This is a genomic window from Flavobacterium plurextorum (assembly GCF_024638035.1).
Classification (GTDB): Bacteria; Bacteroidota; Bacteroidia; order Flavobacteriales; family Flavobacteriaceae; genus Flavobacterium; species Flavobacterium plurextorum.
Window position 1 is genome coordinate 1,959,556 of record NZ_CP100442.1, and the last position, 115,343, is coordinate 2,074,898.

The window sequence follows — 115,343 nt, forward strand, 5'->3', positions numbered from 1 at the left end:
TAAACAACTGATCAGCCCAGTAATATGTTGGGTATTTAGCATTTGGGTTTTCAGGAGTCCAAGTATCAAAAACTTCTTTGGTAGTATTAAATGTTCCTTGCGCATTACTTAAAAACCAAGATCTAGGACCATCATACTGAACAAAACCTAAAGCATAATCAAAACGAGAGCTAAAAGAGAATCCTTTGTAAGTCGTATAGAAACCAAAACCACCAGTTACTCTAGGAACAGTTCGTCCCATATATTCTCTATCATAAGTATTGATGATACCATCTCCGTTTACATCTTTCCATTTCACGTCTCCTAAAGCAATAGGATAAGACAACGCTTTTTCAGATGGACTCATGGCGTTAAAAACATCTGGATGAACTAAAACTTTAGCTCCAATTAAATCTCTTAGTTTTAATGCGTAAGAATCTAAGTCGGCTTGAGTTCTTATAATACCTTCTGCAACATAAGCATAAGCAACGTTTGGATCTTGACCTTCCTGCAGTCCGCCGACCCAAATTAAATTGCCGTCTTTATCTGTAACCTGACTTCCGCCAACTCTATTGTTTTCTAAACCATTGTTTGGCAGTTTCAGTATTTTGTTAACATTATAAGCCGCATTTGCATTGAAATCTAATGAGAAATCAGCAGTTTTGATGACTTTGTAATTCAACTCAACTTCCAAACCTTTGTTTTGCATATTACCTAAGTTTGTAGTGATCGACGTTATGCCTGAGGTAGCTGGAAGGGTAAAACTTGAAATTTTGTCTTTTGTTTGTCTATTATAATAAGCTAGAGAAAGATCTAATCTATTGAATAAACGAGTGTCTAAACCAAACTCATATGTTGCAGAACGTTCCCATAATAAATCAGGAAAAGGAAGTCCGTTAAGCTGATAACCAACAGTTCCGTCATATTTGCTGCTTCCGTAAGATCCTTGCAATTGGTATGGTCCGATAAGGTTGTCGCTCACGTTTCCGTTTTGACCATAACTTGCTCTTAGTTTTAAAGTATTGATTATTTTAGAATCACTTAAGAAGCTTTCTTTATGTACATTCCAACCTACCGATATTCCAGGGAAATTACCCCAGCGATTATTTAGAAGTTTAGAGTATCCGTCACGTCTGATAGTAAAAGTTGCTAAGTATTTCTCATTATAATCATATGTAACACGACCAAAGAAAGATAAAATACGCTGACGCGTGTGGTAAGTGTCAATAGTTCTTTTGTCTTTATCTGAACTAGTGTACTGTAAATCCATAAAATCATCAGATGGTGCACCCGAACCTGCAGCGTAAACTCCATTTGAGTAGATGTCATAGTACTCTGTTCCAATCATAGCATCAACATGGTTTTTTCCTAAGAAATCAGTATTATAGTTAAAAGTACCATTGTAAGTCTGACTAAATGATCTGTCAAATTGTGCTGACGAAGAACGAGTTTTGTTGATGTTGTTAGGGCTTGATAAGAAATCTTTATTGAAAGATTCATAAAAACCTTCATTATAAAACCAGTTGGCACTAGTTCTAAAATATAGATTTTTCAATATATCAGCCTTAAAAGATTGCGTCATTGTAAATTTATCCGTTTGGTTTTTACGGATGAACTTATCATCATTAACAGCCGGATTACCATCTGTATAATCTCTACCTACTAATAAATCTCCATTAGCATTCATCCCTCTCATTGTTGGCGGTGCGCCTAGAGAACGAGTTAAATAATTGCTTTCGCCATTTGTTTGCGGACCTCTCCATTGCGCTGTTGCGAAGTTCAAGCCAGAAGTAGAAGTCAGCCAAGGCTTTATTTTATAATCACCATTAAAAACAAAAGTCAGCCTTTTGTAAAAAGTATTAATTGGTAAACCTTCTTCATTATAAGAACCAATACCAGCGTAATAACTGCCTTTTTCGCTGCCGCCTGTCATCGATAAATTAATATCTTTAGTTATACCTTGAGGTCTAAGAGCGTAGTCTTTATAATTAAAATCTTTGAAAATGATTTCTTTATTAGTTCCATTTGGATCATAAGCTCCAGCAGCATTAGTACGAACAGGATCGGTCATACTTTGCCAGCCTTGCCCCAATAGCTCTTCATTACTTGGGTTTCTAAACATTGGACTCCATACAGCAGATGCGTTTTTATTACCATCAAGAATGTTTCCAGATGCATCTTTATAAAGGTTTCCGGTACCAAACGGCCCTGTAGAATTTAACTGACTTAGACGACTGGCATCATAAGAACCAGAAGTTTGAATAGCTTTTCTAGACCAGTATAAATATTCTTGTGCATTGATAAAATCAAAAGGGATATTTAAAGTATTAATACCAAGATTTGTATTTATCGTGATGTTTGAAACACCCGCTTTACCTTTTTTGGTAGTAATCAAAATAACTCCATTATTGGCTCTAGCACCATAAATAGCTGTCGCCGAAGCATCTTTTAAAACTTCTATAGACGCAATATCATCAGGATTGATTTCGCTGAAACTAGCTCTCAAAAAGCCGTCCACCATTACTAAAGGAGATCCGCTTCCATCATAATTAGTTCCCCCGCGTAAAGTGATGATTGGAACAGCACCAGGACTTCCTGAAGCTTGCTGCACTCTTAAACCAGGTATAGTACCGGCCAAAGCCGAAGCAGGATTAGAGCGCACTCCAGTTTCTAAAACTCTATTGTCTAGTTTTGATACAGAACCAGTTATTTTAGATTTTTTCTGAGTACCATAACCTACAACAACAATCTCATTCAGTTTTTGTCCAGACTCTTTTAAAACAACCGTAATTGATGATGAGCCAATAGTTAATTCCTGCTGCTCCATACCGATGTAAGAAACGATAAGTTTTGTAGCGCCGTCAGGAATATTTATTTCAAAGTTACCGTTGAAGTCAGTTTGAGTTGAAACCTTAGTTCCTTTAACAACAATATTTGCTCCAGGCAAAGGATTTCCTGCCTCGTCGAGTACCTTTCCTTTTATTTGTTTTTGAAAAAAAGAGGAGTTAATTGCTGTTCTGTCATTAGCTGCCTTTACGACCTCATTTTTTTCTGATAAAATAGTCGCTGCAGTAGATTTTGCTGCCGATACCTGTATAGTAAAAGGTATTAAAAATAAGGGAGTTAATTTGATAACGTTCCCGAATTTAGGCATAAGCCAATAATTTTCAGGCTTGCTTTTTGGTAGTAATTTCATACTTTTGTAATGGTTTGGTTAATAATAATTTTCCTTCGTGGTCATGTTTATTTTTTTCCAATCTGTATTTCTTGATAAAAAGAAATCGGCCAGTAGTGTTCGCAGCATCTGCTGGCTTTTTTATGAAAAAAAAACTATAAAAATGGGTTTCCCCGTTTTAGTCAAATTGGCTTGTTGTTTTAAATTTGATATCCTTTCTTTCTAAATACTGGTTTAGTGTTTTTCTAGTAATTATAAACTTCAATCAAAACGTTCCGGTAAAACTTCTTTTCCTTTTTGATGTATTTATAATTAAATCAAGTTAGTTATTTCAATGTAAATAACTCTCAAGATTACCTATCGCTCAAAGAAGGGAGGATTCTTTTTTTTTGCGATAGTATTTCTGTTTCGATTTTAGCTTATACTACTAAAATATTTTAGTTCCGTTTTTACTGCATAAAAGAGCAAAAGATCAAAAAGAACCAAATAATTTTGACTAAAACGTTTTTCTAGGTTGTAAACGTATGAAATGTTTTTAATAAATCAATCTAATTATTAAAAAAATTTATTAAGTATTTTTTAACAATGTGGAAAACCGTAAAGAAATCAGCGCATGACGCTTATATTGTTGTATTGTAATTTTTTATCTTAAAATAAAACATTTTAAATATTTTTATTAATTCCTGCTATTGTGCAATGTGTTCGAATACATTTTTACTATTTTGCTTTTTTTCTTAAATTATAATATATACATTTGTTAAATATTAAAATATTTTATTAAATAAAGTAAAGTATTGTTTTTGTGTTTTGCTCAAAAAAAGAATGTTTTTTAAAAATCAAATGGAGGAATGATATTTAGGAAATGTTTAATTAATTGATGTAAAAAGGTAAAAAAGGAGAGGTTTTATTTGATGAAATAAAAGAAGAAGAAAAATGGAGTAAAAAATTTTAATAATGACTAGCAATAATTACACGATGATGACGAGGGTTTTAAAATGATCTTGCCAAAGGAGGATTGAGCAGGTTTGTTGATGTAGAATTTTCTAAATAAACGGTGTAATTTAAAAGAGTAATTCAAGAAAGGAAGTAATAATTATAGAGTGTTATATATTTCAAACTTGTATTGATTTAGCGAAGTGTTTTAAAAGTAGATTAGAAAAGCGAATGTTTAAAATGGGAAAATTAGAATTGAATTATGAATTATTATAAAAAACACAGCTGGTTTCATTTTGCCGTGATTGTTATCCTGTGTACTGCAGTAAGTGCAAATTGTCAGATAAAAAAAACAATACTGCCTGATAGTTTATTTTCTACTTTTTATCATCAGCGCGTTTCTCATTTTAGAACGCTGCCTTTGACAAAAAATGACATTGTTTTTGTTGGAAACAGTATTACAAATGGTGCAGAATGGGCTGAATTATTTGCGGATAATCGTATAAAAAATCGTATAAAAAATCGTGGAATAAGCAGTGATGTAAGCGCTGCAGTTTTGAATCGAATTGATGAAATTGCTATCAGAAAACCAGCAAAAGTGTTTTTATTGATTGGAGTTAATGATTTGTCTAGGAATATTTCGACCGATAGTATTTTTAAAAATATTGCAAAAATTGTTTCGTATTTAAAACAAGAATCTCCCTCGACAAAATTGTTTGTGCAAAGTATATTGCCTGTAAATGATTTCTATAAAAAATTTGAAAGTCATACGAGTAAAGGAGAACAGATAAAACGTTTAAATGCTGTTTTGAAGCAAAATTCTACCGTTTATCATTATACCTATATTGATTTACATGCTTCCTTTTGTGATGAAAACGGAAAGTTAGTAAAAGAGTTAACAAATGACGGTTTGCATCTTAAAGGAGACGGTTATTTATTATGGAAACATTTAGTTTATCCTTATGTTTTTGATCTCGAATCAAAGCCTTCATTACTGCCAAAACCACAGCAGTTGAAATGGAATACAGGTGCTTTTTCATTAACTGCAGAAATAGCAATTCTATTTGATGATCCAGTTTTAGAGAAAGAAGCTTTGATGCTGAAAGAAGCTATGGAGCAAAAAGGATTGAGAGTAAAATTGACCAATAAAACGGCATACAATCAAAAATATATTCAGTTGCGTTTTGGGAATGTTTCCGCTCCAAAAAATCAATCTGAGGCATATCACTTAGAAACCACATCAGATAAAATAATTCTTACCGCTAATACTTCGCAGGGAATTTTTAATGGTATTCAAACCTTACCGCAATTAATGCGGGATAATACCTTTATAGATGCTTCTGATATTACCGATTGGCCTGCTTTTGCTTGGCGCGGTTTTATGGTTGATGTAGGAAGAAATTATCAGTCGGTAAAACTCTTGAAACAGCAAATAGATGTTATGGCGGCTTATAAATTAAATATCTTTCATTTTCATCCTACAGAAGATATTGCATGGCGTTTGCAAAGTACGTTATATCCACAGTTAACAGCTCCAGAATATATGCTTCGTGATAAAGGAGAATATTATACAGAGAGTGATTTAAAAGAGCTTATTAAGTATTGTAAAGAACGATACATAACTTTAGTTTCTGAAATTGACATGCCTGGACATAGTGCAGCATTCAAAAGAGCAATGGGAGTCGATATGCAAAGTGATGCAGGTTTGGAAATTGTAAAAAATATAATCAAAGAATTTTGTGCAACTTATGATGTTCCTTATTTGCATTTAGGTGCTGACGAAGTTAAAATAACTAATCAGAAATTTTTGCCGGAAGTTATTGCTTTGGCTGAAAGTTTAGGTAAAAAAGTAATAGGATGGGAGCCCGGCGGGAATTTTAATGATAGTGTAATTCGTCAGCTTTGGATGGAAGGTGCGACGAGCGTGAGTAAGAATAAAAATATAAAATATTTAGATTCTAGACATCTGTACCTAAATCATATGGATCCTTTAGAAAGTGTTATTACTATTTTTAATCGACAAATATGTAATTTAACTGAAGGCAATGAAAATGCTTTAGGAGGCACTGTCTGCGTATGGAATGATAGAGCAGTGGCGAATGAAGAAGATGTTATGAAAATGAATCCAGTTTATCCAGGCATGCTGGCTTTTGCAGAACGCAGTTGGCGTGGCGGTGGTTATGCAGGCTGGACGGCAGTTATTGGTCAGCCAGAAACCGAAAAAACACAAGCATTTATAGAGTTTGAAAATCGTTTATTAGATCAAAAAAAACAATATTTTAAAGACTTGTCTTTTAATTATGTTAAGCAGGCCGATTTAGCTTGGGATATTTATGGACCTTATGACAATAAAGGTGATTTAGCCAAGGCTTTTTCATTCGAAAAACAGTCATTTACTGCAGTGAAAGAAAAGCCTGTTTACAAAGCTGTTGGCGGTACTTTGGTTATGAGACATTGGTGGGCGCCGCAAATCTCTGGCGTCATCGACAAACCGCAAGAAAATACAACTTGGTATGCTCAAACTCAAATTTGGAGTGATGAAGACAAAGAGCAGGAATTTTGGATAGGCTTTAATAATTTATCACGTTCAATGAGTACAGATTCGCCGGCTGCTGGTACTTGGAATAATTTAAATAGCGCAGTTTGGGTGAATAATTTATTGGTAAATCCGCCAATTTGGAAACATCCTGACATGAAAGGTAATTCAGAGATTCCATTGATTGATGAAGGATATGAGTTTAGAGATCCAACAAAAATCACACTGAAAAAAGGCTGGAATACCGTAAGAATTAAACTGCCCGTTGGAGTTTTTAAAGGTCAAGATTGGCAAAACCCAGTAAAGTGGATGTTTACTTTTGTTAAACTAAATGAGTAATAATTATTGCTTTCTAGAAAATAAATTTTCGACCACCCAAGCCGGGCCAATTAATAAAAACTGAAGGTCTTTCAAGAAAGAGGGTTTCTTGCCTTCAATATTGTGCCCGTAAAATTGCCCAATCCAAGCAATTACAAACACGCCAATTGAGAAAATCCATAACGGAAAAACCTGTCCGATATAATAATTCGCAATTAAACAAAGAGCCGAAAAAATGGCAATTTTAATCGCCATTGCAATCGATAATCGGATGTAGAAAATTAGAACAAAGAGTAAAACGACAAATGCCCAATTCTCGATAAGTGGAGCATTTAGTTTTAACGTATTTGCAATTAAGCCGCTTGGAATACTCATTAATAAACCAACAATAGAAAAGAAAATCGCGGGTACACAAATATAATGTATCGCTTTGTTCTTTGGGTTTTGGTGACTTACAGCATATTCAGTAAACCATTGTTCTAATGTTCTCATTCTCTTTGGATTTAGGTATTTGTAAATCTAGTAAAATTTTCTTTTGATTTTACTTGTTCAGTTTCGAATGTTTTATTGAGAATGGCAATAATAAATAGGCAGATAGAATTTATAAAACTGTAATTCTGGATCTGTTTTTTTTAGGTAAGAACTTCCGTTTGTAATTTATTGCACTCATTATAATTAAAAACGCCATCCCACAATTCGTCAATCTTTATAAGTGCTTCGTTTAACGGAATAACGTTCCATTTTCCATTGGTTTCTATTCCGATGCCAATACTTTTCAATTTCGACAAAGCATCATTAACATCAAAATCTAATTCCGTTTTTAAGTGCGCAGCAAACCAAGTCTCTATCTGTATATCTAATTCTTCTGCGCTTAGCGGATGCTGGCTTCTGCTTAAAAAAGAATAAGCCAAAATGGTTTCTTTCAAAGCTTCTTCTTCAGATGAATTTAAAAGCGAATAAAAAGCGCCGCTGTTATTTCCTAGATTTTTGAAATACAAACTGTCAGAAAGCATTTTAGAATATCTGATTTTTTTATTTACAAAATTGTTGTACTGGCGAAAACAGTAAGCAGACAATATTCCTAAAGCAATCAAACCTTGATTTAAAGATGTTTTACTGTTTAGTAAATCGATGGTTTCACCTGTTTCATAAGCATCATACATATTAATTAAAGCAGGAATTACTTTAGCGCTTAATAAGGAAAGACCTCCAAAAAGTCCAGGTACCCAAAGCAGTAATTTGTCCTTTAAAGACATTTTCGGAATGGCATTTGGGAAAATAGTTTCAAGGTCGTTTTTAGGAACACGTTTAAAGATTTTTAATGCGATCGAACCCGGATCAATCGGCATTTTTCCCAGTTTAACTTTCTTTTTGCTTAAATAATCAGCCTCATTATAATTAAGAAAAATCATAACTCGATCGTAATATTCAATTTCAACCTCTTTTTTCCAGAAAATATATTTCGAAACTTTTTCTTTAGCCTTATGATGACCGCGAACATATAATTCGTAATCTTTAAAAGCATTAAAATCAATCGATAAATCAAGTCCAATCAAGTCAGATTCTTTAAAAGCAACTTCTAAAGTTTCTTTGTTTATGCGATGGTAATTGCCGCGTTCTAAAACCGTGAGTAAAGTACTTTTGAAAACAGAGAAATCACTTTTTCCAATAAAACCCTCGCGTTCTTTTTCGCTCAAATCAGGATCAAAAAGAGAGTAATTTTGTTTTAGATTTCGATTCAGATTAAAAGATTCATAATGGTAGTAATGTTCTATAATGTCGAATAATTTTTTAAAATCGGCTGTTTTTTGTGAGTCCTTAGCGAAAGCAGTAATTTGTTGTTCGAGTAAAAATTCCTTGTTAAAAGGAATGTAATGTTCTCGTGTCATATCGATTTTTTGGGCTTTAATTTTGAAGTATATATGTAACGCAAAAATACTGCTCCAAATTTGATTTTTTTAAGTTTTTTTAGAAAGGAATAAAGATTTTCATAACCACTTAATTTGAAACTGGAATCGGTATAAAAAGACAAAAGCCATAAAGAAATTTCTTTATGGCCTTGACTTCCTTGAGAGATTACCTTAGATATGTGCGGATCAGTTACATACCTAAAATCGTTTCTATTGCATGAATAGATTTGCATCGACCCTTCTTATATTTTTTGTGCAGAGAGTTAGGATTCTTCTGCATTATGTTATAAGCACTATTATGGAGACTAGTGTAGGGTCTGTTTTATGTGTAATTTGTTTTTTTTAGAAGTTTAAATTCTGATATTTTTTGATGAAGGATGCTATTTTTTCACATCCTTTAATCTGCTTATTTGGCTGTCCATTAGTTTTTTATACTCATTAACAAGCTTGGAATATTCAGCTTTAATAAGGTCGCAAGTAATCCCGTTTCTGTCACCTCGAATGGACTTTCGAATATAGTCGTAAGAATATCCGTATCTATTTTTGATAATCTTTAAGACATCTTGGTTGTAACTCGGTTTAGTTTTTATATTTTTGTCCATTGCTTAATTTGTATTAAAAACGAGACAAATATAGTAAGATATTTCTTAATTACCAAATAAATAGAATATTTTCTAATAAAATAATGAATTATGTCAGAAAACACCTTACAGAGAATAAAACAATATCTTGATTACAAAGATATTAGGGTTAGTGCTTTTGAGAGAGAGATTGGTATGTCTAACGGTTCTTTTGCAAGCCAATTAAAAAAAAATAAAACAATTGGGCTGGATAAGTTCGAAAATATTCTAAGAAGATATTCGGACATCAATCTCGAATGGCTTTTAAAAGGTACAGGTCACATGATAAATTTAGACGCTTTTCGTGACGAACCTGTTATATATTACAAAACCGAGAAGTTAGATAAAGATGAAGCTGTCAATTATAAAGATCTTGCAGAAGCTCGAAAAGAGACAATTGAAAGTCTTCAAAAAGTAATTCAATATTTAGAAGCGCAAATTGCAGAAGGAGAACAGAGATAAGAAGTTGTGTTTTTAACGGTTTCCGTGACACACTTTTTTTATTAAAAGTAAAATGGGATTGATTTAGATTTGATTGTATAATAAGAAGAGAGTGCAGTAGTGTGAAAACGTGTAAAAACAGGTATAAATACCTAGTTGTTTATACTGCTTTTATAAATAATTTTGGACTCTAATTTCTTATAAAAGTCAAAAATAGATTATGATAAATTTTATTCTCACTGCTTTAGTTTTACTATTAAAGCAGTTGTTCTAAGTTAAAATTTTCTTTATTGCTTTTTTTATAGAACAAAGCAATGTTCACTTTATGGGCATTATTTTTTACATTTGTGCCCTATGAAAAAAGCTTTTCAACTCTTCGATTTTACTCAAAAAGTCAACTACAAAAATGAAATTTTAGCGGGTTTAACCGTTGCAATGACAATGATTCCAGAATCTTTGTCATTTGCAATTTTGGCTGGATTTCCGCCTTTAGTTGGTTTGTATGCCGCTTTTATTGCTGGATTGGTTACTGCAGTTTTTGGCGGAAGACCAGGAATGATTTCTGGAGGCGCAGGAGCAACAGTGATTGTTTTAATTGCCCTAATGAAATCGCACGGATTAGAATATGTTTTTGCAGCGGTTGCGCTTGGCGGACTGGTGCAAATCGCCGTTGGACTTTTTAAACTCGGAAAATTTATTCGGTTAGTCCCTCAGCCCGTTATGTTTGGTTTCGTAAACGGATTAGCGGTTGTGATTTTTATGTCGCAGCTCGAGCAGTTTAAAACTATTGTAAATGGCGAAACAACTTGGCTGCAAGGAACGCCTTTGTATATAATGTTAGGTTTAACCGCCCTTACAATTAGTATTGTTCTGCTTTTTCCAAAAATTACAAAAGCAGTTCCCGCTTCTTTAGTGGCAATTATGGTAGTGTTTGCCATTGTGCTTATCTTTAATATTGAAACTAAAACAGTCGAAGATATTGCTTCGGTTCAAGGTGGATTTCCTCCGTTTCATATTCCTAATGTTCCTTTTTCTTTCGAAACCTTTAAAGTCATATTTCCATATTCTGTAATAGTCGCAGCCGTTGGTTTGACAGAGGGTTTGCTTACGCTCAATCTTGTCGACGAAATTACAGGAACACGAGGAAATAGTAATCGCGAATGTATTGCGCAAGGAAGTTCAAATATCTTAAACGGCTTCTTTTTCGGAATGGGCGGCTGTCCAATGATTGCACAAACTTTAGTAAATCTTGGTGCAGGATCCAGAGCAAGACTTTCTGGAATTATTGCTGCCTTGACAATTTTACTGATTGTACTTTTTGGAGCGCCGGTTATTGGTAAATTACCTATGGCAGCTTTAGTTGGTGTTATGATGATGGTTGCGATTACAACATTTGAATGGTCGAGTTTCAGGATTATCAATAAAATGCCTAAACATGATATTTTTGTTGGTGTTTTGGTTGCCCTTGTTACAATTGTTTTACATAATCTAGCTTTAGCAGTTCTAATTGGAGTAATTATTTCAGCCTTAGTTTTTGCTTGGGAAAGTGCCAAAAGAATTCGAGCTAGGCAGTATATTGATGAAAACGGAATAAAACACTACGAAATTTTTGGTCCGTTATTTTTTGGATCGATAGCAGCTTTTATGGAGAAATTCGATATTAAAAACGATCCAGATCATATTATTATAGATTTTAAGGAAAGCCGTGTTTCTGATATGTCAGCGATCGAAGCTTTAAATAATTTGACAAAAAAATACAGTCAAGTAAACAAAGTTGTAGAATTACAGTATTTAAGTGCAGACTGCAGGCAATTGCTTCAAAATGCCAATGCTGTTATTAATGTGAATATAATTGAAGATCCGACGTATAAAGTGGTGTCTTGAGAATGAGATAATGTGGCAATTAGAAAATTTGATAATTATATGTAGAATAATGTATTTGTAGAAGCACACTGCAGTGCATCTACGTAACATATATCAAAAAAAAGAAACCCGACAGATTTTAAAACCTGTCGGGTTTCTTTTTTTGTCAAGCTGAGCGGAGTTGAAGCTCTTGCTAATTCGAGTGCTTTTTAGTTTTTATCAAGTTGATAATTAGGTCATTATCTAATTGTCAAATTTTCTAATTGATATATTCTGTAAATTAACGAAGCATCGATTTTACATCGCTGAACTTTCCATCAATTTCGCCAATCTGCAAGCCTAAAATATGAGCAATTAAAGGGTAAACAGAAACGTTTTGAAAAGTTTTTACCGTTTTATCGACTTTAAATGCTGGGCCTTTTGCATAGAAAATGGCATGCATATCCTTCTCGTTATTGTCATAACCGTGCGTTCCGCCTTTTATATTTTGACTTTCTTTATTGACTAAACTGTATCCTTTTTTTGCTTCGATAACAAAATCATGCACACGTGGATTGGTGCCGTAATGAAGTCGTTTTGGAACTTCAGTTGATTTCCAAAACTTAATGTGCGGTACTTTTTTTAAGGCTTTTGCAATTGAATCTTGACAGCCGGCTTTTGCCTGAAGACTCATAATTGGGTTAATTACAGCTTTGTATCCAAGCCATTCTGGTTTTAAATAATCTAAAACAGCCACTTTTTTATCATTGCTGATGCTCGCCATTCCGTGATCTGAAACAATAATCAAATTGATTTTTTTTCCAATTTCTAATTGATCTAATCTTCGCGATATTGCACCCATAATCGAGTCCATTTTTATTACTGCTTTTTTAGTCTCTGCCGATGATGGTCCAAAGTTGTGACCTGTGTGATCTGGTTCATCAAAATACAAAGTTACAAGATGAGGTCGTTGCTTTTCTGGAAGCTGAAGCCATTTCATGACAGTATCGATTCGAGCTCCGTATGGAATTTTACCATCGTATTTTTTAAAATAACTTGGATTTCTTTTATCAATATCAGAGCCAGGCCAGAAAAAAGAAGCTGTTTTTACACCTTGCTGTTCAGCTAGATTCCATATAGGATTTCCGCCATAATAGCGAGAATCACTTTTTGCATCGCTTGATAGTGAGAAAGATTCGTTTAAAGCAGCATCATAAAAAACATTATTGATTATACCATGGTGATCTGGATAAAGTCCGGTAACAATGGAATAGTGATTTGGAAAAGTTTTACTTGGATAAGAAGGTTTCATTGATTTTGCATGAACGCCCTCAGCTGCAATTTGCTTTAAATTTTGAAGCTTAAAGTGTTTCGCATAATCCCAGCGAAATCCATCCATAGAAACTAAAACTACATAAGAATCTTTGTTAGTTTGAGCTTGTAAAAAAGTAGTAAGAAGTAAGAGTGTAAAAGATAAGAGGTGAGTTGTGAATTTTCTCATTTTGTAATTTTAATAGAACTGCAAAGGTAGAAATAACAGATTTTTTAAAGAAAAAGAGAATGTTAAATAAAAAAGTTTGCCACGAATTACACGAATTACACGAATGCTTTGCGAAAAAAAAATGCTCCAGATTTAAAAGATTCTCACAGATTTTAATCTTTCTAATCCTTTAAATCAGTGGCTAAAAAATAATTCGTGAAAATTCGTGTAATTTGTGTCAAACAAAAAAAGCGCCGGATAAAAATCCAGCGCTTTTAAGTTTTAAGAAGAGAATGAATTACATCATTCCTGGCATTCCGCCGCCCATTGGCATTCCGCCAGCGTTTTCTTCTTTAATATCGATTAATGCACATTCTGTAGTAAGGATCATTCCAGAAACAGATGCAGCATTTTCAAGAGCTACACGAGTTACTTTTTTAGGATCAATAATTCCAGCTTTAAGCATATCTACATATTCGTCAGTTTTTGCATTGTATCCAAAATCACCAGAACCTTCAGCAACTTTAGCAACAACAACAGAACCTTCAAGACCTGCATTTTCAACAATTGTTCTTAATGGAGATTCAACAGCGCGAGATACAATCTGGATTCCAGTTGCTTCGTCAGCGTTATCAGCTTTAAGTGAAGCCAACGCTGCTTTTGCTCTTAATAAAGCAACACCACCTCCGGCAACAATTCCTTCTTCAACAGCAGCACGAGTTGCATGTAATGCATCGTCAACTCTGTCTTTTTTCTCTTTCATTTCAACTTCAGAAGCAGCACCAACGTAAAGAACAGCAACACCTCCAGCTAATTTAGCCAAACGCTCTTGCAATTTTTCTTTATCATAATCAGATGTAGTAGTTTCCATCTGACCTTTAATTTGGTTTACTCTGTTTTTGATAATGTCAGCTTCACCAGCACCACTTACAATAGTAGTGTTGTCTTTATCGATAGAAACTCTTTTTGCAGTTCCTAACATTTCGATAGTTGTATTTTCAAGAGTATATCCTCTTTCTTCAGAAATTACAGTTCCGCCAGTTAAGATTGCGATATCTTCTAACATTGCTTTTCTTCTGTCTCCAAAACCTGGAGCTTTTACAGCAGCAATTTTAAGAGCACCTCTTAATTTGTTTACTACAAGAGTAGATAAAGCTTCACCGTCAACGTCTTCAGCAATAATTAATAATGGTTTTCCTGATTGAGCAACTGGCTCTAAAACTGGAAGTAATTCTTTTAAAGAAGATACTTTTTTGTCGTATAATAAGATGTAAGGAGAATCTAATTCAACTTCCATTTTTTCTGGGTTTGTTACGAAGTAAGGAGAAAGATATCCTCTGTCAAACTGCATACCTTCAACAACATCTACAAAAGTATCAGTTCCTTTAGCTTCTTCAACAGTAATAACACCTTCTTTACCCACTTTAGCGAAAGCTGTAGCGATTAATTCACCAATAACTTCGTCATTGTTAGCAGAGATAGAAGCAATTTGTTTGATTTTATCAGAATCGCTTCCAACAACTTTAGCTTGAGAAGCTAAGTCAGCAACGATAGCTTCAACAGCTTTGTCGATACCGCGTTTTAAATCCATTGGATTTGCACCTGCAGCAACGTTTTTCAAACCTTCTTTTACGATAGCTTGTGCTAAAACTGTAGCAGTTGTAGTTCCGTCACCCGCTAAATCATTAGTTTTAGAAGCTACTTCTTTAACCATTTGCGCGCCCATGTTTTCTAATGGGTCTTTTAATTCGATTTCTTTTGCAACAGAAACACCATCTTTAGTAACCGTTGGCCCACCAAATGATTTTCCAATGATTACATTACGACCTTTTGGTCCAAGAGTTACTTTTACAGCATTTGCTAATGCATCAACACCACGTTTTAATCCGTCACGTGCTTCAATATCAAATTTTATATCTTTTGCCATTTTTAATTTTTGTTTAAAGTTTGATTTGTTTCAAGTTATTGAAGTTCTTAAGACTTCGTACTTAATACAATATGTGTTTTTAGATTATCGCTAAGATGTCATCTTCACGCATAATCAAATAATCAGTTCCTTCTAGTTTTAATTCAGTTCCTGCGTATTTACCGTAAAGTACCGTGTCGCCAACTTTTACAGTCATTGTGTGATCTTTTGATCCATTTCCTACTGCAACTACAGTTCCTTTTTGTGGTTTCTCTTTGGCAGTATCTGGAATAAAGATTCCTGAAGCAGTTTTGGTTTCAGCTGCAACAGGCTCAATAAGTACGCGGTCTGAAAGCGGTTTTATGTTTAAAGCCATGATTTTATTATGTTATTAGGTTATACGTTTTTTAATGTTCTAAAAACTTTCAGAAACTGTGCCATGCTCATAAAACTGACATTATTTCCTAAAAAAAATGCCAGCTTTGACAGGCTGGCATTTTAATTTATATCAAAATTATTATTTTGTAGCAGGTGCTGCCGGAGCAGGAGTTTGCTGTGCTGGTGCAGCTGGTGTAGTTGCAGCAGGAGCTTCTGTTTTTTCAATAATTTTAGATCCTGTGTCGTTTAATGATCCTGTAAAGCTTAAGCTTGAAAGTAAAATTAAAACAATCAAAATAGTTGCTAATGTCCAAGTACTTTTGTCTAAAAAGTCAGTTGTTTTTTGAACACCACCTAACATTTGAGTTCCGCTGATAGTTGAAGATAATCCTCCTCCTTTAGGGTTTTGAACCATGATTACTACGATCAATAGAAAACAAACTATTGTGATTAAAACTAAAAAAATTGAAAATGTGCTCATTGCTTAATTGTTATTGTTATTTTGTTGTAAAATCTTTATATCCGAAATGCGGTCTGCAAAGAAAGTAATTTTTTCTGGATATTTCAAAATTAATATTTCATATGCTTGTATCGCTTTGGTATATTTTTTTTGTTCTAAATATACTCTGGCCAAAGTCTCTGTCATTAAGTAAGAATTATCTTCTTTATTGATATCGAATTGCACCGCAGGTGTAATTGCAGTCTGCTTTATTGGAGATATTTTAGGATTTGTTTCGATGAACTTATCTATTATTTCTGCCTTTTTCTTTTTTTCTTCCTCAATTCTTTCAGCCTCCTCAGCAGTTTTAGCTTCATTATTGTTTAAAGAATCCTCAGTTCTGTCTATAGGTTCAGTTTTTGCTAATTGCAGCCATTCTTGAAAAGAATGTTTTTCATTGTCAGAGAAATCTAATGGTTTTCCTATTTCAAGATTTTTCTCGGCATTTTTTACAGGTTCAGAGCTCTCTGTTTCTTTTGGTTCTTCATTTGTATTTACCTTATCAAATACAACTGTTGATGCTTCTTTTATTGAATTTAAAATTGATTCTTCGATTGGAGAAACTCTTACTTCTTCGATTTCATCGTCTACAATTTCTTCAAAGAAAGTTGGAATTGCTCCTTTAATAGGTGTGACCGCTTTCTGTTCAACAACGGGTTCAATTGTTTTTTCTTCTGATTTTGTCACTTCTTCAAAAGTATTTAATATTTCTTCTTCAGTAGGACTTACAACAGAAGACTCAATTATAGATTCAATTGGGTTGTTGCTCTCTGTTTTTTCAGCCTCTTTAAAAGTGTTTAAAATTTCTTCTTCGCTAGGACTTGCAATTATTTGTTCATTAACAGAGGTTATTGGTTCTTCTGTTTTTGTTTTTTCTTCAAAAGTATTTGCTGCCGCTTCTTTTATCGAACTTAAGATTGATTTTTCAATAATAGGATCAATAGGTTTTTCTATAATTTTTGCTGGTTCTTCAAATACTACATTTGAAGCTTCTTTAATTGAATCTAAAATAGACTGTTCAATCGGATCAATTTTTGTAAATGTAACTTTATCGATTGGTTTAGGCGAGACAATTTCGCTGTCAACGATAGTTATTTCAAGTAAATCTTGAAGTTTACGATCGTAATATTCGCCTTGAATTGTGGTGAAATTTTCTGAAGTAATAAAATCAAATAATACCGAACGATCAGCTGTGTGAGCAGCAGTAACTTTTAAGGCGTAGTTATACTTAAAGCTGTTTTGATTGTAAAGTCCTTTTAATCGCAGTGCTCTGGCACTTTGAAAATACGGAAATTCATTCAAAACACTTCCTAATGCTTCTGCCTGCTGTTCTGTAATAGCATCGGGTTTGTTCATTAAGTAAGTATAATCAGTTACATTCATTTCTCTTTTTATTTAATCGTCTAATTATTATTTTTTTTGATTTGGAAGGTTTTTTATTGAATCATTTTATCGATTTAACGAATAAAAGATCTAACAGTTAAACTAAAAAAACTACCATTTTGCTAATGATTCATTAAAGACATCTTGAGTAATTCTCTCAAAAATAGTTTGAATAGCTGTGTTTAAAACACTTCCTGTTGGTAATTCATTTCCAGGGAAATCGTAATAAAACTCAAATGTTCTTTCGAAATCATCTGTTTCTTTCTTTTTGTTTGTAAAACGAACATTTATACGAATCGTCAAACGGTTTTGTGCAGCCTGTTGATCAGCAGTTGCTGTCATTGGCGTTATTCTGTAATCCGTAATTTCTCCTTCATATGTTAATTCTCCTCCTGTGCTTACCAAGTTCAAATTGGTTTGGTTTTGAATTAAATCTTGCAATGCCAATGTAAATTGTCTGTCTATTCCAGGTTCAATCAAATCAGCGTTATTTTGGAAAAAGTTAACCTGAAAAGTTTTCGCGTCAATTGTTCCAGTTCCCGTAAAGTTGTAAACGCCGCAACCGCTGAAAGTGGTTGCTATTAATAGAATAAAAAGATATTTTAAGTTTTTCATTTTTTATTTTAAATATTGCTTCGCCAGTTAACTGACGCTTGGATCAAAGGTATTGATTTTTCGTTAAAAATGTTTTGGTGTGTTTTTGACTCAGCACTAAAACTATAAATCAAATTGTTTAATTTTTCGGTATAAAGTTCTCTCAGAAATACCTAATTCATCAGCAGCAGCTTTACGTTTTCCTTTATTTTTTTCTAATGATTTTTTGATCATTTCGATTTCTTTCTGTTCAAGGCGTAAAATTTCTTCTTCTTCAATAGTTTCAGCAAACAAATAATTGTCTTCCGGCATTTGATAATTTTCTTCGCGGCCTGCGGGAGTCATAACAGCAGTTCTTGGTTCTTCTTCAAAATCAATCTCACTTTCATTTTCCTGTGAACCGTATATTTTCTGAATTAAATTCGGATTAATATCCTGAACTTTTGAAGATCCGTTCTTCATTAACTCTAGAGTCAATTTTTTTAAATCATTCAGATCACTTTTCATATCAAAAAGAACTTTGTACAAAATATCTCTTTCGGTACTAAAATCACTTTCTTTTTTACTGTCACTTATTACAGATGGCAGATTGCTTCCTTCGGCAGGAAGATAGGATTGTAAAGTGGCTGCAGAAATATCACGGTTGGTTTCTAAAACCGAAATTTGTTCAGCTACATTTCGAAGCTGACGGATATTTCCGTTCCATCTAAATTTTTGCAATACATTTACAGCATCATCATCTAATTTTAGAGGAGGCATTTTGTATTTATGAGCAAAATCTGCCACAAATTTCCTGAACAACAAATGGATATCGTCATTGCGCTCACGCAAAGGAGGTAATGTAATTTCGACCGTACTTAAACGATAGTACAAGTCTTCACGAAATTTTCCTTTTTCGATTGCATTAAATAAATTTACGTTGGTAGCAGCAACAATACGAACGTTGGTTTTTTGAACTTGAGACGATCCTACTTTTATGAATTCACCGTTTTCTAAAACACGAAGCAAACGAACCTGAGTTGTCAAAGGCAATTCTCCAACTTCATCAAGAAAAATGGTTCCGCCATCAGCTACTTCAAAATAACCTTCACGTGTGCTTGTAGCACCTGTAAAAGCTCCTTTTTCGTGTCCAAAAAGTTCACTGTCAATTGTTCCTTCCGGAATTGCACCGCAGTTTACGGCGATATATTTTCCGTGCTTTCTGTGTGAAAGCGAGTGTATTATTCTTGGAATATTCTCTTTACCAACACCACTTTCTCCAGTTACCATTACCGAAATATCAGTAGGAGCAACCTGAATGGCTTTCTCGATAGCGCGATTTAATTTTGGATCATTGCCAATAATCTCAAATCGTTGTTTTATTGCTTGAACTGTTTCCATGTAGTTTTTTTTTTGCCACAGATTAAACTGATTAACACAGATTTTTATACTTAAATGACATATCTCTTGTATTGAAGTGATTTGGTTTGAAAATTAACCAAAAGACCTACTTCTGAATTTGATAATTTTATGTAATTCAAAATCTGAGCAATATGTTCAGTTGAAAATTCTTTAATCGCTTTTACTTCTAAAATTATATCTTCATTAATAACAAAATCTGCATAAAATTTATGAGGTAGAATTCTGCCTTTATATTCAATTGAATACTCCTTTTCTCTTTCAAAAGGAATATTGTTTTCTTTTAATTCAACTTCTAAAGCATCTTTATAGATTACTTCTAGTAAACCAGGACCAAGATTACGGTGTACTTCCATACAAATGCCAATAATCGTATAAGTTTCATTCTCTCTATAATGTTGCATAAATATTTTAATTGCTAGATTAAAAGTAAGAAAAATAATAAAGAAAGCATTTTAATCCTTCTAATCTGTGGCAAAAAAAAAATTAATTCATGCTGCTTAATCCTATAGCTTCACCTTTTAGCGTTCCTGAAGTGCAGCTTGTGATTTTTACGTTTACGAAATCTCCAATTTTATAATTCTCTTTTGGGAAAACCACTGTTATGCTTTGTGAGTTTCTTCCAGAGAATTCATCTTTTGATTTTTTAGAAACTTTTTCTACTAGAACTTCAACAACTTGTCCAACAAACTCTTCGCTTCTAAACCATGCATGTTTTTGTTGTAAATCGACAATTTCTTGTAATCTTCTAGCTTTAGTTTCTTCTTCAACATCATCTTCCATTTTTCTTCCTGCCAAAGTTCCTGGGCGTTCAGAATACGAATACATATAACCGAAATTATATTTCACATATTCCATTAAGCTCATTGTATCTTGATGATCTTGCTCAGTTTCGGTTGGAAAGCCTGCAATCATATCCTGAGAAATCGAAGCATTTGGAATAATTGCTCTGATTTTATCAATCAAAGTCATGTATTCTTCGCGTGTATGCAGACGATTCATTTCTTTTAAAATTCTATTGCTTCCAGATTGTACTGGTAAGTGAATGTGTTTACAGATATTTGGATACTTTGCAATAACATGCAAAATACTTTCGTGCATATCCTGCGGATTCGAGGTTGAAAAACGGATACGCATTTTAGGAAAGCCAACAGCCACCATTTCAAGTAATTGGTCAAAATCGACAGCTGTTGCTTTTTGCATTTCAGAAGCGTTTACAAAATCCTTCTTCAAACCGCCGCCATACCAAAGGTAACTGTCAACGTTTTGGCCTAAAAGTGTAATCTCTTTAAAACCTTTGTTCCATAAATCCTGAATTTCAGCCATGATACTTTGCGGTTCACGGCTGCGCTCACGTCCTCGTGTAAAAGGGACAACACAAAATGTACACATATTATCGCATCCGCGTGTAATTGAAACCAAAGCAGTGATTCCGTTACTCATTAAACGAACTGGCGAAATATCTCCGTAAGTTTCTTCTTTTGATAAAATTACATTTATTGCGTCACGACCTTCTTCAACTTCCGCTAATAAATTAGGAAGATCTTTGTAAGCATCAGGGCCAACAACAAGATCGACTATTTTTTCTTCTTCTAAAAACTGACTTTTTAAACGTTCAGCCATACAGCCTAGAACGCCTACTTTCATTTTAGGATTAATACGTTTTACTGCATTGTATTTTTCTAGACGTTTACGAATCGTTTGCTCGGCCTTGTCACGAATAGAACAAGTGTTTACCAAAACCAAGTCAGCTTCTTCTAAAACTGAAGTAGTATTGTATCCTCCATCAGACAAAATGGAAGCTACGACCTCACTGTCTGAAAAATTCATCGCACAGCCGTAACTTTCTATAAAAAGTTTTTTAGTATTCTCAGGTTTATTTTCTAAAACAAGATTTTCGCCTTGTTTGCTTTCTTCAATAATCTTTTCCATTGTAAAAATTCAAAGTGCAAAGATAGCGTAAATACGGTCAATATGACAAGATGGCAGGGAAAGAATTAACAAATTTAATTTTCGGAGATTATAGTTCTATTTCGAGAGTAGAAAAGGGATATAGATGGTTGTCTAAACTCATAAATAAAAAGCATATTTCTCGGTTATCGAATAGTAAAAGTTACACCTATATATATTATAAAGAATAGTTCAGATAAATCTTCAATTTTAAGAAACATAATACTAAAATAACTCAAAAATGAATTGACGAGGTTAATATTTAAAAAAAATAAATACTTTTGTTGCAGAAAAATAGAGCAATGGCAAAGAATTTAGTAATAGTGGAGTCACCTGCAAAGGCGAAAACAATCGAGAAATTTCTAGGAAGCGATTTTCAGGTGGAGTCAAGTTATGGTCACATAGCCGACTTACCATCAAAGGAAATAGGAGTAGATGTAGAGAATGGTTTTAAACCTAAATATGAAGTTTCTCCAGATAAAAAAGCTTTGGTAAGTAAACTTAAGACACTATCTAAGAATGCCGAAACGGTTTGGTTAGCAAGCGATGAGGACCGCGAGGGTGAGGCTATTTCTTGGCACTTGGCGGAAGAACTGAAACTAGATAAAAAGAAAACGAAACGTATTGTTTTTCATGAGATTACAAAATCTGCGATTCTTAAAGCAATTGATAATCCAAGAGAAATTGATTATAATTTAGTAAATGCACAACAGGCACGTCGTGTTCTGGATCGTTTAGTAGGTTACGAATTATCGCCAGTTTTATGGAGAAAAATTAAAGGCGGACTTTCTGCAGGACGTGTACAATCAGTTTCTGTACGTTTGATTGTTGAGAGAGAGCGCGAAATTCAGAATTTTAATGCAGTTGCAACGTATTCAATTGTTGCCGAGTTTGTGAACGAAGCTGGAAAAGCTTTTAAAGCAAAACTGCCAAAAAACTTCAATACTAAAAAAGAAGCCGAAGATTTCTTAAATAAAAATATCGGTTCTAAATATAAGGTAGCAGATTTAGAAACTAAACCTACCAAAAAATCTCCAACAGCACCTTTTACAACTTCAACGTTGCAGCAAGAAGCAGCGAGAAAATTGTATTTACCAGTTGGAATTACAATGCAGTTAGCACAGCGTTTATACGAAGCCGGACTTATTACTTACATGAGAACGGACTCGGTAAATCTTTCTAAAGAAGCAATGGATGCCGCTGAAGCTGAAATTATAAAATCATATGGGAAAGAGTTTTCGAAACCTAGAGTTTTTGCAAACAAGAATAAAGGAGCGCAAGAAGCGCACGAAGCAATTCGTCCGACTGATATGTCACGTCATACTGTAAATATTGATCGTGATCAGGCTCGTTTATACGATTTGATTTGGAAAAGAACTTTGGCTTCGCAAATGAGTGATGCACAGTTAGAAAGAACAAACGTAAAAATTGAAGCAGATAATCACAGTGAAATTTTTACCGCTTCTGGAGAAGTATTGCTTTTCGAAGGTTTCTTAAAAGTGTATTTAGAAGGTCACGATGACGATGAAGAAGAGCAAGAAGGAATGCTTCCTGCATTAAAAGTAAACGAAAAACTAGCAAATAATTATATTACAGCTACAGAGCGATATTCAAGGCCGCCGGCACGTTATACTGAGGCATCTTTGGTGAAGAAACTAGAGGAACTTGGTATTGGACGTCCGTCTACTTATGCGCCAACTATTTCGACAATTATCAATAGAAATTATGTTGAAAAAGGAACTCTTGAAGGTCAAGAACGTAATTATACACAGCTTACTTTGCAAAACAGCAAAGTAGGAGAGAAAGTTTTAAAAGAAAATACAGGTTCTGATAAAGGAAAATTGGTTCCAACAGATATCGGAACTATTGTAACAGATTTCTTGGTTAAAAACTTCGGAAATATTTTAGATTATAATTTTACTGCAAAAGTTGAGCAGGATTTTGATGAAATTGCTGAAGGAAATATTGACTGGGCAAAAATGATGCAGGATTTCTACAATAAATTTCATCCAAATGTAAAAGAAGTTGAGGCAAATGCTGAACGTGAAAGCGGTGAAAGAATTCTAGGAAAAGATGCTGATGGAAGACAAGTTTCTGTTCGTTTAGGGAAATTTGGTCCAATGGCTCAAATTGGAGAAGCTGACGACGAAGATAAAAAGTTCGCCAGCTTAATGTCAGATCAAAATATTGGAAATATTACACTTGAAGAAGCTTTGAATTTGTTTTTGCTTCCTAAAAGTTTAGGGGAGTACAAAGGAGAAGAAGTAGAGGTGAGTAATGGTCGTTATGGCCCTTATGTTCGTCACGGAAGTGTGTTTATTTCATTGCCTCGTGGAGAAGATCCTTTGGGAGTTTCGAAAGAAAGAGCGCAAGAGTTAATCGATGAAAAAGCACTTGCTGATGCGCCGATTGCGGTATATAAAGGAGAGCCTGTTCAGAAAGGTGTGGGGCGTTTTGGTCCTTTCATTAAATGGAATGGTCTTTTTGTAAATGTGAGCAAAAAATACAATTTTGATAATTTGTCTCAGGCTGATGTTGAAGAACTGATCGAAGATAAATTGCAAAAAAATATAGATAAAGTACTTCACAATTGGGAAGACGAAGGGATTTTGGTTGAGAAAGCGCGTTGGGGGCGTTCTGTAATTACAAAAGGTAAAATCAAAATTGAATTGAGTAAAGATGTTGATGCAACAAAATTAACATTGGCAGAAGTTCAAGAAATGATTGCTAAGAAAACTCCAGTAAAAAAAGCGCCAGCGAAAAAAGCGGCAACAACTAAAAAAACTCCAGCTAAAAAACCAGCTGCTAAAAAGAAATAATAAATGGAATTTGATTTTCTACAACCGTTAAATGAAAGCATAGTAAATTTCATAAGTTCATTGTCTTCACAAGAACTCGGCAGTAAAATTGTGTTGCATACACAGGATCAATTTCCAGATATTGATAAAATTAATATTGCTATTGTCGGCGTTCTTGAGGACCGCCGAAATATCAATATGATAAATGAAGTGAATCTTACAGCGGTTCGTAAAAAACTGTACGGAATGTTTCCTGGTAATTGGGATGCTTCTATAGCTGACCTTGGAGATATTCTTGCAGGTGATTCTGTAGAGGATACTTATTTTGCAGTAAAAAAAGTTACTTCGACTTTAATTAAGAATAAAGTGATTCCTATAGTCCTTGGAGGTTCACAAGATTTGACCTATGCTTTATATCGTGCTTATGATGATTTAGAGCAAATGGTGAATTTGGTTTCTGTAGATAATAGATTTGATTTTGGTAAAGAAAATGAGCTTGTTTCAGCTAATTCTTATCTGACTAAGATTATTATTGACGCACCAAATAACCTTTTTAACTACTGTAATATTGGTTATCAAACGTATTATAACTCACAAGAAGAAATTGATTTAATCGAGAAGTTATTTTTTGATTCTTATCGTTTAGGTGAAATCTCTAATAAAATTACGCTGGCCGAACCTGTGTTTAGAGATGCTGATTTAGTGAGTATTGATCTAAATTCTGTTAAGTCTTCTGCTTCAGGTAATGTTGTTACTTTTGAGCCAAATGGTTTTAACGGAAAAGAAATTTGTGCTTTGGCTAGATATGCCGGAATTAGTGATAAAGTTTCTTCATTTGGAATTTTTAATCATAATAGTACAGCGCAGGAATCGCCTATTATCGCACAAATTGTTTGGTATTTTATTGAAGGATATCATTATCGTTCAAAAGAATATCCGTTTGGCAGCAGAACAAATTACTTAAAGTATATTGTGCCTTTAGAAGAAGAAGAGTTGGTTTTCTATAAAAGTGATAAAACGGACAGATGGTGGATAGAAATTCCGTTTGAAACAAATGGCAGCAATAAACTGAAAAGAAATACGTTATTACCATGTTCGTATGAAGAATATTTGAGTGCTTGCAACCAAGAATTGCCAGAAAGATGGTGGAAAGCACAGCGAAAAAATGCTTTATAGAACGAAAATTCAATAGAATTCTTAATTTTTTTGAATTACAAAATATTGCAGAATATTTTTTAGTAAGATAAGGTTTATATATGGTAAAAAAACGTGTTTTACGTCGATTTTTTCGGTTAGTTTGTCGATAAAATATTTTTTTTTTATTTTATTTAACATTATTTTTGAACGATAAAATAAATTTCGCGAGTAGTATTGTTTTTTAGATAAATAATAAATACGTTTACGAACTATAATAATGAATAGATAATCCCAAATTTATATGAAGAAGTTTATTGCATTTACAGCAATGTTAACACTAGTAATTGGCTGTGGTAAGTCAGGAGACAAAGGTGAGTTGGTTGGTGTTACAGGAGGGAAATGGCATCCTGAAAAGCCTTACGGAATGACATTGGTTCCGGGTGGATCTTTTATTATGGGTAAATCAGATGCTGATTTAGCTAATGTAGAAGATGCTCCAACTAAATCAGTAACGGTTCGTTCATTCTATATGGATGAAACTGAGATTACTAACAGTGAGTATCGTCAATTTGTAGAATGGGTAAAAGATTCGACAATGAGAGTTCGTTTGGCTATTTTAGCTGATGAAACTGGTCAAAAAAGTACTGGTGGTAAAGGCAGTAAAGGCGGAAGCATCGCTGATTATGCATTTAATGATTCTGAGCCGGATAAAATGACTGCTTATGATAAATATATGTATGATAATTATTATAGTGTAGGAACAAAAGATGATCCGTATGCTGGTAGAAAATTAAACAAAAAAATTAAGTTAATAAAAGATACAAAAGCTTATCCAGACGAGTATTATGCTGAGGTAATGGATTCTATGTATTTGCCTATTGAAGAATCATACAATGGTTTAAGAACAATTGATGTAAATAAATTGAAATTCCGTTATTCTTGGATGGATATTCAAGCTGCAGCAAAAGCTAAAGTTGGAAAAAGAAAAGACTTTGTTAAAACAGAGCAGGTAAGCGTTTATCCAGATACTACAGTTTGGATTAAAGATTTTGCTTATTCATACAATGAGCCAATGCATAATGATTATTTCTGGCATAAAGCTTATGGTGATTATCCAGTAGTTGGTGTAACTTGGAAACAAGCTAAAGCATTTTGTGCTTGGAGAACACTAAACAAAAATGGATATATCAAATCAAAGAAAAAAGGACGTGATTTAGTTAATGCATTCAGATTGCCAACAGAGGCAGAATGGGAATATGCTGCGAGAGGTGGTCTTGAGTCTGCAACTTACCCTTGGGGAGGTCCTTATACTAAAAGTGATAGAGGTTGTTTCTTAGCAAACTTTAAGCCTAACAGAGGAGATTATGCAGCTGACGAAGCTTTATACACAGTTGAAGCAAAATCATACGATCCTAATGGTTACGGATTATACAATATGGCAGGAAACGTTTCAGAGTGGACAGATTCAGCTTATAATCCAAATGCATACGAGTATGTTTCTACAATGAATCCTAACGTAATTGATGGAAACAATCAAAGAAAGGTTGTTCGTGGTGGTTCATGGAAAGACGTTGCTTATTTCCTACAGGTAAGTACACGTGATCACGAATACGCTGATTCAGCAAGAAGTTATATTGGTTTCAGAACTGTACAAGATTACATGGGAACTCAAGTAACTGGAAACGGAACCGGTAAAAAGAAATAGTATATTACAATTAAAATCAATACAAATCCAAATCGAATCTATTTAAATTAAAACCTAAAAAAAAGAATTATGGCATTATTAAGTAAAAAAGCAATGAATTTCGCTTATGGTATGGGAGCGGCAGTAGTAATTATTGGAGCTTTATTCAAAATTACTCACTTTGAATTGGGACCATTAACAGGAACTGTTATGCTTTCAATTGGATTGGTTACTGAAGCAATAATTTTTGCATTATCTGCTTTTGAACCAGTTGAAGATGAACTAGACTGGACTCTTGTTTATCCTGAATTAGCTAATGGTCAAGCGAGAAAGAAAGCTGAGAAAGTAGAAACTCCAACTGATGCCCAAGGATTACTATCTCAAAAATTAGATGCAATGTTGAAAGAAGCTAAAATTGACGGTGAGTTAATGTCAAGCTTAGGAAACAGCATTAAAAACTTTGAAGGAGCTGCAAAAGCAATTTCTCCAACAGTTGATTCTATCGCAGGACAAAAGAAATATGCAGAAGAAATGTCTATGGCTGCGGCTCAAATGGAATCATTAAACAGTTTATATAAAGTACAATTAGAAAGTGCTTCAAGAAACGCACAAGCAAATAGCGAAATTGCTGAAAATGCTTCTAAATTAAAAGAACAAATGCAATCTATGACTGCAAACATTGCTTCATTAAACAGTGTTTATGGTGGTATGCTTTCTGCAATGAGTAACAAAGGATAATTAGTTTTTGACTATTATATTAAATTTATTAATAAGAACTAATTAGAAAAAATGGCAGGAGGAAAATTAACCCCTAGACAGAAGATGATTAACCTGATGTATCTGGTTTTCATCGCAATGTTAGCAATGAACGTATCAAAAGAAGTTATATCTGCTTTTGGTTTGATGAACGAAAAATTTGAAGCAGCAAACACTTCTTCAGTTAAAACAAATGGAGATTTGTTAAAAACTTTAGATTTAAAAGCATCTGAATCTAAAGGAGAGTTTACTGAGGCTGCAGGTATTGCACATAAAGTACAAACGATTTCAAAAGATTTTTATGCTTACATAGGCACTTTAAAAGCACAGTCTATTAATGGTTTTGAAATCGATGAAGAAACTGGAAAATTACCTTACGAGTCTATGGACAGAGGTGATAATATCGATGACTGGTTTACAGGAGACGGTTACACTGCAAAAGGTAATGAAATAATTGCAAAAATAGAAAAGTATAAAGCAGATATGAAAGCTGCTTTAGGATCTAAATATGCCGATATTTCTAATGAGGTTTCTAAGAAATTTGATGTTTCAGACGTAAAAAACAAAGAAGGTATAAAAGAAAAATACTTAGCTTATCATTTTAAAGGTTTTCCTGCAATTGCATCTGCCGCTAAACTTTCTGCTTGGCAAAATGATGTGAATAAAATTGAAGCGGATGTCTACAACCGTGCTTTAGGAAAAGCGGCTGTTGATGAATCTTCATACAGCAAATTTGAAGCTATCGTAGTTTTAGATAAAAATGCTTATTTCCAGGGAGAAAAAGTTACTGGTAAAGTAGTTTTAGGAAAATACGACCCAAATGCTCAGTTTAGCGGATTTCAAGGTCCTGGTAAATTAGTGAATGGACAAGCAGTATTAGAAATGACTGCTGGTGGTGTTGGAGAACAAAAAATTGGAGGTTCTTTCAATTTTATGGAAAATGGTAAACCAATCAAGTTACCTTTCAACGGAACTTACGTTGTTGTTCCTCGCCCAAATTCTGCTACAATTTCTGCTGATAAAATGAATGTTGTATATAGAGGGGTTGTTAATCCAATCTCTGTATCATTCGCAGGTGTTGCTGATAATAAAGTTGTAGCTAGCGCCCCAGGATTATCATCAGCTGGTAAACCGGGAAAATATAACATGAATCCAGGTTCAGGTACAGAAGCTACAATTTCTGTAACAGGAACATTACCAAATGGAGATAAAGTTTCTGATAAGAAAACTTTCAGAATTAAGGGTATTCCTGGTCCAACAGGAACAATTAGAGGCGAGATGGGTGTTGTAAAAGGACCTAAATCTAACTTAGAAATTGCTACTATTGGAGCTAAATTACTTGATTTTGATTTTGAAGTTGGTTTAGATGTTGTAGGATTTAATATGAAAATTGCTGGACAGCCTACGGTTGTTGTAAGCGGAAACAGATTAAATGCTCAATGTAAACAAGTTCTTTCTAGAGCTGGTAAAGGAGACCAAGTTACTATTTCTGAAATTAAAACTAAACTTGTTGGAGCTGGTAGTTATTTATTGCCAAGAACTGCTCCGGTAATTTACGAAATACAATAATATAAGTAGTGAAAACTACATTCAATATCTTATAATGATACCACGATGAAAGTAAGAAATTTTTTAATAGCTATTGTTTCTATCGCTGGAGGTTTAACTTCTAATGCGCAATCTAATTTGCTTAACGCGAAAACACCAGCCCAAATTGGACTTAAAACTCCTGCTCAGCTTATCTCTGATAACGATAAGCCATTAGCTTATGGTTATGTGGACGATAGAGATGTTTTGATGGGAAAAACTACTTGGGAAATTATTGATTTAAATGAAAAAATCAATTTTCCATTATACTTTCCTATAGATACAGCTAATATTGGTTCAGATAGACGTTCGCTTTACGACGTTTTGACGAAAGCTATCAAAAAAGGTAAAATAACTGAAGTGTACAGCGATAGTTATTTCAATACTAAAAAGTCTATGAAAGACATCGAAGGTGCATTGTCTCGTATTGATACAACAGATGCTGGTAGAGAATTAATCAACCAATATCCGGATGATTATAAAACACGTGTCGTTAAGAAAAAAGTTGTTACTGGTACTGGTAAGAAAAAAGTTGTTTCTTATGTAGACGAAACAGTTGGTCCAACAAGATCTGTACCTGCAGAATATATTTTGAAACAAGATTTAACTGCTGCTGATGTTACGCAATACAAGATTAAAGGATACTGGTATTTTGACAAACGTCAAAGTGAATTGAAGTATCGTTTACTTGGAATTTGTCCTGTAACGCCAGACGTTTATACAATGAATAGTGACGAAAAGGATTATATCGAATTATTTTGGGTTTTCTTCCCGAATGCTCGTGAAGCGCTGCATGAAGCAAAAGCTTTCAATGATAACAATTCGGCATTGCCAATTTCATTTGATCAGATACTAAATTCTCGTCGTTTTAACGCAGTTGTTTACAAAGAGGAGAACTTATATGGAGACAGAGCAATCAGTGACTATATGAAGGATAATGCTCAAAATCAATTGTTAGAATCTGAAAGAGTAAAAGAGAAGATTCGTAACTTCGAGCAAGATATGTGGAACTATTAAGTATCTATATTAAATTTTAAGAAAAACTCTTACTACCTTTGTAGTAAGAGTTTTTTTATTTTAACTACTATTTATGCCTCTTTAAATTCTGCCTTTTTTGAGGATGAAATAATTTTTTAACGAGTTGTAGGAAAAATAACAACAAACTTCGTATTTTTGCGTTATAACGTCTTATAATTAAATTATGATGAGAGTAACAAGATTTTTAATGGTGTTTGTTTTTATTGTGGGAAGCTTTGCTTCAAACGCACAATCAAATTTGCTTAATGCTAAGACAGTTGCTCAAATTGGGCAAAAATCTCCTGGAAGGTTGATTTCAGATAATGATAAACCATTATCTTACGGTTATGTAGATGATCGTGATGTATTGATGGGGAAGACGACATGGGAGATTATTGATTTGAATGAAAAAATCAATTTTCCATTTTATTTTCCTGTAGATACCGCAAACATTGGTCCAGAAAGACGTTCACTTTATGATGTTTTGACAAAAGCGATCAGACAAGGTAAAATAACAGAAGTGTATTCTGATAGTTATTTTAATACCAAAAAATCAATGAAAGACATTGAAGGCTCTTTGACTCGCGTTGATACTACAGACGCAGGTAGAGAACTTATTAATCAGTATCCAGATGATTATAAATCGCGTGTCGTTAAGAAAAAAGTTGTTACAGGTACTGGTAAGAAAAAAGTTGTTTCTTATGTAGACCAAACAATAGGTCCAACAAGAACTGTTCCTGCTGAATATATCTTAAAGCAAGATCTTACCGCTGCTGATGTTACACAGTACAAGATTAAAGGGTATTGGTATTTTGATAAACGTCAGAGTGAATTGAAGTATCGCTTACTTGGAATTTGTCCTGTAACTCCAGATGTTTATACTATGAATAGCGACGAAAAAGATTATATCGAATTGTTCTGGGTGTTTTTTCCAAATGCTCGAGATGTTCTAAATCAAGCAAAAGCTTTTAATGATAAAAACTCGGCGGCACCAATTTCATTTGATCAGGTTTTAAATTCTAGACGTTTTAATTCTATAATTTATAAAGAAGAAAATATGTATGGTGATCGTGAAATAAAAGATTACATGAAAAATAATGCTCAAGAGCAATTATTAGAGTCTGAAAGAGTAAAAGAGAAAATACGAAATTTCGAAGAAGATATGTGGAACTACTAATTTTCTAATATTAAATTATAAACGAAACTCTTACTATCTTTGTAGTAAGAGTTTTTTTATCTTATCTATACAACAACATGTTTGATTATATTATCGTTGGATCTGGTTTGGCAGGAATTTCATTTGCAGAGATTGCACTTAGAAACAACAAGTCTATTTTAGTAATTAGTGATAACTCTCAAAATTCATCCCGAGTTGCGGGAGGATTGTATAATCCAGTTATTTTGAAGCGTTTTAGCGAGGTTTGGAAGGCAGAGGAGCAGTTAGTATTAATGGAAGATTTTTATAATCATATTGAGACTAAACTAAAAGCGAAATTTAATTTTAAACTCCCAATTCTTAGAAAATTTTTCTCGATAGAAGAGCAAAATAATTGGTTTGCAGCTTCAGATAAGCCTCTTTTAGCACCATTTCTTTCAACGAATTTAATCTTTACAAAATATTTTGGCATAGATTCTCCTTTTGATTACGGCGAAGTTTTGCATACAGGTTATGTTGATACTTCTCTTTTATTAGATAAATACAAAGAATATCTTTTAGAAAGTGATTTGTTGCTGCAAGAATCTTTTGATTACTCAAAACTAATAATTAATGATAATTCAGTTCAATATAAAGAGTATCAAGCAAAAAATGTAATTTTTGCAGAAGGTTTTGGACTTCATGCAAATCCGTTTTTTCAAGAATTGCCTTTGGATGGCACTAAAGGAGAGCTTTTGATTATAAAAGCACCAGAACTTGATTTAGATGTAATTGTAAACACCAGTGTCTTTATTCTGCCTTTAGGCGATCATTTATATAAAGTAGGAGCAACCTATAATTGGAAAGACAAAACAGATCTGCCAACGGAAGAAGGCAAGACAGAATTAGTCGAACGAATTAAGGAAATTATCAATTGTGATTTCGAAATTGTTTCTCATTTTGGAGGTGTTCGTCCAACTGTTCGCGACAGGCGTCCCATTATAGGAACACATGACAAACATCAATCACTTCATTTGTTAAATGGTCTGGGTACACGCGGTGTAATGTTAGGTCCTGCGATGGCTAAAGATTTATTTGATTTTATCGAAAACAAAAAACCATTAGATCCTACAATAGATATTCAGCGATTTTATAAAAAGAGAAAATAGATTATTTTCGATTTGTTTCTGGATCATAAGAAACAAACATGTTAATGTATAAATTTCTGGAAAGTCGTAAAACAAACGGAAATAATAGAATTAGTGTAATAACTATCGCTATAAAAGACTGCTCTATATTGGCTCCAAAAAATACAAAAGAAACAATAAAAGCAGCAATTCCTACGGCAACATTTAAACCATAACTAACATACATTGCGCCATAAAAAAATGAAGGTTCTATTTGATATTTGAAACCGCAATGGCTGCAATTCTCGTTCATTTTTAGAACATTAGTCAAATGAAGCGGATTTTTGTCTGAATACATGCTCTCATTTTGACATTTTGGACAACTTCCTGTTAAAATACTATTTAGTTTGGATCCTTTTTTTAACATTTGCAAAAAATTTAAAACAAAGGTACATTTTTGTACCAATACTGCTTGCAACAATAGTCACAAATTATGCTTAATATACACAATCTTTCGGTTTCTTTTGGAGGAACATATTTATTTGAAGAAGTTACTTTTCGTTTAGGTGCCGGCGACCGAGTTGGTCTTGTTGGTAAAAACGGAGCAGGTAAATCGACAATGCTAAAAATGTTAGCAAGAGATTTTGCTCCTGACTCGGGAGTTATCTCTCAAGAGAAAGATATCAGAATGGGATTTCTGCGTCAGGATATTGATTTTGAGCAAGGAAGAACCGTACTTGAAGAAGCGTATGAAGCTTTTACCGATATTAAAGTTGTAGAGAAGAAGCTGGAAGAAATCAATCATCAATTAGTTACAAGAACTGATTATGAAAGTGAGGAATACAGCCAGATCATTGAAGATTTGTCTGATTACACGCATCGTTTTGATCTTTTAGGAGGTTATAATTATGTTGGAGATACAGAGAAAATTCTTTTAGGTTTAGGTTTTAAAAGAGAAGTATTCAATAATCAAACCGAAACATTTTCTGGAGGTTGGAGAATGCGTATCGAATTAGCAAAATTACTTTTGCAGGCAAACGATGTACTGCTTCTGGATGAGCCAACCAACCACTTAGATATCGAAAGTATCATTTGGTTAGAGAATTTCCTTCGTAATTACCCTGGAGTTGTAGTAATTGTATCCCACGATAAAATGTTCCTTGATAATGTTACAAACCGTACAATCGAAATCTCTTTAGGAAAAGCATACGACTTTAATAAACCTTATTCTCAATATTTAGAATTACGTCATGAAATTCGCGAAAAGCAATTGGCAACGCAAAAAAATCAGGCGAAGAAAATTGAAGAAACAGAAAAATTAATCGAAAAATTCCGTGCAAAAGCCTCAAAAGCTTCAATGGCGCAATCGTTGATTAAAAAGTTAGATAAAGTTGAAAGAATCGAAGTTGATGAAGATGATAATTCAGTAATGAACATCTCATTTCCAGTTTCAAAAGAACCTGGAAAAGTTGTTATTGAAGCTGAAGATGTAACAAAAAGTTACGGCGATAAAATCATCTTAAAGGATATTAGTTTATTAGTAGAACGAGGCAGTAAAATTGCTTTTGTCGGCCAAAACGGACAAGGAAAGTCGACTTTCATTAAAGCATTGGTTAATGAATTTGAGTACCAAGGAAATATCAAATTAGGACATAATGTACAACTAGGTTATTTTGCACAGAATCAAGCTGAATACTTAGATGGCGAAATTACTTTGCTTCAAACGATGGAAGATGCGGCGACAGATACAAATCGCTCTAAAGTTCGTGATATGTTAGGTTCGTTTTTGTTCCGTGGAGACGATGTTGAGAAAAAAGTAAAAGTGCTTTCTGGAGGAGAACGTAACCGTTTGGCACTTTGTAAACTATTATTACAGCCAATCAATGTGTTGTTGATGGATGAGCCTACAAACCACTTAGATATTAAATCTAAAAACGTTTTAAAGGCGGCACTTCAAAAATTTGGCGGAACTTTATTGTTAGTTTCTCACGACAGGGATTTCTTGCAGGGAATGTCGAATATTGTTTATGAATTCAAAGATCAAAAAATCAGAGAATATTTAGGAGATATTAATTTTTTCTTAGAGCAGCGTAATTTAGAAAATATGCGTGAAGTCGAGAAAAAAGATGTTGTAAAAACAGCAGCTCCAAAAGAAAATAATAAAACTTCTTACGAAGATCAGAAAAAAGGAAAAGCGCTTCAAAACCGTTTGAGTAAAGTCGAAAGTCAAATCAAACAGTTAGAAAAAGACATTCAGCATGACGATAAAATGCTGGCTTCTAATTATGACAAACATATCGAAGATGCTTCATTTTTTACCGCTTATAATAAAAAGAAACAAGATCTTGACCAATTGCTTTTAGATTGGGAGATCGTTCAGGAAGAGATTGATAATTTTAATGCTTAATATTAGAATTGTTTCAAGTTTAAAGTTTCACGTTACAGAACCTGAAACTTTAAACCTGAAACTATTTAAATAATTCCAATAGATTTAGAATGTGCAATTGCTTCACTGCTTTCTTTAAAATAGCAAACGGCAACATCAAGAGATTCTAAATTTTGCATTACTTTTTTTACTTCACCTTTCTGTGATTTACCAGTTTGTCTTATGTAAACAGCAACTACAGTAACGGGGAAAATTTTACAAATTCGCTCATATAAAATAGGATCCTGCTGCGAATCGTCACCCAATAATACATATTTAAGGTTCGGATAGAATTCTAAAACGTGTTTTATCTTGTCAAATTTATGATCATGATTACCGCGTCCGCTCATAAAAAAGTCAGTAAGACTCCTTTTAATATCTTTTAGCAGAATTACAGCTCTCGGTAAATGGTGTATTTTGGCAAATTTCACAATAAATCGGTACAAATTCCATTCGCTGCTCGAGATAAAGAAAAAGGCATTCTCGCCCTCAGTATTATGACGTCCAGCAGAACTTAAAGCTTGATAATGCGATACAACATCTTTGAATACTCTGCGGTCGTTTACATTTTTAAAAAGTAGAATATATATTTTTCTAAAGATATTCTGAGTATGTGAAATCAAAAAAGTATCATCAATATCAGATATTATTCCTAAATTTCCTTTGTGCGGTCTAATGAAATTTGCTTTAGATACAATAATTTCCGAGTCATATTTTATGCTCACTTCGTATTCGATCCATCCAAAATGAGTTTCTTTTTCAAGCGGAATGCAAAATTTAAAATAACCATCTTCAAGCGTTTTTGTATGAATCTCTTGATTGCCATACTTTAAATAAACATCAAAATTTTCAAGTGTTTTTATCCTAAACTGATTGATAATTGAGCTGGCATTTTTGAAGTTTTTTTTCTGAAAATCGTAGTCGTAAGTTCTTTTAAAGACATGCCCCATTACAATTAATTCTTCTTCATTGGCATAACCTCGATATAATTGTAAAATTGGTTTCATTAATTCCGTACTTTTATAGAGTACTGTAAATTAATTATTTTAATTGGTTTTAAAAATAAAATTTTGAAAAAGAATATACTATTTGTTGTAAATCCTATTTCTGGAGATCTTGATAAAACAGATTTGATCGATGCTGTTAGAGAATTTGCAGCAGTAAATCATTTTGATTTGAGGGTTTATGAAACTACAGGAAAAAATGATCTAAAAGAGATACAAACATTATACAATCAATATAATCCAGAGCGAATTATCATTGCGGGAGGCGACGGCACAATTAAAATGGTAGCTGAAGCAATGGAGCAATACGATATAATTCTTGGGATTCTGCCAGCAGGTTCTGCAAATGGTCTTTCGGTCGATTTGAACTTGCCTTCAAGTATAGAAGAGAATCTCAGAATTGCATTTTTACATGATTATATCGAGATGGATATGATTTGTATAAACGGTAAAAAAAGTATTCATTTAAGTGACCTTGGTTTAAATGCCAATTTGGTAAAAAACTATGAGCAAAGTGATTTACGAGGTTTTTGGGGATATGCTTTGCAGGCATTTTCAGCTCTAAAAGAATCAGAGGAACCTTTTATTGCAACTATTCTGGCGAATAATGAAGAAGTTGAGCATACGGCAAGAATGCTTGTAATTGCCAATTCACAAAAGTATGGAACAGGAGTAGTTATTAATCCGAATGGTGCAATGAATGACGGAAAATTTGAATTAGTAATTTTAAAAAGTCTCGATTTATTGTTGATCGGAAAAATCATTACAGGGAATATGCCAATTGACTCTGATGATATTGTTATTATTTCAACAGATAAAGCAACTATAAAAACTGATTATCCAGTTAATTTTCAAATTGATGGTGAATATTGTGGAGCACAGACTAATCTAGAAGTTTATATTTTGCATAAGCAGATGAAAATAGCAATTCCGTAAGTGAAAATAGAATTTTAGTTTTACACTAAATTACCACAATCATTGTCATTTCGATCCCGAGGCTTCGGGAGAGAAGCCTTCGTAATAAACGCTATAAAGATTGGTTTTTCGTTGCGGAGTTACTCGCGGAGATTTGCTTCGTCTGTTCGCTATCGCGAGAGTCACTTGCGTCGAAATGACAAAAATGCGCAAACGAACTTTGAATTTAAGCTTTTACCAAAGTTTTGACTATTTAAAAGGATTTCGTTCCTGCCATTCCGTTTTAGGTTCCAGGTAATTAAAGAATCTGCCAATATTGTGATTGATTAATGTATTGCTGTGCGTAATTAAGCCATACATTTTTACTGGTTTCGCGCCCACAGAACTTTTAATTTCAAGAGCAGTTCGAGCAAATACAATTGATGAAAAACCTTGATTAATTGAATACGCAATCATATCGTAAAGCATATTTAAATAGAGCATTTTTTCGCGTTGAATACTTTCATCATATCCTAAAAAATAAGTATCCATTACAGCTCCATTCTTTATCAATGTGTTAAAACCAATTAGTTTTTCATCTAGAAAATAACCATAAAGCAAAAAATCATCTTTCATGATTTCTTTAAAAAAGCTAAAATGATTTCGAGCTAAGAAAAAAGTATTAAAAGGCGCATTTTTGGCCACATGAAAATACAACTCATAAATAACATCTTCATATTTTCGAATATCAGAAAGTGACATTTTTTTCTTTTCAATTCCTTTAGATTTTTTTCGTGCCCGTTTGTACTGATCTCGATATTTTTTTGACAAAGCGTCGATATAGTCTTGTTCGGTTTTCCAATTTCTATTGATTTCAAAAACCATATTGGGCTGAGTCGAAAAAGTATAATTGTTTTTAAATTCAGCTTGCAAAGGCTCAATTTCTTTTGCAGTAAAATCTTTTATACTCGTAATATGTACTTTTTTACCTTGTGATTTTAAATCTTTTTTGAGCTGTGTAATTGCTTTATGAAGTGTTTTAATTGCTTTTGCTTCTTTTATATTTGGACTAAAAGCAAAGGCATTTTGACCTGTCAGCATGTTGTTGCCAACAAATAAAACATGTGATGCAAAGTTTTTGAAAGCAAAATTACGAACAGAAGTTTTCAAGCATTGATCACGTTCACCAAAAGATTCCAGCTTTTCGGCAAATAAAAACTGAGTTAATGCAATTCCTAAAAGAGTTTCTTTATCAAAAATTCCAATAAAATGGCAGATCATATTTACAGGAGAAGAATTTTCGAGTATCTCGAGATATTCCCGTGTCAAAAAGATGTTATTATCAGCCAGCGAGTTCCATTCTAAAGGCAGTAACGAAGCGCTGTTGTAGATTTGAAAAGAATAAGTTGTATTCAAAAGAGAGTGCTAATTTGTTCAAAATTAGATAATTTTTATAAAAACTCAATTCCTTTAAGTAATTATTAAGAAAAGCCCGTTTGAATTTAATTTTTCAAACGGGTTAGTTCTTTGTTATTTATGCAAATCCGCAGATAATACCGCCCATTAAAGCAAGTGTAACCATCCAATAACCAGCATGAATAAAAATATATTTCCAAGACTTTCTTTCGAATAGTCCATTAATTCCAACAATTGGAAGTGCAAAAAATAAACCCGACATAAATCCGTGAAGTGCACCATGTTTAAAGGTGCGATATGCAGTGCCGTAATCGGCCATAAAAGCTTTAAATGAAGGTTTTGCTGCATCAATCAAAGGCGGACCGCCAACCATTCCGACAGCTCCAGATTGATGAATGGTTAATCCCATTAATATTACCGTAATCATCAAAGAAAAAATATAAGTAAACCCAAATATTTTGAGCATATTTCCAGTTTTAAGATCATCTTCGGTAAAATTATTTTCTTTCATCCAAATTGTACCAAATACTTTAGGATGGTACCAAATAAAACCAACTACCAACGTGACAATTGCGGCTAATAAAAGCGCAGAGAAGTGAATTTCCATATTATGAGGTTTTTATAATTAGTTGATTCAAAAATAGTTAAAAAAATGATTATGTTGCTAAAAGTTAAAAAAGTAGTAAAAATAATACATGGTTTTTATTTGTTAACACTTTATCGACAATATATGCTTTATATCTAGTAATTGCCTAATTTTGATAATAGAAAAATCTAATTCCCCAAAATTAGTTATGAAAAGCTTAACTACTCTTTTTTTAGCGCTTGTTTTTTCTCTAAATACTTTTGCAGATACTGTTTCAGATAAAGAGAAAGAGGCGTTACTAAAATTTTATCATGCTACAAATGGCTCCCAATGGAAGATAAAATGGGATCTATCGATTTCTATTTCAACTTGGTATGGTGTTGAAATAGAAAATGGAAAAGTAGCAGGACTTAATCTGCCAGACAATAATCTGCAGGGAGAATTACCTCTTGAGTTTTTTGATTTAGTCAATTTAGAAAGGATTGATCTTCATAAAAATAAATTGACGGGAACATTGCCAAATGCTGTCAGCGGTTTTAAAGAACTTGAAGTTCTAGATATTTCATCTAATAAAATATCAGGCCAATTGCCTTTAAATTTTGGGAATTTAAAAAAGTTAGAAATACTTTCATTGTTCGATAATGAAATTGAAGGACAACTGCCTAGCTCAATATATACAATTACAACCTTAAAAGTACTGCTTTTAAACAGTAATAAATTCTATGGAAACTTAAGTAAAGAGATATTGAATTTAAATGCTTTGCAAAACCTAAGTTTATTTAATAACAGTTTTGACGGCGAAATTCCCGAAGAACTGGAAAAATTAAAAAACTTATCAGAGATGAATCTTTCATACAATAAATTTAAAGGAGCAGTTTCAAAAAAACTAACCTTGCTGGATTCGTTGAATATGACAATGTTTGATGAAGATGGAAATCCATTTTTATTAGATTTAATTGAAGAAAAAATACCCGAAAATATTATCGCAAATTAATCGTGCTTATGAATGAATTTTACTCGTTGAAAAAAGTTGATTAAATATATTTAGTTAATTGCCGAAAAACCGTAATTCTTTACGGTTTTTTTTATTTAATTTTTTGAGTTTATGAATTGTTAAAAGGCATTGCAGTTATTTTTATTGTTTTAATTTTGTCAAATAAATTTGATGTTAGTTTTTAAAACATTCATTTTTTTTCATAACTTTAAATATGAGTAAAGAGAAAAACATATAACCTTTTTAATTATAAAATTATGGTATTACAATATCAAGGTGAACAACACGGAAAAGCGACTACTTTTACAATAAGAATTATTGGTAACAACTTGTCAAAAAGCAGCTCTAATTATCAGATTGATTTATTAATAGGAGATAATAAACTGCCTACTTTTACTACTTCAATTCATCAAAGTCTGTCGAATTGCTTGAAAGAAATTTACTTGTTTAGAAAACATAACGGAATCAAGTTTAATGAAGCATCAGAAAAGATAACTTCACTTTATGTGCCTTATGATAAGGTTTTGTACAATTATAATAAACATGCACTGTTTATGGCTTAATAAGCCATTTAATATTATATATAAAAAGACTGCTCGCTTGGGCAGTCTTTTTTTGTTTTATCAGTTTTATAATTCTTTATTATGAAATAATGAATTAGCTTGATATTCTGGATGTTTATCGATGTAAGCCTTTATGTAAGGACAATACGGTTTTACCTTAAGATGATTTTCTTCTGCATAATCCAAAACATATTTTGCTATATATGCGGCTAATCCTCGTCCAGATAATTCTGGCGGAACCTCAGTATGAATATAAGCAATACCGCCATCAAATAATTTGTATTGTTCAAACGCCATATGTCCATCTACGTGAATCTCAAAACGTTTGTCTTTTTCGTTGTTTATAACAGTATATTCCATAATTGATTTTTTTTAGTATTGTAAAATTAGTAAGTATAAAACCTAGTAGACTTAATCTATGACAAGAAATTTTAAAAAAGAGCATTGATCAACCTATTCTTTTCTAGTTTTTAAAAGTCAGTTCCCCAAAATAATACTCTAACTTTGAGTACTGCTTAAAAAGAGCAAATAGAATTTACAGAATAAATCATCAATGAAAGATAAAGAAAATAATCAAAAAGGTTGTTCAGTTCAGGAATGCAGTACAGATGATATTAATCATCTGGGCAGTTCGCCGCTTTACACGATATTTTTATTTGAAGGCAGCGGGAAAGTAAGCGTAGATTTAGTCGAGTACTCTTTTAATGGCAAAATTGTGCTGTTTTCAACGCCATACCAAATGGTTTATTTTAATGTAAAATCTCCAATTAAAGTTAGAAAACTGCAGTTTCACGGTGATTTTTACTGTATTGAATATCATAAAAAAGAAGTCGCCTGCAATGGACTTTTGTTTAATAATATTTATCAGCAGACTTTTATAAATCTTAAAGAAGAAGACTTTGCCGAAATTGATTCCATCTTGAGAAAAATGATAATCGAGCTTCAAGAGTCGAATACTTACGCTGCTGCAGTTGTAAAAGCGTATTTACAACTGATTTTGGCATTATGCAGTAAAATTAAATCTAAAGATAACAGTATCGAAGCAGAAAAGAATGCACATCATCCGTTGATGAATTTTAAGGAACTGCTGGAAAATAATTTTCATAAAGAAAGGCAGCCTTCTTTTTATGCTGCAAAAATGGGGATTTCTCCCAATAATTTTTCGAAGATCTGCAAGCAGTATTTCTTAAAAACACCGTCAACATTAATTCATGAAAGAGTAATACTTGAATCTAAAAAGTTAATTCATCTGACTTATAAGAGTATGAAAGAAATTGCGGCTGAATTGAATTTTGATGATGAGAATTATTTTAGCCGTTACTTTAAAAAACATACTGGAATTACGCCAACTGCTTTTCGTGAAAATGTTGGAATATCAATCGTAGCAGATTTGTCCAGACAATAGCCATATTTGTCCATTGTGGTCTAAATTGACTCTTCTTAATTTTGTGTCTAAATACTTAGACTATGAAAATCTTAATCATTTTATCAAAATTACAAGGGCAGTTTATCAATTTTATGCGAATCGCTATTCTTATCGTTATGGTGTGGATTGGCGGACTTAAAGCTTTTCAATATGAGGCTGACGGAATCGTTCCTTTTGTAGCCAACAGCCCTTTGATGAGTTTCTTTTATAATAACCCGCAAGAATATAAAGAACATAAAAATAAAGAAGGGGAGATGGTTCAAAAGAATATTGAATGGAATCATCAAAACGGAACGTATAGTTTTTCGTATGCTTTGGGAACCGCTATTGTTATTATTGGTGCGTTGACTTTTTTGGGGATTTTTAATAATCGTTTGGGACTTATCGGCGGATTGCTTACTGCAGGTATGGCATTGGTAACTCTTACTTTTTTAATTACAACTCCAGAAACTTGGGTTCCTAATTTGGGAGGCGATCTGCCAACTCCGCAATTTGGTTTTCCTTATTTATCAGGAGCTGGTCGATTAGTTGTAAAAGATATTATTATGATGGCCGGCGGTTTGATTGTTGCTTCCGATTCTGCTAAAAAGCTTCTGAAAGATTAAAAAAATGAACAAACAAAAGTTATTTAGATATTTGTTTGCGCTCATCATGATTGTTTTGATGGTCGGCATTTCAGAATGGCTGGGTGAAAAGGAAATTTTGTTTCCCGAAATGGCAGCATTGGTGCTGGGATTTTGGGTTATCGATAAAAAAATATGGACAGTCAGCAGACCAATGTTAATAGTGTTGATGACTGTTTGTGCTTTTTTTGGAATTTTACTGGTTCGTTTTTCTCCATTTCCACTTTTAGTAAACATTGCCATTTCATTTGTTTTTACTTCGGCATGTCTTGTTGTAACACGAACTACTTTAATACCCATAGCATCTGCTGCGATGCTGCCTGTGTTATTAGGAACGGAATCTTTTATTTATCCAATTTCTGTATTTGTAATGAGCCTTTTGGTAGTTTTTGGACAATGGTTTTTGGAGAAAAACGGACTGCGCAAGGCGGTTATAATTGATCGAAAGAAAGGAAAATACAAACATACACTTCAGCATTGGATCAAATTACTTTTTGGCTTACTGCTTATCGCGGCGATTCCGGTTTTAAATAATCAATTGTATTACATAGTTCCACCATTAGTAGTTATGTTTATAGAGTTCAGCTCATCATCATCAGGATTTAGAAATCGTCCGCTGCAGGTTTATTTGGTTGTTGTAATCGCCGCTTTTTTAGGAACTATTTTTCAGTATTATGTGCATACACTACTTGGCTTGTCGCTGATGTTTACAGTAACGCTATTGTTTTTATGCCTTTTTGTACTTTTTGAAATCACCAGAAAACCATTTGCTCCAGCTTGTGCTATTGCTTTGGTTCCAATGATTATTCCTCAAAACAATCTGCTTTTATATCCTTTTCAGGCAGCAGTTGGTTCAGCCGTATTTTTATTTACGGCGACGGTGTTTTTTTTAAAATGCTATCGATGGAAACGAGAACATCTTCTAATTTGTTTTCTTCCTCAGTTTATCAGATGCAGAATTGATCGCCCAAATCGTAAAGAGCGAAAAATTCAAGAATTAGGGTAAAATTAAAAGGAGAATATTACTTCCTGTTTTTCAACCATCTTTCGATTGGTTCAATGGCGGTGTTTATAATGATAACAATAAGTGTACAAATTAAAGCTTCGGCAAAATAACCAGAAGCAGCAATACAGCCAATTGCGGCACTGCACCATATTGTAGCGGCCGAGTTTAAGCCATGTACATTATCGCCTTCTCTAAAAATGACTCCTGCACCTAGAAAACCAACGCCCATAACAACCTGAGCCGTTATACGAGTTACATCAACATTTAAGGCAGTATCTGCAACTTTTATAGATAATAATACAAAAGTTGCGGCCCCTATAGCCACCAGTGTATTCGTTTTTAATCCCGTTTCTTTATGATGCCATTGTCTTTCAAAACCTATAATTAATCCCGCTAAAGTGGCGGCAGCAAGTCTTGTTAAAAATTCTGTCGTGCTCAAAATTATTACTTTTTAGATCATTAAAAAAGATTCATTTTCTTGTAAAAGCTGTAATCTTAACATAAAGATATTTAAAAAATAAATATACTCAACGAGTTTAAAAAGAATCTATTTTAATGCCTCAAACAATATTTCTACCGGATGTTGTGCTTTGCGACCTGTACCATCTGCAATTTGATGCCTGCAGCTTGTTCCTGATGCCGAAATTAATGCAGCCTGTTCTTCTGAACGAATTGTTGGAAACAAAACCAGTTCTCCTATTTTCATAGAGATATCATAATGCTCTTTTTCATAACCAAAAGAACCCGCCATACCGCAGCATCCACTCGGGATGTTTAAAACGGTATAGTTTTTTGGCAGCATTAAAATTTTCTTTAACGGTACTAATGAGGATAAAGCTTTCTGAAAACAATGTCCATGCATACGCACACGTTCTATTTTATCAGTAAAACTGGCTGATGAAATATGACCTTTGTCTAGTTCTGAAGCTAAAAATTCTTCAATTAAAAAGGTTTTTGAAGCCGCTAATTTTGCTTTTCCTTTTAAATCGCCGCGACATAAATCGGGATATTCATCTCGAAAAGATAAAATTCCCGAAGGTTCTATTCCAATTAAAATTCCATCTTTAGGTATACTTTTTTCAAAATCAAGAATATTTTGTTCGGCTATTTCTCGCGCTTCTTTCAACATTCCTTTAGAAAGATAGGTTCTACCGCTGATACCAATTTTGGGAATTTCCACTTGATAACCTAAATGATTTAAAAGTTTAACAGCCGTTTGACCAATTTCAACGTCATAATAATTCAAAAATTCATCATTGTACAAATACACTTTACCATTTGTAAAATCGCCTTTTTGAGTATAGTTTTTCATCCATTTTTCAAAAGTGATTTTATGCATTAAAGGCAATTTTCTTTCCACTGCAAAACCCGATGCTTTTTTTATAATATTTCCTAAAACACCTTTGGTCGATAAATTGTAAATCCAAGGTACTGCTGCAAACAAATGATTTATTTTAGGCGTATTTCCAATCAATTTCGAACGGAATTTAATGCCGTTTTTATCGTGATAGTGTTGTAATGTTTCGGCTTTTAGTTTTGCCATATCAACATTCGACGGGCATTCAGATTTACAGCCTTTACAGCTTAAGCATAAATCGAGAACCTCAAGAAGACCTTCATCATCAAATTTGTTTTCTTTCTTCGAATTAGTTATCGTTTCTCTTAAAATATTTGCTCTTGCACGTGTTGTGTGTTTTTCGTCGCGAGTTGCCATATAGCTTGGGCACATTGTACCGCCGCTTTTTTCGGTTTTTCGGCAGTCTCCAGAACCATTGCACATTTCAGCTGCACGCAAAATTCCGTTGTGCTCAGAAAAGTCAAAATAAGTTTCAGGCATTGGTGTTTCTTGACCAGCTGTATATCTTAAACTGGTATCCATAGGCGGCGTATTTACAATTTTACCAGGATTAAAAACACCCCAAGGATCCCAAACTTCTTTTATTTGAACAAACATTTGATAGATTTCGTCACCCAGCATAAGCGGAATAAATTCTCCTCGAAGTCTTCCGTCACCGTGTTCGCCGCTCAAAGAACCTTTATATTTTTTAACTAAATGTGCAATGTCTGTTGCGATAGTTCTAAAAATTGCTGTGCCTTCCTCTGTTTTTAAATCGATAATAGGGCGCAGGTGCAATTCGCCCGTTGCGGCGTGAGCATAATGCACACAGTTTAAATTTCTTTCTTTTAAAACTGCATTGAAATCTTCAATAAAATCTGGTAAATCGTTTACATCGACGGCCGTATCTTCAATTACAGCAACAGCTTTGGCATCGCCGGGAATATTTGATAATAGACCTAATCCAGCTTTTCTTAAAGCCCAGACTTTATTAGTATCTTCTCCGTAAACGATTGGAAAATGATATCCAAGATTTTTAGAACGCATCAAAGCTTCCATTTCTATCGCAACAGCGTCAATTTCTTCTTGAGTATCACGTAAAAATTCGACTGCTAAAATCGCTTGCGGATCGCCTTTTACAAAAAAGCGATTTTTGCTTTGCTCAATGTTTTCTTTTGTGCATTCTAGAATATAATGATCGATTAACTCAACGCTGTCTGGATTGAATTTTAAGGCTTCAATATTGGCTTTTAATGATTCGTTTATGCTGTCAAAATGTATGCAGACTAAAGCGGCGTGAGGTTTTAGTGCTTCAACTAAATTTAATTTTATGGCTGTAGAAAAAAATAAAGTTCCTTCAGATCCTGCAATTAATTTACAAAAATTGAACTTTTCGTCTAAGTTTCCAAAAGGCATAGAATCTGCCAATAAATCTAAAGCGTAACCCGTATTTCTTCTAGGAATTGTTTTTTTAGGAAAATTATCCTCGAATAATATTCTGTTAGTTTCAGATGATAAAAGATCTTTAGCTTGAAGATAAATGGCTTGTTCGAGAGGGCTTACGATATTAATTCCGTTGCATTTGTCTTCGAATTTGGCATTTGTCAAAGCACCAAAAGTAACCTCGCAGCCATCAGCCAGAAAGCCTTTAATTTCAAGTAAATGTTCACGAGTAGAACCATAAACAACAGATCGTGCACCGCAGGCATTATTGCCAACCATACCGCCAATCATGCAGCGATTACTGGTAGAAGTTTCAGGTCCAAAGAACAGTTTATATGATTTTAAATGAAGATTTAATTCATCACGAATTACTCCGGGTTCTACCCAAGCCGTTTTTTCAATTGGATCAACGGAAATGATTTTGGTAAATTCCTGCGAAATATCAACTATAATTCCATTTCCTACCACTTGACCAGCAAGTGAGGTTCCGGCAGCACGCGGTATTATGCTGCTTTTATTTTCTCTTGCAAAGGCAATGATTTTCTGAATATCTTCTTTTGTTTTTGGAACTGCAACGGCCAAAGGCATTTCTTTGTAAGCGCTTGCATCAGTAGCATAAAGCAGACGCATGGTATGATCGTAAAATAATTTACCTTCTAATTGCTTTTCTAAACTTTCAAGATTAATAGAATTCTTGGAAAGGATATTATTGTTATTCATTTTAATACAGTAATTATATAGAAGATTGCCTTATCCAAGGTTATTCGGATAAAAAGTCAGGAATAGTCTTTGTTTGTTTTTGCTGTTTTTTAACACATAATCCAGAAACTCAATTAGAGTTTTGTCATTTCTCCCTTCGGTCGAAATGACAATATTGTGTTCAAAAGTTTGGATTATGTGTTAAATATTTTTTACAATTCGCTTAATGCAATGTCAAGTAATCGCACCATTTCATCGGCATTTTGTTTGCTGAAAGTCATAGGTGGTTTTATTTTTAAAACATTATGCAAAGGACCGTCTGTACTGAGTAAAAAGCCATTTGCTTTCATTTTTTCGACTACAATATCTATTTCAGGAACGGCAGGTTCCATTGTTGTTCTGTCTTTTACCATTTCGGCGCCAATGAATAATCCGTGTCCTCGAACATCACTTATTATTGAGTATTTTGCCATCAAAGTTTTAAGACCGTTCATCAAATGATTTCCTACTTCAAGTGCATGCTGCTGCATTTCTTCTTCCTGAATAACATCTAAAACGGCTAATCCTGTTGTCATAGAAACTGGATTTCCTCCAAAGGTGTTAAAATACTCTAATCCGTTATTAAAAGAATCTGCGATTTCCTCTGTTACAATTACTGCTGCGAGTGGATGCCCGTTGCCAATTGGTTTCCCTAAAACAACAATATCCGGAACTACATTTTGTAATTCAAATCCCCAGAAATGATCTCCGATTCTTCCAAATCCTACTTGAACTTCATCGGCGATGCAAACACCTCCAGCGGCTCTGACATATTCGTAAGCTGTTTTGAGATAGTTTTCTGGTAACGGAATTTGTCCTCCGACTCCCAATAAAGTTTCACAAATAAATACAGCAGGTGCTTTATCTTCTTTCTTTAAATCTTCGATAATTCGTTGTACATCAGCAGCATATTTTTCGCCTGCTTTTTCATCGCCATATTTAAAAGGACCTCGATATAAATCGGGATTGATTGCTTTGTGAATCCATGGCATTTGACCAAAACCGCCTTTGCTGTCAAATTTATACGGACTCATTTCCATTGCCACAGTTGAGGTTCCGTGATACGCATGATCTAGTACAATAATATCTTTTTGTTTGGTATAATGACGGCTCATTCTAATAGCCAGATCATTTGCTTCGCTGCCAGAGTTTACAAAATAACAAACACTTAGTTTTTCAGGTAATGTAGCAGTAAGTTTTTCTGCATATTCTGTTATCGCGTCATTTAAATAACGTGTATTTGTGTTCAAAGTCGCAATTTGTTTTTGCATTTTTCTAACTACAACTGGGTGGCAATGCCCAACATGCGATGGATTGTTTACACAATCTACAAAGGTTTTTCCTTTGTCATCATACAAATATTGCAGTGCGCCTTTGACAATTTTTAATTTGTCTTTGTAACCAATGCTTAGGTTTCGACCAATTTTCTTTTTACGAACTTCAAGTAAATCGCTATAATCCGTATCATTTATTAATCCTTCAAAACCACAAGCTTTTCTAAAAGCATCTTGTGCTTTGATTGGATTAATTTGAATTAACTTATACAATAAATCCCAAGCTGGTTTTTCAGTAATAAAATGATGTTCATTATTACTGTCTAACGAAGCATTGTAAGCAGATTGTGTAACGCTGATGCAAAGTCTTCCAGCTATTAAATAATACAATAAATCTAATTCCTGTTCCGTAAGTTTATATGCTTCATGATACCCCTGAACAATTGATGCCGCAACAGCGATCGGATCTTCTTCATCGAGCATGGCATAAGTACAAGCGATAGCTAGATTATTGATAAGAGCGGTGTAAACCATATCGCCAAAATCAATTAAACCACTTACACGATTACCTTGCACTAATACATTGTAGTCGTTGGCATCGTTGTGTATATAAGCATGTCTCAAGCGATGTATTTGAGGCAGAACTTCTGTGTCAAATTGAAGTAGAAAATAACCTGCAATACGCCTTTTTTCGTGATTTAGAATGTGTTTTAAGTTATCTCCAGCTTCACTCGCATGACTAATGTCCCAAGTGTAATTGCGATGCATTGCAGGATGTGAAAAATCCTTTAAAGCATGGTCCATATTCCCTAAAAAAGAACCTAAATTATAATGTAATTCAGTTGTTTTAGCCTTTTCATCTACCCAAAAAACACCCTCTAAAAAGTTTAGAATTCGTATATAATAAGTATGGTTGTCAAGTACGATTTTAGTTAATTCACCGCCTTGTTTATTAATGCAAAAATGCTGAAAACAATTAGAGATGTTACTTCTCGTTAAGTGTTTTATGATTTCAACCTGAGCTTCTAAAAAAGGAAATGAGTGACTCTCATTTGATACTTTTAGAATGTACTTTTCATTTTTGTCATTCGATAAAAGAAAATTTAGTTCATCATATCCATTTAATGCCTTTACGGTTACGGTTAATCCGTAATGTTCTTTTACTAAGTCTTGAATAGCTGCTTCTGAAAACGTCATTGGTATTGTATTTTATTGTTTTTGTTTGTTTTATTTTTCGCCACAAATTGCACGAATTTACACTAATTATTGTGTGTATTCTATTTGAAAAAATTCGTGCTAATTTGTGGAATTATTGGCAAACTTTTATTTCCAAATCACAGCTTGCGCAGGCTGTAATGGGTTTTGTCCAACCAATATTTTACTTCCTTGAGGAATAGGCAGATTAATAGGCTCATTGGTATAATTTACACCTACATAAAAACCATCTCTCCATTCTATAAAAACGCCTTTTGGTAAGTTTTCAATCGCAACTTTGGCACGAGAATACGTATCGCGTACAATTTGTCTCTCTAAACTTCCATCGTTGCTTTCTGCTCCAATATAAGTGATAGTTCCTTTACCTAATTTTCGAGTTACAGCTGCTGCTTTGCCTTTATAAAACTGATCGTCATAAGTGGCTAAAACTTCTGTTCCTTGTTTAGGCGATAAAACATCAGCCCAAGTATTCCATTTGTAGCTGTTGTTTCCTGCCTTAATCGTTCCGTTTACATCAGCCACGAGCATATCAAAAAAGTCGACATCAGCACCTATTAAAGGAACAATAGGAGCATTCCAATTTGCTTCGAAAAAATGACCGTTTCTGTCTTTCTGTCCTGTACGGCAAGTTAGAATTAAATTTCCTCCGTTCTCTACATATTTTTGCCATTTTGCTACCAGCTTTTGATCAACAAGCTGATAAGCCGGAGCAACAATAAATGGATAATCATCAAAATTAGCCTCTTCCGTAATAAAATCCATTGGCGCACCAGTTGATTTAACAGCCGAAGTATAAGTGTTTCTGTGTTTCCACGTATTCCAGAATTTAGTTTGTTTCTGGTTTTCTAAATCCCAAAGATTGTCATGACTCCATAAAAAACCAGTTTTTCTTTTCGCAATATCTTGCGGTATTACAGCTTTCGGATTGTATACTTTACGAAGCAATTTCATGTCTTCGATAGATTGTACAAATTCTTTTCCACCTTGTGTAAGTGTTACACCATCAGTACCAACAATTCCGTCATGATACATTTCACTGCTTCCAAGCGGATGTCTATATCTGTACGTACAAGTAAAAGAACAGCCGCCGCCAAAAGCCTGTGAAATCCACATGTGAACAGTTCCTGGAAGTAACTGCGGATTAATACTTGCCCAGTTTACCTGCCCAGGCTGTAATTCCATAACACCAGTAACGCCAGTTATCGATCTGTAGTAATCATTTGCTTCTGAAATTTTGCTTGGTGAACCCATTCTAAAACTATCGCCGCCTAACGGATTTTGACCGCTTACAGGATACATTGTATAGGTTATAAAATCCATTTTGTCAGCACTTCTTGGATCAGCGTCATAAATTACGTTGGTAAAGTTTGTTGTAATCCATTGTTTTGGATCAACATATTTTCTAAGTATTTCAGCTTGTCTGTTCAAGTATTGAGCTTGAGCATCAGATGTAAATCTTTTGAAATCTAAAACGGCATGCGGACTCAATTTATCTTCAAAATACATTTCTGCATTTGGTAAAATAATTTGTTCAAAGTTATTGTAACGTGTGCTCCAGAAATTTCCAACCCATTCTGTGTTTAACTTTTCGATTGTTCCGTATTTGGCTTTAAGCCAAATTTGAAATGCTTTGCGTGCCGACGGACTAAAATCTGCTGTGCCAAGAGGTTCATTGTCGATCTGCCAGCCCATGATGTTTTTATTCTTACCGTATCTTTTTCCTAATTCGGTAACAATTTGATCTGTAAATTGGCTGTATTTTTCATTTGTTATAGACACATTCGCTCTGTTTCCGTGTTCTCTGCGACGGCCGTTTGCATCTACTAAATAAATTTCAGGGTATTTTTCTCCCATCCATGCCGGCGGAGTTGGAGTTGGCGTACAAAGAATCACTTTTAAACCTTCTTTTTCGGCTATAGCCAAAGCATCGTCCAGCCATTTAAAATCATAAACGCCTTCTTGCGGTTCCATGTAAGTCCAGGCAAATTCAGCAAAATGCGTAAATTCAAAACCAAGTTTTTTAATGTTTTTCAGGTCGCGTTCCCATTGTTCTCTTGGCCATTGTTCAGGATAATAATAAACGCCAATCTGCATTAAATCAGGTTTTGAGAAAAAACGCTGTGGATCTTTTTTTTCTGAAGAAACTGCTTTTTTATTTTGAGCAAAAATAGGTGTCAAATGACTGCCTGCAATAAATGTTACTGCAGCAATAAATTTTGCAAGAGATATATTTTGGTTGAACATATTTTGTCTTGTTGTGTGTTAATTAAATTTAGATCGTTAGTTTTAAGCTGTTGGATGTAATATTATAACTTTTTTAAACACATAGAAATATAGATTTTATATCTGAAAAAGGTTACAAAAAGAAATTTATTTCTTTCATATAGCCAGTTAGTTTATTTAAAATAAGTAAAACACCTTCTTTTCGATTAAAAAAAACTATCCTCTATGTGTTTAAAATTACTGCATCCAGCGTTTTATTATTTGTCTTCTAAAAGAAGCATTAAATAATGCGCCGCCGACCAGCTGAAATTATAAGCTTCAAGTCCTTTTCCAGTTAGAGGCTGATAATTTTCTCTAATAGAAGTTCCTTTGTCTAGAACACCATCGGCATTATGAATAAGCTTATGCGCTAATTGATTTGCTTCGTTTGTGTATCCGTATTTTTCAAGTCCGTTGATGCCAAAATAACTTTGATCCAGCCAGATTGGTCCTCTCCAATAACCACCTTCAGCTTTAAATTTCGGATGATTTGCTGCTAATGTCGGTAAGGGAACAAATGTGTTGAAAATTGCAGGATTAAGCATGTTTTCTTTCATTAATTTAGTTTGTTCAGGAGTTGCAACTTCTGCCCAAATTGGCAGATATCCCTCGCATCCCATAATCTTTATTAACGATTTTCCGTCGATTGTTGTGTCGTAAAACCAACCCGTAGAAGCATCCCAAAATTGAGTTTGAATTTTAGTTTTTAGTGTTGTGCTTTCCTCTTGCCAGTCTTTTGATTCTTTTGTCAATTTTAAAACTTGAGCCATCTTACTCAAATAATTTTTTTCGGCATACAAGAATGAATTTAAATCGACACTTTCCTGATCTAAAGAAAAAGCCTTTTCTCCGTTTTTCAAGATTTTACTGTCATCAAAACGAACTGCATTATCCATTCCGCTTTCCCATTTTCCTGCAATTAGAGTTCCGTCTGTTGAGCCAAATTCGCATAAACCATCTTGATCGTGATCACGTTCTTTGTACCACCAGTTATGATATAGTTTTAATTTTGGATAAAACTCTTTTAAGAAAGCAGCATCTTTTGTTTTCTCATAAATTTTCCAAATTGCCCATGCTGCAAGTGGTGCTTTTGTGTTGCGGTAATTGTTTTCTTCGATAAGATTATTTCTATAAACACAATCAGGAATAAAACCGTTTGGTTCTTGATAATCAAATAAAGCACGCATTTGGTTTTTTGCCAATTCAGTATCATAATTAGCAACAGCGGCCGCATGTTTCCAGCTGTCCCATGCCCAAAATCCATGAAACCATTCATAATTGTAGCTCGGAAAAAGACCTCCGTGTTTTAATCCTTCTGCTGCAATTCTGGTATTGTTTTGTAATGTCAATTCTAATTTTGCAATTAAATCAGAATAAATATTGTCTTTGTAAATCGCTTTTTTCTTGGCAATTAATTGTGCCAACAGATTTTCTTTTTCTTTTTGTGTGTTGTTCAACAGTGTGTTAAATGTTGTTTTAGCTATCGTTTCTTTTTCTTTCTGCCATGAATACTGTGGAAAAATAAAGGTTTGAGAAACAACAATATCTTTAGTTTCATTAGGCTTTAAAGTCAGTTTTTCAGTTTGAGCCTTATAACCTTCTTTTGTAATTTCGATTGCAGGATTTGAGTTTAAAAACTGAATGTATCCAATCGCTTTACTTTTTGAAGAAACTATTTTTAAAGTTTTGTTTTCATCGGATAACTTTAAATCATTTAAAAAAAGAGAGGCATTATAAGACGGATAAAGTGTTATTGTTTTTCCTGTTTTATTGGTGATACTTGTTTTTTGAAGTACCGAATGACCTGACAAATAAACAAGCTGTTGTTTTACGTTTACTTTTTCGTTCTGAAATTGCTGCTCTAAATGGCTGTTGTAACTGTTTTGATTTACTAAAGTGTTTTTCCAGTTAATGACTTCGTTTTTATTTTCGTCAGTAAGCTGTAAAGAAACAGATGATGGACTCAGCCAAACTCCGTTTTGTTCTGTCATTAAAAATGGACCAGAAAACCCTGCCTGCGTATTTGGTGTATCCAAGAATCCGAATGCAAACCAAGCGCCTTTATCTGAAAAAGCCAATGAGTTACGATCTGTAGCATTCGCTGGATTTCCCTTATAATTTAAGCTGTTTTTTGCGGATTCTAAAATTGGAAATCCTTTTTGCGCCGAGCTGGATTGTAAGATAAAAAAGAAGGATAGAATAAAAAGTGTATGCCTTTTGCCCATGTTATTTCGTCTTTATTGAGTATTTTTTGTTTTTATTTCAGCTGTTTATATGAATCGATGCTTTTCGATAAATATAATATTGTGGAGAATGGTTTAAAAAATACTATCTCCAGCAATTTGCTATTAGATAAAAAGAATAGCCCAAGAAATATAGGGCTATTCTTTTAAAAATTGTAATTATTTAATGGATTAATTTGCTTGCAATTCTGTTATCGGAATAGGGTAGAAGTTGTTTTTTGCAGCATCAAACCCAGTACGTCCTGCAGCATCAAGAGCAGTTTTTGTTTTTCCCCAACGACGTAAATCGTAAAAACGATAGTTTTCAAGCGGAAATTCAAGAATTCTTTCGTGCTCGATTTGAGCTTTTACAGCGCTTGCAGTTGTTCCTGTCATTGCTGGCATATCTGCTCTCTTACGTACTTTGTTGATGTACGGAATTGCTTCTGGTGTACGACCTAATTCGTTTAATACTTCGGCCTGCATCAACAATACGTTTGAGTATCTCATTAATGGAACGTTGATTGCAGTAAATTCTTGATTCATTTTTTCTTGTGTACTTGGAATAAATTTACGGAATACAGGTTTGTCTGTATCGCCAAATTTTTCATCATAAGTAGTTCCTAATACTAACGGATTATTTGGATCATTAAAATAAGGATCTTTAAAGAAAATAGTACTGTAAAAACGAGTGTCGTAGTTACCTGTAGTTGCCGTTTTTCCTTCTTTCTTAAATTCGTTTATAAGTACAGTGCTTGGTAAAATTTCATCCCATCCGCCTAATTCTGCAGCAGCCATCCAATAATGAAGGGCATTACGATAAAAGGCGCCATTTGCTGTTGTTTCTGTAAACTGCAATTCGAATATTGATTCTCTGGTATTTTTAGAAGTACCATCAAACATAGAAACGTAATCTTTAACTAACTCATATCCTTGTACTTTGTTAAGTGCAGTAAGAGATTCGTTTAAGAAAGCTTGTTTTTGAGCAGTTTCTTCATAAGCTCTGGTTAAATAAGCAAATCCAAGGTAGCTGTTTGCAGCACCGCTTGTTGCGCGTCCCGTTTTATCTGCAGATTGTTTTGCAGGAAGTACTGCTGCCGCAGCTTTAAGTTCGCTTGTAATAAAATCCCATGCTTCAGCACGTGTTGATAACGGAATGCTTAGATCGCTTTCTTTAGTAATGTATTTTTTTCTAACATAAATCTGATCCCAGTTTAGAAGCAGTTTCATGTGGTAATAAGCACGTAAAAAACGAGCTTCGGCTTCAATTTGTGCTCTGTCAGCATCGTTTAAGGTAGCAGCAGGAACTTGAGGCAATTTATCGATAACTTGATTAGCATTACTGATTCCTCTGTAGTTAAGTCTCCAATAGGTTGCAAACTGCGGGTTTCCATTTGTATAAGTAAAGGTCGAAAGCTCAACCCAGCTTTGGTAGTTTAAGGCGTCGCTTCCTAAATCGCAAATGTCTTCACGATACGCTTCAACAGGCCATTTTACTTCGGCGAAAGCCCATTCGTCAACAGCCGCTTCCAATTGTGAATAGGTTGCTGCCAAAGCAGATTCAGCATCGGCTTTATTTCTCCAGAAATTACCCGAGGTAAGCTGGTCAGGAGATTGCTGGTCTAGATAATCACTACAACTTGTAATAGTGAATAAGCTTATGATGGATAATAAATAAAATATCTTGTTCATGATTTTTGTCTTTTTTAAATAGAATTAAAATATATATTGAACACCTGATACAAATGATCTTGTAAATGGATAAACAAAACGATCAACACCTGTATTAAGAACAGATGCACGAGAAAATTCTGGATCAATACCTGAGTAATCAGTGATTGTAAATAGGTTCTCAACACTTACATAAAATCTAAGTTTGTCTATTTTAGCTTTACCTAACATTTTACTTGGGATTGTATATCCTAATTGTATTTGACGCATTCTCACGAAGTTTCCGCTTTCAAGAAAACGATCAGATTCGCGGCTGTTTCCGTTAGGATCTTGCAATACGGCGCGTGGCATGTTGCTGCGGTTTTCTGGTGTCCAAGAATTTAGAGTTGTAGCCAGCATATTGGTTCCAGCACTCATAGATTCGTAAAAATATCTGTTTCCGTTATACAGTTTATTACCCCATCCGCTTCCTATTAATGCAGAGAAGTCGAAACCTTTGTAACTCGCTCCTAAACTAAGATTTGCTTCTAATTTTGGTAATCCTGTTCCAGCGTAAGCTTTGTCATTTTCATCTATAGAACCATCGCCATTTAAATCTTTAAAACGAATATCTCCAGGCTGCGCATTTGGTTGTAATAAAACACCGTTTTTGCTGTGTGCATTTACTTCGTCAACAGTTTGGAAAATACCATCGGTTTTGTATAAGTAAAAACCACTTATTGGGCTTCCTACACGTGCTTGTGTTGGGAAATGTTCTTCTCCAAATTTCAATCCTTCACCATAAATAGTTTGCCCTTCGTTTGCAAGAGATTCTACGTTGTTTTTAAGAGTAGTAAGGTTGAAACCTACGTTGTATTTAAATTCATTAACTTGATCACGATAGTTTACCTCAAGTTCAAAACCGCTGTTGCTGATTTTACCAACGTTAAGGATCGGGTCGTCGATACCAGCAGATGGTGCTAATTTTTTTGTAATCAATAAATTATCGGTAACATTGCGGTAGTAGTTCATCGAACCACTGATTTTTCCATTTTTAAGCGTAAAATCGATACCAACGTTTTTAGAATCGGTTGTTTCCCATTGCAAGTTTCTGTTTTCTAATGCAGTTGCAATACTTCCAGGCCAAGGGTTGTTTCCAACGCCTTGCACATAACCATTGCCTAAAGTGTTTCCAGTTTTGATTAAAGTATTGGCAGAGTAATATCCTAAAGCAGCTTCGTTACCCAATTGTCCCCAGCTTGCACGTAATTTTAAATTTGAGATGAAAAAATCTTTTGGGAAGAAGTTTTCTTGATCTATTTTCCATCCTAAAGCAATCGATGGGAAAGTTCCCCAACGGCTGTCTTCTCCAAATTTAGATGAACCATCTTTTCTAACTGTCATTTGAAGTAAGTAACGATCGTTGAAAGAGTAGTTTAAACGGCTGAAAAAGGATACACGGTTGTATTGAAATTTTGAACCGTCAGCAGAGTAAGTTCCTCCTTTACCTGCACCGATAGTTTCAAAATTTGGATCTAAAAATCCAGACGGACGATCGATTGATACTAATTCTCCGTTTTCTACAGAATAGTCTGTTGTTTTTCCTTCAACACTTACTTGATTCCAGTTTGATGATTGACCATTAATAGTGTTACCAAGCATTAAACCAAAAGTATGTTTTCCAAAAGTTTTATCAACAGTGATGATATTATCTAATATCTGTTCATCCCAATGAGTTCTCAACTCTGTTTGCATTGGATAAAGATGTACTTCTTTTGGATTAGCAATAAATGGCGGAAAATGAGCCATTTGCTGATTGTTTTTCATGTGGTAAGAATAGGCAATTTTATATTTCAGCCATGAAGTAATGTTTGCTGTAATAGCAATATTTGCTGTCAAATCCTGTCCGTTGTCTTTGCTTTTTCTAAAATGTTCTTCTGCCACTGGATTTGTTCCTGCCGGAAGTCCATTTTTACCCGTTAATCCATAACCATATTGTTCATTTGAATCGTAAACAGGAACTAAAGGAGCCATTGTATATACCTCTTTTAATTGAAAATTAGGCAGTGCATTTTGTGTTGCTATATAAGCCATTTTTCCATCTACATCAAAAATAGATTTCTTAAAACTCACTCTTGCACTTGCAGTTTGCTGACCAAAATCATTATCAATTACAACTCCTTTTTGTTTTACGTAGTTACCATACAAAGCAAATTTAATATCGCCTTGTCTTCCTTGAACTCCTAAACCATAATTTTGAGTAAGTCCTGAACGGAAAACTTCGTCCTGCCAGTCTGTATTAACATCAGATGGAGCAGTAATATAAGCAGGAAGCGGTTTTGGCGATGTAGCATATTTGTTATATTCATCATACATTCTTTTATGTACTGTACGATAACCATCAGCATCTAATAAGTCTAAAGTGTTAGCAACATTTGTTAAACTTAAAAACGAACTAAAATCTACTTTTATACCTTCTTTTTGACCATTTTTAGTGGTAACGATAATTACCCCATTTGCCGCAACAGATCCGTAAATCGCAGCAGCAGCTCCATCTTTAAGAACCTCCATCGATTCGATGTTTGTTGGGTTTATGGTTTTAATATCGCCTTGAAATCCGTCAATAATATAAAGCGGTTCAGTTGCTCCAAAGGTATTTACTCCACGTATTTTTACCCTTACATCAGCACCGGCAATACCACCACTTTTTTGCACATTTACACCCGCTACTAAACCTTGCAGCGCTTCGGCAGGATTTGTCGTAGCTCTTGCTTCAATGCTTTCTTTCTTAACAGATGAAATGGCTCCGGTAACATTACCTTTTTTCTGAGAGCCGTAACCAATTACAATAACCTCATTAAGCTTATTGGTTTCTTCAGCCATTGTTACATTAATCGTAGTCCGGTTGTCTGCAGTTTCTATTTTTTGAATAAAACCCAAGAACGAATAAATGATCGTAGGATTTGTCAAATTTGATGGGAATGACAAGGTATAATTACCATCAAAATCTGTTGAAGCATTGTAGTTTGAATCTTTTATAGAAATGCTTACGCCTGGTAACGTATTGTTTTTATCATCAGTTACTTTTCCAGTTATGCTTTTTTGTGCTTGACCATAATGGAGAGTTGGCAGCCATAAACATAATAGTAAAGGAATAAAATTCAGCTTCCTAATTAATAGTTTTTTCATTTGGTGATAGTTTTTGGTTAATTAAAATCCGATAGTTTTTCTTTTTTTTTAGTTTTTTAAAATTGTTATAAAAGCAGTTTATTTTTTGGCTTCGGTTTCAAACCTGATGTATAAAATGCGATGAATTTTTAATCTGTTTTTTTAGTTTTTTTTAGTTTTTGCTTACAGATCAAATTTTATTCCTTGCGCCAATGGTAAACTAGTAGTATAATTGATTGTATTGGTTTGTCTTCGCATGTATACTTTCCAAGCGTCAGACCCAGATTCTCTTCCTCCTCCGGTTTCTTTTTCTCCTCCAAAAGCGCCGCCAATTTCAGCACCAGAAGTTCCTATATTCACATTTGCAATACCACAATCAGAACCTGTAACGGATAAAAACAGTTCAGCTTCTCTTAAATTATTGGTCATAATTGCCGATGATAATCCTTGTGCAACACCATTTTGAACAGCGATTGCATTCTCAATAGTTCCTGAGTATTTAAGTAAATACAATACAGGAGCAAAAGTTTCGTGCTGTACGATTTCGAATGAATTATCTGCTTCAGCAATTGCAGGTTTTACATAACAGCCGCTTTCGTATCCTTCGCCAGAAAGTACGCCGCCATCTACTAGAATTTTACCTCCTTCGGCAACTACTTTTTCAAGAGCATAGTTGTACATTTCGACTGCTTGTTTGTCGATTAATGGTCCAACATGATTCTTTTCATCCAAAGGATTTCCAATACGTAATTGTTTGTAAGCCGAAACGATTGCATCTTTTACTTTGTCATAAATGCTTTCATGAATAATTAAACGACGTGTAGATGTACATCTTTGACCTGCAGTTCCCACAGCTCCAAAAACAGCACCAATAACCGTCATTTTTATATCAGCATCCGGAGTTACAATAATGGCATTATTTCCTCCCAATTCTAACAACGATTTTCCTAAACGTCCTGCAACTGTCTGCGCTACAATTTTACCCATGCGAGTAGAACCTGTTGCAGAAATCAACGGAATACGGCTATCATTTGTTAGTATTTCACCAATTTTATAATCGCCGTTGATCAAACAGGAAATCCCTTCAGGGAGATTGTTTTCTTTGATAACTTCAGCAATAATGTTTTGACACGCAATTCCGCAAAGAGGTGTTTTTTCAGATGGTTTCCAAACACAAACATCACCGCAAATCCAAGCCAAAGCTGTATTCCAAGCCCAAACGGCTACTGGGAAATTAAATGCCGAAATAATTCCAACGACACCCAAAGAATGGTATTGCTCGTACATTCTATGTCCAGGACGCTCAGAATGCATAGTCAAGCCATGAAGCTGACGCGAAAGTCCTACTGCAAAATCGCAGATATCGATCATTTCCTGTACTTCGCCATAACCTTCCTGCAATGATTTTCCCATTTCATATGAAACCAGTTTACCTAAAGCTTCTTTATTTTTGCGCAGCTTTTCGCCAAACTGACGTACGATTTCACCACGTTGAGGTGCCGGCATTACTCGAAATGTTTTGAAAGCAGTTGTAGCTGCCTCCATTACTTTTTCGTAATCTGCTGCTGTCGAAGTTTTAACTTTAGCAATTAACTGTCCGTCAACAGGAGAAAAACTTTCCAGTATTTCCCCGTTCGAAAAGTTATTTAATCCTGTTGACGTTCCTTCGTTAATTTCCTTTATGCCTAATTGGTTTAAAGCTTCTTTTATTCCAAATTGTAATTCTGTTGTTGTCATTTTGACCTTTTTTGATATGTTATTCAACTTTTATCGGACATTAAAAAAGCTGATTTTTTGATAAGAGAGATTGCGGTGAATCAATCTGAATTGTAATTATTTTTAACACATAGTCCCGATAGCTATCGGGATAGAATTTACATTCTCAAAAAAGGCGTTTCACTTGCATTAATACACATAGATATGTGTGAGAAATGAGTTCCTTTTTGATTTACTTTTTTCAAAAACATAAAATCTATGTTTCTATGTGTTTAATTTTTTATGCATTATACCCAATGTTTTGAATATTAAGATTTTTGCAGTTTAACATCTGTGCTTTCAAATATTTTATCGGCAGATGAAGCAACAAATCCTTGATATAATTCTCCGTTTGACATTGGATAACGAAGAGCAAATTCATAATAGCAAGATGGGATTTCCAGAGCTCCTTCTTCAAAATCAATTGTATACAAATCAGCCAATGTACTTGATTGCTCTAATAATTGTTCTGGAGTACCTTTAATTTTTCCGCCAGATTCATTTAATTTCCAGCCGTTGTTTTCTAAGAAAGTGTTCAGTTCCTCTAATGTTTCAAAATCTTTTAAAGCATTAGTATTTATAGTAAAGTGATTGGCTCTAAAACCGTAAACATACATCCAGGCAGCATATTCAGATTCACTTAATAATGATTTATAGATTTTCTGTGAATTTGCCTTCCAAACAGAACCGCTTAATACTAACTCAGGATTCTTGAATGTATCATCATCACAGCTGTTCAAAATGTCTTTTACAGTTTCCTGCAATTCATCAGAACATTTTTCTAATTCCAATTCAGAAATAAAAATTCTTGGAGCATCTTTATCTGTAGCGTGTTCGTAATGCTTTGCAAATAATTTTTTAGTCTCAAAATTGTATTCACCTTTTGCTTCGTAACCAACATTTAAAAATGGTTTTTCTAATACCTCTATATTAATACGTTTATCATTAAAAGTTCGAATTGCGATATGGTCATTTTTTATTACTTCACCTTTTTCTTCTAATAATTCATGAATTTTTTTCGCTGATGGAGTAATAGCTGCATATTGCTCCCATAGTTTTGTAAGTAGTTGATCTTTATTCATTTTGGTTTTGTTAAAAATGTGTGATTATGACACAAATCTATATAAAATGATGTTATTGTAACATTGTGTGTACGTGATTATTAATAATTAGACATTTCGTGATTGTTTTTTTGTAATTTTGACACTTTAAATGCTGGAATCAGCTTTAGAATTGTCAAAATAGTATAATCAATCCAAAAAAACGAACCATGGCAAGTGCAAAAAACAATGAAAATACTGACTATTTAGATAAAGAAATCATCAAAAAACTTAGTGAAAATGGAAGAGTGCCATTTTCTGATTTAGCTAAAGAATTAAACATATCAAACTCGCTCGTACATTTAAGGGTCAGGAAATTGCAAGAGTCTGGAATTATTACCGGATTTTCGGTAAAACTGAATGCCAAAGAACTTGGTTATGAAACGGTTACCTATACAGGGATTGTTACTAAAGAAGCGCGTTTTTCTTACTCAATTGCCGAAAAATTGAAGGAAATTCCTGAGGTAATTGAATGTCATTGGGTTTCTGGAAAATATGCTTTATTTATTAAAATTGTATCCTATAATAATGAAGAACTTCGTAAAATCTTATACGAGCAAATTCATCAAATTGAAGGTGTAGGAAGTACAGATTCTTTCTTCTCATTTGGTTCAGCTTTTGAAAAAAATGTACCTGTATAATAAATTAAAAAAACGCTCATTAGAGCTGCCTTTTAGAGACAAGTAAAAAAGCAACACGGATTACACTAATTGTCACTAATTTGTTTGTGAAATTAATTTCACAAACAAGATTAACCTATTAAAATTGATGCAAATTGTGTTCAAAATTTATTTGTAATAGTTATTTCTACCAAATAAGGCTGAAGAAAAAAGTTTCTTCAGCCTCTTTTTTTAATTTAAGTTTGGTTGTTCTGTTAACCATCTTGTCAGTGTGTTCATTATTTTATTTTGATCCTGCTCTGAAAAGTTTTTTATTCTAGTTGCATGACTGCCGCCGGCTAAAACCATTTTTAAAGCATCGAGATTTGAATTTGGAGTGGGAGAACAAGATTCCCAAGTATCATAACCGCCATAAATGTATAGTATTTTTGAACCTTTAGTTTCTACATAATCCCTCACTTTTTTAATGTATTTTGGATTGTAGGTTATTCGTACATCTTTTGGTGCAAAGCGATTGTTCGACGTGCTTTTTACAGTTGTCAATAAATCTTTAACCGGTGTAAAATCAAATCCGTAGTAACCTAGCTCGCTCATATGCTGATAATACGATGGCAATAAATCATAATAATTTTTGTCGTTATAGTAACCAATTCCAACAATTTTGTTCATATAATCAAACAGCGTTTTTGATGATGCTGTGCTGTTTGGAATGTCTTCGCATTTTCCTCCCCACTGCCAGAACGAAAAAGGAAATTCAAGAACGCCATATTCTAACGCTTCATCAAAAGAAACCTCAGTAAAAGTCATTTTTTCTTGTTCAGCATATGCTTTTATTTCTTTAAGAAGCGCTGTTCTGTTTTGAAGTAAAGTACGTTGAAAATCAACTATTTTTTTACGACATTCGGCAGTTCCTACAGTTGCCAGATGCTGTTCGATTCTAGGATCTTCCTGTGTGTTTATTAAAGGAGCTACATACGGAACTGCAACATCAATATCATTAGGATATTTCGATTTGTAAATTAAAGTTGTTTCTCCGCCTTTACTAATTCCAGTCGAAATCCATTTTCCGGTATACAATTGTTTCAATTTTGTTACAATCGAATGATAATCGGCAATCGCCTGATCATTAGTTAAATATTCCCATTGAATTGGATTAGGTCTCGAATTTCCATAAAAACGATATTCAACAATTACCTGATTCGTATGCAGTAAAGAACTTAATTCGGTTTTTTTATAGCGTGCCGCATAACCTTCAGTTTCAATCACCATTGGACTTTTAAAATCTAAATGCGATAAATAAACATAATGCTTAAAAGTTCCTTTTTTTGGATTATTGTGGTCTAAAGGTTCGTTAAGAACTAATTGATAAGACTCGCTAAAACCATCAAGGTCTTTAGTTTTTGTAATAGCAGCATCAGGAAATAATTCCTTCAATTTGCTTTCTAAGCTCGTTTGAGCTGTGGTTTCAGTTTGAGCAAAACTAGTACAGAATGTCAAGGAAACAGACAGTACTACTAAAATGTGTTTTAACTTTTTCATTATTTTTTAAAATTGTTTTTTATAAAAATAGGATCATAAAGCCTAATCAATTTGTACTATATTAACCTTAAGTTGATGTATGTTATCTGATTTTGGGTGAAATAGTATTATCATAAAATAATCTTCTATTTTTAACCTGTTGGGTGCAATTCAAAAAATATTCAACACATAGAAACATAGTTTTTTGGCGCAATAAAGAATGTAAAAGAGAAATATATTTCTTGAACATAGTTTTAACTCTGTGTACTTAAAATAAGTGAAACGCCTTTTTGAGAATACAAAATCTACGTTTCTATGTGTTAATATTAATTTCACTCAACGGATTGTTTTAATAAAATTTCAACAAAATATATGGAACCTATACAACTTATTTCAGATCATTTCATTGAAGAAAAATGTAATTTTAAAGAGCTTATAGAAAGACTTCGTGCTGGATTTTCGACTTCGGCGATCCAAGTTCCTATGCGTCATCATCATGATTATCCTAATCCTGCAGAAGAGAAAGATTCGACATTACTGCTAATGCCGGCGTTTCAAGCGGGTAAAGATTTAGGAGTAAAAATAGTTACCGTAAGTCCTAATAATGGTAAATATGATTTGCCTTCAATACAAGGAACTTATATTTATCTCGATGGACATAAAGGAAATATAAAAGCAATTCTTGATGCGAAGTCATTAACAGGAAAACGAACTGCAGCAACATCTGCACTGGCAAGCAGTTATCTTTCTCGAAAAGAGTCTTCGTCTATGCTGATGATTGGAACGGGAGCTTTAGCTATAAATTTAATTCAAGCTCATGCGAGTGTAAGACCAATAAAAAAGGTTTTTGTTTGGGGAAGAACCATAGAAAAAGCGCAATTGGTCTGCGATGCACTTAAAAATTCTTCGTTCAGCTGCAAGCCGGTTTCAACTGTAGAAGAAGTTATTTCTCAAGTTGATATTATTTCGGCAGCAACGTTATCACCTGTTCCGCTTGTTTTTGGAAAATGGCTGAAAGCAGGACAGCATTTAGATCTTGTTGGTGCATATAAAAAAGACATGCGTGAGGCAGATGATGAAGCTGTTTTAAAATCAAGTTTATTTCTGGACACTTATCAAGGCGGACTTAAGGAAAGCGGTGATATTTTGATTCCGCTGACAAGTGGAATTATCACAAAAGAAACGATCAAAGCAGATTTGTTTGAACTGTGCAGTAATACCAAAACAGGCAGAACATCTGAGACTGAAATCACCTATTTTAAATCCGTTGGACACGCTTTAGAAGATCTTGTTGCGGCTGGATATTTTTATGAAGAGTATAATTTAAAAACACAACAAAATGTCTAAAACCTACCATAATATTTGTAATAATATTGATTATAAAGCTGAGGCAGATGTACTGCAGATAAAAACAATTGATATGCATACAGGTGGTGAACCTTTGCGCGTAATTGTTTCTGGTTTTCCAAAACTGAAAGGAAATACGGTTTTAGAATACCGAAGAGATATAAAAGAAAATTACGATTATTTAAGAACGGCATTGATGTTTGAGCCTCGCGGTCATGCTGATATGTACGGTTGTATTTTGCTTCCGCCAAATGATGATGATGCCGATTTTGGTATTCTTTTTATGCATAATGAAGGTTACAGCAGTATGTGCGGTCATGCGGTTATTGCGATAAGCACTTTGGCAGCAAAAATGAATTGGATTGCAATAAAAGAAGGTGAGAATGAATTGAAAATTGATGCTCCATGCGGTAGAATCTTTTCGTTTGTAACCATTTTAAACGGCGAAGTAACAGGAGTAAGATTTCATTGTGTGCCTAGTTTTGTTGTAGGTTTAGATCGTGTTGCAAATGTTCAAGGCGTGAGCGATGTTGTTTATGATTTGGCTTATGGCGGTGCTTTTTATGCTTACGTTGATTTGAGAAAAAATACACATTTGAATTTTGGTTTAACCGAAGAAAATTACCGTGCCATTATTCAGAGCGGCGTTGATATAAAACATGCTGTGATGGATCAGGATAAAGAAATTCAGCATCCGTTTGAGGAGGATTTGAGTTTTTTATACGGCACCATTTTTATTGATGAACCGCTTGATATTGCTAATCACAGCCGAAACGTTTGTGTTTTTGCTGATGGAGAAGTCGATCGCTCTCCAACTGGTTCCGGTGTTTCTGGAAGAATTGCGATTGAAAAAGCTAGAAATGCCATAAATTTGAATGAATTTATTACAATAGAAAGCATAACAGGAAGTACTTTTACAGGATCTCTTGTTAGAGAAGAAAAATTTGGTCCTTTTAAAGCTGTAATTCCGCAAGTAGAAGGAACTGCTTTTGTAACTGGAGTAAACACGTTTTTAATAGATCCAAAAGATCCTATGAAAAATGGCTTTATACTTAGATAATTATAAAGGTTAGTGTAATTGCTGAAAATTATTTAACACATAGTCCCGATAGCTATCGAGATAGGTTTGTTTTATTGGATAAAAGATTAAAATAAATGACACATCATTTACACATAGAACCTCTATGTGCATTCATGCAAAGTGAAATGCCTTTTCACGCAACAAAAAGCTATGCTTCTATGTGTTGAAAATAATTACACGTGAACAAGTTTAGATAATTAATCAATTTTTAAAAAATATATAAAATGACAATTGGTATAGGAGGCTCAACTGCTGCTGCTGAGTTAGAGAAAATCGAAAATATGACATTGGATGTAAAGCCAATTCAGCCAGAAGAATATTTGGCGCGTTTAAAAAAAGCAGTTGCGATTATGAAAGACAGCAACGTAAAAGTGCTGTACGTTAATGCAGGAACAAACCTTTATTATTTTACAGGAACGAAATGGAATCCATCAGAAAGGATGGTGGGCGCTTTGTTATATGATGATGGAACGCTGGATTATATTGTTCCAAAATTTGAAGAAGGTACATTTAAAAAATACATGCAATTAAACGGAAAAATTAAATGTTGGGAAGAGCACGAATCTCCTTATGCTTTGATGGGAGAATTATTGAAAGGTAAAAACATTGTAAACGGAGATGTTGCAATAGACGAATCAGCTCCTTATTTTTTGGTTGATGGTGTTGTAAAAGCAAATCAGTCGTATAGCATTATCAATGCACTTGCAATAACATCAGCTTGTCGTATGCAAAAATCGGCTAATGAAATTGCAATTATTCAAAGAGCAAAAGATATTACAATGGTTGTACAGCGTGCGGCGGCAAAAATATTACGACCTGGAATTACGGTTGCTGAGGTTACTAAATTTATAAATGATGCCCATATAAAAGCAGGTGCTGTTTCTGGTTCGTATTTTTGCATTGTTTTATTTGCTGATGATACGCAATATCCACACGGTGTTTCTGTACCTCAGGATTTAAAAGAAAACGAAGCAGTTATTATTGATACGGGTTGTAAACTCGAAGGATATCTTTCGGATATTACAAGATCATATTCATACGGAACTCCATCTGAAGAATATAAAACAATTTGGAATCTAGAAAAAGCAACGCAGCATGCCGCTTTTGAAGCTGCTCAAATAGGAGCTTCTTGCGGATCTGTTGATGATGCAGCCAGAAAAACATTGGCAGAAGCAGGCTTAAGTCCAGATTACAATTTGCCGGGATTACCACATAGAGTAGGGCACGGAACTGGTTTAGATATTCATGAATATCCATATTTAGTAAGAGGCAGTAAAATCGAACTTCTTGAAGGAATGGTGGTTAGTAACGAACCTATGATTTGTATTCCTGGAAAATTTGGTATTCGTCATGAAGATCATTTTTATATGACAGAAAACGGACCAAAATGGTTTACAACGCCAATGGAAAGTGTTGAAAATCCATTTGGGTATTAATTACTAAACAAGAAACAGAAATCCCGTTTATTAATGTAAATCAACTTGCATAAATAGGCGGGATTTTTATTTATATGTCTCGATATAAAATTTAATAAGGCAGTTTATCGGCTGGAATTCCTATGAAATCAGGATCAGGTGTGATTTCAAATTGTACTGCTTTAATATGAGTTTGATTTTGCTGTAAAGCTTTCATTACACGATGCATGCCATCCATTAAACGTCCGTCGGCACATAAAATAATGGGATATTGCAAATCTACAGCGTCTATAAGTTTAATGTGTTCTAGAATCGCCGCACAAGTTGGCTGTTGATCTGAATCTTGAAACCAATAAGGTTCGTTAACCTCTTTTATTTCGCTGAGTAAAATATTCTTTATTGGAAAGTTTTTTGATAATTCTACCAATCGATGCACATCCCAGGCTTTTAGACCATCTTGGCTTGGACGCAGATTATATTGCTTTCTCATAGTTCTCGTTTGTTAGAAATACAAAGTTATGCAAAATGAAAAACCGCTGAAAGAATTCTCTCAGCGGTTTTGTTTTTTAGAATTGTATTTTAATTTTGGTTAACCCGCTGTGTGTAATTACTTTCAATACATAGAAACATAGCTTTTGTAGTGTGAAAAGGCGTTTCACTTTTTTTAAATACATCCCGTTCCGAAGTTTCGGGATCGGGACTAGCTATGTGAAAGAAATGTGTTTCTTTTTCATCTCCTTTTTTTATGTATCAAATCTATGTTTCTATGTGTTAGATTATTTTTTTGCAATTACACCCAATGGGTTATAATTACTTAACGATTAGTTTTTTTCTCTGAGTGAAATTACCATCAGTAAGTACTACATGATAAATACCAGTTGGTAGATTCTTTAAGGTATAGCTTGATGTATTGCGAACAGCATCAATTACGGCACCAACATTATTGTAAATCGTAATTACAGCAGTTGCGATATTTACATTTTCAAAATTGAAATTTACAACATCAGTTGCTGGGTTTGGAAACATTGAGAATGATTTTTTACCTGTTAAAATGTCATTTCCTTCAGCTCCAGAAAGCGGCAGATTGATGTCAAGATAATTACTCCAAGCACTCGTTCCAGATGCATTTGCTGCTCTTACTCTAAATCTGTAAGCTGTTTCAGTTCCTTGTTTCGGAATCCATAAATAATATGTAGTTGATGTTCCTGTAGTTGTCCATCCTGTTGCAGCTTTGTACAATTGCACTTCATAGCTCGAAGCGTTAGCAACTTCAGTCCAAGAAGCATAAAATCCTGATGAATAAACGCCTGAATTTCCAATATTTGTCGGAGTGTCTAAAGTAACTGGATTAGGATTTGAAGCTCCAAAAGTTACCGTGTAATCTTCAACTTCACCATCGCCAATATTCCCGCAGGCAGTTGCTGGGTTTCCGTTGTATTTCATTACAATACGCATTCTTGTTGTTCCAGTTCCATCTGCAACGGTAAAATTGCCAGTTACAGTGCCCGTTGACGAAAGTCCGTTGATTACTTTTTCAGAAGGCTCAAAAGTGTTGTTCTTGTTGTAATCGATCCAAATTCCCCAAGATTCTGAATAATTAGAACCTGAAAAACCTGGAGTTAAGCTTACTGCAGCGCTAGTATTAGGCGTTAATGTTATGTTTTTAGAAGTATAATTTCCGTAACCTGAAGCGTCTGCACCAGATGTGGTTGTAAAGCTTCCAATTGTAACATCTTTAATATATTCATACGAATTGCTTCCTTGCGCCGTACAATAAGCAGATGCAGCTTCGATAACAGCAGTTGCCACATTCGAATAATCTGAAGAAACAGCATTTGCACTGGCTTTAACTCTGTAAGTATAAGTATTTCCAGCAGTTAATCCAGTATTAGTGTACGTAACCACATTTGCGCCTAAAGTTGCAATACTGCTGTAAACACCATCTGCAGAAGCTCTTTCTACTGTATATCCCGTTTCGTTAATGGCATTATCTGCCCACGTTAAAACAGCTTGAAGACTGGTTGAATTTGCTGCTGCAACTAAATTTGTTGGAGCTGCAACGGTTATTCCGCCGGTTGCTCCAGCAATAATGGCTTGATTTGGCTGTGTATTATAAGCAAACTCTGAAATTGTATAACCGTCTCCATTTGCGGTTACTTTTACCTTAAACCATCCGTAGCAAGTTCTGCCTCTTCTGCTGTATTCAAAACCTACATAAGCCGTTTGATTGTCCCAAGCAGTGTAAGTTGTCGTGCGTAAATCTAATTGATTTGGATATGCTCCCGGAGCCGTAAAGTTGCTTGTTGCACCGATAGATGCTCCTGCAGCGATTTTAGTAATGTTTCGTGTTCCAGTTTCGGTTACCAATCGTTTACCATACGTTTCAATTTTTAAAGCGTTAGCGGCATATTGCCACGCTCCATACTCCGTATTGTCGCCAATTCCTAAATCAAAATATTGCCATACCGATGCTGGTGAAGCGACGTAATCGGGATTGTTTACATAATAGATTCCGTAAGGAGATTCGAATTTTAGATTGATGGTTTTTGCCGCATTGTCAAGCGTTGCTATTCCGCCAGTAATTGCAGCATCTTTAAACGTTACAATTACTGCAGCATCATTGGCTGGTAAATGTGAACTTGCTTTTCCTGTAAAAGTAAGGGCTGCTTTTGAGTTGCTTTGTAAGGTTAAAACTGCTGTTAAACCTGCTGGAACGCCAGTAATAGTGTAGTCTGTATTTGCAGTAAAAGTACCAGAGCTTTTTGTAAAAGTTCCATTATTTGTAGACAATGAAATTACAGCATTTGTGGTAACACCTCCATCATTAGCATCTGCTTCATATAAAGTATCAGTCGAAAGAACTACGGCAGTTTTTGGAGTCATTCCAGTATAAATTGCGGCTCCTGGTTGTGTATTGTAAGCGTATTCAGTAATGCTGAAACCGTCTCCGTTTGCGTCAACCGTAACTTTAAACCAGCCATAACAAGTTAAACCATCAATAAGATAGTCGAAACCAACATATCCAGTTTTTCCGTCCCAATTAGTATATGTTGCGGTGCGCAAATCTAACTGATTTGGATAAGCTCCCGGAGCTGTGAAATTACTTACAGCACTTACAGAAGAATTAGCAGGAAGCAGTGTAATGTTTCTCGTTCCAGCTTCGCAGACTAATTTTTTTGCATAAGTTTCAATTTTTAAAGCATTAGCGGTATATCTCCAAGAACCAAAAGCAGGATCATCGCCTTTGTTTATTTTAAATGCTTTCCAAGTTTGAGCAGCAGATGCGGTCGCGTCTGGCATGTCGACAAAGTAAATTCCATAAGGGTCTACAAACTTAAAGTCGTAGTTTAAGCTTGTACATGTTAGATCTGCAGTTCCGCCTGTGAAAGCGGCAGGTAAAAATGTAATCGCCCCTTTTGTATTATTGGCTGTTTGATGATTTGCAGCGTTTCCAGTTAAAGTTACCGTTAATTGTGAGTTTGAATTAACAGTGATTACAGGTGTAATTCCCGCTGGAAAAGTATGAGAAAAATGTGTTCCAGAAGTCATTGTTCCTGACGAAAGCGCAAATGTTTTTCCGGAAAGTGTTACGATTGATGCGGTATCAAAAGCACCATTATTAGAAACAGCTTCTTTAAACGAATTTGTGTTTACGGTTAATAAGCCTCCAGTAGCGTTTACTCCAGTAGCAATAAGGTTGTCTGCCTGCCAAAGTGATTTTCTTGCGGGATGTTCTAAGGCAGCAACCATTCGGTCGATTTGTCCTTGAGTGTACATTTTGTAACAGCCTTGAGCACCATTGTACCCCATATAATTTTCATTATTTACTCTGTCTCCGTTACAGTTTGTCCCTTGAGTACAGGCCAAAGTGTGTTTTCCATCTTCAAGAGGTGTATCGTCTACCTCATCAGTACCTGTACAGCCTCCTTCAAAAGTGTGAATCAGGTTCAAAAAATGTCCAAATTCATGAGTAAGAGTTGCCGAAAATTCTGTGCTATAGGAGTTGTCATATAAATAAGCTCCGTTAAAAACAACCCTTGCGGTATTGCTCGCAGTCATTCCAGAATCAGGATACCAAGCAACGCCCGAATTGTTTAAAGCGCCATCTGCGTATAAATCGTTTTGAATGTAAACGTTCATGTATTTTGTATTGTCCCAAGCATCGGCTGCGATTTGATCGTCGTAACCGCCGCCGTTACCAAAACCATTTTTCGCAGGATGAAATACAACTCCCGAAGTACAGCCGCCGTTTGGGTCGATTTTGGCAAGTTTAAATTCGATTTTTAAAGTACCTCTTCTGGCTTGAAAAAAAGGATCAACCGTTTGATAGTCGGCATTACGACCGTTAAAATCATCATTAAGATGTTGTAAATGATTTACGATTTTTTGATAAGTAACTGTTTTTCCGCTCTGAACATCACCGTAAATGTGAAATACAACAGGAATGACATAAGAGGTTTCGGCCATTTTACCTGTTTTTGATTTTCTTGTGGTACTGAAGTTTTTACTAAAAGCATCAAAGTCTTGTTTTTCTTTTAATGCATGAGGATTTGATTTGTAGATTTTTTCATTCTCTTCGCTCGTCCGACAGGGAAGACCTTGAGCGCTCATTTTAAGCATTATAAGTAATGACGCGAATAAAAATAGTTTTGTTTTCATAAATGTAGGTATTTGTTTAGTTGAACCAAAGATATTTTTATATGAAATGACATACTTGTACTATTTTATTCGGTTATGATATGAAATTATCTTAAAATTAACTTTAAAATTATGTTATGTGTTTTTATTCAGTTAATTAAGTGTGTCATTGTTTTATTGTGGATTTGTTTTGAATTTTGTGCAGAAAGCTTAATTCCAGAGTTTAAACCAAAGAAAAAGCAGGCGTTTTTAAGGCGCCTGCTTCTATTTAATGAGATGTTAAATTGCTTACTAATTCAAATTAAAATTTATCCCAAAATAATTTTGTTGTCATTTTATCTCCGCCAATTGCTGTTGCGGCAGTATTATAGTTTGCTGTATTTAAAGTAGAGTCAAATAAAGAATAAATGTTTCTTACTGGAACTTTTCCTCCTGCTTCAGAAACTGCTGTTATTGGAGCAGCTAAAATAGGGAAGTCTAATCTTCTGTATTCTGTCCAAGCTTCAAATCCGCGGTTGTAGTATGCGATCCAAAGCTGATATGCGATTTTTTGTTTATCAGTTCCAAAAGCTGTCGCGTAAGCAACATCAGGTCTAGCTAGATAAGTGTCCGCATCTGCAGTTGAAACTCCCCAGTAATTCATGCTGGAACGAATTCCTTTCTCATAATATTCCGCAGCTGTTGCGCCTACACTAAAACCTCTGCTGGCTGCATCTGCAAGTAAAAAACAAGTTTCAGTATAGTCAAAGATTACTCCCGGATTTGTTCTTTCTTTTATTCTTACACCTACATTCGAGTAGTTTTTATAACTTACTTGTTGTGCGTAAGGTGCGCCTTTGTAGGCTCCTGCAATTTTTGAAGCTGGATTAAAAAAGATATCTCTTCTTGGATCCGATTTTCCGTTTAATTCATTTACAAAAAATTCTGCCGGCATGATTTGGCTTTCGTTTACCAAGCTGTTGTACAATGGATTCTGATCAATTACGGTTTTGTAATATTGAAATAAAGCATTTTCAGCATTATTTGCAATTACTCCTGAGCTGTATGCAGATTCTACCATTGCTTTAGCTTTGGCAGCATCAACATCGGCTAAGTGCATTCCTAATTTTAATTTAACACTATTCGCTAATTTTTTCCATTGTGCTGCTTTTCCATTGTAAATAAGGTCAGCAGTTCCAAAACTGTCATAACTGCCGTTTAGATCTGCAATTGCTGCATCTAAACGTACTGCTAAATCTAAATAAACTGTTTTTGCATCGTCGTATTTTGGATTTGGATATTTTTCTATATCTAAAGCTTCAGAATATACAATGTTTCCAAAAAGATCAACCAGTGTTTGGTATGCCATTATAATTTGAACTTCCAAAATGGCAATTCTATTTTTCTTGACAGCGGTTTCAACAGGACCTAAAGCCTGCTCATCTGTTATTTTCTTTTTTGCAATTATTAAATCCTGCAAGACATCTCTATAAAGTACTACAGAATGTGAGTTTCCTAAGTTTCTTTTGGCTTGATTGTAATTTACTTCGTCTGTATAAGTCGATGTAGTCCAATGCTGTGCATATGCTCTAAAATTATTATCATTCACAGAAGCATTAGTCAAGAAATAAGAATAATTTACTTGAGAACTTGTCATTAAACTTCCCGGTAAGGCTGAGGTATAAGCTTTTGTGTTCTCGTTTAATCTGTCGATGTCTTCGCAAGAAACAGCAGAACTTAGCAATATTCCTGCAAGGAGTATGGTTGTTATTTTTTTCATTTTGTTTGTTTTTAGAATTGAACTTTGATGTTAAAGTTGTACTCTTTTGTTGTTGGTAACACTCCAGTTTGAAAACCTTGTATATTTCCAGATGACGTTCCAGCTTCTGGATCAGCATATGGAAGGTTTTTACTGATAATCCATAAATTACTTCCGTTTACAGCAAAAACCAAACTGTTGATAAAGGTGTGTGTCAGGTATTTTGAAGGGAATTTATAACTCAAACCTACTTCGCGTAATTTTACATACGAAGCGTCATAAACATAAGCTTCCTGCGGCATAGCGTTGTAAGTGTTGTAATCAGCAGGAACAACTGTTGTATTTGGTGTGCCATCTGCTTTTACACCAGGTAGAATAATTCCACCTCCGTCAGCAATTGAATTTCTTACAGGGTTTCCTAAGTGGTTGTTTCCAACTGTGCTTTGGTAAATACCTGTAGTGTGGCCGTATTGTTGATCTAGAGACCATACATTTCCGCCTTGTTTCATGTCTATTAAAAAGTTGAATGCAAAATCTTTGTAACGAAAAACGTTGTTGATACCGCCTGTCCAGTCAGGATTTACATCACCAATAGTTGCTCCGGCGACCACTTCATATTGACCGTTTGCTTTTACAACTCTTCCTCCGTCTAAATATTTAAAACCTCTTCCAATAAATTGACCAATTGGTTTTCCAACCTCAGCAATGTATCCAACACCTTGAAATGAACCTATCGAAAGTCTCTCGGCGCCATTTAGATCAATAACTTTGTTTTTGTTAGTTGCCCAGTTGATTCTAGCTTCCCATGAGAAGTCTTTAGTTTGAAACGGAATAACATTCAACGAAAGTTCATAACCTTTGTTCTCAACATTTCCGCCATTAATCCACTGTCTGCTGTAACCCGTTTGTACAGGAACTTCGATAGATAAAATTTGGTTTGTAGTATTGGTTTTGTAGTATGAAAAATCTAAACCAATTCTGTTTTTTAAGAATTTAAGCTCAATACCAGCCTCAACACCTTTTGTAAGTTCACTTTTTAAGTTCGAATTACTTTTGTTGTTTTCATTTGAAAAACGGATTCCGTCAGGACCAAAATTGCTGTTTTTTGCAAATGTTGATTGAATAACAGCAAACTCAGCGTCATTACCTGTTTCTGCATAGTTTAAACGAAGTTTTCCAAAAGACAACCAGTCTGCATTAAGATGTTTGCTGAAAATATAAGTTCCAGTAATAGATGGATAAGTATAAGTATTGTTTTTCTTAGGAAGTGTAGAAGATTGGTCTACCCTGTATGAACCTTCAACAAAATAAGTTTCATTAAAGTTGAATGTTGCATTGGCATAAACACTATTTGTACCTATCGTTTCGTAAAACTCGTCAGGATAGTTAATAGGAGAAAGTGTGTTGCTTAACATATATTTACCAGGAACAACTAAACCTCCATTAGTTCTAGCATAAGTATGATTGTTAACAGAGCGTCTTGTATTACCTCCTAATAATCCATAAAACTTAATTGTTTCAGTAATATCAGTTTTAAAGTTTAAGATTAAATCTAAATTGATTTCGCGGAACGTTTTGTCGTATCTAGAATATTGTCCTAACATGTTGGATGTTCTTTTAGAACCAACAGCAATACGTTCTTCTTGTAACTGAGAGTAGTAATCAACAGATCCTTTTCCTACAATGTTTAACCAGCTTGATACATCTGTGCTTAAAGCAAAGTTACCAAAGAAACGATCTCTGTTTAAAGAGTTGTAATTGTTGTAACGTTGAAAGTATGGATTGTCGTGAAATTGAACACTTAAATCAGTTGGTCCGCCAACACTCCAAGTTGTGTTTCTTTTGGTTAAATTGTAAGCATCTTCTAAATCCTGAAAATCAGCACTCATGTTGTACCATTGTCTTACACTGCTCAAGTAATTATTTCCACCATCTCCGTAACCCGTTTCGTTCATTCCTTTTGCGTATGCTTTTAAGTAATTTGCGGAAGCAGAAATTTTTGTTCTTGAACTAAGTTTGTAAGTCGACGAAAAATTAAAATTGTCTTTTTTGTTGCTGCTGTTTGGAAGAATTCCCTGAGTTTGGTTATAGTTTGTATATCCAAATCTAAAATCACCATTTTCATTTGATGCCGAAACAGCGATGTTGTTCGTATACGTAAGACTCTTTTGGTAAAAGCTGTTTGGATTCTTTTTTACAGGTGCCCAAGGTTTTGCAATACCGTATGTAGGCAATTCTGGGTAAAAAGAGTTCCAGTTGTAAACTAATAAATTTGGATCGTATTTTGGTCCCCATGATGCATCATCAGTTGCTGCATAAGGGTGTGTACCGCTTCCTAAATCTACAGTTCCATAAAAATCACCATATCCGCTGCCGTATTGATTTTGGTATTCTGGTAATGTTTTTTTATCTACAGATCCAACATTTACACCACTTGTAAAAGTAATTCCTAGTCCGCCTTTAGATTTGCTTCCCTTTTTCAATGTAACAAGGATAACACCATTTGCAGCTCTAGAACCGTACAAAGCAGAAGCTGCAGCACCTTTTAAAACGTTCATAGACTCGATATCATCAGGGTTAATATCTGATGCCGCATTTCCATAATCGTATCCACCCGTATTTCCACCACCTTGTTGGTCGATTGTATTTGTATTATCATTATTTAAAGGAATTCCGTCTACAACCCATAAAGCTTGGTTGTTTCCAGTAAGAGAAGACGATCCGCGAATAATAACATTTGTTGATCCGCCAATGTTGTTGTTTCTTCTAATGTCAACACCAGCCACTTTTCCAGAAATAGAGTTGGCTACGTTTCCGCTGTTAACTCTTGTCAAATCTTCTCCTTTGACTTCTTGTGTAGCGTAACCAAGAGATTTTTTCTCTCTTTTAACACCTAAAGCGGTTACTACAATTTCTTGAAGTGCTGTTGAGCCTCCAGACATTTTAAGATTTATCTTATTTGTAGATGCTGGTACTTCCTGAGATTTCAGTCCTATATAGCTAAATGTTAAAACTTGGTTTGGAGATGCGCTGATAGAAAAAGCGCCATCAAAGTCTGTTTGTGTTCCTGTTTTGGTTCCTTTGATAGATACACTTACGCCTGGTAAAGGCAGTCCTGCATCATCGGTAACAACTCCTGTCACTATTCTTTCCTGCGCAAAGATTAGCTGCGTTGCAAATACAAAAAAGAGTATCGCAATCTTTCTAAAATAAAGGTTAATTCTCATATTATGATTTTATGATTAGTAGGTGCAAATATTTTGCATTTATGGTTTTTTTTATGCCAATATATTATCATAAAATCAGATTATATTATCGTGTTTTGCGTATTGTTTATTTTGTTGTTTTGCAGTTGTAGGTATTTATTTGCTTAAAGATGTTGTTGTTTTAAATGTTTTAAAACTTGAAGACATTTGGTTAAGATCATCTAGATATTAAAAAAGTATAAAAACTTCATTTTCAGAATAAAAAAAAACAGTTACAAAATTGCTCTTGTAACTGTTTTTTTATGATGATAAATTTAAAGTCCCAACGGGACAATGTGATTAAATTTTAAGCATAATATTGTCATTTCGACGAAGGAGAAATCTTCGTAAGAAACGCTACAAAGATTGGCTTTTCGTTGCGGAGTTACTCGCGGTGATGACAAAACTTTGCGATTTTGTTCCTTAACTTAATGATATTGTCCTCTGGGACTTAAAAAGAAGCTATTTGTGCTGCATCAATTTTTCGATATCGGCTATTTCGATTGGCAGCGCTTCAGAAAGGTTTATATTTCCATCTTCCGTAAGCAGGTAATCATTTTCTAATCGGCAGCCAATTCCTTCTTCTCTAATATAAATTCCGGGTTCGCAAGTAAACACCATTCCTTTTTCTAAAGTGCGCGAATATAATCCAACATCATGAACATCAAGACCTAAATGATGAGCTGTTCCGTGCATGAAGTATTTTTTGTAAGCTGGATAATCAGGATTTTGATTGGCAATATCTTCAGGAGTAATTAGCTTTAATTTAATTAATTCCTGTTCTATTAAAGCTGCCATTTGTTTTTCGTAATCGCTGTGACGAATGCCTGGTTTTAGCAGTTTTGAACCTTCTTTTAAACAATGCAGAACAGATGAATATACTTCTCGCTGACGCGGTGAAAAAACACCATTTACCGGAACACATCTTGTTGTATCTGAATTGTAGTTGGCGTAACAAACACCAAAATCGACTAAGATCATATCATTTTCTTTGCAAACGGCATCATTAGTATTGTAATGCAGAGCGCAGGCATTTTTTCCAGAAGCGATAATAGGTCGGAAAGCATGACGAGAAGCGCCATTTTTAATCACTTCATAAATTAGTTCAGCTTCTAGTTCAAACTCTTTAATGTTTGGTTTAACGGCTTTTAAAAGACGTTCAAAACCTTTCACGCTGATGGCTGAAGCTTTTTCTATAAGAGCAACTTCTTCCGTAGATTTTATTGGGCGTAATTCACGTGTAATTTTTGCTGCTCTGTCGTATTGATGTAATGGATATTTTTCTTTGCACCATTGAATCATTCGATCTTGACGAGTCGTCATTTCGGCAGTTACTCTTTTGATGTGTTCATTATGCCCTAAATAAAAAGCATCGGCTTCAAAAGCAAAAAGCTGTAAAGTTTTTTCAAATTCATGAATCCATTTTACGTTTTTTATACCCGAAATTGCTGAGGCTTCTTCTTTGGTCAAAAAATCACCATCCCAAAGTTTGGTGTGCTCGTTTACTTCTTTTATAAATAATATAGTTCGATTTTCTTCTTTGTATGCATCTGGAGAAAGAACCAAAATAGTTTCGTCCTGATCAATTCCCGACAGATAAAATAAATCATTGTTTTGAGCAAATCCCATTAGGTCATCTGCATTATTTGGCATTGCATCATTAGAAACTAAAACTGCAATGCTGTTTGGATTCATTTTTTCCGAAAAACGTTTTCTGTTTTCGATGAATAAAGAAGCTGATATCGATTCGTATCTCATAAATTTATAGTTGAAACATTTCTGTATTGACAGATGTGGTTTTCTCCGAAATAATCTCAGAAACTAGCTTTCCTGTTGCTGGTGCTAAACTTAATCCCATCATCGCGTGTCCTGTTGCCAAAGTTAAGTTTTTTATTTTTTTGTCTCGCGTAATTATTGGCATTCCAGACGGCGTACAAGGCCTAAAACCAAACCATGTTTCTTTTTCTTTTGGCATTTCGACTTTTAAATCAGGATAAAAGTCATTAATGCTGTTTACAATTCCCTGCACTCGGTTTTTATTTATTTGAGTATCATTTGTGTGGGTTATTTCCATAGTTCCGCCAAAACGAATAACATTATTCATAGGCGTAACAGCGACTTTTCCTTCGCATAAAATGGCAGGAATTGATGGTTTCTGTTTGGTATCGTGTAAAGTAAAACTATATCCTTTTCCGGGTAAAATTGAAATAGAACGATGCAGTTTTTTTGCAATTCCGGGACTCCATGATCCTGTTGCCAAAACAACCTCATCTGTTTTAAAAGGTCCGATATCAGTGATTATTTCTGTAACCGAATTGTTTTTTATAATGAAATCTTCGACTAAAGTTCTATTGTGAATTTTTACATTTAATTTGTCTAATTCACCTTTTAAAAACTGCATGAATTTTTGAGGATAAAGATGCGCATCACTTTTATAATGCACTCCGCCAATTACATCTGTACGGGTTCCTGTTTCAAGTTTTGTAACTTCGTTTTTAGACAAAAAATCGACTTCTAATCCATAAGAAGCGGCTAGTTCTCCTTCGTGGATTATTTCTTCGGCTGTTTTTTCAGTTTTATAAAGCATCAAAAGACCTTTTTTCTCGTAAAAAAAGGAATTGTTTTCTTTAATAAAATCCTCATATAATTCTTTACTGAACAATGATAAATTGCAAAGTGCAGGCATCGCTTTTTCGACATGCTGTTTATTGGCATGTTTGTAAAATTGAAGTCCCCATTTTGCTAAATCACTGCTCAATCTTGGTTTTACATAAAACGGACTTTGGCTGTCAAACATCCATTTTATTCCCTGTGCTATCATTCCAGGCTGAGCCAAAGGAATAATGTGAGAAGGAACAATCATTCCCGCATTGCCATAAGAACAGCCGTCGGTCATGTCTGATTTGTCAAAAACAACTACTTCATAACCTTCTTTAGCGAGATAGTATGCAGAACATAGTCCTATTATTCCTCCGCCAATAATACTTACTTTTTTCATTAAAACTATGAATTTAAAAAAGCATTGGTAAGCGTGTTTTCTCGCTGAAACCAATGATTTGTCTTGATATTAAATTAAATTGATCTGCTGACTGCAATTTTCTTCAACATATAGGAACATAGGCTTTTTGTATAATACAAGAATATAAAAGAAAAATGCATTTCTCTCACAAAGCCTGCTTTGTGTATTTAAAATAATTGAAACGCCTTTTTTTTCGGGATTAAGCATCTATGTTTCTATGTGTTAAATAATTGCATTAATAGGCAGAAAAAATTAGATTACTTGAAATCCAAATGCGTAAGGATCATCGTCTTCATCAATAATTATATTGTTGTAACCATATACTTTTGCCCATCCTTGAATGCTTGGTACAATGGCTTTAATATCTCCAATAGAAGTTTCTTCTTCAACTCTTCCTATAAATTTGCTGCCAATAAAACTTTCGTGAATAAAATCTTCGCCTTTTTTTAGTTTCCCTTTTGCGTGAAGTTGTGCCAGTCTAGCTGAAGTTCCTGTTCCGCAAGGCGAACGATCAATTGCTTTGTCGCCATAAAAAACCGCATTTCGTCCAGACGATGATGAGTCTAATGGATCTCCCGTCCAAAGCATATGGCTGACATCTCTAATAGTGCTGTTTTCAGGGTGAATGAACTTATCAGGATATTTGGCATTGATGCGTTTACGAACTTCCTGACTGTACTGTACAATTTTTCCTGCCGTAAAATCTTGTATTCCCGAAAAATTAGTCTGCGGATCTACAATAGCATAATAATTTCCGCCGTAAGCAACATCAAACGTTATTTCGCCAAGTTCAGGACAATCAATAGTAAGTCCTTCGGCAGCGAGATATGATTTTACATTGGTTAAACGTACCCAATCTACTTTTTTTCCTGTTTGCTGATATTCAATTTGAACCAAACCGGCAGGTGCTTCCATTTTTATTTTACCGGGGATTTTTGGAGTAACCAATCCTTCTTCAACAGCAATAGTTATTGTGCCAATAGTTCCGTGACCGCACATTGGTAAGCAACCGGAAGTTTCGATAAATAAAATACCAAAATCGTTCTCAGGATTACTTGGCGGATAAAGTATACTGCCGCTCATCATATCATGACCTCGGGGTTCAAACATCAGTCCTTTGCGAATCCAGTCATACTCTTTTAAAAAGTGCTGGCGTTTTTCGCTCATATTGTCACCAATTAAATTTGGACCGCCGCCGGCAACCACTCTCACTGGATTACCGCAGGTGTGTGCATCGACACAAAAAAAAGTTTTTCTTGGCATAAAATTAAATAGGTTTGTTTGTTATTACATCATTAACAGTTCTATTGATATTTAATGGGTTTTTATTCTGAAGTGCTTCCGGAAGTAATTCGTCCGGCCAATTTTGATAGCTAAAAGGACGAACCCATCGTTTTACAGCATGAATTCCCACAGCGGTAAATCTTGAGTCTGACGATGCAGGATAAGGACCTCCATGCAGCATCGAAGCACAGACTTCAACACCAGTTGGAACTCCGTTAAAAATTAACCTTCCAACTCTGTTTTGTAAAGCACTTACAACAGTGTCATAATTTGAAATTTCGGCAGATTCGGCAAGTATAGTTCCAGTCAGCTGTCCGTCTAATTTATTAATAATTGCAGTAAGTTCCTCTAGATTTTCGCATTGAACAATAATTGAAAACGGACCAAAAACTTCATGGCTTAATACGTTATTTTCTAAGAATGTTTTACCATCTACACTAAGTATAGTCTGCTGTGCATAATTAGGTGCCGTTTCTTCCTTGTATTCGGCAACAGTTGTAACTCCGTTTTGCGATCTGATTTTTTCTCTGCCGTTATTAAAGTCAGCTTTAATTGACGGATGCAGCATACAAGAAGGTGCTATTTTCTCAATTTCTTCTGATAATTCTTTTGAAAATTGATCTAATTCTTTTCCTTTTATTCCTAAAAGCAACCCTGGATTGGTACAAAATTGCCCCGTTCCCAGTGTGATTGAACCAGCATAAACAGCGGCCCATTTTTTACTGTTTTTTTCTAATGCTTCAGGTAAAATTACAACAGGATTAATGCTTCCCATTTCGGCAAAAACAGGTATTGGTTCTGGGCGTTGTGAAGCCAGATCAAATAAAGCGCGTCCTCCATTTATGCTTCCTGTAAATCCAACAGCTTTTACAAGCGGATGTTTTACTAAACTTGTACCAAGTGTTGTACCGCTGCCAATTAAATTAGAAAAAACACCTTCGGGCATTTGGTGTTTTTTTGCCGCTTTGATTACTGCCGATGCAACCATTTCACCTGTTGCAATGTGCATAGAATGGCTTTTTACAATTACAGGACATCCTGCTGCTAAAGCTGATGCTGTATCGCCTCCTGCAGTAGAAAAGGCAAATGGGAAATTACTAGATCCAAAAACGACAACAGGACCTAAGGGAACCAGCATTTTGCGTAAATCTTCTTTTGGAAGCGGTGCTCGATCCGGAATTGCAGTATCGATCGTAGCTTCGAGCCAGCTTCCTTCTAAAAGCATATTAGCAAAAGAACGCAATTGAAAAATAGTACGGCCTCTTTCTGATTCTGCTCTGCCTTTTAAAAAACCTGATTCGGTGCAGTATATTTCTAATAAAGCGTCACCCAATTCCAGAATTTCGTCTGCAATTGAATTTAAAAAAGCCGCTTTTTTTGCCGCTGGATAATTTTTATAAATTTTAAAAGCATCATCAGCCAAAGCAGCTGCTTGTTCAATTTCTTCAGAAGATGCTTCTGTAAATGTCCAGGGATTTTCTATATTCCACTGCGGGTTTATGGTTTTATATGTTTTGGTTCCGCCTGCCAAAAGCTGGCTTCCCACATAATTTTTTCCTGTAATCATTTTTTTATATGTTAAGATTAAAGTTAAATCCGGATTTGTTAAAAATTACAGTGTTTTGTGTGCTGGTTATTGATATAATAACCAGCTCAAAAACAAACAAACTAAATCAACCAAATTAAACTTTTTGAAAAAAAGTTAATTTTCTTTTTAATACAAGTTTACAACACTATAGACTTGTAATCAGGAAGCGTTGGTCTTGTGCGAAGGCTTTCGTTAATAATAGCCAATACTCTTTCTCTTTCAGCTCCATGAAGCGGTAATCTTGGTGCACGAACATACTCTGTTCCTAAACCTGTGGCAACTTCAGCCAGTTTTATATTTTGTACTAAAAGCGGATTAATATCTAATTCCAAAAGAGGTAAAAACCATCTGTAAATAGCTAAAGCTTCTTCGGCTCTTCCAGCTTTTGCCAGTTTGAAAATCGCTACAGTTTCTGCCGGGAAAGCATCTACTAAACCAGAAACCCATCCGTCAGAACCCATAAAAATACTTTCTAATGCCAGCGTGTCAACACCAGATAAGATTTTTAATCTTCCGTTAAAACGGTTTATAATTCTCGTTACATTCGAGATATCTCTTGTAGATTCTTTTACGGCTTGAATGTTGTCGAATTTTAAAATTTCTTCAAACATGTCTAATGTTACTTCTATTTTATAATCTATAGGATTGTTATAAATCATGATAGGAAGTGAAGTGCTTTTTGCAATTTCAGAGAAATAAGTAACTGTTTCGTGACTTGCGGCATTGTAACGCATAGGAGGAAGTAACATTAATCCTTTTGTTCCATTTTTTTCTGCTTCATTAGCAGCAAGAATTGCGGCCCGAGTTGTTTGCTCGGCTATATTCATAATTACCGGAACTTGTCCGTTAACGATATTGATTGTCTCTTGAATTAATTCTTTCTTTTCATCTTGTAATAATGTGCTTGCCTCGCCAAGTGTACCTCCTAAAATTATTCCAGAAACACCAGCTTCGAGTTGAGCTTTAACATTTACTTCAAACATATTGAAGTCTAATTTGTCATCGGCAGTAAATTTTGTGGTTACTGCTGGCATAACGCCTTTCCATTGAATACTCATAATTACGATTTTAATTTTTTCAAAAATATTTATAAGTAGTAAATATGTGCTTAGGGAAGTTATCACAAAAAGATACTATATTATCCGGTTTAGTATTAATTTTTAAAATTATTACTTAATATGCGTGCATTTTTTTATATTTATCACATGTAATTAAATTGATTATGAAAGTATTTCCATTTAAAATTCCAAAAACTAAAGAAGATTCGCTAATTTATCAGGAGGATGTTGAGTTTGTTTTCTATGATAAATTACACCAGCACGAAGAAATACAAATCAGCTATATTGAGAATGGTGAAGGAACCATTTTTGTAGGTGATACTATTTCACCTTATCAAAAAGGCGATGTGGTAGTTATAGGCAGTAATCTGCCTCACGTATTTAGAAGTGATGCCAACACCGAAGAATTATCTGTGATGTTAACCTTGTTTTTTACTGCAAATTCTTTTGGGAAAGACTTCTTTTCATTGCCTGCTTTAAAAGAAATTCAGCCATTTTGGGAAAGCTGTAAAAATGGCTTTGTGGTTAATAATCCGTCTAATAAGGTTATTAAATCTTTTAAAAAGATAAAATCGGTTAATGAATTTGATCGGTTTATGCTTTTTTTAGAAATAACAAAAAAGCTTTCACAGGATAAAAAAACACCACTTTCAAGTTATATATATGATAAAAAAATAACGGATAACGAAGGGAAAAGAATGCAGACGGTTTTTGAATATGTTATGACTAATTTTCAAAAGAATATTACGCTCGACGAAATTGCGGCTTTATCGAATATGACCAAAAATGCTTTTTGTAAATATTTTAAAGTGCGAACGAATAAAACTTTTTTTCAGTTTTTGATTGAAATCAGAATTGAGAGGGCAGGGAAGCTGCTGTCGAAATCGCAAGAACTTTCGGTTTTGGAAGTTTCAGAATTGTGTGGCTTTAATAATATTTCGAACTTCAATAGAAAGTTTAAAGAGATTAAAGGAATGTCTCCTTTAGTTTATAGAAAATCCCAAAGATTGAAATGGAAACAAAAGGCATAAACGTTGGCTGTAATTTTCAAAAAAAATGTTTAAACACATAGAAACATAGGTTTTATAGCTGGAAAAGAATACATAAAGAAATACATTTCTTTCGCATAGCCAGTCCCGATCCCGAAACTTCGGGACGGGATGTATTTAAAACAAGTGAAACGCCTTTTTTTAGAACGTAGCGACTATGTTTCTATGTGTTAAAACAATTACACATAATGAGTTAATAAAACAATTGAGTGCAAATAAAAAAGCTCCTTAAACATTCTTGTCTAAGGAGCTTTTGAGTTTTATGTCTTTTATTATTGAGGCTGCTGCTGTGTTACACAATGAACCATTCCTCCGTTTTTGTATAAATTTCGAACATCGATACCTACAACAGTTCTTCCTGGAAATAAGCCGGCAATAATGTTATTGGCAACAGCATCGTTAGGATCGTTATAGTTTGGAACTAATACTTTTCCGTTGGCAACATAAAAGTTTATGTAACAGCCTTTGTAGCCTAGATTGGTGCCATTTGTAGTCACAACATCATTTTTTGACAATGGCAGAAATACTTTAGTATAAGCTTGATTATTTTTGTTAGAAGCGCTGTACAATACGTCAATATCGTTTTGTGTTAATCCCCAGTTCAATAAATCATCATTATTCATGGTAACCATTTTATTACCTGGAACAAATTTAGCAATACCGTCAATATGCATATCTGTTACATCCTCCTTGCTAAATCCTCCTTCTAACCAAATAAATTTTGTAGCGCCGTAGTATTTAGTAAAATTAGCTTCGGCTTGAGCCTGCGTCATACCTTCATTTCGAGTTGATCTGTTTTTTTGGCTTAGTACAGAACTTTTTGTAGCCATCATTACACCATTACCGTCTAATTCTACAGATCCGCCTTCGTTTACCATTGGTACATTTACCGCTTTTATACCAATTTCACCAGCAATAAATGATGGAACTGCATCACATTTTTTATAACCAAATTTTCCTCCCCAGCCATTAAAACCCCAATCTTGAAGCACTAATTGACCAGATTGATCTTTTGCAAAAATAGGACCGTTGTCTCTCACCCAAACATCATTTGTTTGATGTATTTTAAAATTTACGTTAGTTAATGGCACACCTGCATTTGTCAGCAGATTTTCAATTCTTGATTGTTCTGCAGCATCATAAGCTATAATGTGAACCTTTTCTGTTGATTGAAGAGCTTTTGCCATCGCCACCCATGTTGCGTCTAAACTGTTGCGATATGTAATGCCATATTCATATTGATGCGGCCATTGCAGCCAAGTGCCTTCGTGCGGTGCAGATTCTTCGGGCATTGTATAAAGAACATTAGTAATAGGTAAAGTTGGATCAGGATTTTGTGTTGATCCTTCGATTTCATTGCTGTCGCAAGCTGAAATTAAAATCGCAAAAGTCATTGATAAAATTGCTTTGTTGTACATTTTGATGTTTTAAATTATTGAATAAATGCGTTCAGGGTTCTAAAAATTACTCGACAAAGAGAATAATTTTTAAAACCCTGATAATTTTTTTTCTCCCAAATGGACTATTTTGGGTACAGAAAGTTTGTTTAACGCTTAATTTACCCAATTTTCTTACCTAATTTGGTAAGAAGTTCTTGTTTGTTTAATTTGCTGATAGGTATTTTATGAGTACCAATAATGGCTAAATTTCCATCAATCAATTCAACTTTACTTAAGTTGATAATAAAAGAGCGATGACAGCGATAAAAAAGCTGTTTTGAAAGTTCTTCTTCCATCGCCGTAAGAGCAATTAAAGTAGTATATGTTTTTTTCTCGGTTACGATTTTTACATATTTATGAAGACCTTCAATAAACAATATATCGCTCAAAAGAATTTTGATGTGCTGATGACTTGATTTTATAACTATTGATTGATCTATAACGGAAGCTTCAGATGCTTCTTTACTTTCGTTTTCTAATTTTAATAATTCCAGTGCTTTGGTTACAGCCTTATAGAAACGTTCAAAAGTTATTGGTTTTAGTAAATAATCTATAATGTTTAATTCATAACCATCTAAAGCAAATTCAGAGTAAGCCGTTGTAAAAATTACTTTTGGCGGATTTTGAAGTGATTTTAAGAAATCGATTCCAGACAAATGCTGCATTTGAATGTCTAGAAACAGTAAATCGACTTTATTTGTTTTTAAATAATGATCGGCTTCAAGTGCCGAAGCACATTCGTATACAATTTCGAGCTCAGGAATATGCATTAAATGAGTGCGTATTAAAGTACGAGCTAAAGTTTCATCATCGACGATGGCACATTTATATATTGTCTTTGTTTCCATAAAAACTTAAACTTACTTTATAGATTGAATCAGTGTCTTCGGTACTTAACTGGTAATTGTCTCCAAACAGATTTTTAAGCTGCGATTCTAGATTTTTCAATCCAATACCTTGATTTTTTAATTTAGGCTGAAATGAATTAACAACAGCAAACTCAATTTTATTGTTGGCAGCAGTAAGAATTATATCGACAAAACCATTTTTATTTTCAATAATATCGCCATGCTTAAAAGTATTTTCTATTAATGTGAGAAATAACAGGGGAGGAACCTGTAGAACAGAGTTGTCATTAGAAATAGTAAAGCTGATATTTTTCATTCCTGCAATTTCTCGGTATTCCTGAATTTGAAGGTATTTGTGAATTATTTCAATTTCTGACAGCAGAGATACGCTTTTCTTGTCGCCTTCATACAGAAAATAACGAAGTATATCAGCCAAGCAAGCAAGCATTTTGGGAGCATTGTCGCTTTTTATCAACGTTAGTGCATAAATATTATTAAGTGCATTAAAAAGAAAATGCGGACTGATTTGTGATTTTAGCAGCATCATTTCGGTTTGCAGTTTTTCATTTTCTGCCTGCAGGCGAAGTTGTTTTTCTGTAAAATATTTATTGAAAAACCAAACAATATAAGAGATGAAAAGATAAAGCGAATGATTTAGAAGGAATGAAATAAATGATTTTAGTAAATCATCATCATACAAAACAATATTCAATCCAGTGCTGTAATAGATTAAAAAACTAATGCTTAACAGCAGAATTAAAGCTGAAGCATAAGCTGTTTTTCCTTTTTTGTTTAAAACAAAAGGAAGCAGAACGAAAAGGTTAATGTAAAATTCAGAGCAAAAAGCAGCGACTTCAAATGAAGTATAAAGAATACTCTCTTTTAGATTGTAAAACGAAGCTATGTAATCAAATACATATAAAGAGATAAACAACCAAAAAAGCAGATGGTAGTAAATTTTATTCATTTGACTCTTAATTTTATGCAAAGTAATTAATTTAAGAAGAAACATTTGAAAAAAGAAGATAATTTAAAGGCGGGATAATAATTTTTTTAAGATTTTTTAGTTTTTAATAATTTCCCGTTTTAATGAAGATTTTTTGACGAAAGCTAAGGTGTATTTTCGTAGTACTAATTTGTTTTAGCAGCGGTTTTTGTACGATAAATTGTTAGGATGTTGTTTTGTTTAAATTTGGTATTTTTGTATTTTTTGTTTAGTGTTTTAGGTGTTTTATTGTGATTTTTCATTTAAAAATAATGATTTGTTGTTTTATGTGCAAAATTTTATATATTTGAAATACTTAATTTTAAAAAAATAACAAATGAAAAAAGCAGTTTTAATTATGGCATTATTTGTTTTTGGAATCTCTTTTGGTAAAACATCTAACTATGCGCCTTTACCAAAAGTGTCGTTAGAGTTTTTATTAAAGGATAGTAAATATGGTCCAACTTATCCTCGAGCTTTATATGATAAAGGAGGAAGCGACAGCTGCGGAGGCGGTATAAATCTTGGAAGAACTTTATATGCAGATACTCCTTTAATAATAGAAGGAACGCAACTGTATACCGATTCTACAGGAAACAGCTCTTCAAAATGGACAGGGGCTACATCAACTTATTATAGATTAGCTGCAGGAACATCATCAGTAACAGTTTCGATTAATTCGTCAGGACTTGTAACTGCTGTTACATGCGGAAATTAAAGTAAGAATACTATTTCGGGATATTTCCTTTTTAGAATAAAAAGAAATATAACTAACTGAAAATAAAATATATCAAAAAAGGAATTGAATAAAATAGAGGCGGCCGAAAGGCCGCCTCTATTTATTTTTAGGAGTTTGAGAAGTGATTTGTTTTTGCATGAATCTTAGTTCTTCTTGAAAAAGAATATTCGCACAATCTGGAAGTTTGAACAAGCAAGGAAATTTACCTAAAAACAGTATCAAATGATCAATTAAAATTCGTACTCAACTTTTATATAAAAAATGTATAAGAAAGAGATTTATTATAGGTTTTGATTTGCTAAGAGCTGTTTTTTTTTTTTTTTGATTTTAAGATAAATTGATTTCTATGGTAACACGGAATTATTAAATCTTATCATAAAATTTTAAAAAAAAATTTTCATCGAACCTCCTTTATTTGTTGATGAGTTTAAAAAATTAAGATTAAAATACGGGAAGCCGTAAAGAATTAACATTTCATTTAACTATATTTGTAGCTTTAATATTACTTTTTATTTAAGTTTACTCCAAATTGAAGATGAAAAAATTATACTTACTACTATTTACTTTTTTGCCGTTTTTAATTTATTCTCAAGATATTCTTTGGGAAAAGTCTTACGGCGGTATACATGCGGATTACCTTTTTGATGCGCAACCCACAGCCGATTATGGATTTATTCTGGCGGGAAGTTCTCTATCTAGTAAAACTGGAAATAAAACCGAGAATAATCATGGAGATTTAGATTATTGGATTTGGAAAATGACTGAAAAAGGAGAGCTGGATTGGCAGAAGAGTATAGGTGGAAATGGTTTCGATATGCTTCAAAGTATAAAAGGCACTAGAGATGGTGGTTTTATACTGGGCGGAACTTCAAGCTCAGGAAATAGTTTTGAGAAAAAAGAAGACTGCAAAGGACTTACAGATTTTTGGGTTATAAAACTTGATGCATCAGGTAATGAACAATGGCAGCGTACTATTGGTGGTGATGGTCAGGACGAATTATCATGTGCTTTTCAAACCAAAGATGGAGGTTACATATTAGGAGGCTCTTCCAGCTCGAGTTCATCTTCTATTACTAATGTGAAAGCGGAAGGGAAAATGGCCGAATCTTCAACGATAGATTTATATAGCAAATCAGAAAAAAGTCGTGGCAACATGGATTACTGGGTTGTAAAATTAGATAAACAGGGAGTAATTGAATGGCAGAAAACCTATGGAGGCCGTTATGCTGACTTGTTAAGAAGTATGGAACAAACAACAGATAACGGATATATTTTAGCAGGATATTCAAATTCGCCGTTGTCTGGAGATAAAACAGACGGCAACAAAGGAGTTGGCGATTATTGGATTGTTAAAATTGATGATATAGGAGCGATTCAATGGCAGAAAACTTATGGAGCAGATGGAGACGATCAGCCATATGTCATTCATCAAACAACTGAAGGGGGCTATATTGTAGGAGGTAATTCAAATAGTAAAAATGCTTTGACCTCTCTTGGCGGAATTGTTGCTAATGGAACTGATTTTTGGGTTTTAAAATTGGATGCAGAAGGCGGTGTTATTTGGAGTAAAACTTATGATTTTGGAAAAGTAGATATTTTAACCTCTTTAGTTGAGAATAAAGATCATACGTATTTGATAGGAGGTTACGCAAAAGCTGAAAGCAGACAGTCAACTGTAGGTCAAGTGGCAAAAATGGCTGGTGTTGGTAAAGATAAAGAAGGAATTAATGATTATATAGCATTGAAGATTGATGAGAATGGAGAAGAATTTTGGAATAAAACGGTTGGAAGCAGCGGAGAAGATATACTAAGAAAACTAATTGAAACCAGAGACGGAGACTATTTAATGGCAGGTACTTCAAATTCAAATTCATCTATGGATAAAAATTCAAATATTGGAGGCAACGATTTTTGGGTCGTAAAGCTTAAAGATAAAGCTAAAATAGAGAAGGTAAAAGCCAGTATTGAAGCTATTCCTAATCCAGTAGTTACCTATACAAATGTAATTATTGGCTACGATTTTAATGATGGCACCGCCTCTGTTATTGACATTTTAGGAAGGGTTTTGCAAAATTTCAAGATTAGCAGTAGGACAGTTCCTGTAGACCTAAGTCATTATGCAGAAGGAATCTATATTATAAAGATTCAAACTGACGTAAAAACGGAATCTGTAAAGGTGATTAAAACAGTAAGATAATGAATGCTCCAGTAAACACTTATAAAAAATATAGAATATTTTCTAGCCGCATAATTAAAAGATTATTATTATTTATAATATTATTTAATTTACCCCTGCAAATTAAGGCTCAAACGGAGGTAAACGGCTTTCAAATACCAAATTTTGCACCAAAATCTCCAGAAGCAGCTGCCTTTTTAAAGTATGGAGAATATCCTGTTGACTTGGCAACAGGTCTTCCTAATATTTCTGTGCCATTGTATACTATTGATTTAAAAGATTTCAAGATGCCAATATCTTTAGATTATCATGCTTCAGGTATCAAAGTTACTCAGGAAGCAACATGGGTGGGTCTAGGATGGAATTTAAATGCTGGCGCACAAGTGGTTTTAAGTCCTAGAGACGATATTGATGAAAATAACCCTAATATAGATGAAATTCCAGATGATAATGCTATCATCGCTTATTTTAAACTTCATCCTTATGATCAAGGTGCCGTTAGAACTTTAGATCCGAATCTCGATAAGTCAAGAGTAAAAGACATGTATGTTTTTTCATCCCCTACAGTAAATGGAAGTTTTTATATTAGAAATTTTGTCAATAATGATGTTGTAACAATACCTCCGAATGCCTTTAAAGTTGATCTTTTGGGAGCAAACAGAGAAAATATGAAATTTAAAATAACAGATCCGCAAGGAAATGTTTATTTGCTGGGTACTACAGAAATTTCTATACAATCCATGACGCATAGCGATCGCTATATTAGTGCCTGGTATGTCGATGAAATAAAAACGCCATCAAATAATAAAATAAACTTCACTTATCAGGATGATGGAAGTTTAACGGATAGAACTTTTTCGCAAAGAGTTGAAGTGAAAAATATTGTAACTAAAGGAGAATGTCCTGATGGATCTAGTTATAGCAGTCAAATAGGAAATGTAATTGACGGCACAGGGAATACGATAACTATATTAAAAAAAATTAAAGAAATTAGTTTCAATGATGGTAATTCCAGAGTCTTGTTTACTAAGAATGTGGGAAGGCAAGATCTGGTTGACGGTGTTGAAAATGGATATTTAAGTAAAATTGAAATTCAACAATTACTAGGTGCTGGATATGTAAATGTAAAAGGTTATTCTTTTGATTATTCGTATTTTAACGGATCTGGGAGTTATTATTCAGACAAAAGATTGAAATTAGATAGAATTGCTAATTTACTAGGCAGAATAGAGCAGGAGTTTACCTATTCAAGTATTTCTATCCCTAATAAAACCTCCAAAGGGCAAGATTATTTTGGATATAATAATGGAAAAGTTAACAATCAGGATTTAATTCCCAAACATTATATTTCTTATCCTTACCCCGCAGAAGTTGGTAAAGGAGATCGTTCTGTAAATCCTTTAGAGAATCAGGCAGGAATTTTAAGAGAAATACATTATCCTACAAAAGGTTGGACAAAATTTAACTATGAAACAAACCAGTTTTATGGAGTTGATGTTTTTTCTCAATACGTTCCTGTGATTGTAAACAGTAGTGTAGTACAAGGCACAGGAGGTTCAGTGCCAATAAAAGAAGGACCAGGAATTGATGGTCCAATCTGTCTTAATATAAAGCCAAAAGATTGTGTCAATTATGTATCAATCCCTTTTACTGCTAAGGAAGCCAAAGGGCAATTGAAATTCTCAATGGACAATACTCATTCATCTGATCCTACAATTTCTAAGTATTACCATGCTATGGTTAGAGTTTTTTCTGGAGGAATTGAAGTTTTTAATTCTGGCCATTGGAGTATTACCAAAGAGTTTAATGAGCCTTTGAATCTTAAAGAATCAGGTACAATAGAGGTAGAAGTGTATGGAGAGTTTATGTCTGTTAAAGGTTTACAGCTTAAGTATGTTAACAACGATCCTATGCCTAAAAATAATTTAGGTGCAGGACTTAGAATTGCAAGTATAGAAAATTATGATAATGACAATGCATTAGCTTTAAAGAAAGAATATGATTATTCAGATATAGATGCTGTGGGACAGACGAGTGGTCAGTTGATTAATAAGATGAGTACAACTTTTCAATCCAACACTTTTACAAATTATAATTTTATTCAATGTGGTGGAACAGGGGGGTCTGGTGGAATAGGATGTACAGGGGGAATTAATTCTACTGCTGTTTATAGTATTAGTTCAAATTCTAGATTTGGGATAGAAGGGAATTCGGTTGCTTACAAATACGTAAAAGAAAAACAGTTTGATACTAAAAATCAAACTAATAATGGTTTTACACAGTATGAGTTTAGCATTTGGCAAGATGAAATACCTTTTGGTAATCCAACAGTACAAATTCCCACCACATGGAAAAGAGGTAAAGTTTTAAATAAAAAAATATATAGAACAATTGGAGCTGCCAGATATATATTGGAAGAAGAGAAAAATATTTATTTTGAAGATGCTTCAAATACCTCTTTTTACAAAGGGTTTAAAATGTTTCGTATGGCGACTACTAATAGTCAGGAAAATCCTTCTAACCCTCTGATTCCCAATTGTCCTTATAATGCGAACGGGGGTGTAGAAGTACTTCGAACGATTGAGCCCATAACATACAATCTTCCAATTCTTTGGTTTTACCAAAAAACATCTGAGAAAACTAATTATTTTTACAATTCCTCAAATGATTTAACAGGTAAAATAGTCAGTAGTACTACTTTTAATTATGGTAATCCATCTCATTTGCAATTAACGTCGCAAATAACAACTAACTCAATTGGAGAAACACTCGAAACAAAATATTTTTATGCGCTGGATTCAAAGATGGTTTCAAAACCATTTATTCCAGAATTGAAATCTGCATATATGATTGGGATTGTTTTAGATAAACAAAATTTTAAAGGAGGAACTAAAATATCTGAGCAACTTACTAATTATGATAAAAGTGTAGAAACTAATAATCTATTGTTGCCAAGATTTGTTTATATAAATAAAGGACAAGCAGAGATAGATTTAAACTCTGATAGAAAAATTACCTATGATCTTTATGATGAAAAAGGAAATATTTTGCAATATACTCCAGAAAACGGAATACCGGTTTCAATAATTTGGGGTTACAATAAGACACAGCCAATTGCAAAGATTGAAAATGCTGCATATTCGACTATTCCTTCTCAAACGATATCAACTCTTCAAACACTTTCAAATGCTGATAATGATAACTGTATGTCAGAAAATTGTACAGAACAATTGTTAAGAAATGCTCTAAATGAATTTCGAATAGCACTACCAAATGTTTTTATTTCAACTTATACTTATAATCCATTAGTTGGTGTAACAAGTATTACAGATGTGAAAGGGATGACTTCTTATTATGAATATGATTCTTTTGACAGGCTAAAATTTTTAAAGGATAAAGACTTAAATGTAATTCAGAAATACTGCTATAATTATAAAGGGGAGCAGACGGATTGCAGTGATAATACTTCAACGAGTGTCTTGATGTATAAGAGTATTGCCAGAAGTGGTTCGTTTACAGGAACAAATTGTGGAGCAGGCGGAACCGCTTCTAGTGTAGTGTATAATCAGCCAGTTGGTGCTGTCATTTCAACGATTTCTCAAGCTGATGCTGACTCTCGTGGACTTGCAAAGTTTAATATTGATGGTTTAACGAATGCAAATGCAAATGGAGAATGTACATTCATTAGCATTGCTAAAAGCGGTTCGTTTATAAAAAATAATTGCCCAGTTGGAGGTATTGGTTCGATGGTTGTCTACTCAGTACCTGCAGGCAGGCATTCATCGACAATTTCACAAGCTGCTGCCGATGCAATAGCTCAAGATGATGTTAACCATAACGGGCAGGATTATGCTAATACAAATGGAGAATGTACGTTCAGTAATATTGCCAAAAGCGGGACATTTACAAGAAATAATTGTGCTGTTGGAGGAATTGGTTCGAATGTGGTCTACATTGTTCCTGCTGGTAGGCATTCATCAACAAGTTCACAAGCAGCTGCAGATGCATTAGCTCAAGATGATGTCAGCAATAACGGTCAGGCTTATGCCAACACAAATGGTTCGTGCATATTTGTTAATATTGCTAAAAGCGGGACATTTACAAGAAATAATTGAGCTGTTGGAGGAATTGGTTCAAATGTAGTTTACACAGTTCCTGCTGGTAAGTATGAATCAACAAGTTCACAAGCTGCTGCAGATGTGTTAGCTCAAGATGATGTTAATAATAACGGGCAGGCTTATGCCAATACAAACGGTTCGTGTACGTTTAGTAATATTGCTAAAAGCGGTTCATTTACAAGAAATAATTGTGCTTTCGGAGGAATAGGCTCAATGGTGATCTACACAGTTCCTGCTGGTAAGTATGAATCAACAAGTTCACAAGCTGCTGCAGATGCATTAGCTCAGGATGATATAAATAATAATGGACAGGCTTACGCCAACACTAATGGGACATGTACATTCTTCAACATTGCCAAAAGCGGGACATTTACAAAGAACAATTGCCCTGTAAATGGAGTGGGTGCTGTAATGGTTTATTCAATTCCCGCAGGCAAATATAGTTCTACAATTTCGCAAGCTGCTGCCGATGCAATAGCTCAAGAGGATATTAATAATAATGGACAAACAAATGCTAATACTTTTGGAACTTGTACTTTTAGTAATACTATAAAAAGTGCATCTTTCACAAGAAACAATTGTAGTGCAGGAGGATTTGGATCAGTGGTTGTTTATACAGTTCCTGCAGGCAAACACAATTCAACAAGTTCGCAGGCTGTTGCAGATGAATTGGCGCAGGATGATATTAATAACAATGGTCAGTATTACGCTAATACAAATGGTAATTGTACGTTTTACAATGGAGCTGTGAGTAAAGCATTTTATAGAAATAATTGCCCAGCTAATACCAGTTCTGGAGTATATACTTATTCGGTTCCATATGGGATATATATCAGTAATATTTCTCAAGAGCATGCAGATCAATTAGCACAAAATGCTATTAATACATATGGACAAAATGCGGCAAACTTAGAAGCAGAATGCATATTTTATAGTGCGGCGCAAAATGGTTCATTTAATAAAAATGGATGTGGCTATGGTGGAGTAGGCTCAAGTGTAATTTATAGTCAGAATCGAGGAGTTTCCACTTCAACGATTTCACAAGCTGACGCCGATGCATTAGGGTTTGCTAAATTTAATATTGATGGTCAGTCATATGCGGATGCAAATGGATATTGTACTTATTTCAGCGTTGCCCAAAGTGGTTCATTTATCAAGAATGACTGCGGACCAGGCGGAATAGGTTCGAATATTACTTTTAGTCAAGCAGCAGGAGCGCAAACTTCGAATATTTCCCAAGCTGATGCTGATTCAAAAGGACTTACTTTGTTTAATATAAACGGGCAAGCAAATGCAAATACAAATGGAGGATGCACTTATAGTAATGCAGCTATTAGTAAAACATTTACAAGGGATGATTGTCCAGCTTATAGTACTCCTGGAACTTATATTTATACTGTTCCTGCTGGTAAATATACTGGAGGAACACAGAGTAAAGTAGATGGGATGGCTCGTAATGAGATCGATGCAAATGGACAATATTATGCTAATATGATAGCGGACTGTTATTTTTACAATTCATCTAAATCAGGAGTATTTGCTAAAAATAATTGTGGGGGTGATTTGTCTGGAAGTTATGTTACTTATACAGTTCCAAGTAGAAAATATGTTTCAAACTCTCAGGAAAGTGCTGATAATTTAGCGCAAACAGACGTAGATAATAACGGACAGGCTTATGCTAACGCAAATGGTATTTGTGTTTATAATAGTATTGCCAGAAGCGGGTTGTTTACAAGGAATAATTGTGGACAAAATCAAGCTGGATCAACTGTATCATATAGTCAGGGAACGGGAGCTGTTACTTCGGCAGTTTCTCAGGCAGAAGCAGATAGTTTAGGTCTTGCGAAATTTAACACTGATGGGCAAGTTTATGCTAATAACTATGGGACATGTACTATTAGAGAAGTCGAATTTCGATTTGAGCGCTTTTTTGATCCTTCTACTAAAGTACTTAATATTGATGCTTGGGCTACAGGTACAAATCATAATGGAGCAACATTAAAATTTACGGTCAATTTTTTACGAATATCTGGGGTAGCAGCAAGTCAGGAAGTAGTAGTAGAATTTGCAGCTGGTCAAGGTAGTAAGCTTACCACGCTTACATTAAACGCCAAGAGTATTGTAAGTATTACTTTATTGGTGATTAAAAAATAGATATTAAAGGCTAATAATATGAAAAAATATATACCAATTATAGTTTTGTTACTCTTTACAGGTTTTAGCTTATCAGCTCAGACTTTTAGCGATGATAATTTTATTTATACAATAGCTCCTAAAAAGGCTGTTCAATCCGGTAATTTAAGCACCTTGACAAAAGATCAGATGAGTCAAAATGTGAGTTATTTTGACGGACTGGGACGTCCCGTGCAAACAACGGCTATAGGACAAGGAGCAAATGGAGAAGATTTGATTACTCCAGTTGAATATGATGGTTTTGGAAGACAGATAAAGGAATATCTGCCTTATGCCGCGACAAACGGGGGAAATAGTTATCCTCGTATTGAATTACTTACTGCCGTAAACACTTCGATATCGTTTTATACAAACTATAAAAATACCTCAAATCCATTTTCAGAGAAGCAGTTAGAAGCTTCTCCTTTAAATAGAGTATTAAAACAGGCTGCGCCGGGAACTTCGTGGGAGATGGGCCGCGGTCACGAAATTAAACTGAAATACCAAACTAATCAAGATAAAGAGGTAAAATTGTTTAAAGCAAATACATCTTGGGATGCCGGTTTAGGGTTATATGAAATCAGTTTTTCAGATGCGGGCACTTATAGTGAAAATGAATTGTATAAAAACGTGACTTTTGATGAAAATTCAGGAAATAACCCATCAGAAACTGGAGGATCTACAGTAGAATTTAAAAACAAAGAAGGACAGGTAGTCCTAAAAAGAACCTATGATGTGGGGGATAAACACGATACCTATTATGTGTATGACGTTTATGGAAACCTAACATATGTAATTCCTCCAAAAGCTGAAGGTGTAATTAGTAACCAGATGTTAGATGATTTATGCTATCAATATAAATACGATAATAAAAATCGTTTAGTCGAGAAAAAGCTGCCAGGAAAACAATGGGAGTTTATTGTTTACGACAAATTAGACAGGCCGGCAGCGACAGGTCCCGCATTTTCGCCCTTTAAAGACGATACTTCTATAGGATGGATGATTACTAAATATGATGCTTTCGGCCGTCCAGTTTATACCGGATGGAACAATCAAACCTGCACTTCTGCTGCAAGAAAAGCACTTCAGGATGCTCAGAATGCAGCAACAGCATCATCTGAAACCAAACAAACATCAGGAAGTATTGATGATATTCAAGTGTATTACAGTAATAATACTGCGATCAAAAATTTTAAGCTTTTAACGGTTAATTATTATGACAATTACAATTATCCAAACGCGCCGGTAGTTCCAAGTCAAATTGAAGACCAGCTTGTTTTAAGTAATGTAAAAAGCTTAGCCACGGGCAGCTGGGTCAGAACATTGGAAACGGCTTCATCTTTAGCAGGAGAAACCGCCACAACATTTTATGATGACAAAGCCCGTCCGATACGAACCTATTTGCAGAACCATTTAGCAGGATATACTATAACAGACAGCAAACTAGATTTTACGGGTAAAAATCTTTATACAATTTCAAAACATAAGCGGACTTCCGGCAGTATAGAATTAACCATAAGAGAAGAATTTACCTATTCCCCTCAAGATCGTCTGCTTACACATACACATCAAGTAAATGGAGGTGCAGTACAGCTTATAGCATCAAATACTTACGATGCGATGGGGCAGCTAATTAGTAAAAATGTGGGTAACAGTACAGGAAATCCTTTTCAGAAAGTAGATTACAAATATAATGTGAGAGGCTGGCTTACTGGGATTAATGAAATAGATAATTTGCAGAACAACACAGATCCCGAAGATTTATTTGCCTTCAAGATTAACTACGATAAACCAGAAACTCAGATTACTGATGTTGATCCTTTGTATAACGGAAACATTGCCGAAACTTTTTGGCGAACTGATTCTGATGATCTCGAACGCTCTTATGGCTATCAATACGACAAATTAAACCGTTTAAAAAGTGCGATTTATCAAAAATCGAAATTAACTACCGATTGTTATAACGAGAGTATGTCTTATGATAAAAATGGTAATATCAGATTCATGAATCGAAACGGAGATTATGACCCTCAATTAGGAAGTAATATAATTGATAGGTTAGTTTACGGATATAAAGATAATACCAACCAGCTTTTAAAAGTAACAGATAATGGTAACAACAGCAGTGGTTTTAATGATTTAAACACAACGGGCGATGATTATGGTTATGATGCTAATGGTAATATGACCAGTGATAAAAATAAAGGGATTACCAATATAGCCTACAACCAGCTTAATCTGCCTAAGAAAATTACATTTGGAACAGGAAACACAATTGAGTACATTTACAATGCTGCAGGGCAGAAGTTGAGTAAAATTGTAACTGACACAGGAACAGCAACTACAACAGATTATTTAGATGGTTTTCAGTATAAAAACAATAATTTAGAGTTTTTTCCAACGGCTGAAGGATATGTTAAAAATACAGATGGTGTATTGTCGTATGTATTCCAGTACAAAGATCATTTAGGAAACATTCGTGTTAGTTACGCTAAAAACCCGCAGACACAAGTTCTTGAAATTATCGAAGAAAATAATTATTACCCCTTTGGTTTAAAACATAAAGGATATAATGATGTTTTAGCTACGAATAACAAGTATAAGTATAACGGGAAAGAGCTTCAAGACGAGCTGGGACTAGCTGTTTACGATTACGGAGCACGTTTTTATGACCCAGCTACTGGACGTTGGTATACTATGGATGCCATGGCTGAGAAATACTCAGAAATGTCTCCATATAATTACGCAATGAATAATCCAGTTATTTTTGTTGACCCAGATGGTAACGAAGTCGAAATGTGCTGTGATGGATTGAAAGCATTTGTTCTGACAGCAGTTGACAATTCATTTGGTACTGATTATAGAAATCAATATGATAGTGGTAGTACTGCTTATCACAATGGTGTAATGTCAGCTCATGTTACAACAATGGCAGTAGGCACATTTATGATGGCTGATGGTGCAATGAGTGCCACGGCAGGAACTACAGGATTACTTGGCTCTGGTGCTTTAGCGGCAACAGGAGTTGGAGCTCCTGCTGGAGCAATTACAGGAACTGGGAGCGCTATACTTTTGGGAAAAGGAGTGGTTGAAGGAGTAGTTGGAGGCGTTCTTACAGGTAATACAATGAGTAATATGAAGAATGATATGAATCAATCTTCATCAAATGGAAACTCGTCTTCAAATAGTAGTACAAGGAAAACCATTAAAGAACAAGCATCAGACTTAAAGCAAGCTAATGGAGATAAAAACTCAGTTACAGTAAAAACATCAAATGGTCAGACACGATATGATTTAGAAGGAAAAGCACATGCAGGAGTTGAAACTCCACATAAACAATCATACAAAAATAATGTTGTAAATGGTGAGGTCAAGAGTGTTACAAGGACATCAAAAAATGCTGAGCCAATGACTCAACAAGATATTAGAAATGTTAGAAAAGTACTAGAAAAAAGAAATTAATACTAAATTATAATGGAAATAGATTTGTCAAATGTTGAATTATTTGAGACTTTATTAGAATTTAATATTGAAGGAATAAATGTAGACCTTCATAATGATTATGAATTAAAAAGCTTCAATTTATTAAATAATAATGATTTGAGACTGGTCTTCTTGCATAATACTTCTGAACAAAATATTTTTTTGATTTTTACAGAAATTGAATTTGTTGAATTTGAACTTCCCATTCTATCTGATTTAACATTAGATAATTTTTATAGAGGTAGGTATGAATATGAAAGTAAATTGTTTGATGAGTTTAATGAAAAGAAATGTTTTTATATCGAATTTTGTGGTGTTGGACAGTTGAACTTGTTATGTTCAAAAGTGATTTTGGATATGAATAATTAAAAAAATAGATTAAGGATGTTAGATATTTCTAGTATTTGCTTATAGATGAAGTCCCAAAAAGCCATTCCATAACGGAGTGGCTTTTGAATTTATAGCACTTTAAAGCGTAGCCCCCGCTCCGCAAAGAGTTCTCACAAAATGCTGCGCAAATGTCTTTGACTTTGCGCATTTTTTTTTCTTTCTTAGAAATTATAATGGTGCTAAAAGTCTCCCGACTTTTTACGGTTGTTTTTTTTAAGTATGTAGCCCCGCTCCGCGAAGAGTTCTCATAAAAAGCTGCGCAAATGTCTCTGACTTTGCGCAATTTTTTTATTTCTTAGAAATTATAATGGTGCTAAAAGTCTCCCGACTTTTTACGATTACACCCCGCTTCGCAAAGAGTTCTCACAAAAAGCTGCGCAAATGTCTTTGACTTTGCGCATTTTTTTTTATTTCTTAGAAATTATATTGGTGCTAAAAGTCTCCCGACTTTTTACGGTTATTTTTTTAAAGTATGTAGTTCAAAACTTATAATTTCGTAAGAAAAACACAATGAAAGAAGGATATGTTATTAGAGATCAAAAACTCCCACATTTTATCACATCAACTGTAGTGGACTGGATAGATGTTTTTACACGTCAAAGTTATAGAGATATCGTAATTGAATGTCTGGATTATTGTATTAAAAATAAAGGAATGATATTGTATGGTTATGTAATTATGAGTAATCATATTCATCTGATTATACAATCAGAAGACGGAAAGTTATCTGATTTAATAAGAGATTTTAAAAAGTTTATAGCAAAATCTATTTTAGAAAAAATACAAAATAGTCCAGAGAGCCGGAGAGAATGGATGCTTGCACAATTTAAACTAGCAGCAGAAAAACATACCAGAAACAAGCTCTATCAATTTTGGCAGTATAGAAACCATGCAGAAGAAATTTACACTAATAAATTTATGTGGACTAAATTAGATTATATACATTTAAATCCAGTAAGAGCTGGTTATGTAAATCGAGCGTCAGAATATATTTATTCAAGTGCAAGTAACTATGTTAATGATTCTGGATTGCTAAATATTGAGAAAGCAGATAATCCAATTGTAAATGTTTTGGATCTAAAATCTGTTTTTAGGGATAGTCATTATTAAGTGATTTTTGTAATAAAGTCAGAGACTTTTAGAGCTTTGCATTTTTTAAGAAGAAAGATGAGGGAGCGCAAAGTCGCAGACATTTGCGCAGCACTTGCGATGAACACTTTGCAGAGCGGGGGGTATTTATTGAATAATTAAAATTTTAAAAATGAGATTTCATAAAAAAATAGTTTACTTGTTGATAATTGTATGTTTAGCTTCTTGTAAAAATGAAAATCAAACGGATAAAAATTTAATAATGAGCGTAACTAAAAAGAAATGGTTAGTCTATGATAATAACTTTCAATCCTCTTGGAAAGCTAAATTAATGCCTGTTATATTAGATTTTGAGAATGATAAAGTTAAATTAAGTTTCAGTGATTCGCTTCACAAATTTGATATTTTGAAAGAGGATTTGTATTTGGATGGAAAAGCAGTTTTCAAAATAATACTTAATGAGGATAGTACATTGACTTTGCACAATGATGATGAAGTGAGAAATTATTTTGCATTAGCGAAAGGAGATTTTTCAAATTCAGACAAATCAACCTTTAAGAGTATTAGCACCTCTAAAACATGGCGTTTTAAAAATATGAATGCGAAATTTAGTGATGCAGAAATTGATTTTTATGACAAAGAAGGAGAGTTTTTGAAAAGCGGATTTTATTTAACAGCTATTTTTAACAAACAAATATTAATGTTTTTAAATATAGATGGAGAACCTGAAAAGGAAACATATATCGTTCGTTCCTTTAACAAAGATCGAATAGTATTGGATAAAATACTTAAAGATAATAAATTTCAGACCATTACAATTTTGGCAGAAAATTGAAAGGTTGATCTCCGCTCCGCAAAGAGTTCTCACAAAATGCTGCGCAAATGTCTTTGACTTTGCGCATTTTTTTATTTCTTAGAAATTATAATGGTGCTAAAAGTCTCCCGACTTTTTACGATTGCTTTTTTTAAAAAATAAATAAATCTCTATAATTTGTATTAATTTAGTTTTAAAGTCAGAGACTTTTAGAACTTTACATTTTTTAAGAAGAAAGATGAGGTAGCGCAAAGTCATTCCCGAGAGCTTTCGGGATTGCGGGACGCTTGCTATGAACACTTTGTAGAGCTGATCCAACTTCAAATAAGAACACGAAAGAAAAGCCTAAAGAAATTGTATTGCCAGAAATAGTTATAAAAAAATCTAAATAATTTGAAAATGAAAACACATACGATTATGATATTATTATTTCATTTTTTTTGTTTAACTGGATGTGAAAATAATAAGAAAACGAATGAACGTCAAATGGATGATATTAGGATTGATAAAATAGTTATAAATTATCAAGACTTAGATGTTGAAACTCCAATTAGAATAGATTGTGAAGATTTTGATAATTACTTCAACAAGAGTATTAAAACAAGAGTAATAAATGATTTTAAGGTTATAAATAAATTAGTAAATTATATAAGTGAAGCAAAAGAGAATAATAAAAAAGTTTCACAAATAGATGTGCGATTTAAGATGAGAATTACATATTCCAACGGAACTATTAAGGAATTTTGTGGTAATGACTTTGCAATTGAAGTGGATAAATCAAATTATCAGATTGATATGAATTTTTTGAATTATATTAAATCTATTTTAAAATAAAATAAACCGCTGAAGGATATGTTAAAAATACTGATGGTGTATTATCGTATGTATTCCAGTACAAAGATCATTTAGGAAACATTCGTGTTAGTTACGCTAAAAATCCCCCAGCTCCGCAAAGAGTTCTAATTAAAAGCTGCCAATTCTAAAAGCTTTTGGGTTTGCGCAGCGCTTGCGACGAACACTTTGCAGAGTAGGTTAATTCAAGGATTAAGTTCGGGAGTCAAACAACAAAAAAAATAATTAATGATTTATAAATTAAGTTTATCAGCAATATTAATAAAGCTTTTACTAATTGGGATGGCATTCAATTGTTTGTTTTATTTTGCTGCTAAAAATTTTGATTTTGTAATTTATGTCTTTTCTTTTATAATAATTGTTGGATTAGAAGTTTTGATTTTCTTCTTAAAACCCTTTTTATACAAAATCGTTGTACTTGAAAATTCAATCTGTTTCTGTTACAAAAAATTTTTGATAAATAGTTTTTCTGAAAAAGTAAAGAAAGAACAACTTAGTTTCTCATACAAACCTGAAATAGGAGCCAGAGGAAGTGAAGCTGATGAATTAAGATTTTACATTAACGGAAAGAAAATAACTGGAATAGGAAGAGGTTTTGATGGATGGAAGCAGGAGATTATACATGATATTATCGAAGAATTCGAAAACTTAAACATTAAACAAAAGATCTAATTAAAAAGTTGCAAATGGAAGTAATATGTGATGCTGGTATTGGCATTTTTATGATCATTTTTGGAATAGGAATTATTGTTTTTATGTCAAAAAGACCATCTTCATATCCACTATTAAGCGTAAATTTTAGGGGTTATGCTGGAGGTGTTGCCTTTATACTGTTAGGTATAATATGCATATTAAATAAACTGCATTTATGGTAGATAATGGTCATACATTGCTCGTAATAATTTATTCGGAGCTCCGCGAAGAGTTCTCACAAAATGCTGCGCAAATGTCTTTGACTTTGCGCATTTTTTTTATTTCTTAGAAATTATAATGGTGATAAAAGTCTCCCGACTTTTTTACGATTGTTATTAAAATAAATCTCTATAATTTGTATTAATTTAGTTTTAAAGTCAGAGACTTTTAGAACTTTACATTTTTTAAGAAGAAAGATGAGGTAGCGCAAAGTCATTCCCGAGAGCTTTCGGGATTGCGGGACGCTTGCTATGAACACTTTGTAGAGCTGACTCTAGATGAAATAAAAGAACAAACGCAAAATGAAAGATAATGAAACAAAAATTAAATAAAGAATTTTATACAACGATTGGATTTGCAGTGTTTATATTTGTATTGACATTTTTCTTTTTTAAAGAATATGTTCTCCAATCTTCTTCAATATTAGGAAGTCTTTTTTCTAGTATTATAGGTGTGTTTTTAAGTTTTTGCCTTACATGGTTCTTAAAAAATAAAAGCCTCTTTCAAAAACTAATTGTTCTCCTGATTTATGTTGTTTTTATTGCGGTTTTTGCTTACTCCAAAAATAATAATTTAATAGCGGATAGTCCTGTTGGTAAAACAAATATAAATTCTGTTTGTGGTAACTGGGTTACAAAGGAAAATGATCTAATTCTTAAACTGAACATTAATGGTAAAGAAATGAAAATGAACTTTTATCCTAATAATAAGCAATTGGTTTTTGAGTATGAAATAAAAGATCAAGTAATTGATTTCTTTAATGATGATGATGTCTCTAATTTTCAATGGAAAATTTTAAAGCTCACAACTGATTCATTAGTTGTACTTGAAAAAAAACAGATTTTAAAATTTAAAAAGGAAAAATGAGGGTAATTGGTAGTGTATCAGATTAGTTTTTTTACCCCGCTCCCGCACAAATCCTTTCGTGTGGCGCAAAGAGAATCGACAAAGAATATAAAAGAAAACATCCTCGCTCCGCGAAGAGTTCTAACTAAAAAAAAACGCAAGTATCCATTTTTTGTTCAAAAAAAAGCTCCAGATTTCTCTGAAGCTTTGATGAGTTTAAAATGCAAAATCGAATAACAATTGTGCAATATGTGTATTAAATAGTGATCTTTAAAAATTAGTATTTACTTTTTTAGAGCGATCGGCAATGTAAGAGATCAGCCAAGTTACCTGTCCTTCTTTTACAAAATATATCTTCTTTGTTTCTAAGTTTGGAATGCTTTCTAAACACGTTACCAATATGTTGTTTGCTGAGATAAGATATTTCTGGTCATAAGTGCTTAAAACTCTCGCCATTTCTTTGTTGGTTTTGGCAAGGTTTGTAAATTTTCCAAAGTTATTTTTCAGAATAGCGTCATAATCAATAACATCTTGAAGCGTTAAAGGAATGTAATGGTCTTTAACATTTTCATCATAGTACAACGTTGAAAATGCCCAAACAGCACCGCCAGATAAATATAATTTATCTTTTTTCATTAAAAGCGGATTCGCGTCAAACAGCTCTTTAGTCTTCTTGCGTAATTTTGGATTAAAATCAAAAGACTTTTCTTGATAGGTTGACATATCATTAAGCTGACTTTTATTGGTTACTGTTTTTTCTACAGCATCAGTAAGTGTCATGGTGCCAAAATCAAGTTCTAAAGGAATAAATTCTAATTTATTGTCTTTAAGTTCGTCAATATAACCGCCTTTAGTAGTTTGAGCGCCAATATCTAAAAGAAAAGCATTTGCATAATCAACAGGTGGTATTGCGCCTTTAACTAACGTTTTTGCTTCTTCATTACCATCAAGTATTTCAAGTTCTTTGTTAGTAAGTGAAGTAATTTTGCTTTTTAAAACATCAAAGTTGCTGGCAGATGTAAAGACAGGAGCGGCAACGATAAAGATATTTTCGTCGAGCATTTTATAGTCGGCTTTAATTTTTTTTAATTGGTCGACAATAGTAAGACTCGTTTTGTTTATGTCTTCAGGAGTAAGTTTTCCAGAAGCGCCAATATGATCGGCAAACGGAATTCTTTCTGTCCAGAATGAAAGTATTTTATAATCAGCTTTTTTAATATTATTTACATCAACAACAGAAACTTTAATGGCTCTGCGTCCAATTTCAATTCCAGCATAAATACTTTTTTGTGCAAATGAGTTGAGAGTGAAAAATAAATTTAAAAGAATAAAAAATAGAACTTGGGGTTTGTTTTTTTTAAGCATTGGATTTTAATTACGATTATAATATAATTTATTTTTTATTGAACAAAGGCTGTAGGTAGTCTATGTGTTTATAATAGTTTAAGTTGTAGTTTAAAAAAAAAGCCTCAGATTTCTCTGAAGCTTTGTCTTAGTAGCCCTAACGGGACAATTCTCGAACCACTTCGTGGATGATTTAGATAAAATAAATATTAAGCAATATTAAATTTTTAGGTTCAAATTCCATAACGGTCACATTTATAAACAAAAGTCAACCAATTATTAAATTTGTAGATTTTTCAATTTCCTTGAGACCTTGACGATGCAGAATTCGAACCTTTTATTGGAAGATTTGAAAATCTTAAATAAGATTTAGATTTAAGAATAAATAATCATGCAAACTAAGTAATTAACCATCTATCCATTCAAAATCAAATCTAAACTTATTTCTTACTTCTATTTGCCCTGCAGTAAGTTTAGGTGTTTCTAAGTATTTGTTTTCAAATTCAATAAAGAAGAATTATATCGTATGATTAATTTTCAACTCAATTTTTTCGCTATTGATTTGTAAGTTTTTTAATATCAAGACTATATAGTTTTATTACATCTCTTAGTTTATTTACTTCCGAAATTTGCTGTTAAATTTTAAATTGGATACTTTTTTTTTGAAAACAAAAACTTACATTTACTTTAAAAAAATAACAAGCCTTTTCTTAATATAGTATTCAGTTTGGAAAAAATAAATTTTTATAATGATCGTGAGTTGAAACACAGCAGTTTTCATGAAACAAGAAAATATGGATATAGATATCAGGATTTTGAAGATGAGAAACTTATAAAAGAAGTACATTACGAAGTCGAAATTAACTGCAAAACTAACAATGCTTATAATGATTTCATTTTTGAAGTAAATCGAAAACAAGTTTATGTTAATAACAAAGAACCTGATTTATTAGTAGAGCAAATGCTGGACAAAAGCGCAAAAGCAATTTTTCCAATAAAGATTATACCTGACGAGGATGGTACAATATATGAGATTGACAACCATCATGAAATTGTACAAAGATGGAATTCCTTAAAAGAACATCTTGGTTCTTATTATTATAGCGAGGTTGCCTATAAAATATTAAACAAAGTTCAAAAACTCATCTTGAACAAGCAGGAACTTGAAAAGTCACTGAATCAGGATTGGTTTTTTCATTTATATTTTTCTCCAATCTATATTGACTATCCTTTGGAAACAGCTCAGACGTACAAATGGAAATCGCCTATTTTAGGAAATCAATCTATTGATTACAGAGTAGATCATACAATTGAAGAGCATTACACTGCTACAGACAAGATAATTATTAATGCTAAAGGAAAAAGCATTGATGAAAGGTCTATCGAAGAAGTTTTAGAGGGGATTAATTATCCAAAGGCAAAATTACAGGGTATGCCCTATAAAACTTTAGAATCAGAAATGGAAGTGCAATTTAAACTCTATGGCGAGGATAGGTCAATATTCTCAATTATTTCCACTTACGAAACCAAAATAAACGAAACCAAAAAGAAAGTGCAAAAAATAGCATTATTCCATTTGGTAGAAGATGAAGATTTCAGACCGGATTCAGATGTTGGAGAACGAAGAGCTAAGGAGCAATTTAAAAACTTTCAAACTATGGGAGACGAAGATATTATAGATATCAGTAAACGATTGAAAGATTTTAAACCTGTTTCGACTTTAAAAGAACCTCAAGAAAAAATACGCCTGTTTGTAGAAGAAATTCCAACGGTTGAAAGAAAAAACTCTTTAGCGAAATTCTTAAACATGTTTAAAAAATAAAATAATTTAATCCAGATTATTATGGCTGAAAAACATTTTGTCGTGCAGGGTGCAACTTGTGAATGTAAATTTAGTGTTGAACCCAAAACCGACAAGTTAAAAGTTAAAACACATTCTAAACATTATGCAAATGATAAAGATGGAGAGGAAAAACTTATTGGAACGGACAAAGAAATTGGTCAGACATTAGAAAAAAATACTTTCGGAAAATGTAAAATGCAGCCCAACGGAAGCGGTGATTATCTGCCATGTCAAGCTTCGATTACAAAGTGGAGTGGTTTTTATGAAAAAGTGACTTTATCTAATCAAGGTAAAATATTACTTGAAGACAGTAAAGCCACTTGTCCTATAGGAGGTCCTGATTGTATCACAATTAAAGATCACGGACAAGTTGCAGAGGTTTCTGAAAAAAATGTAGAAAATACAGACAGTGAAGTAAACGCTCAGATATTCCCCGGAATAGATCTGGGTGATATAAACAGCTCTAAAGGTATTTTGAACATTCCTAACAATTAATACTATCTTTATAAATGTCAAATAAATTTAAAGTAATACCAAAAGGATTAACTGCTAAAGAAAAATACGATTCTGTTAATAATAATTTACTTCTAAAAGAAGGACGAGATTTTTTTGTAACAATCAAGGAACTTGAAATTTTAGTAAAGAACAAACCTGTTACACCTGCAAAAATAAAAGAATTATCTGACAAGGAATTTCAAGCACTTCCCGATTCTGAAAAGAAGTTGTATATTGAAAAGGTAAGAAAGTATAATAGTGACCTGGAAGCATACCATAAAAAGGAAAAAGACTACAAAACAAAACTAAAACCTTATGAAAACCTTAACTGGGCGTGGCGTCTTGCCGGGCTTAAGTTAAATCCTGATGAAATAACACACAATGAAAGTTTCTCTAAAGGGATACAGGAAATTATTTTAGCAGGACAAAAAAAAGTGACATTTCCAAAACTATTAGAAGGAGGAGGTATCGCTTGGCTCGAAGTTTGGCCAGAAGGGCAAAAAGCCACAGCAAAAATTGGTACGGGTTTATGTGTGCAAGCTGACGGAATTCCAGGAATTGTAAGAACAAAATGGACAGATTTTGACTACAATCCTTTAGACGATGTAACTGTTGGCTTTATGTCTGAAGTTATTTTGCATGTATATACAACCGGAATGTACGGTCAGGATATAGAAGTACACCTAATTGATCGAGATCTTTTTGATCCAAATAATGAACTTGAGATTTCGGATTCTGCTAACCCAGTTGCAGACAAAAAATTTTTTATACGTCAGGTAGATATTCTTAAAATAAAAGAAATTGATGAAGAAGGCAAAGGTGTAACCGATGTTCTGGTAAAAGCAGAACAGAGCGATCCCGGTAAGACAATAGAGTCAGAAAAATATGTGCAAAAAATTGAAATACAGGTATTAATTGAAAAAGGATGGAAAGATACAGATGGCGATAATTTAAAAATTTTTCCGGCAATTAAATCACTTAAAACAGGAGAGTATTTTAAAGATTTTCCAAGAAATTACCTGAATGTAGGCAGTACAAGTCAAGCAAGACAGGTAGTTGCCGAAATCACCAATAAGGCAGTAATGGTTGGAGCGATAGAAACAAATGTGGCTAATTTTTTGCCTTGTCGATTTGATACAGTAAAGCTAGATGATACTGTAGTGTTTGATTCTGGAAATATCTACCATCGAGGCAAAAACACACTAGACATAGAAGTGATTGCAGGAAAAAAAGAGCTTCATCTCATAGATTTTGCCTTTCGTACCAAAGAATGCGAACATAAGCCGGAAAAGCATACTAATAAAGAGCTTACTATTATTAGTGTGCCACCAAACTTCCAGTTAAACATTGGTCCTGGTGCAGACGCTAAACATCCCGCCAAAGAAAAAAAATCAATCGAAGCAAAAACAACATCGAGCGATAAAATTACCTATTTAAAAGGAGTAAAAACAACTACAGGAAAAGAACACAAACAAGAAACTGGAACAATAGCAGTAACCCAGCAACAGATTCAGTTTGATGCTTTTTTTAATTATGATGTTGATATAAGCAGCATATCGAGATACGTTAAAATAGCAAAATATTTTTGGTTAGGCTCTTCTTTTACAAAAAGCAACGCTATTTTGAGGTTTAAGGCACAGGCAAATACCTGCGCATTTCAGAAGAATATAAATATTGCTATTTACCCGGATATAAAATGGAGTGTTGCTTTTGGTTTTAATGTCAAACAAGGTCAATTAGCAACGCTTTTACCAAATTGGGATCAGAAAAAAGTTGTTGATCGCTATACATGGGATGGTAACAATTTTGAAAAACTTAAAAGTAAATTAGACTCTGACATTAATGAAGCCGATAAACAGAAAATAAAAGATAAACTAGAACGTTTAGAAAAACAAAATAAAACAAATGACGGGATAAATGATAAAGTCCTTGATGTTACAGCTAAAAGTTATGATGTAGATCTTAAAGAAGAAAAAAGAAGGCAGGAAGAAAAAAAAGAAAAAGAAAAAAACAAACCCCAAAAAGGAAAGCTCTCTACTTTGGTAGAAATCATGAAAGATGTAGAAATATCTGTAAAAGCACAGATTTACGGTGATACCAAACTAGAACTAACCCGCGATTTTATTGAAAATACTGCTGCACTGGCAAAGCAGTACAAAGATTTATACGAAAAAATAAAATGGGCAATGGCAGTATTAGAAGGTAAGTACGATACTCCAAAAAACCAAACAGATGGGGATGCCAAAATTAAAGAGCTGTTAAAAGAATCTAACAGGTCGAAGATAAAAGGTCTTCAAGAGGCTCTTACAAAATCTACACAAGAAGTAGAAATACTTTTTCCTAAATTCTCTATTGGGGCAAACTGGCAATTTGAGAAAGTAGACGGTTCAAAATATCCCGAATATGAAGGTCGATCTGGATTAGGATATGCTGTTGCTTTTGCAGCAGATCCTCTCATAGGAATAGAAATAAAATGGCATATTCTTGACTTGCTTTGCCGCAAGCATCCTATTGCATATGCTGTATTGGCAGCTGTAAAAGCACTTATGGCCGCATTGGGTGACAACCCAAATGGTATAGTGGTAGATTTTTGGGTAAAAGGACAAATTAGTACCGATATTAATTTCTCTGGAAACGCGCTAGCAGGCGATAAAAAAGTAACCGCCAAAGGTGATGTTCATATTACAACTGGAGTAGAAATATCAATAACAATTGAAGGAAAAATAACATCTGGTCAATATACTGCCGCTGCAAAACTTGGTGTAGGTGCCAAAGGAGAAGTCGGTTTGGGAATAATAGGCAATCTCGGAATTGATGATAAAGGTATCTGGATGCAATCTAGTTTAGTTTTTGATGGTATTAAATTGACTTTTGAAGCTGTTGCAGGAGCCAGAGTAATAAAGAAAAGAATTAAAGATGATGGAACTGTTGAAGAAGTAGAAATGGTAGGAGGAGAATCAAAAATAGAAATAGAGGTAACAATGTTAGACGGAACTTTAGAATCAAATAAATTTTATTTAAATTAAAATCATGAATAAATACATTATCAAAGTAACAATATTTGCAAACCTATTATTAACTTTAAACAGCTGTGCTCAAAGCACTAAAAAACCAGAAAATATGAGTACTGAATATATTAATAAAGTAAAAAACATATACAAAGAAGTAAAAAAATATGATTATAATCCTATTTATCAATTGCGCTATGAAAAATTCAGTTGTCCATTGGAACTTTATGTAAATGATGTATTCGTAATTTATTTATCTGGAAGTGGTAAATCTGCTGGAGAACAACACATTGAGATACCACAATATATTCTTAAAAGCGGTATCCAAACCATTCGTTTTAAAATTTATCCTCTTATGGATCAAAATAAAAAAATGGGAAATTTTGTATCTAAAGATGTTAAATTAAAACTACGAGTAGTTTATGGAGATTATGAAAAAGAACTTAAAAATGGAGCTAAAAATTTCAAAGAAGTCCTTAGTTTCGAACTACCACAAATAGATCATGATCTTCCCTTTATAGAGTTTAAAAGAGAGTTTACAGCCACTGTGCCTTATGAACTTGAAGGATGGAGTAAAGGTGTTGATCTAGGCGATGAAGACCCTGAAAAATTAGAAAAGGAAGTTAAAGAAAGAATAAAAGAAATTGCAGACTTGTATCAAAATAAAAATATCGAAGGATTAGCTAAAGAACAATATAATAGATCTAAAGAAATTGAACAATCTTTTTACATGAACAAAAAAGAAAAATCAGAAGAATTAATAAATGAATTACAAGAAGGTCTCAATGAATCAATAAAAACAGAGGTTCTCGAAGGTAAGTTAAAAATAATGGCTAATGGTAAATTAGTAACAATCTTAGTCAATGACGGACCTTTTAAAAACGAATCAACTATTCGTAGTAAAATAGAAGGTGGTTACTCTGATTTTTTTCCTCATTACTTCTATCGTCCTCGTCTAGGTGCCAAATTAGAAGTTATTAGATAAAATAATGAAATTAAATTATAAAGTTTTCTGGTTTTTAAGTGTAGTCGTATTGTTGCAAAACAGCTACGCACAAATCGCTAAAAGACCAGAAAACATGAGTACCGAATTCAGAGACAAAATAAAAAACAATTATAAAAACGTAAAATCATACGATTATAATCCTGTTTACCAAGTGCGTTACGAAAATTATAATTGTCCGATGGAACTTTATATTAATGATGTATTAGTTGTTTATTTAGCGGGAGCTGGTAAATCTGCAGGAGAACAAATTGTACAAGTTCCTCAATATATACTTAAAAGTGGTTTACAAACTGTTAGAGTAAAAATTTATCCTCTATTAGATAAAAATAAAAACTTTCAAAAATTTGTTTCTCGAGATGCAGAATTAAAAATTAGAATAACGCATCAAGATTATGAAAGAGAAAAAACTAATGAGTGCAAACAAGTTTTTAAAGCAGAATTACCTAAAATAAAAAATGATCTTCCTTTTATAGAATTAGAAAGAGAATTTACAGCTACAGTACCGTATGAATTGGAAGGATGGAGTAAAGGAGTTGATTTGAGTGTAGAAAAACCGGAAGAGCTAGAAAAAGAAGTTAATGAAAGACTAAAAGAAATTGCAGTTTTATATCGAAATAAAGATATTGGGGGCTTAGCTAAAGAACATTATAACAGAGTAAGAGAATTTGATCAGGCATATTATTTTAACACCAAAGAAAATTCAGCATCATGGGAAAGTGAAATACAAGAAGCTCTAAATGAATCTAAAGGTATTGAAGTACTTAGTGGCAAAATGAAATTAATGGCAAATGGCAAACTTGTTACGATACTAATAAACGATGGTCTTTTTAAAAATAAATCAATTATTCGAAGTGATGTTGGTGATTATTATGATTTTTACCCTCAGTACTTCTATCGTCCTAGCCAAGGAGCAAAGCTTGAAGTTATTAGATAAAATAAGTATGATGCAATTAAATTATAAGTTTTTGTGGTTTTTGGGTTTAGTGCTTATACTGCAAAACAGCTTTGCACAAAACGCTAAAAAACTAGAAAATAAGAGTACTGAATACAGAGATAAAATAAAAAATAATTATAAAAATGTAAAGTCATACGACTACAATCCAACTTATCAAATACGTTACGATAAATTTAATTGTCCTATAGAGTTTTATATAAATGATATACTTGTTTTTTATTTACCTGATAGTGGTAAATCAGCAGGCGAACAGCATATTGACATCCCTGAATACATACTAAAATCTGGATTGCAAACTATTAGGATTAAAATTTATCCCTTATTAGATAAAAATAATAATTTCGAGAAATTTGTATCTAAAGATGTAAAACTAAAAATGAAGATTGTTTATAGTGATTTTAGAAGAGAATTAAACGATTGGGCAAATTTCAAAGAAGTATTAAAATTCGAATTATCAAAATTAGATCACGATATCCCTTTTATAGAACTTGGAAGAGAATTCACAGCTACGGTACCTTATGAACTTGAAGGATGGAGTAAAGGTGT

Annotated in this window: 80 protein-coding genes (2 of these 80 only partly in view); 40 read left to right on the top strand and 40 right to left on the bottom strand. The window is 33.8% G+C overall.

What is annotated here, in order from left to right:
* Positions 1 to 3,175, bottom strand: the 5' portion of a protein-coding gene (locus NLG42_RS08830) for a SusC/RagA family TonB-linked outer membrane protein (RefSeq protein WP_199170250.1). It extends 269 nt beyond the left edge of the window; only the first 3,175 of its 3,444 coding nucleotides appear in the window; it begins with the start codon at positions 3,173 to 3,175; the stop codon falls past the left edge of the window.
* 1,174 nt (positions 3,176 to 4,349) lie between these two features.
* Here NLG42_RS08830 and NLG42_RS08835 point away from each other — a divergent pair.
* Positions 4,350 to 6,962, top strand: a complete 2,613-nt coding sequence (locus NLG42_RS08835; RefSeq protein ID WP_257683509.1) for a family 20 glycosylhydrolase — start codon at positions 4,350 to 4,352, stop codon at positions 6,960 to 6,962.
* Between the two features lie 3 nt (positions 6,963 to 6,965).
* Here NLG42_RS08835 and NLG42_RS08840 read toward each other — a convergent pair whose 3' ends face one another.
* Positions 6,966 to 7,433: an Mpo1 family 2-hydroxy fatty acid dioxygenase gene (locus NLG42_RS08840; RefSeq protein ID WP_099720208.1), complete on the bottom strand. Its 468-nt coding sequence runs from the start codon at positions 7,431 to 7,433 to the stop codon at positions 6,966 to 6,968.
* Positions 7,434 to 7,573: 140 nt separating this feature from the next.
* Entirely contained in the window at positions 7,574 to 8,830 is a 1,257-nt protein-coding gene (locus NLG42_RS08845) for a TMEM143 family protein (RefSeq protein ID WP_257683510.1), read from the bottom strand.
* A 713-nt stretch (positions 8,831 to 9,543) separates the two neighbouring features.
* Here NLG42_RS08845 and NLG42_RS08850 point away from each other — a divergent pair.
* Positions 9,544 to 9,933 (top strand): hypothetical protein, encoded by a 390-nt coding sequence (locus NLG42_RS08850; RefSeq protein ID WP_089058262.1) that lies wholly within the window; start codon positions 9,544 to 9,546, stop codon positions 9,931 to 9,933.
* 333 nt (positions 9,934 to 10,266) lie between these two features.
* A complete protein-coding gene (locus NLG42_RS08855) occupies positions 10,267 to 11,796 on the top strand; it encodes a SulP family inorganic anion transporter (protein ID WP_257683511.1) in 1,530 nt (509 codons plus the stop codon).
* 259 nt (positions 11,797 to 12,055) lie between these two features.
* Here NLG42_RS08855 and NLG42_RS08860 read toward each other — a convergent pair whose 3' ends face one another.
* From NLG42_RS08860 to miaB, 9 genes are all read right to left on the bottom strand, one after another.
* Positions 12,056 to 13,255 (bottom strand): alkaline phosphatase family protein, encoded by a 1,200-nt coding sequence (locus NLG42_RS08860; RefSeq protein WP_257683512.1) that lies wholly within the window; start codon positions 13,253 to 13,255, stop codon positions 12,056 to 12,058.
* 277 nt (positions 13,256 to 13,532) lie between these two features.
* A complete protein-coding gene (gene groL / locus NLG42_RS08865; protein WP_089058265.1) occupies positions 13,533 to 15,161 on the bottom strand; it encodes a chaperonin GroEL in 1,629 nt (542 codons plus the stop codon).
* 79 nt (positions 15,162 to 15,240) lie between these two features.
* Positions 15,241 to 15,516, bottom strand: coding sequence for a co-chaperone GroES (locus tag NLG42_RS08870; protein WP_012023920.1), 276 nt, complete (start codon positions 15,514 to 15,516; stop codon positions 15,241 to 15,243).
* A 141-nt stretch (positions 15,517 to 15,657) separates the two neighbouring features.
* Positions 15,658 to 15,999, bottom strand: a complete 342-nt coding sequence (secG, locus tag NLG42_RS08875; RefSeq protein ID WP_089053992.1) for a preprotein translocase subunit SecG — start codon at positions 15,997 to 15,999, stop codon at positions 15,658 to 15,660.
* Between the two features lie 3 nt (positions 16,000 to 16,002).
* A complete protein-coding gene (locus NLG42_RS08880) occupies positions 16,003 to 17,400 on the bottom strand; it encodes a tetratricopeptide repeat protein (protein ID WP_257683513.1) in 1,398 nt (465 codons plus the stop codon).
* A gap of 111 nt (positions 17,401 to 17,511) precedes the next feature.
* A complete protein-coding gene (locus NLG42_RS08885; RefSeq protein ID WP_089058267.1) occupies positions 17,512 to 18,015 on the bottom strand; it encodes an LptE family protein in 504 nt (167 codons plus the stop codon).
* Between the two features lie 102 nt (positions 18,016 to 18,117).
* Positions 18,118 to 19,374, bottom strand: coding sequence for a sigma-54 interaction domain-containing protein (locus NLG42_RS08890; RefSeq protein WP_089058323.1), 1,257 nt, complete (start codon positions 19,372 to 19,374; stop codon positions 18,118 to 18,120).
* A 50-nt stretch (positions 19,375 to 19,424) separates the two neighbouring features.
* Complete coding sequence (locus tag NLG42_RS08895; RefSeq protein ID WP_099720200.1) at positions 19,425 to 19,796, bottom strand: GxxExxY protein; 372 nt, start codon at positions 19,794 to 19,796, stop codon at positions 19,425 to 19,427.
* Positions 19,797 to 19,878: 82 nt separating this feature from the next.
* Positions 19,879 to 21,324 carry a tRNA (N6-isopentenyl adenosine(37)-C2)-methylthiotransferase MiaB gene (gene miaB, locus NLG42_RS08900; RefSeq protein WP_099720199.1) on the bottom strand — a complete coding sequence of 482 codons (1,446 nt, stop codon included), beginning with the start codon at positions 21,322 to 21,324 and terminating at the stop codon, positions 19,879 to 19,881.
* A 320-nt stretch (positions 21,325 to 21,644) separates the two neighbouring features.
* Between miaB and topA the strand changes: the two genes are divergently transcribed.
* The 8 genes from topA (at position 21,645) to NLG42_RS08940 (ending at position 32,625) form a co-directional block, all read left to right on the top strand.
* Positions 21,645 to 24,161, top strand: a complete 2,517-nt coding sequence (topA, locus tag NLG42_RS08905) for a type I DNA topoisomerase (protein ID WP_257683514.1) — start codon at positions 21,645 to 21,647, stop codon at positions 24,159 to 24,161.
* Positions 24,162 to 24,164: 3 nt separating this feature from the next.
* Positions 24,165 to 25,316 (top strand): formimidoylglutamase, encoded by a 1,152-nt coding sequence (locus tag NLG42_RS08910; protein WP_089058271.1) that lies wholly within the window; start codon positions 24,165 to 24,167, stop codon positions 25,314 to 25,316.
* Positions 25,317 to 25,578: 262 nt separating this feature from the next.
* Positions 25,579 to 26,982, top strand: a complete 1,404-nt coding sequence (gene porK, locus NLG42_RS08915) for a T9SS ring complex lipoprotein PorK/GldK (protein ID WP_089053984.1) — start codon at positions 25,579 to 25,581, stop codon at positions 26,980 to 26,982.
* Positions 26,983 to 27,051: 69 nt separating this feature from the next.
* On the top strand, positions 27,052 to 27,699 hold the full coding sequence (porL, locus tag NLG42_RS08920) for a type IX secretion system motor protein PorL/GldL (RefSeq protein ID WP_089053983.1): 648 nt from the start codon (positions 27,052 to 27,054) through the stop codon (positions 27,697 to 27,699).
* A 51-nt stretch (positions 27,700 to 27,750) separates the two neighbouring features.
* Positions 27,751 to 29,286, top strand: a complete 1,536-nt coding sequence (porM, locus tag NLG42_RS08925; protein WP_257683515.1) for a type IX secretion system motor protein PorM/GldM — start codon at positions 27,751 to 27,753, stop codon at positions 29,284 to 29,286.
* Positions 29,287 to 29,331: 45 nt separating this feature from the next.
* Positions 29,332 to 30,321, top strand: a complete 990-nt coding sequence (gene porN, locus NLG42_RS08930; RefSeq protein ID WP_089053981.1) for a type IX secretion system ring subunit PorN/GldN — start codon at positions 29,332 to 29,334, stop codon at positions 30,319 to 30,321.
* 187 nt (positions 30,322 to 30,508) lie between these two features.
* Positions 30,509 to 31,498, top strand: coding sequence for a type IX secretion system ring subunit PorN/GldN (gene porN, locus NLG42_RS08935; RefSeq protein ID WP_089058324.1), 990 nt, complete (start codon positions 30,509 to 30,511; stop codon positions 31,496 to 31,498).
* A gap of 77 nt (positions 31,499 to 31,575) precedes the next feature.
* Positions 31,576 to 32,625 (top strand): NAD(P)/FAD-dependent oxidoreductase, encoded by a 1,050-nt coding sequence (locus tag NLG42_RS08940; RefSeq protein WP_257683516.1) that lies wholly within the window; start codon positions 31,576 to 31,578, stop codon positions 32,623 to 32,625.
* A gap of 1 nt (position 32,626) precedes the next feature.
* Here NLG42_RS08940 and NLG42_RS08945 read toward each other — a convergent pair whose 3' ends face one another.
* Positions 32,627 to 33,010, bottom strand: a complete 384-nt coding sequence (locus tag NLG42_RS08945) for a DUF983 domain-containing protein (protein WP_089053978.1) — start codon at positions 33,008 to 33,010, stop codon at positions 32,627 to 32,629.
* 66 nt (positions 33,011 to 33,076) lie between these two features.
* Here NLG42_RS08945 and abc-f point away from each other — a divergent pair, with 66 nt between their 5' ends.
* Positions 33,077 to 34,990 (top strand): ribosomal protection-like ABC-F family protein, encoded by a 1,914-nt coding sequence (gene abc-f, locus NLG42_RS08950; RefSeq protein ID WP_257683517.1) that lies wholly within the window; start codon positions 33,077 to 33,079, stop codon positions 34,988 to 34,990.
* Positions 34,991 to 35,055: 65 nt separating this feature from the next.
* Here the strand turns inward: abc-f and NLG42_RS08955 are convergent, their stop codons facing one another.
* Positions 35,056 to 36,015 (bottom strand): App1 family protein, encoded by a 960-nt coding sequence (locus tag NLG42_RS08955; RefSeq protein WP_099720194.1) that lies wholly within the window; start codon positions 36,013 to 36,015, stop codon positions 35,056 to 35,058.
* Between the two features lie 63 nt (positions 36,016 to 36,078).
* Here NLG42_RS08955 and NLG42_RS08960 point away from each other — a divergent pair, with 63 nt between their 5' ends.
* Positions 36,079 to 36,948 carry a diacylglycerol/lipid kinase family protein gene (locus tag NLG42_RS08960; RefSeq protein WP_257683518.1) on the top strand — a complete coding sequence of 290 codons (870 nt, stop codon included), beginning with the start codon at positions 36,079 to 36,081 and terminating at the stop codon, positions 36,946 to 36,948.
* 228 nt (positions 36,949 to 37,176) lie between these two features.
* On the opposite strand, the gene NLG42_RS08965 is transcribed toward NLG42_RS08960, so the two are convergent.
* Together NLG42_RS08965 and NLG42_RS08970 are read right to left on the bottom strand one after the other, a co-directional pair.
* Positions 37,177 to 38,322 carry a GNAT family N-acetyltransferase gene (locus NLG42_RS08965; RefSeq protein WP_257683519.1) on the bottom strand — a complete coding sequence of 382 codons (1,146 nt, stop codon included), beginning with the start codon at positions 38,320 to 38,322 and terminating at the stop codon, positions 37,177 to 37,179.
* 118 nt (positions 38,323 to 38,440) lie between these two features.
* The gene (locus tag NLG42_RS08970; RefSeq protein ID WP_089053973.1) at positions 38,441 to 38,929 is read right to left on the bottom strand and encodes a DUF1761 domain-containing protein; all 489 of its coding nucleotides are present in this window, start codon (positions 38,927 to 38,929) and stop codon (positions 38,441 to 38,443) included.
* 187 nt (positions 38,930 to 39,116) lie between these two features.
* Here NLG42_RS08970 and NLG42_RS08975 point away from each other — a divergent pair, with 187 nt between their 5' ends.
* Both NLG42_RS08975 and NLG42_RS08980 read left to right on the top strand, forming a co-directional pair.
* A complete protein-coding gene (locus tag NLG42_RS08975; protein ID WP_257683520.1) occupies positions 39,117 to 39,902 on the top strand; it encodes a leucine-rich repeat domain-containing protein in 786 nt (261 codons plus the stop codon).
* Positions 39,903 to 40,159: 257 nt separating this feature from the next.
* The gene (locus NLG42_RS08980; RefSeq protein ID WP_089058279.1) at positions 40,160 to 40,465 is read left to right on the top strand and encodes a hypothetical protein; all 306 of its coding nucleotides are present in this window, start codon (positions 40,160 to 40,162) and stop codon (positions 40,463 to 40,465) included.
* A gap of 66 nt (positions 40,466 to 40,531) precedes the next feature.
* On the opposite strand, the gene NLG42_RS08985 is transcribed toward NLG42_RS08980, so the two are convergent.
* Positions 40,532 to 40,825, bottom strand: a complete 294-nt coding sequence (locus tag NLG42_RS08985; RefSeq protein WP_089058280.1) for a GNAT family N-acetyltransferase — start codon at positions 40,823 to 40,825, stop codon at positions 40,532 to 40,534.
* A gap of 193 nt (positions 40,826 to 41,018) precedes the next feature.
* On the opposite strand from NLG42_RS08985, the gene NLG42_RS08990 reads away from it, so the two are divergent.
* The 3 genes from NLG42_RS08990 (at position 41,019) to NLG42_RS09000 (ending at position 43,520) form a co-directional block, all read left to right on the top strand.
* Positions 41,019 to 41,870: a helix-turn-helix domain-containing protein gene (locus NLG42_RS08990; protein WP_257683521.1), complete on the top strand. Its 852-nt coding sequence runs from the start codon at positions 41,019 to 41,021 to the stop codon at positions 41,868 to 41,870.
* A 62-nt stretch (positions 41,871 to 41,932) separates the two neighbouring features.
* Positions 41,933 to 42,496, top strand: a complete 564-nt coding sequence (rclC, locus tag NLG42_RS08995; protein WP_089058282.1) for a reactive chlorine resistance membrane protein RclC — start codon at positions 41,933 to 41,935, stop codon at positions 42,494 to 42,496.
* A 4-nt stretch (positions 42,497 to 42,500) separates the two neighbouring features.
* Entirely contained in the window at positions 42,501 to 43,520 is a 1,020-nt protein-coding gene (locus NLG42_RS09000; protein ID WP_257683522.1) for a hypothetical protein, read from the top strand.
* A 16-nt stretch (positions 43,521 to 43,536) separates the two neighbouring features.
* Here NLG42_RS09000 and NLG42_RS09005 read toward each other — a convergent pair whose 3' ends face one another.
* The 9 genes from NLG42_RS09005 to NLG42_RS09045 all read right to left on the bottom strand — a co-directional run bounded on the left by NLG42_RS09005 (position 43,537) and on the right by NLG42_RS09045 (position 61,665).
* Entirely contained in the window at positions 43,537 to 43,959 is a 423-nt protein-coding gene (locus NLG42_RS09005; protein ID WP_089058284.1) for an MgtC/SapB family protein, read from the bottom strand.
* Between the two features lie 108 nt (positions 43,960 to 44,067).
* Positions 44,068 to 47,019, bottom strand: coding sequence for an FAD-binding and (Fe-S)-binding domain-containing protein (locus NLG42_RS09010; protein ID WP_257683523.1), 2,952 nt, complete (start codon positions 47,017 to 47,019; stop codon positions 44,068 to 44,070).
* Positions 47,020 to 47,210: 191 nt separating this feature from the next.
* Complete coding sequence (locus NLG42_RS09015; RefSeq protein ID WP_257683524.1) at positions 47,211 to 49,508, bottom strand: aminotransferase class III-fold pyridoxal phosphate-dependent enzyme; 2,298 nt, start codon at positions 49,506 to 49,508, stop codon at positions 47,211 to 47,213.
* A 126-nt stretch (positions 49,509 to 49,634) separates the two neighbouring features.
* Entirely contained in the window at positions 49,635 to 51,770 is a 2,136-nt protein-coding gene (locus tag NLG42_RS09020; RefSeq protein WP_257683525.1) for a beta-galactosidase, read from the bottom strand.
* Positions 51,771 to 52,006: 236 nt separating this feature from the next.
* Positions 52,007 to 54,013: an MGH1-like glycoside hydrolase domain-containing protein gene (locus tag NLG42_RS09025; RefSeq protein WP_257683526.1), complete on the bottom strand. Its 2,007-nt coding sequence runs from the start codon at positions 54,011 to 54,013 to the stop codon at positions 52,007 to 52,009.
* Positions 54,014 to 54,202: 189 nt separating this feature from the next.
* Positions 54,203 to 55,702, bottom strand: a complete 1,500-nt coding sequence (locus NLG42_RS09030; RefSeq protein ID WP_257683527.1) for a RagB/SusD family nutrient uptake outer membrane protein — start codon at positions 55,700 to 55,702, stop codon at positions 54,203 to 54,205.
* A gap of 24 nt (positions 55,703 to 55,726) precedes the next feature.
* Positions 55,727 to 58,849 (bottom strand): SusC/RagA family TonB-linked outer membrane protein, encoded by a 3,123-nt coding sequence (locus NLG42_RS09035; protein ID WP_257683528.1) that lies wholly within the window; start codon positions 58,847 to 58,849, stop codon positions 55,727 to 55,729.
* A 162-nt stretch (positions 58,850 to 59,011) separates the two neighbouring features.
* Positions 59,012 to 60,565: an L-piperidine-6-carboxylate dehydrogenase gene (gene amaB, locus NLG42_RS09040; RefSeq protein ID WP_257683529.1), complete on the bottom strand. Its 1,554-nt coding sequence runs from the start codon at positions 60,563 to 60,565 to the stop codon at positions 59,012 to 59,014.
* 287 nt (positions 60,566 to 60,852) lie between these two features.
* Positions 60,853 to 61,665, bottom strand: a complete 813-nt coding sequence (locus tag NLG42_RS09045) for a DUF1338 domain-containing protein (RefSeq protein ID WP_089058291.1) — start codon at positions 61,663 to 61,665, stop codon at positions 60,853 to 60,855.
* Positions 61,666 to 61,853: 188 nt separating this feature from the next.
* Between NLG42_RS09045 and NLG42_RS09050 the strand changes: the two genes are divergently transcribed.
* Positions 61,854 to 62,324 carry an Lrp/AsnC family transcriptional regulator gene (locus tag NLG42_RS09050; protein ID WP_089058292.1) on the top strand — a complete coding sequence of 157 codons (471 nt, stop codon included), beginning with the start codon at positions 61,854 to 61,856 and terminating at the stop codon, positions 62,322 to 62,324.
* Between the two features lie 210 nt (positions 62,325 to 62,534).
* On the opposite strand, the gene NLG42_RS09055 is transcribed toward NLG42_RS09050, so the two are convergent.
* On the bottom strand, positions 62,535 to 63,842 hold the full coding sequence (locus NLG42_RS09055; RefSeq protein ID WP_257683530.1) for a S28 family serine protease: 1,308 nt from the start codon (positions 63,840 to 63,842) through the stop codon (positions 62,535 to 62,537).
* A gap of 351 nt (positions 63,843 to 64,193) precedes the next feature.
* On the opposite strand from NLG42_RS09055, the gene lhpI reads away from it, so the two are divergent.
* The 3 genes from lhpI to NLG42_RS09070 all read left to right on the top strand — a co-directional run bounded on the left by lhpI (position 64,194) and on the right by NLG42_RS09070 (position 67,685).
* A complete protein-coding gene (lhpI, locus tag NLG42_RS09060) occupies positions 64,194 to 65,168 on the top strand; it encodes a bifunctional Delta(1)-pyrroline-2-carboxylate/Delta(1)-piperideine-2-carboxylate reductase (RefSeq protein WP_257683531.1) in 975 nt (324 codons plus the stop codon).
* Positions 65,161 to 66,228, top strand: a complete 1,068-nt coding sequence (locus tag NLG42_RS09065; protein ID WP_257683532.1) for a proline racemase family protein — start codon at positions 65,161 to 65,163, stop codon at positions 66,226 to 66,228. The genes lhpI and NLG42_RS09065 overlap by 8 nt, the downstream gene beginning before the upstream one ends.
* 245 nt (positions 66,229 to 66,473) lie before the next feature.
* Positions 66,474 to 67,685, top strand: coding sequence for a M24 family metallopeptidase (locus NLG42_RS09070; RefSeq protein ID WP_257683533.1), 1,212 nt, complete (start codon positions 66,474 to 66,476; stop codon positions 67,683 to 67,685).
* A 91-nt stretch (positions 67,686 to 67,776) separates the two neighbouring features.
* On the opposite strand, the gene NLG42_RS09075 is transcribed toward NLG42_RS09070, so the two are convergent.
* From NLG42_RS09075 to NLG42_RS09115, 9 genes are all read right to left on the bottom strand, one after another.
* Positions 67,777 to 68,154 (bottom strand): hypothetical protein, encoded by a 378-nt coding sequence (locus NLG42_RS09075; RefSeq protein WP_257683534.1) that lies wholly within the window; start codon positions 68,152 to 68,154, stop codon positions 67,777 to 67,779.
* 320 nt (positions 68,155 to 68,474) lie between these two features.
* Positions 68,475 to 72,323 (bottom strand): M43 family zinc metalloprotease, encoded by a 3,849-nt coding sequence (locus NLG42_RS09080; RefSeq protein WP_257683535.1) that lies wholly within the window; start codon positions 72,321 to 72,323, stop codon positions 68,475 to 68,477.
* Positions 72,324 to 72,603: 280 nt separating this feature from the next.
* A complete protein-coding gene (locus NLG42_RS09085) occupies positions 72,604 to 74,061 on the bottom strand; it encodes a SusD/RagB family nutrient-binding outer membrane lipoprotein (RefSeq protein ID WP_257683536.1) in 1,458 nt (485 codons plus the stop codon).
* 11 nt (positions 74,062 to 74,072) lie between these two features.
* A complete protein-coding gene (locus tag NLG42_RS09090; protein WP_257683537.1) occupies positions 74,073 to 77,267 on the bottom strand; it encodes a SusC/RagA family TonB-linked outer membrane protein in 3,195 nt (1,064 codons plus the stop codon).
* A 480-nt stretch (positions 77,268 to 77,747) separates the two neighbouring features.
* Positions 77,748 to 79,043, bottom strand: coding sequence for an aminopeptidase P family protein (locus NLG42_RS09095; RefSeq protein ID WP_257683538.1), 1,296 nt, complete (start codon positions 79,041 to 79,043; stop codon positions 77,748 to 77,750).
* Between the two features lie 4 nt (positions 79,044 to 79,047).
* The gene (locus tag NLG42_RS09100; protein ID WP_089058302.1) at positions 79,048 to 80,283 is read right to left on the bottom strand and encodes an NAD(P)/FAD-dependent oxidoreductase; all 1,236 of its coding nucleotides are present in this window, start codon (positions 80,281 to 80,283) and stop codon (positions 79,048 to 79,050) included.
* A 273-nt stretch (positions 80,284 to 80,556) separates the two neighbouring features.
* Positions 80,557 to 81,567: a 4-hydroxyproline epimerase gene (locus tag NLG42_RS09105; RefSeq protein ID WP_257683539.1), complete on the bottom strand. Its 1,011-nt coding sequence runs from the start codon at positions 81,565 to 81,567 to the stop codon at positions 80,557 to 80,559.
* A 4-nt stretch (positions 81,568 to 81,571) separates the two neighbouring features.
* Complete coding sequence (locus NLG42_RS09110) at positions 81,572 to 83,155, bottom strand: aldehyde dehydrogenase (NADP(+)) (RefSeq protein WP_257683540.1); 1,584 nt, start codon at positions 83,153 to 83,155, stop codon at positions 81,572 to 81,574.
* Between the two features lie 158 nt (positions 83,156 to 83,313).
* The gene (locus tag NLG42_RS09115) at positions 83,314 to 84,234 is read right to left on the bottom strand and encodes a dihydrodipicolinate synthase family protein (RefSeq protein ID WP_257683541.1); all 921 of its coding nucleotides are present in this window, start codon (positions 84,232 to 84,234) and stop codon (positions 83,314 to 83,316) included.
* A 164-nt stretch (positions 84,235 to 84,398) separates the two neighbouring features.
* Here NLG42_RS09115 and NLG42_RS09120 point away from each other — a divergent pair, with 164 nt between their 5' ends.
* Positions 84,399 to 85,265 carry an AraC family transcriptional regulator gene (locus tag NLG42_RS09120; RefSeq protein WP_089058306.1) on the top strand — a complete coding sequence of 289 codons (867 nt, stop codon included), beginning with the start codon at positions 84,399 to 84,401 and terminating at the stop codon, positions 85,263 to 85,265.
* A gap of 290 nt (positions 85,266 to 85,555) precedes the next feature.
* Here the strand turns inward: NLG42_RS09120 and NLG42_RS09125 are convergent, their stop codons facing one another.
* The 3 genes from NLG42_RS09125 to NLG42_RS09135 form a co-directional block, all read right to left on the bottom strand.
* Positions 85,556 to 86,701 carry an agmatine deiminase family protein gene (locus NLG42_RS09125; protein ID WP_257683542.1) on the bottom strand — a complete coding sequence of 382 codons (1,146 nt, stop codon included), beginning with the start codon at positions 86,699 to 86,701 and terminating at the stop codon, positions 85,556 to 85,558.
* Positions 86,702 to 86,841: 140 nt separating this feature from the next.
* Complete coding sequence (locus NLG42_RS09130; protein ID WP_257683543.1) at positions 86,842 to 87,570, bottom strand: LytR/AlgR family response regulator transcription factor; 729 nt, start codon at positions 87,568 to 87,570, stop codon at positions 86,842 to 86,844.
* Positions 87,548 to 88,537 (bottom strand): sensor histidine kinase, encoded by a 990-nt coding sequence (locus NLG42_RS09135; RefSeq protein WP_257683544.1) that lies wholly within the window; start codon positions 88,535 to 88,537, stop codon positions 87,548 to 87,550. The genes NLG42_RS09130 and NLG42_RS09135 overlap by 23 nt, the downstream gene beginning before the upstream one ends.
* 355 nt (positions 88,538 to 88,892) lie before the next feature.
* Here NLG42_RS09135 and NLG42_RS09140 point away from each other — a divergent pair, with 355 nt between their 5' ends.
* The 11 genes from NLG42_RS09140 (at position 88,893) to NLG42_RS09190 (ending at position 106,167) form a co-directional block, all read left to right on the top strand.
* Positions 88,893 to 89,273: a hypothetical protein gene (locus NLG42_RS09140; RefSeq protein WP_257683545.1), complete on the top strand. Its 381-nt coding sequence runs from the start codon at positions 88,893 to 88,895 to the stop codon at positions 89,271 to 89,273.
* Positions 89,274 to 89,829: 556 nt separating this feature from the next.
* The gene (locus tag NLG42_RS09145) at positions 89,830 to 91,491 is read left to right on the top strand and encodes a T9SS type A sorting domain-containing protein (RefSeq protein WP_257683546.1); all 1,662 of its coding nucleotides are present in this window, start codon (positions 89,830 to 89,832) and stop codon (positions 91,489 to 91,491) included.
* On the top strand, positions 91,491 to 95,585 hold the full coding sequence (locus tag NLG42_RS09150) for a DUF5977 domain-containing protein (RefSeq protein ID WP_257683547.1): 4,095 nt from the start codon (positions 91,491 to 91,493) through the stop codon (positions 95,583 to 95,585). The genes NLG42_RS09145 and NLG42_RS09150 overlap by 1 nt, the downstream gene beginning before the upstream one ends.
* A 12-nt stretch (positions 95,586 to 95,597) precedes the next feature.
* Entirely contained in the window at positions 95,598 to 97,742 is a 2,145-nt protein-coding gene (locus tag NLG42_RS09155; RefSeq protein WP_257683979.1) for a DUF5977 domain-containing protein, read from the top strand.
* 18 nt (positions 97,743 to 97,760) lie between these two features.
* The gene (locus NLG42_RS09160) at positions 97,761 to 101,222 is read left to right on the top strand and encodes a DUF6443 domain-containing protein (RefSeq protein WP_257683548.1); all 3,462 of its coding nucleotides are present in this window, start codon (positions 97,761 to 97,763) and stop codon (positions 101,220 to 101,222) included.
* 12 nt (positions 101,223 to 101,234) lie between these two features.
* On the top strand, positions 101,235 to 101,612 hold the full coding sequence (locus tag NLG42_RS09165) for a hypothetical protein (protein WP_257683549.1): 378 nt from the start codon (positions 101,235 to 101,237) through the stop codon (positions 101,610 to 101,612).
* A 531-nt stretch (positions 101,613 to 102,143) separates the two neighbouring features.
* The gene (locus NLG42_RS09170) at positions 102,144 to 102,743 is read left to right on the top strand and encodes an REP-associated tyrosine transposase (protein ID WP_257683550.1); all 600 of its coding nucleotides are present in this window, start codon (positions 102,144 to 102,146) and stop codon (positions 102,741 to 102,743) included.
* Positions 102,744 to 102,894: 151 nt separating this feature from the next.
* Entirely contained in the window at positions 102,895 to 103,557 is a 663-nt protein-coding gene (locus tag NLG42_RS09175; protein ID WP_257683551.1) for a hypothetical protein, read from the top strand.
* 378 nt (positions 103,558 to 103,935) lie between these two features.
* On the top strand, positions 103,936 to 104,370 hold the full coding sequence (locus tag NLG42_RS09180) for a hypothetical protein (RefSeq protein ID WP_257683552.1): 435 nt from the start codon (positions 103,936 to 103,938) through the stop codon (positions 104,368 to 104,370).
* 246 nt (positions 104,371 to 104,616) lie between these two features.
* Positions 104,617 to 105,060: a hypothetical protein gene (locus tag NLG42_RS09185; RefSeq protein ID WP_257683553.1), complete on the top strand. Its 444-nt coding sequence runs from the start codon at positions 104,617 to 104,619 to the stop codon at positions 105,058 to 105,060.
* 552 nt (positions 105,061 to 105,612) lie between these two features.
* A complete protein-coding gene (locus NLG42_RS09190) occupies positions 105,613 to 106,167 on the top strand; it encodes a hypothetical protein (protein ID WP_257683554.1) in 555 nt (184 codons plus the stop codon).
* A gap of 249 nt (positions 106,168 to 106,416) precedes the next feature.
* On the opposite strand, the gene NLG42_RS09195 is transcribed toward NLG42_RS09190, so the two are convergent.
* Complete coding sequence (locus NLG42_RS09195) at positions 106,417 to 107,511, bottom strand: Ppx/GppA phosphatase family protein (RefSeq protein ID WP_089056931.1); 1,095 nt, start codon at positions 107,509 to 107,511, stop codon at positions 106,417 to 106,419.
* A 706-nt stretch (positions 107,512 to 108,217) separates the two neighbouring features.
* On the opposite strand from NLG42_RS09195, the gene NLG42_RS09200 reads away from it, so the two are divergent.
* The 6 genes in view from NLG42_RS09200 to NLG42_RS09225 are tightly spaced (at most 21 nt apart) and all read left to right on the top strand, a layout consistent with a single transcriptional unit that may run on beyond the window.
* The gene (locus tag NLG42_RS09200; protein ID WP_257683555.1) at positions 108,218 to 109,312 is read left to right on the top strand and encodes a hypothetical protein; all 1,095 of its coding nucleotides are present in this window, start codon (positions 108,218 to 108,220) and stop codon (positions 109,310 to 109,312) included.
* Positions 109,313 to 109,333: 21 nt separating this feature from the next.
* Positions 109,334 to 109,828, top strand: coding sequence for a DUF4280 domain-containing protein (locus NLG42_RS09205; protein ID WP_257683556.1), 495 nt, complete (start codon positions 109,334 to 109,336; stop codon positions 109,826 to 109,828).
* A gap of 14 nt (positions 109,829 to 109,842) precedes the next feature.
* Complete coding sequence (locus NLG42_RS09210; RefSeq protein ID WP_257683557.1) at positions 109,843 to 112,854, top strand: hypothetical protein; 3,012 nt, start codon at positions 109,843 to 109,845, stop codon at positions 112,852 to 112,854.
* 4 nt (positions 112,855 to 112,858) lie between these two features.
* Positions 112,859 to 113,821, top strand: a complete 963-nt coding sequence (locus tag NLG42_RS09215; RefSeq protein WP_257683558.1) for a hypothetical protein — start codon at positions 112,859 to 112,861, stop codon at positions 113,819 to 113,821.
* A gap of 4 nt (positions 113,822 to 113,825) precedes the next feature.
* Positions 113,826 to 114,776 (top strand): hypothetical protein, encoded by a 951-nt coding sequence (locus tag NLG42_RS09220; protein ID WP_257683559.1) that lies wholly within the window; start codon positions 113,826 to 113,828, stop codon positions 114,774 to 114,776.
* A 7-nt stretch (positions 114,777 to 114,783) separates the two neighbouring features.
* Positions 114,784 to 115,343, top strand: partial view of a hypothetical protein gene (locus tag NLG42_RS09225; protein ID WP_257683560.1) — the 5' portion only. The gene runs 400 nt beyond the window's last position; only the first 560 of its 960 coding nucleotides appear in the window; the start codon lies at positions 114,784 to 114,786; its stop codon lies off the right edge, out of view.

Bases quoted from the DNA above. Each gene is read 5' to 3' on its own strand.
- NLG42_RS08835 (WP_257683509.1), top strand. From the start codon at position 4,350: ATGAATTATTATAAAAAACACAGCTGGTTTCATTTTGCCGTGATTGTT.
- NLG42_RS08840 (WP_099720208.1), bottom strand. From the start codon at position 7,433: ATGAGAACATTAGAACAATGGTTTACTGAATATGCTGTAAGTCACCAA.
- NLG42_RS08845 (WP_257683510.1), bottom strand. From the start codon at position 8,830: ATGACACGAGAACATTACATTCCTTTTAACAAGGAATTTTTACTCGAA.
- NLG42_RS08850 (WP_089058262.1), top strand. From the start codon at position 9,544: ATGTCAGAAAACACCTTACAGAGAATAAAACAATATCTTGATTACAAA.
- NLG42_RS08855 (WP_257683511.1), top strand. From the start codon at position 10,267: ATGAAAAAAGCTTTTCAACTCTTCGATTTTACTCAAAAAGTCAACTAC.
- NLG42_RS08860 (WP_257683512.1), bottom strand. From the start codon at position 13,255: ATGAGAAAATTCACAACTCACCTCTTATCTTTTACACTCTTACTTCTT.
- groL (WP_089058265.1), bottom strand. From the start codon at position 15,161: ATGGCAAAAGATATAAAATTTGATATTGAAGCACGTGACGGATTAAAA.
- NLG42_RS08870 (WP_012023920.1), bottom strand. From the start codon at position 15,516: ATGGCTTTAAACATAAAACCGCTTTCAGACCGCGTACTTATTGAGCCT.
- secG (WP_089053992.1), bottom strand. From the start codon at position 15,999: ATGAGCACATTTTCAATTTTTTTAGTTTTAATCACAATAGTTTGTTTT.
- NLG42_RS08880 (WP_257683513.1), bottom strand. From the start codon at position 17,400: ATGAATGTAACTGATTATACTTACTTAATGAACAAACCCGATGCTATT.
- NLG42_RS08885 (WP_089058267.1), bottom strand. From the start codon at position 18,015: ATGAAAAACTTAAAATATCTTTTTATTCTATTAATAGCAACCACTTTC.
- NLG42_RS08890 (WP_089058323.1), bottom strand. From the start codon at position 19,374: ATGGAAACAGTTCAAGCAATAAAACAACGATTTGAGATTATTGGCAAT.
- NLG42_RS08895 (WP_099720200.1), bottom strand. From the start codon at position 19,796: ATGCAACATTATAGAGAGAATGAAACTTATACGATTATTGGCATTTGT.
- miaB (WP_099720199.1), bottom strand. From the start codon at position 21,324: ATGGAAAAGATTATTGAAGAAAGCAAACAAGGCGAAAATCTTGTTTTA.
- topA (WP_257683514.1), top strand. From the start codon at position 21,645: ATGGCAAAGAATTTAGTAATAGTGGAGTCACCTGCAAAGGCGAAAACA.
- NLG42_RS08910 (WP_089058271.1), top strand. From the start codon at position 24,165: ATGGAATTTGATTTTCTACAACCGTTAAATGAAAGCATAGTAAATTTC.
- porK (WP_089053984.1), top strand. From the start codon at position 25,579: ATGAAGAAGTTTATTGCATTTACAGCAATGTTAACACTAGTAATTGGC.
- porL (WP_089053983.1), top strand. From the start codon at position 27,052: ATGGCATTATTAAGTAAAAAAGCAATGAATTTCGCTTATGGTATGGGA.
- porM (WP_257683515.1), top strand. From the start codon at position 27,751: ATGGCAGGAGGAAAATTAACCCCTAGACAGAAGATGATTAACCTGATG.
- porN (WP_089053981.1), top strand. From the start codon at position 29,332: ATGAAAGTAAGAAATTTTTTAATAGCTATTGTTTCTATCGCTGGAGGT.
- porN (WP_089058324.1), top strand. From the start codon at position 30,509: ATGAGAGTAACAAGATTTTTAATGGTGTTTGTTTTTATTGTGGGAAGC.
- NLG42_RS08940 (WP_257683516.1), top strand. From the start codon at position 31,576: ATGTTTGATTATATTATCGTTGGATCTGGTTTGGCAGGAATTTCATTT.
- NLG42_RS08945 (WP_089053978.1), bottom strand. From the start codon at position 33,010: ATGTTAAAAAAAGGATCCAAACTAAATAGTATTTTAACAGGAAGTTGT.
- abc-f (WP_257683517.1), top strand. From the start codon at position 33,077: ATGCTTAATATACACAATCTTTCGGTTTCTTTTGGAGGAACATATTTA.
- NLG42_RS08955 (WP_099720194.1), bottom strand. From the start codon at position 36,015: ATGAAACCAATTTTACAATTATATCGAGGTTATGCCAATGAAGAAGAA.
- NLG42_RS08970 (WP_089053973.1), bottom strand. From the start codon at position 38,929: ATGGAAATTCACTTCTCTGCGCTTTTATTAGCCGCAATTGTCACGTTG.
- NLG42_RS08975 (WP_257683520.1), top strand. From the start codon at position 39,117: ATGAAAAGCTTAACTACTCTTTTTTTAGCGCTTGTTTTTTCTCTAAAT.
- NLG42_RS08980 (WP_089058279.1), top strand. From the start codon at position 40,160: ATGGTATTACAATATCAAGGTGAACAACACGGAAAAGCGACTACTTTT.
- NLG42_RS08985 (WP_089058280.1), bottom strand. From the start codon at position 40,825: ATGGAATATACTGTTATAAACAACGAAAAAGACAAACGTTTTGAGATT.
- NLG42_RS08990 (WP_257683521.1), top strand. From the start codon at position 41,019: ATGAAAGATAAAGAAAATAATCAAAAAGGTTGTTCAGTTCAGGAATGC.
- rclC (WP_089058282.1), top strand. From the start codon at position 41,933: ATGAAAATCTTAATCATTTTATCAAAATTACAAGGGCAGTTTATCAAT.
- NLG42_RS09000 (WP_257683522.1), top strand. From the start codon at position 42,501: ATGAACAAACAAAAGTTATTTAGATATTTGTTTGCGCTCATCATGATT.
- NLG42_RS09010 (WP_257683523.1), bottom strand. From the start codon at position 47,019: ATGAATAACAATAATATCCTTTCCAAGAATTCTATTAATCTTGAAAGT.
- NLG42_RS09015 (WP_257683524.1), bottom strand. From the start codon at position 49,508: ATGACGTTTTCAGAAGCAGCTATTCAAGACTTAGTAAAAGAACATTAC.
- NLG42_RS09020 (WP_257683525.1), bottom strand. From the start codon at position 51,770: ATGTTCAACCAAAATATATCTCTTGCAAAATTTATTGCTGCAGTAACA.
- NLG42_RS09025 (WP_257683526.1), bottom strand. From the start codon at position 54,013: ATGGGCAAAAGGCATACACTTTTTATTCTATCCTTCTTTTTTATCTTA.
- NLG42_RS09030 (WP_257683527.1), bottom strand. From the start codon at position 55,702: ATGAACAAGATATTTTATTTATTATCCATCATAAGCTTATTCACTATT.
- NLG42_RS09035 (WP_257683528.1), bottom strand. From the start codon at position 58,849: ATGAAAAAACTATTAATTAGGAAGCTGAATTTTATTCCTTTACTATTA.
- amaB (WP_257683529.1), bottom strand. From the start codon at position 60,565: ATGACAACAACAGAATTACAATTTGGAATAAAAGAAGCTTTAAACCAA.
- NLG42_RS09045 (WP_089058291.1), bottom strand. From the start codon at position 61,665: ATGAATAAAGATCAACTACTTACAAAACTATGGGAGCAATATGCAGCT.
- NLG42_RS09050 (WP_089058292.1), top strand. From the start codon at position 61,854: ATGGCAAGTGCAAAAAACAATGAAAATACTGACTATTTAGATAAAGAA.
- NLG42_RS09055 (WP_257683530.1), bottom strand. From the start codon at position 63,842: ATGAAAAAGTTAAAACACATTTTAGTAGTACTGTCTGTTTCCTTGACA.
- lhpI (WP_257683531.1), top strand. From the start codon at position 64,194: ATGGAACCTATACAACTTATTTCAGATCATTTCATTGAAGAAAAATGT.
- NLG42_RS09065 (WP_257683532.1), top strand. From the start codon at position 65,161: ATGTCTAAAACCTACCATAATATTTGTAATAATATTGATTATAAAGCT.
- NLG42_RS09070 (WP_257683533.1), top strand. From the start codon at position 66,474: ATGACAATTGGTATAGGAGGCTCAACTGCTGCTGCTGAGTTAGAGAAA.
- NLG42_RS09075 (WP_257683534.1), bottom strand. From the start codon at position 68,154: ATGAGAAAGCAATATAATCTGCGTCCAAGCCAAGATGGTCTAAAAGCC.
- NLG42_RS09080 (WP_257683535.1), bottom strand. From the start codon at position 72,323: ATGAAAACAAAACTATTTTTATTCGCGTCATTACTTATAATGCTTAAA.
- NLG42_RS09085 (WP_257683536.1), bottom strand. From the start codon at position 74,061: ATGAAAAAAATAACAACCATACTCCTTGCAGGAATATTGCTAAGTTCT.
- NLG42_RS09090 (WP_257683537.1), bottom strand. From the start codon at position 77,267: ATGAGAATTAACCTTTATTTTAGAAAGATTGCGATACTCTTTTTTGTA.
- NLG42_RS09095 (WP_257683538.1), bottom strand. From the start codon at position 79,043: ATGAGATACGAATCGATATCAGCTTCTTTATTCATCGAAAACAGAAAA.
- NLG42_RS09100 (WP_089058302.1), bottom strand. From the start codon at position 80,283: ATGAAAAAAGTAAGTATTATTGGCGGAGGAATAATAGGACTATGTTCT.
- NLG42_RS09105 (WP_257683539.1), bottom strand. From the start codon at position 81,567: ATGCCAAGAAAAACTTTTTTTTGTGTCGATGCACACACCTGCGGTAAT.
- NLG42_RS09110 (WP_257683540.1), bottom strand. From the start codon at position 83,155: ATGATTACAGGAAAAAATTATGTGGGAAGCCAGCTTTTGGCAGGCGGA.
- NLG42_RS09115 (WP_257683541.1), bottom strand. From the start codon at position 84,234: ATGAGTATTCAATGGAAAGGCGTTATGCCAGCAGTAACCACAAAATTT.
- NLG42_RS09120 (WP_089058306.1), top strand. From the start codon at position 84,399: ATGAAAGTATTTCCATTTAAAATTCCAAAAACTAAAGAAGATTCGCTA.
- NLG42_RS09125 (WP_257683542.1), bottom strand. From the start codon at position 86,701: ATGTACAACAAAGCAATTTTATCAATGACTTTTGCGATTTTAATTTCA.
- NLG42_RS09130 (WP_257683543.1), bottom strand. From the start codon at position 87,570: ATGGAAACAAAGACAATATATAAATGTGCCATCGTCGATGATGAAACT.
- NLG42_RS09135 (WP_257683544.1), bottom strand. From the start codon at position 88,537: ATGAATAAAATTTACTACCATCTGCTTTTTTGGTTGTTTATCTCTTTA.
- NLG42_RS09140 (WP_257683545.1), top strand. From the start codon at position 88,893: ATGAAAAAAGCAGTTTTAATTATGGCATTATTTGTTTTTGGAATCTCT.
- NLG42_RS09145 (WP_257683546.1), top strand. From the start codon at position 89,830: ATGAAAAAATTATACTTACTACTATTTACTTTTTTGCCGTTTTTAATT.
- NLG42_RS09150 (WP_257683547.1), top strand. From the start codon at position 91,491: ATGAATGCTCCAGTAAACACTTATAAAAAATATAGAATATTTTCTAGC.
- NLG42_RS09160 (WP_257683548.1), top strand. From the start codon at position 97,761: ATGAAAAAATATATACCAATTATAGTTTTGTTACTCTTTACAGGTTTT.
- NLG42_RS09165 (WP_257683549.1), top strand. From the start codon at position 101,235: ATGGAAATAGATTTGTCAAATGTTGAATTATTTGAGACTTTATTAGAA.
- NLG42_RS09170 (WP_257683550.1), top strand. From the start codon at position 102,144: ATGAAAGAAGGATATGTTATTAGAGATCAAAAACTCCCACATTTTATC.
- NLG42_RS09175 (WP_257683551.1), top strand. From the start codon at position 102,895: ATGAGATTTCATAAAAAAATAGTTTACTTGTTGATAATTGTATGTTTA.
- NLG42_RS09180 (WP_257683552.1), top strand. From the start codon at position 103,936: ATGAAAACACATACGATTATGATATTATTATTTCATTTTTTTTGTTTA.
- NLG42_RS09185 (WP_257683553.1), top strand. From the start codon at position 104,617: ATGATTTATAAATTAAGTTTATCAGCAATATTAATAAAGCTTTTACTA.
- NLG42_RS09190 (WP_257683554.1), top strand. From the start codon at position 105,613: ATGAAACAAAAATTAAATAAAGAATTTTATACAACGATTGGATTTGCA.
- NLG42_RS09195 (WP_089056931.1), bottom strand. From the start codon at position 107,511: ATGCTTAAAAAAAACAAACCCCAAGTTCTATTTTTTATTCTTTTAAAT.
- NLG42_RS09205 (WP_257683556.1), top strand. From the start codon at position 109,334: ATGGCTGAAAAACATTTTGTCGTGCAGGGTGCAACTTGTGAATGTAAA.
- NLG42_RS09210 (WP_257683557.1), top strand. From the start codon at position 109,843: ATGTCAAATAAATTTAAAGTAATACCAAAAGGATTAACTGCTAAAGAA.
- NLG42_RS09215 (WP_257683558.1), top strand. From the start codon at position 112,859: ATGAATAAATACATTATCAAAGTAACAATATTTGCAAACCTATTATTA.
- NLG42_RS09220 (WP_257683559.1), top strand. From the start codon at position 113,826: ATGAAATTAAATTATAAAGTTTTCTGGTTTTTAAGTGTAGTCGTATTG.